The following is a 114280-nucleotide window of genomic DNA, read 5'->3' as shown; positions in this document are numbered from 1 at the left end:
GGGCTGCCTGCGCGACCGTGCGTCTTGGCTATTACCCGTAAAACCTTTTCTCTGTTTTGGAGTGGTGACGTCCCGTGCAAGTGCTGGTTCGTGACAACAACGTCGATCAAGCCCTCCGCGCTCTCAAGAAGAAGATGCAGCGCGAAGGCATTTTCCGCGAGATGAAGCTGCGTCGCAACTACGAGAAGCCCTCGGAGAAGCGCGCCCGCGAGAAGGCCGAAGCCATTCGCCGCGCCCGCAAGCTGCTGCGCAAGCGTCTGGAGCGCGAGGGCTACTAAGCCTCTCACGCGCCTTTTGACGCACGGACGGAGCCGCCCCTGATGATCAGCGGGCGGCTTTTGTCATGCCCGCGATTTGCTGGGCGCGCTCACGAAAAAGCCCCGGACCTGCGCCCGGGGCTTTTTGTTTCACAGCCAAACCCACGAGGGGTCAGGCGGCGGCCAAGGCCTGGGTGAACCGCCGCACCTCCGTGCTCAACGTGTCGGAATCGCGGGCCAACAGCGCGGCGGAGCTTTGCACTTGGCTGGCCGCCACGCCGGTGCTGGAGGCCGCCTCGGTCACGCCACCGATGTTGGACGTCACCGTTTCGGTCCCGCGCGCGGCCTCCTGCACGTTGCGGGCGATTTCGTGCGTGGAGGCTTCCTGCTCCTCCACCGCCGCGGCGATGGCCGAGGCGATGCCGTTGATGTCCTGGATGCGCTGGGCGATGGCATGGATGGCCCCCACCGCGTTGTCGCTGGCGGAGCGGATGTCGGCCACCTGCGCGCTGATCTCCTCCGTGGCCTTGGCCGTCTGGGTGGCCAGGCTCTTCACCTCCGAGGCCACCACGGCGAAGCCCTTACCCGCCTCCCCCGCCCGTGCCGCCTCAATGGTCGCGTTCAAGGCCAGCAGGTTGGTTTGGCTGGCGATGTCGGCGATCAGGCGGACGACGTCGCCGATGCGCTCCGCCCCCGAGGACAGCGTCTGCACCACCTGGTCGGTCTCATGCGCCTGTGACACTGCATGGTTGACCGTTTCCATGGTCCGGCCCATCTGCCGGCCGATCTCCTGGATGGAGGCCGACAACTCCTCGGCCGCCGCCGCCACCGTCTGCACATTGGCTGATGTCTGCTCCGCCGCCGAGGACACGGTCATGGACTGGCGGCTGGTCTCTTCCGCGTTGGCCGCCATGGATTTCGCCGTCGCATCCATCTCATTGGCCGCTGACGCCAGGGATTCCGACAGTTCGGCGATCTTGGCCTCGAAATCGCGGGTGATGCGGGTCACCCGCTCCGCCCGCCGCGCCTTCTCCTCCTGCTCCGCGCGCTGGGCGGCCTCCATCTCACGCGCCTTGATCAGCCCGATCTTCAAGTCGCCGAACGCCTGGGCCATTTGCCCCACCTCATCCCGGCGTCCCGCGCCCGGGACCTCGACCGCGTAATTGCCATTGCCCAGATCGGCGAGGCCCCCCGCGACCCGCGCCAACGGACGGCCAATCAAGGTCACCGCCAGATAGCTGGCGAAACCGCCGACAAGGATCACCCCAGCCACCACCGTGCCGAACACCACCCAGATGGTGGCCTTGGTCGACTCATGATTCCCCTGCTCCACCTGAGCGGCATAGTCTCGGATGCCATCCGCCAGCTTTGCCTGCCGGTCTATCAGGGCCATCACCGCCGGGTCGCACTTCGGCCCCATCAGGGTGGTGCTGATGCGAACGTTCTCTTCCGCACTGGCCGACTTCACCGCGGCGGCGAGGGTTTGCCCGCACACCCCGTCGGGCGCCAACAAGGCGCGGGTTTCATCCTCAAGGGACTGAAGCTCCGCCACACGGCCGGGCAGCGCCGCCTTGGCCGCCGCCATGAACTGATAGTAGGCCTCGACGCCCTTCTTGTAATTCGCGTCCGCCTTGGCGTTGCCGGCGTCATCCGTCACCGTCATGCCTTCGTAGATGGACCGTTCCAGGAACACCAGGCTGCGGTTGGCGCGGGAAACGGCAAGCGACGCCTTGGAGGCGCCCTGCAGCAGGCTGCCGTAGCTGGCATCGATGGCGTTCATGCGGGATGCGGCGAAAATCGTGGCAAGCAGGGCGACCAGCCCCAGCAGGCCCAGCATGGCCAAAATCTTGAAGGTGATCTTCAGGTTCGTGAACGCGGTCATGGCGCCTCTCCAACACCGAGACGGGTCTGGGACTCCCGCCTAACAGGGTAGTACCGAGATAGCGCCGCGAAGATATAAGAGTTAGTTAACGAGGCTGCCGCGTATACTTACGAACAGAATCTTCAAGGGGAAATTATTGTTGTAAGCAACGATTCCGCCACCAAGAAGATCGAGGGCTGCGCTATTATTGACGCCCCCGGCCTCCTCACGGCTATCAGGCCGATTCAGGCGGCGCCCGACCTCAGTGGCCGCGCCACCTTCTGGACGTCGCGGGCGATTTCAAGGATCGAGGCGTCTTGCCCTTCCACCACCGCGACGACGGCGCGAACGGTACTCACTGTTGTATCCGACATCAGGGGCACCACCTGGCCGATACGCCCCACACCAGCGGATGATGCCGCTATCGACGGCGCGGTTCCGTGCGGGTCACGAATTCCGGTGGCTTGGTCGCCACCCAGCGGATAAAGGCGGCGATGGCCGGATGGGTGCGCAGGGCGTCGAGCGTGGCGTACGGCCCGGCCAGCGCGCGCTCCGTCAACTCGGCATGGATTTTACGGTGGCAAACCCGGTGCAGCGGCACCGTTACCCGCCCCCCGGCGCTGCGCGGCACCAGGTGGTGCTGTTCCACCGACGGCCCGGGGACCAGCGGGCGGCCGCACAAGGCACAAGCGCCCGGGGCCGCGTCAGGGGGCGGTGACACCAGATCAGCTTCCGCTGCCCTGGCCCCCGCCCCGGATTTACGACTTTTGCCCATGGCTCCCCTCCCCGACCGGTTCAAGGCCGGGGAGCGGGGCGTGCCTCAATGGCGGCGCGCGCCGTCCTCACCGAACACCACCACCGGATAGCCGTTGTAATTCTCCGGCGCGCCATGGTCCGGGGCCGTCACGCGCAGATAGATCAGGCCTTCACCAATTCCCACCCCGACCACGGGGCGGCCGGCTTCCGTCAGTTCCTTGAACAGGGCGCGGCCGGCGGCGGCCAGCGCATGGGAATCGGTCATCACAAATTCTCTCGTCCACATGGGCGTCGCCCCTATCCTGGATAGCCGTTGCTGTCTGATGATTGTTCAACGGCGGATAGGGAAACACCGGGCGCAGTTTAACGGCCGCGGGGGGAGCAGGCCACCCCTATGTCCCGCATAGGCCCTTTTTCGCCTTGCGTCCGGACGTGCGCTCCGGGACGCTGTGCCCGCACCCCGATCCCGGTCGGCCAGGCCCCGCCAGGGCGCGCCCCGCTGATCGCACCGCATGGCTGGCCTTTATGGTAACCGGTGGACAATGCCACTTTCGCCTGTGCACCCTGTCCAGCACGAAGGGAGGGGCGGGTACCGTTAATCATTTTTGCTGCGGAGCCTTGCGGGAACCGTGACGGTTCCATGCGTCGCCCCCGGCGGTTCTTCACAAAGATTACCGGATAGGTCATGGTGGCCCAGCGTCATCACCCTTCGCGACCAGAAACTCTTCGCGACTAGATTGCATCAAGCTGGTAGTAGCCCGGCGATCCTGGGGGCCAGCGATCATGGGGAGCGTAACCAATGAAAATCGGCGTACCTAAAGAGCGTCGACCGGGGGAGTTGCGCGTCGCCGCATCACCCGAGACGGTACGGAAATTCGTCGGCCTCGGCTTCGAGGTCACCGTGGAGACGGGTGCCGGCCTGGGGGCCGCCATCACCGATGACGCGTTCACCGCCGCCGGCGCCACCATCGCCCCCGATGCCGCCGGCGCGCTGGCCGATGCCGACGTGGTGCTGAAGGTGCAGCGGCCGGAACCGGCGGAGCTGGCGCTGATCAAGCGCGGCGCCAAGCTGGCCGCCATCCTCAGCCCCTATGGCGACGCGGCGGGGGTAAAGGCCTATGCCGACGCCGGCGTCGACGCCTTCGCCATGGAGTTCATTCCCCGCATCACCCGCGCGCAAAGCATGGACGTGCTGTCCAGCCAGGCCAACCTGGCCGGGTATCGCGCGGTGCTGGACGCGGCCTATGAGTTCGGCCGCGCCTTCCCGATGATGATGACGGCCGCCGGCACCGTGGCGCCGGCCCGCGCCTTCATCATGGGTGTGGGTGTCGCGGGGCTGCAGGCCATCGCCACCGCCCGCCGCCTGGGCGCCATCGTGTCGGCCACCGACGTGCGGCCGGCCACCAAGGAACAGGTGCAGTCCCTGGGCGCCACCTTCGTCGCCGTGGAGGATGAGGAGTTCCAGCAGGCGCAGACCGCCGGCGGCTACGCCAAGGAGATGAGCGCCGAATATCGCGCCAAGCAGGCCGCCCTGGTGGCGGAGACCATCAAGAAGCAGGACATCGTCATCACCACGGCGCTGATCCCCGGCCGCAAGGCCCCGGTGCTGGTGACCGACGCCATGCTGCGCACCATGAAGACCGGCGCCGTCGTCATCGACCTGGCGGTGGAACAGGGCGGCAACGTCGAGGGCAGCGAGCCCGGGAAGATCGTCGAGAAGTACGGCGTGAAGATCGTGGGCCACGCCAACGTGCCCAGCCGCATCGCCGTGGACAGCAGCGCCCTCTATGCCAAGAACCTGCTGAACTTCCTCACCCCCCTGGTGGACAAGGAAGCCAAGGCGCTGAAGATCGACTGGAACGACGAGATCATCAAGGGCACGGCGCTGACCCACGACGGGGTGGTGGTCCATCCCGCCTTCGCCCCGGCGGCCCCAGCCCCTGAGCCGGCCGCCGAACCGGCCGCCACGCCCGAGAAAGCGGAGTAAGCCCCATGGACGCGCAAAACTACGCCAAGAACGCGGCCGACCTCGCCACCAACGCGCAGAAGCTGGCGGAGCAGGCGGCCAATGTCGCCAACCAGGCGACACAGATCGCCACGGATCAGGCCCAGCAGGGCATGCCCTTCATCGTCACCGGCCTGACCGTCTTCGTCCTGGCCGTCTTCGTCGGCTACTACGTGGTCTGGCGGGTGACGCCCGCCCTGCACAGCCCGTTGATGAGCGTCACCAACGCCGTGTCGTCGGTCATCATCGTCGGCGCGCTGATCGCCACCGGCGCCCACCATTTCGGCTTCTCCATGGTGATGGGCTTCCTGGCCGTCATTCTGGCGTCGGTGAACATCTTCGGGGGCTTCATGGTCACCCAGCGCATGCTGGCCATGTACAAGAAGAAGGCCCCTGCCCAGGGCGCCAAGAAGTAAGGGGGCCGGACCATCATGCTCGTCGCGACTTCGCTCGCCTACCTCGTGGCCGCCGTGTGCTTCATCATGGCGCTGCGCGGCCTCTCCAGCCCTGAAACGGCCCGCGCCGGCAACACCTACGGCATCGCCGGCATGGCGCTGGCCATCGTCACCTCGCTGTTCGTGCTGCCGCAGTTCTCCTTCCTGGCGGTCGTGCTGATCGTCATCGGCATCGCCATCGGCGGCAGCGCCGGCGCCTACATCGCCCGCACCATCAAGATGACCTCGCTGCCGCAGCTGGTGGCGGCCTTCCACAGCCTGGTGGGCCTGGCCGCCGTGTTCATCGCGGCCGCCGCCTTCTACGCGCCGGAGGAATACCGCATCGGCACCGACGGCGACATCCATGTCGGCTCCCTGATCGAGATGAGCCTGGGCATCGCCATCGGCGCCATCACCTTCACCGGATCGCTGGTCGCCTTCCTCAAGCTGGACGGCCGCATGAGCGGCAAGCCCCTGGTCTTCCCCATGCAGCACCCGCTGAACGCGGCGCTGGCGGCGGGCCTGGTGCTGTTGCTCATCCTGCTGTGCACGACCCAGAGCGCTTTCTTCTTCTGGCTGATCATCCTGGTGTCGCTGGGCCTGGGCTTCCTGCTGATCCTGCCCATCGGCGGCGCCGACATGCCCGTCGTCGTCTCCATGCTGAACAGCTATTCCGGCTGGGCGGCCTGCGGCATCGGCTTCACCCTGCAGAACCCGCTGCTGATCATCACCGGCGCGCTGGTGGGCTCAAGCGGCGCCATCCTCAGCTACATCATGTGCAAGGGGATGAACCGGTCGATCTTCAACGTCATCCTGGGCGGCTTCGGCGGTGACGCCGGCGCCGGCGCAGCCGCCGGCCCGGCGGGCGACCGCAGCTTCAAGTCCGGCTCGGCCGACGACGCCGCCTTCATCATGAAGAACGCTTCCTCCGTCATCATCGTCCCCGGCTACGGCATGGCGGTGGCCCAGGCCCAGCACGCCGTGCGCGAAATGGCGGACATCCTGAAGAAGGAAGGCGTGGACGTGAAGTACGCCATCCACCCGGTGGCGGGCCGCATGCCCGGACACATGAACGTGCTGCTGGCCGAGGCCAACGTGCCCTATGACGAGGTGTTCGAGCTGGACGAGATCAACCGCGATTTCGGCCAGGCGGACGTGGCCTACGTCATCGGCGCCAACGACGTCACCAACCCCGCCGCCAAGACCGACCCGGCGTCGCCCATCTACGGCATGCCCATCCTGGACGTGGAAAAGGCCAAGACCGTGCTGTTCATCAAGCGGTCGATGGGGGCGGGCTACGCCGGCGTGGAGAACGAACTGTTCTTCCGCCCCAATACCATGATGCTGTTCGGCGACGCCAAGAAGGTGACCGAGGAGATCGTGAAGGCCATGGCCGGCGGCCATTGAGCCTTTCCGGTAAGCGCAAGAGACGAGGCCCGGCGGAGCAATCCGCCGGGCCTTTTGTCATCCTACTCAAAGTGCGCTGCGCATCCCTTCAGTGTATGCCCCGTAGCGTCAGTGCGCCTCTCCCTGCGGCCAGAAATCATCGGCCATGATCTGGTCGAACCCCCAGGGGCAAACGTCGGGAAAGATGCTTTCCTGCAGATTGGTTTCAGAGGCCGCAGCGATCACCGCGCGTTCGTAGCCCGCAGCAAGTGCCTCGTCCAGTCGAGCCTTCAGACTCGGATTGTCAGCCAGATGGTCGCGTACCTCCAGGCGTTGGGTACGGATCGTCGCTTCCCACGAACGGCTCCGACGCTTCGGCTCGTAGCGCCACTTGAGCAGATGGCAGAGCAGGACGGCAAGCCGACTGATGAGTTCCCGCTTCTCGGTCTTGCCCATGCTCTCGATTTCCTCAGCAATGTGCGCAACATCCGCCGCCGCCAGCTTACCGGCACGGAGCAGAGCCGCCTGCTCGTTGGCCCACGCATAGAAGTCGCGCTCGTAGAGCGAGGAGGGGAAATCAGGCATTGTTTAGCCTCCAGCAAAACTGCGGAGTTCGATCATACTACCCCGCCACGCCGCTCTCCAGAACCGTCAGCGTCCGCGCCGTGGCGTCCAGCCGGGCCTGGACGCCCAGCGGCACGGTCAGGGTGTCGTCGGTGTGGCCCAGGGCCAGTCCTGAGAAGACGGGGATGCCCAAATCGCCCAGCACCAGGTCGAACACCTCGTTCAGGCCGTAGGGCGAGGCGTCGGAGGACTTGTCGCAGCCAGCGCAGGCGCCAACGACGATGCCGGCCGCCGCCTGGAGCTTGCCGGCATGGCGCAGCGTCCACAGCATGCGGGCGATGGCGTAGGGCGCCTCGTCCACGTCCTCGAACAGGAAGATCGCCCCCTTGGTGTCAATCTCCCACGGCGTGCCCATGGCGGCCATGATCATCGACAGATTGCCGCCCACCAGGCGGCCGCTGGCCTGGCCCGGCGCGACGGTGCGCAGGGGATAGGCGGGGCGCAGCGGATTGCCGTCCTCCGGGCTGGGCAGGGTGCCCACCGGCTCCGCCGCGCACACGGCGCGGCGCAGGGCCTCCAGCGAAAAGGGCGTGAACTTCATGAGGCCCGGCATGCGGCCGTGGAAGGTGACCAGCCCGGCCCGGCGCGCGATGGCCAGGTGCATCAGCGTGGGATCGCTGAAGCCCAGGAAAACCTTGGGGTTGCGGCGGATAAGGTCGTAGTCCACGCGGTCCACGATCTCACTGACGCCATAACCGCCACGGGCGCAGAAGACGCCACGGACAGACGGGTCGGCGATAAAGCCATGCAAATCCGACAGGCGTTCCTGGACGGACGTCTTGAAGGCGCGCGAGCGGTCCAGCAGATGGGGTGACAGCACCGGCACCAGGCCCAGCGCCTGGATGACGGCGGTGACGCGATCAGCGACGGCGGGATCGTAGACGGCGGTGCTGAGGTCCAGCACACCCACCTTGTCGCCCGCCCGCACCATCGGGGGACGCAGCAAGGGCGGCTTGGTCAGGCCTGGAGCGGTGGCCGCCGCGCCCGCCGAGGACGCGACCACGCCAGCGGTCGCCGCCGTGGCCAGAAATGAACGCCGATCCACTGCCATCCTCCATGCGGTGACGACGGCAGCTTAAAGGATGCCGGCGGGCCCGCAAACCCGCCGGCGCCCCCCGCTGGCGTCCGGCTCAGATCGGCGCGGTGGCCGTGGCCAGCCAGGCGGCGGCATCCGCATCCAGATGCGGGCCCACCTTCGCGGCCACCCGGGCGTGGTAGGCGTTCAGCCAGGCCTTCTCGGTCTCATTCAGCAGCGCCGGCTCGATCAGGGCGCGGTCGATGGGCGCCAGCGTCAGGGACTCAAACGCCATCATCGGGTGCTCCCCGCCCGGGATGTCGGCCGCCGGCAGCACCAGCACCAGGTTCTCGATGCGGATGCCGTATTCGCCGGCGCGGTAATATCCCGGCTCGTTCGACAGGATCATGCCGGGCACCAGGGCCACGGTGTTGGGCGTCTTGGCGATGCGGGCCGATTCCTCATGCACGGAGAGGAAGCTGCCCACGCCGTGGCCGGTGCCGTGGTCGTAGTCCAGGCCCTGGGCCCACAGGTACTGGCGGGCCAGGATGTCGATCTGCGAGCCAGTGGTGCCCTTGGGGAAGCGCAGGGTGGCCAGGGCGATATGGCCCTTCAGCACCAGGGTGAAGTGGCGCTTGGCCTCGGCCGGCGGCGTGCCCACCGCCACCGTGCGGGTGATGTCGGTGGTGCCATCCAGGTACTGCCCGCCGCTGTCGATCAGGTAGACGCTGTCCTTTTCCAGCACCCGGTTGGTCTCGGGCGTGGCGCGGTAATGGACGACGGCGCCGTTGGGCCCGGCGCCGGAAATGCTGTCGAAGCTGGTGCCGCGGAACAGCGCCTGCTCCTTGCGGAATTCGAACAGCCGGTCCGACGCCTCGATCTCCGTCAGCGTGCCGGCGGCGACGGCCCCGCTCAGCCAATGCAGGAAGCGGGTGACGGCCACGCCGTCACGGGCATGGGCGGCACGGGTGCCGGCGATCTCCACGCTGTTCTTGGCCGCCTTGCGGAAGACGGTGGGGTCACGCTCCTTCACCACCGTGGCGCCGGCCTCGGTCAGGCGGTCGAACACCCAGGACGCGGTCCAGACCGGATCCACCCGCACCTTGGCGCCGGTGGCGCCGATGGCCTCCAGCGCGCCGCGCAGCTCCTCCGGCTTGCGGACGGAGACCTGGTTGCCCAGATGGACCTCCAGGCCCGGCACCAGTTTGCGGCTGTCGATGAACAGGTCGACATCGCCATCATTGGTCAGCAGGGCGTAGGACAGCGGCAGCGGCGTGTTGGGCACGTCGCCGCCACGGATATTCAGCAGCCAGGCGATGCCATCGGGCTGGGTCAGCACGGCCGCCAGCTCGCCGTTGCGCTTCAGCTCCGCCGCGATCTCCGCCCGCTTGTCGGCGGAGGACTTGCCGGCATGGGCCAAGGTCTGCGCCACCACGGGGCCCAGCGGCGCCGACGGCCGGTCGTGCCAGACGGCGTCCAGCGGGTTGGCGTCCACGGCCACCAGCTCCGCCCCCGCCCGGCCCAGCGCCGTCTTCATCCGGTCGATCCAGCCGACGGTGTGCAGCCACGGGTCATAGCCGATGCGCCCGCCCTTCTTCACCGTGCCGGCGATCCAGTCACCGTGGAAGGTTTCCGTCAGATGGTGGCGCTCGTACAGGCTGCCGGACACCTGGGTCTGGGCCTGCAGGGTGTAGCGGCCATCGACGAAGATGGCGGCGCGGTCGCGCAGCACCACGGCGATGCCGGCCGAACCGGTGAAGCCGGTGATCCAGGCCAGACGCTCGCCCCGCGCCGGCACGTATTCGCCCTGGAACTCATCGGCGCGCGGGATGACGAAGCCGTCCAGGCCCAGGCGCGCCAGTTCGCCGCGCAGCGCCGCCACACGGGCGGCGATGTCGCCGACTTGCGGTTCCGGCGGCGCCTCGATCAAGGCCTTCAAGGCGGCCAGCTGGGCCGCCAGCTCATCGGGCAGGTCGGTGCCGAACAGCTTCAGGAAATGGCCCGCGTCCACATCCTCCGGCGCCGCGCGCACGCCGCGCAGCAGCTCCCGCACCGACGCCACGTCACGGTCGATACCGGCCGCCTTCAGCAGGCGGGCAAGCTCGGCATCACCCCGGTAGGGTTCGGTGGCAGGCAGGGAGGTATGATGGGTGCTATCCACGGGTACGACGCCTCTCGCAAGGCCGCACGGATGGGCGGCCGATTGATTTGGGGGACGAAGCTAGGGCGCCGAACCGCCGCAGGCAAGGGTGTGAGCCCCGGCGCCACGGGTCACCGACGCGGCCGCCCTGAAGCCCCCTTGCGCCAGTGTAGGCGAGGCTTTTGACAGCATCAAATTTTTTGGTGGTCCTGGGGGAAGGTAAGCGCCGCGGCGGAGACCAACGCGGGGAGAAGACCCCCGCCGCGACTTACCGGCGCCGGTCGCCCGATGCCGTATCCGTCGGGTCGACCGTCGCGCAGACGGCCGGAACACCCGTGCAGGCCTTTGTGATACGCCTGCCGCCGGGGAGCTGTCTGCCGTCGTTACCGTCGTGTTACATGAATTTACACGGGCGAAAAGCCAGGGGCGAAAAGCCCGGCCGCGAGCCTCAGCCCTTCATCACCAGCGTGTTCCACTCGCCGATGCGATAGCGCCGCACCAGCTTCAGGCCCTGGCGGCGATGGGCGGCGATGACCAGCTTTTCCTGCCGGGCCAGCAGGCCGGACAGGACGGCGATGCCGCCCGGGCGCAGGTTGCGGCGCAGCTGCGGCGCCATGCGGGCCAGGGGACGCGCCAGGATGTTGGCCACGATCAGATCATAGGGCGCCTTCTGGCGCACGATGGCGGTGCGGTAACCGTCGCCACCCCGGCAGGTGACCAGCTTGTCCACCTTGTTCAGGTGGGCGTTCTCCGCCGCGATCATGATGGACAGGGCGTCGATATCCACCGCCGCCACCGGCGCATGCCACAGCTTGGCGATGGCGAAGGCCAGGATGCCGGAGCCGCAGCCCATGTCCAGCGCCCGGGTGACGGGCATGGACTTGCGCAGGTCGCTGAGCGCCCGCAGGCAGCCCTGGGTGGTGGCGTGCTCACCCGAGCCGAAGGCCATGGCGGCCTCGATCAGCAGGCCGATGCAGCCGGCGGGCACCGGCTTCTTGTGGTGGCTGCCGTGGACGAAGAAGCGGCCGGCGCGGATGGGCGGGAAGCTGAGATAGGTCTGGGTGACCCAGTCGATGGGGGCCAGCGGCTCCACCTCGATGGTGGGCTGGGCGACGCCCAGCGCCATGGCCAGCACGGTGACACGGGCCACAAGGCGCGACTGGTCGGGCTCGCCATGGCTGGTGCCCTCGATCAGCCAGTTGCCACCCTCTTCCAGCTCAAAGGTGGACACCGCGTCGACATGGGCCTCCAGGACCTGGGCGAAGTTCTGCACCACGTCCTCATGCACCGTCAGCGCCACCCGCCACATGCCCGACATTCCCTGCACTCCCGAAATCCTGAAAGCCCATGGCAAAAGTTCCGGCGAGTTACCCCGCCGGAACCTGCTGTTTCTCTATAGACGGTGCGGATTCGCCTGTGAAGGGTTTCATACCGGGCCCCTCAGTCGCCGGGCGCCCCCATCCGGGGGCTTGGCTTCCTCGGTTTCCAGTCCACTCCGTTCCCCGGAAACCTGCGGCGGCCACGGTCGCGGCCTACAGCGGCATGAGGTGCCGCTGACGTCAGTCCTTCTGATCCAGCAACCGTTCCATCTCGGTGATGACGGTGTCCATGCGCCGCACCAGCGCCTGGTAGGGCGCGGGCGAGGCCATGTCCAGGCCGGCCTTGCGCAGGACGGTGACCGGATAGTCGGAGCCGCCGGCCTTGAGCGCCGACAGATAGGTGTCGCGCGCCGCCGGTCCGCCATCGCGGATCTTCTCGGTGAAATAGGCGGAGGCCGAGATGGAGGTGGCGTACTGGTAGACGTAGAACGGCCGGTAGAAGTGGGGGATGAAGGCCCATTCGGCGGCGTACACCGGATCGATCTGCATCACCCCCTGGTCGGCGCCGTGGTACTTGCGCAGCAGGCCCAGGTACAGCTCCGTCATGCGCTTGCCCGACATGGGCTCGCCCTTCTCCACCGCGTCGTGCACCGCCAGTTCGAATTCGGCGAACATGGTCTGGCGGAAGAAGGTGGCGCGGATGGTCTCCAGCTCATTGCCCAGGTACAGCAGCTTTTCCTGCCTGGTCTTGGCGTTGGCCAGCATGTAGTCCGACAGCAGGAACTCGTTCGCCGTGGACGCGATCTCCGCCATGAACAGGGAATAGCCCGACAACTCATAGGGCTGGGCGCGGTTGGCCAGGGTGGTGTGCATGCCGTGGCCCCATTCATGGGCCAGGGTGGAGACGGAGTTGTAATTGTCCTGATAGTTCAGGAAGACCACGGGGTGCAGGCCGTAGACACCGGTCTGATAGGCGCCGGACTGCTTGCCCTCCTGCGGGTAGGCGTGCATCCAGCGATGGGCGAAGGCGTCGGCCAGGGCCTTCTGATAATCGTCGCCCAAGGGCTTCACCGCCGCCAGCACCAGCTTCTCGCCCTCCTCGATGGGAAACTTGGTGTCGGACGACACCAGGGGCGGATAGATGTCGTAATAGTGCAGGTCGGGCAGGTTCAGCATGCGCTGCCGCAGTTTGAAATAGCGGTGCAGCGTGGGCAGGCCCTTGTTGGCCTCCGCCACCAGGGTGCGGTACACGCCCTCGGGAATGTCGTTGCTGGCAAGGGAGGCCGCCACCGCCGTGGGATAGTGGCGCAGCTTGGACTGGACGACGTCGCCCTGCACCGTGTTGCCCAGGGTGGATCCCATGGTGTTGGCATACTGGCCGAACTTGGTCCAGAAGGCGTCGAAGACGGCCTTGCGCACGGCGCGGTCCGGATCCTCGCGGTACTTCTGGTAGTTCGCCTGGGTCAGCTTCACCGACTTGCCGTCTGGAAGCGTGATGGTGGGCCAGTCGATATCGGAATTGGCCAGCAGGTTGTAGGTGGTGCTGCTGCCCCCCAGCGCCGGGCCCAAGGCCGCCAGCACGCCCTCGGACTCGGCACCCAGGGTATGCGGCTTCAGGCGCAGGGCGTCATGCAGGGCGAAGCCGAACTTGGCCAGCTTGGGCTCCGCCTTCAGATAGGCGTCGACCTTGGCGGCGCCCAGCGCCTGGATCTCCGGCGACAGCCAGGCGGTGGCGGCCGAGACCTCACCCGCCAAATCCTGGGCCAACCCCTCCCGCTCCTGCGCCGACGCCTCCCGGGTGTCGGTGGAGGCGATGGTGCTGGCGTAGGTCGTCACCTGTTCCAGGTCGTGATAGACGGCGTAGATGCCCTCCAGCGCGGTCAGGGTGGCGGCCGGCCCCTTGGCCAGCGTGCCCTTGTATTTGGCCAGGCCCGGCAGCATCGCCTTGATCTTGGCCCGCGCCGCATCCCAATCGGCCGGCGTCTTGTAATAGTCCGTGAGGTCCCACAGAAACCGGGGATCGACCTTGGGGTCGTCCGCCGCGCGCACCGGCAGGGTCAACGCCAGCAGGGAGACGGCGGATACCGCCGCCAGGACGGCGCGGCGCAGAGGGACCCGATGCAACGTAATTGTTACCGACATGAAGCAAAGCCCCCGTGATTCTATCGGCGGGCCGCCACAGCCGGCGCCCCCGCAGGTTACGCCCTTTATATCAGTGCCTTGAAACCGAAGCGCGCCAGGCTTTGTAACGCGGGTGTTTCTTAAGGCCCCGCGGCCACGGTGCCGACCTTGCATCGCCGCACCGCATTGGGCATACCTTCATGAGGTTGCATCTGCGCAAAGATATAAATTTCATGAGGGAAGCCGCTCCCCCACCCGCCACCCTGTTCCAACAGGCGTTGAGCGCGCACCGCGCCGGTAAGTTATCAGCGGCGGCAACGGCCTATGAGCAGCTGATCGCGGTGACAAGCGCGCGGCAACCGGAGCATCGCGCCGCCTTGGGCAATCTGGGGGCGCTGCGCCTGAGCCAGGGCGATGCGGCGGATGCCGACCGTCTGTTCGAGGCCGCCTTGAACCTGGCGTCCAACGATGCCGGGCTGCTGGACAATCGGGGGGCCGCCCTGAAAGCCCTGGGGCGGTTGAGCGAGGCGGCCGAGTATCATCGCCGCGCCATCGCCGCCGACCCAGGGAAAGCCAGCGCCTATGGTAACCTGGGCATCTGTCTGACCGCCCAAGGCGACCTCGGAGGCGCCTTGCGCTGCCTGGAACGGGCGACGGCCCTGGCACCGGCCGTCGCCGAGCCGTGGCACAATCTGGGTGTGGCGCGGGAGGGGCTGGGTGACCTGCGTGCCGCCATCCAGGCGTACCGGCGCGCGCTGGCGGCGGACCCGGGGTTTCTGCCCGCCTGGATCAACCTGGGTACCACCCTGGATGCCGTGGGGGATGCGGTGGGTGCCGTCGCGGCCTATGATTCGGGCCTGGCATTAGCCCCCAGCGACGCAAAACTCCGCTGGAACCGGTCGCAATCCCTCTTGGGCTTGGGCCGCTATGCCGAGGGCTGGGCCGACTTCGAATGGCGATGGAGCGGCAATGCCAGCATGGCGGCTCAGCGCCGTCCTTTCGCCATGCCGCTTTGGGACGGTCAGGATTTGGGGGGCGCCCCCCTGCTGGTTCATTCCGAACAGGGATGGGGCGACACGCTGCAGATGCTGCGCTTCCTGGCGCCGGCGGCCCACGCCGCCGGTGGCCCGCTGATCGTGGAGACCCGGGCTGAACTGATCCGCCTCATCGCCAGCAGCCTACCGCTGCTGGGCCTGGACAGCCCGCCCACCCTGCTGCCGCTGGCTGGAGATTTTCCCGGCATCGCGGGCCTGCCCGACGCCGGCGCCCACGTGCCGATGATGAGCCTGCCCGGTCGCCTGGGGATCACCCTGGATCGGCTTCCGGGAGCGCCGGTGCCCTATCTGCGGGCGCCGGAGGATAGCCGCCGCCGCTGGGCCGAGCGCATAGCCACGAAACGCGGGGAAGTCGCCATCGGCCTGGTCTGGCAGGGCAACCCCGGCCATTGGAACGACCGGCGGCGGTCGCTGACGCCTTCCCTGCTGGCGCCGCTGCTGCACCGTCCAGGGATCGCTTGGTTCAGCCTGCAGAAGGATGCCGACCCGGCCCTGGTGGAGACCTTGGGCCTGGTCCCGCTGGGCGACGCGCTGACCGACTTCGCCGAAACGGCGGCGGCCATCGACGCCCTGGATCTGGTCATCGCCGTCGACACCTCCGTCGCCCATTTGTCCGCTGCGTTGGGCAAACCCACCTGGCTGCTGCTGCCCCATGTCGCGGAGTGGCGCTGGATGCAGACCCGCTCGGACAGCCCCTGGTATCCGTCGATGCGTCTGTTCCGCCAGCCCGCGTCGGGGGACTGGCCAGCGGTGGTGGCGGCGGTGGGACAGGCGCTGGATGCGCTGCAGACTTAAGAAGTGCTCGCCACCCGCTCCAGGTATTCCCGCTGCTGGCGCTCACCCGCCTCGTCGAACAGGAAGGGCAGATAGGCGTAGCGGCGGCCACGGGTGACGGGCATCGCCTCGTGCAGCAGGCCGCAGGCGAAGACCACGGCGCCGCCGGTGGGCGCGCGATAGGTGCGGGGGCCGAATTCGGGAAAGCGCAGGTCGCCGCCCTCATAATCGTCGGCGTTCAGGTTCACGGTAACGGCGAAACGGCGGTGGGCGGTGCCGGCGGCGGTATTGTCGCGGTGCGGCCGAAAATGGCCGCCCTCCTCCGCGTCGTAGCAGGCGACGATATGGCGTTCCAGGCGGGTGGCGTCGAAGGCGAAGGCCCGCCGCACCTCGGGCACCAGGCGACGGCTGATGCGCTGGGCGGCCGCAAGGCATAGGGCCTCGTCTTCCATGATGTAGTCCCGCCGCCGCTTGCGGGCATAGTCGTAGACGCCGACCAACTGGCCGTCGACCTCATGCATAACGCCGGAATCCAGGCCGCCGTGGTGCTGGTGCAGGGCGACCAGCAGGCGGCAGAAATCGGGTTCGAACACGCGGGGGACCAGCAGGACGGGCGCCCAGGCCTCCGTCACGCCGGCATGGTCCGCCGACGGCGGAAGGGCCGCGACCGCCGCCATCACCCGGCTGGATTCCGCCGCCGGCGCCGCCATCAGCACGCGCAAGGTGGGATCCAGCAACAGCCAGAAAGGCGTGTGGCCACCGCCCGCGCCGTCCACCGCCGTGTCGACCGCGCCGTAGCCCCGACTGAGGCTGGAATCCTCGTCCAGGAAATAACGGATGCCCGGCAGCTGCGGCGGGATGCGGCCAGCCGGATCGTCAGCGGCATCGGTGGTGACGCCGAAGAAGCAGACGCGGTCATCATCGAACAGGACACGATGCGCCGCCACCGCGCCCAGCATCGCGGCCCCCGCCTCATCCTCGGCGGAGGCGAAAAAGCCCAACAGCACGTGCCGCCCGGCCACCGTGTCCAAGGCGAAACGGGGATTGCCCCGGATGGGGCCGGTGAACCAGGGCACGGGCTCACCACGGACGAAACGATCCCACGGGGCGACAGCCGACATCTCAAACCCGACCTTCATCCAATAACCAGCGCCCACCGGGGGCGCGCGAAAGCAACCCCGCCGGGCGCGCGATCATAGCAGCAAGCGGCCCCCCGCCCGCCAGTGGACGTTCCGCCGCCGGGCGGGGCGCCGCTATGCCCCAGATGGGCCCACGCTCAGTACCGCCCCCAGATAGGCCCCCAGCGCCAGTCGCATTTCCGACAGCAGGGCGACCGCATCCCCCTCCTCCGCCAGGTCGGGTATGGCCTTCATCAGATGCAGCAGCATGCCAGCGACCGTGGCCATCCGCTCCGGCGGCAGGGTCGGCGCGTGAACCGACAGGACGTGCGCGATGTGACCGCGTATGGCCGCGCGCAGCCGGCCGCGCTTGTCTTCCGCGCGAAGGACTTCCGGCGCGTCCCCTCGGCGATCCATCATCAGCACCTTCATCATGGAACGCTCACCGGCCAGATCCTGCATCAAATCCACCAGCGCGTCGGCCAAGGCGGTGGGCGTCAGACGCGGGCTATGGCCGGCGATGACGGATAGCCCGGCCGTCGCCCGGTCGCTGTAGCGCCGCAGCAGCGCCTCAGCCAACGCGTCCTTGGATGGGAAGAAGCGGTAAAGCGACCCGATGGCCGTACGGGAACGCGCCGCCACCTCCGTCATCGTCGCGGCGTCGAAGCCCTTCTCCGTGAATACGGCCACCGCCGCGTCCAGGATGGCCGCCACGCGCAGCCGGCCACGCGCCCGCTTGGGGGTCCGCCCCTCAGCCGCCCCATCGGATGCGGCCCCCTGGGCGTCCTCGGTGATCATTGACTTTTGCGAAGACATCCTCAACTATCCGTTATGCGAGACCACCCTCGCATAACACAGCCCCCGGGCGCCGTCACGTCCCGCGCCAGGGGATGGGCCGCCACCAGCCTTCGCACAGCGTTTCAGGACCGACCGCCCGTGCCACGCCATCCCCTTCCCGACCATGCCGCCCCGCGGCCGCCACGCCAGCGGGCGGGGATGCCAGTGGCGTGCTTCACCCTGGCGCACGCCACCGGCACGCGCCGGGGCGCATCATCCATGCCCGAAGCGGGAGGAACCGCATGAGGATCACCCTGGACAGCAGCGGCCTGAGCCCCCTGCCCCTGGACAGCGGTCTCGGCCAGGAACCGGTGGCCCCCAGGCGCCACTGGTTGGGCCGCCTGCTGCGCGGCCTTCGCGCCGGCGATGGCCGCCTGGTCATCAATCACGCCCTGGTGATGGATGCGCCGGCCACCCTGCGCCTCAGCAGCCCGGCCTTCACTGATGGCGCCCGCATGCCCCGGCGCCATGCCGGCGGCGGCGTGGGCGACAACCTGTCGCCGGCGCTCACCTGGACGGGTGTGCCCGCCGGCACGGCGGCGCTGGCCCTGGTGATGCAGGACCCGGACGCGCCCCTGCCCCGCCCGGCGACCCATCTGCTGGCCACGGGCATCGCCACCAGCCGCAAGTCCTTCGAGGAGGGGGAGCTATGCCCCCAGGTCGGCAACGGCCTGACCCTGGGCCGGGGCCTGTTCGGCCGGGTCGGCTATGCCGGCCCCCGGCCGGTGCGCGGCCACGGCCCCCATCGCTACGTCTTCCAGCTTCTGGCCCTGGAACACCCGCTGGCCCTGCCGGAACTGCCCAGCCTGGGCGACCTGCTGGCCGCCCTGACGCCCCAGACCGTGCTGGCCTGGGGCGCGCTGACCGGAACGTACGAGCGGGTGTAAAACCGCGGCGTGAGGTTTTGTCTGAAGCCAAACCGGCGGATGCCGGCGCCCAGCGTGTGAGGGAACTGTAAAAACCCCGCCTACTTCCCCGCCTGGTCCGCCGGCACGACGAAGCTGTCCATGACCTTCTTCGTGCCGGAGTGTTCGAAATAGATCTCCAGCTTGTCGTTCTCGACGTTCTTCACCACGCCGTAGCCGAACTTTTGGTGGAAGACGCGGACGCCTGGGCGGAAGGGCGCGTCGGGGCGGGCGCGGGGGGTGACATCCAGCGCCGTGCCCTCGATCAGGCGGCCACGGCCGCCACCAGCGGGCGCCTGGCGGCCCATGCGGTTGAAGCTCTCGTTGAAGCTGTCACCGCGCGCGCCCCAGGAGCCGCCGCCGTACCCGCCGCCGCCGGCCATGCCCTGGCCGCCCATCCCTTGGCCCCAGTGCCCAGAGGTAAGGCCGGGGTCATTCTCCACATTGATATGCTCGTCCGGCAGTTCGCCAATGAAGCGCGACGGCAGGCTGGTGGACCAGGTGCCGTGGATGCGCCGGTTGGCGGCGTGGCTGATGAAGACGCGCTTGCGGCCCCGGGTGATGCCGACATAGGCCAGCCGCCGCTCCTCCTCCAGGCCGGCGATGCCATTCTCGTCCAGGGTGCGCTGGCTGGGGAACACCCCCTCCTCCCACCCCGGCAGGAAGACCACGTCGAATTCCAGGCCCTTGGCGCCGTGCAGGGTCATCAGCGACACCTGGGCGGCGCCCACCGTTTCGGTGTTCTCCATCACCAGGCTGACATGTTCCAGGAAGCCCAGCAGGTTCTCGAACTCGCCCATGGCGTTGACGAGTTCCTTCAGGTTTTCCAGGCGGCCGGGCGCTTCCGGCGTCTTGTCCTCCTGCCACATGCGGGTGTAGCCGCTCTCATCCAGGATGGCCTGGGCCAGGTCGGTATGGCGCACGGTGTCGATCTGGGCGCGCCAGCGGGCGAAATCCTCCACCAGGCCGCGCAGGGTCCCGCGCACCTTGGGCTTCAGTTCGTCCGTCTCGGTCAGGCGCCAGGTCGCCTCCAGCAGTGGCACCCCCAGAACGCGGCTGGTCTGGTACAGCTGCTGGATGGTGGCGGGGCCGATGCCGCGCTTGGGCGTGTTGATGATGCGCTCGAACGCCAGATCGTCCGCCGGCTGGGCCACCACGCGCAGGTAGGCCATGGCGTCGCGGATTTCCAGGCGCTCATAGAAGCGCTGGCCACCCACCACGCGGTAGGGCAGGCCCAAGGTGATGAAGCGCTCCTCGAACTCGCGGGTCTGGAAGCCGGCGCGCACCAGCACGGCCATGTGGTCCAGGCCCACGCCCTTGCGCTGTAGCGCCTCCACCTCATCGCCCACCCAACGGGCCTCGCTGTCGGCATCCCACAGGCCACGCAGGCGCACCTTTTCCCCGCCCTCGGCTTCCGTCCACAGGGTCTTGCCCAGACGTCCCTGGTTGTTGGCGATGATACCGGCGGCGGCCCCCAGGATGTGGCCGGTGGAGCGGTAGTTCTGCTCCAGCCGGATGATCTTGGCACCGGGGAAGTCCTGCTCGAACCGCAGGATGTTGCCCACCTCGGCCCCGCGCCAGCCGTAGATGGACTGGTCGTCGTCCCCAACGCAGCAGATATTGTGATGCCCCTGGGCCAGCAGGCGCAGCCACAGATACTGCGCCACGTTGGTGTCCTGGTACTCGTCCACCAGGATGTAGCGGAAGCGGCGGTGATAATCCGCCAGCACGTCCGAATGCGCCTGGAACAGGGTGATGTTGTGCATCAGCAGGTCGCCGAAGTCGCAGGCGTTGAGATTGCGCAGGCGTTCCTGGTATTGGCGGTAGAGGGTCAGCACCTTGCCGCCGGCGGCCTCGCCCGCATCCTCGGGGCGCAGGCGATCGGGCGGCAACGCCCGATCCTTCCACCGCTCGATGACGGACAGCAGCACGCGGGCCGGCCACTTCTTGCCGTCCACCCCCTCCGCCTCCATCAGCTGCTTCAGCAGGCGCAGCTGGTCGTCGGTGTCCAGGATGGTGAAGCTGGAGGTCAGGCCCACCAGCTCAGCATGGCGGCGCAGGATGCGGGCGGCCAGGGCGTGGAAGGTGCCCATCCACCAGCCCTCGGTGTCGGTTCCCATCAGCGCACCGACGCGGTCGCGCATCTCGCGCGCGGCCTTGTTGGTGAAGGTGACGGCCAGGATGTTCCACGGGCTGACGCGCCGGGTCATCAGCAGGTGGGCCAGCCGCGTGGTCAGCGCCCGGGTCTTGCCCGTGCCGGCGCCGGCCAGCACCAGCACCGGGCCGTCCAGCGCCTCCACCGCCTCGCGCTGCGCCGGGTTCAGGGCGTCGAGATAGGCGGGCGACCAGCCGACCGGCAGGGGCGGCGGCGGGGCCGGCCTGGACACGCCCAAGGGGGCGCTTGAGGCGGCGGCGACCGGTGGCGCGGCCTTCTCAGGCTCGACCTTCTTGGGCGGGGCGGGCGGGTCCAAACGGGAAAAAAGATCGGTCATGATGGGGAACATATATAGCACAAGCCCGCTTTCGTCTGCCCCCGCGATAACCGGGCCCATCCCTGCCCTTGCTTTCCGACCGGTGGACCCACCCCAAAGGGGGAGCACCTATAGCCGGCTGCGTCTAATCGGAACCACAGCCGGCTATAGCTCAGTCTGTCCGCGAGCGGCTTCACGCCCAAAGGCGATTCCGCCTTCGGGCGATCCGCTCTATCCCGTTGCACAAGCGGTTCATATGGTGGAAAGATGATGCTTAACGTGACGAAGCCGTTCGTCCGGCGGTGCCCTTGGGCCCCTGGCCGACGAAGCGGGGAGTGAACCGATGAACCTGCGCTTGAACGATACCAAGACGCTGCAAGCGATCGGCATCCTGGCCGACGTCCTGGACGATTTGTCCGGGCCGGAGCGCCTGGAGTGCCTGATGGCGGCCAACGCGTTGCGCCAGGTTCTGGAGACCCGGTCGGAGAACGCGATGGTCTTCGCCCGCGAGGCTTTCGAATCGCTGGAACCCGATGTGCGCCGGCAGATCCAAACCGACGCGACCGAGGCCGCCATCAAGGTGGTGGCCACCACCCGCACCCAGGGCCCCTTGCGCGCCACCCGCAAGTCCACCGGCAGCGCCTTCCTGGACGCCATCAACGCCGGTGGCATGAAGACCGAGCGCAAATGGTAAGGACTGCCCCCTAACGCCGCACTCGTTTCCACCGCCCAGTTTCCCGGAAGAACGCGGCGAGCATCATCGCGGTTAGCAAGCCGGCACCAATAAAGAGCGGCAGGAATGCCGGCTGTCCCGTCTGCATGGCAGCGTAAAGGACGCCTCCTGCCGCTATCGATAATGCGAAGGATAGCCGGCGAGCGGCAAAAACCTTCCTCGCGTTAGCACCTTGCGAATCCGGATTGAGGAACGGCGAGCCAAAAGCCGCCTTGAACCACAATGCCGGGACGACGATCAAAGCCAACCAGCTCATGATTTGACGATCCGTTATACCAGCGCCGCTTCGGCCGGCGCCACGAAGGCCCGAACCTGGTTGCGGCCTTGGTGCTTGGCCATGTACAGCGCCTCGTCCGCTCGCTGGATGAAACGGCCCAGCGTCTCGCCCGGCTCGTAGAGGGCGACACCGACGGATAGCGTTATGTTGCCGATGGCGGCGCCGGAGGTGCGCTTCACGATGCGGCGGTTGGCGATGGTGGCACGGGTCTGCTCGGCGAAGGCCAACGCCTCGTCCAAGGTCGACTCGGGCATGATGATGGCGAACTCTTCGCCGCCGAAGCGGGCGGCGGTGTCACGCCCGCGCACCGAGTCCTTCAGGGTGCGTCCCACCAGCTTCAGGACCTGGTCGCCCACGACATGGCCGTGGTTATCATTGAATTTCTTGAAGAAATCGATGTCGATCATCAGCAGGCACAGCGGGCGCCCATCTTCCATGGCGGTGGCCGCGGCCTCGCGCAGGGCCTGGTCGAACTGCTTGCGGTTGGCGAGGTCCGTCAGCGCGTCGGTCATGGCCTCACGCCGCACGGTGTCCAGGTCGCGGCGCATGGTTTCCAGCTGTTGGGCGCTGTCGCTCAGTTGCGTCTGCAGGAACTGGTTGCGCACAGCCACCCGCTGCGCCTGCTCGGTCATGGCGCGGATGATGCCGCGCAGCTGCTCCAGCGTGTCTGACAGGTCGACCTGCCCCTGGAACACCTTCAGCGCCGCGCCGAAGGTCCCCACGTCGTTGCCGGCGGAGGCCACGGCGCCGGTGACGCCGGACAGGGCCTCGGTCAGCTTGGCGCCGATTTCCTGGATGGCCTGGATTTCGTCATCGGCGGCGAAAAACTTGTGATACAGCTCGGCGCAGCGCTGCTCGGTAAAGGGCAGGCCGTTGCTGGCGATGATGTCCACCGCCCGGGTCAGGTCGGGATAGCGGCCGCTGTAATAGGCGTACCAGACGGTGAAGTTGTGCGGCTGTGGCGCCACGGACTCCGTACGCATGCGGTCCATCGCCCGTTGGGCGAGATGGGCGGCAGCCTGTGATCCCTCAGCGAACAGCACGTGCTCTCCCCGCACAGTGGGCTTGGCCGGGCGGGTGACCGGATCGGGCCACCCGTTCAGGGTACCCCGCTTTCAAGAGAGGCCGCCCGCCACCCTCATCCGTCAGAGTAAGTCACAAACGCCGAAAATGGAAACGCGGGAAAATCAGAAAGCTTTCGGATATCCGAAATTGTTGACCGCCCCCGCCCCCGTCGCCAAACGGGCACACCAAAAGACGCGCGTGGTTTGGTAAACAAACGGGCCCGCGCCTGGAAGGGTAATCCCCGGCGCGGGCCCGCGAATACACTGTCACCCCTTGAAACCCACCTTTCGCAGGCGGGTACGCCTTATCAGGCGGAGGTGATCGCCCGCTCGACCAGCTGACCCAGGTGCTGGGTGCGCTTGGTCAGGCTCTGCAGCACGGCGGAGATTTCCGCGGTGGCGGCGGCGGTCTGGCCCGACAGGTTCTTCACTTCACCGGCGACGACGGCGAAGCCCTTGCCGGCCTCGCCCGCGCGGGCGGCCTCAATGGTGGCGTTCAGGGCCAGCAGGTTGGTCTGCTTGGCGATGGCGTCAATCTGCTGGGCGACGGTGCCCACCTTTTCGATCTCGGCGCGCAGGCCTTCCAGTTCCCGGCTGATTTCCTGGAGGGCGGAGGACAACTCGGTCTTCGACAGACTGGTGGGCGTGGAGCTCATCGATGGCACCTAGGGTTGAATGGTGTCGCTGGATCGGTGGCCGGGGTCCCCTGCCGGGATGACCAAGCCGGTGACTTCTAATACCACAGAAGAACAGGGGTCGGGACGCACAAAATCGGCTCTTGCGGATATGGTCCGATTTATTTAGTTCGTTCCCGAAACGATCAAGGGATTGACCAAATGCCCATAAAAAAAGCCGCCCCAGAGACCTCCCCGGGGCGGCTTGTCCTATCCAAATAGACTGACGCCAGGCGCTTAGAAGCGCAGGGCTTTCGCCCGCACGACGCTGGCCAGGCCTTGGATGCGCTCCAGCAGGGCATCGCCCACTTCCTGGTCCACCGACACCAGGGCGATGGCATTGGCGCCCGCCTCAGTACGGCCGAGGTGGAAGGTGGCGATGTTCACACCGGCATCGCCCAGGGTGGTGCCCAGCTTGCCGATGAAACCGGGCTTGTCCTCGTTGCGGATGAACAGCATGTGCTCGCTCAATTCCGCTTCGATCGGCACTTCCTCGATCTGCACGATGCGGGGCTTCTCGCCGCCGAACAGGGTGCCGGCCACGGTGCGGGTCGCCCGCTCGGTCTGCACCACGACGCGGATCAGGGTCTGGTAGTCGGCTGCCTCGTCGCGCTTGGTCTCGGCCACCTTGATGTCCCGCTCGCGCGCGATGACGGGGGCGTTGACCATGTTGACCGAAGCCAGCAAGGGCGACAGCAGGCCCATGAGGACGATGGCGGTCAGCGGCCGGGTGTTGAGGTCGGCGACCTGACCCTCGTACTCGACCGTCACCGACTTCAGGCCCGTCTCGGTGATCTGGCCGGCGAAACCGCCCAGCTGCTCGGCCAGCTTCATGTATGGCTTCAGCTTGGGCGCGTCTTCCGCCGAGACCGATGGCATGTTCAGCGCGTTGACCACGGCGCCGGTGACCAGGAAGTCGGACATCTGCTCGGCCACCTGCAGAGCCACGTTCTCCTGCGCCTCGGTGGTGGAGGCGCCCAGGTGGGGCGTGCAGATGATCTTCTCATTGCCGAACAGGATGCTTTCCTTGGCCGGCTCTTCCGCGAACACGTCGAGCGCGGCACCGGCCACATGGCCGCTGTCCAGCGCCGCCTTCAGGTCGGCCTCGACAATCAGGCCGCCACGGGCGCAATTGATGATACGCACGCCAGGCTTGGTCTTGGCCAAGGCCTTGGCGTCCAGGACATTGCGGGTGGCGTCGGTCAGGGGCGTGTGCAGGGTGATGAAATCGGCCCGGCGCAGCAGCTCGTCCAGCTCCACCTTCTCCACGCCCAGGTCCTGGGCACGCTCCGCCGACAGGAAGGGATCGAAGGCGACGACGCGCATCTTCAGGCCCACGGCGCGGTCGGCGACGATGGAACCGATGTTGCCGCAGCCGATGACGCCCAGGGTCTTGCCGTACAGCTCGACGCCCATGAAGCGGTTCTTTTCCCACTTGCCGGCGTGGGTGGAGGCGTTGGCGGCCGGGATTTCACGGGCCAGCGCGAACATCATGGCGATGGCGTGCTCGGCGGTGGTGATGGAGTTGCCGAAGGGGGTGTTCATGACCACCACGCCGCTGGCGGTCGCGGCGGGCACGTCGACATTGTCGACGCCGATACCGGCGCGGCCGACCACCTTCAGGTTGGTGGCGACGGCCAGGACTTCCTTGGTGACCTTGGTCGACGAGCGGATGGCCAGGCCATCGTACTTGCCGATGATGGCCTTCAGCTCATCGGGCTTCAGGCCGGTGATGACGTCGACCTCGACGCCGCGCTCCTTGAAAATCTCGACGGCGCGGGGGCTGAGGCTGTCCGAAATAAGAACCTTGGGCATGGCTCTCGTATCCTTCTGGCGAGGATGGGCCGGCGCCGCCGTCCGGATGGTTTCCGGGTGTGGGGCGGCGCCAGGCCGTATGTCAGGGATAGGCTTTTAAAGCGCGGGAACGCGGATCAGGCGACGAGCTCGGCCGCGACCGTGGCGTAGGCCCAGTCGATCCAGGGCAGCAGCGCCTGGATGTCGGACCGCTCGATCGTGGCGCCGCCCCAAATGCGCAGGCCCGGGGGGGCGTCGCGATAGGCGCCAGCGTCCAGCGCCACGCCTTCCTTCTCCAGCAGCGAGGCCACCTTCTTCGCCACCTCGGCCTGGACTTCCGGCGTCTGGCCGGCCAGCTTGGGATCGGCGAACTTCAGGCAAATCGAGGTGCAGGAGCGGGTGGCGGGCACATCGGCCAGGAAAGCGGCGGTGGTGCCGCTGGCGACCCAGTCGGCCACGGCCGCCAGATTGCCCTCTGACCGTTCGATCAGGCCCTTCAGGCCGCCCACGGATTCGGCCCAGCGCAGGCCATCCAGGGCATCTTCCACCGCCAGCATGGACGGGGTGTTGATGGTTTCGCCCTTGAAGATGCCTTCGACGATCTTTCCGTCCTTGGTCATGCGGAAGATCTTGGGCAACGGCCAAGCCGGCTTGTAGCTTTCCAGGCGAGCGACGGCGCGGGGGCTCAGCACCAGCATGCCGTGGGCCGCCTCACCGCCCAGCACCTTCTGCCAGGACCAGGTGACCACATCCAGCTTGTCCCACGGCAGGTCCATGGCGAACGCGGCCGAAGTGGCATCGCAGATGGTCAGGCCTTCGCGGTCATCGGCGATCCAGTCACCGTTGGGCACGCGCACACCGGAGGTGGTGCCGTTCCAGGTGAAGACCACGTCGTTCTTGAAATCGACCTGCGTCAGATCGGGCAGCTTGCCGTAGCCGGCGGTGAAGGTGCGGGCATCGGCCAGCTTCAGCTGCTTCACGACGTCGGTCACCCAATCCTTGCCGAAGGACTCCCAGGCGACCATGTCGACGCCGCGGGCGCCGAGCAGGGACCACAGGGCCATTTCAACGGCACCGGTGTCGGAGGCCGGAACGATACCGATACGGTAGTCGGCCGGGATATTGAGCAGGGCGCGGCTGCGGTCTATGACCTCTTGCAGCTTGGCCTTGCCGGGCTTGGACCGGTGCGAGCGGCCCACCAGGGCGCCCTTCAAGGCATCCAACGTCCAACCGGGACGCTTGGCGCAAGGACCAGAGGAGAAATTAGGATTCGACGGCCGGCTCTCGGGCTTCGGCGGTACGGTCATGATGCTATTCCTTGCAGAATAGTTGCGCCCCGTTGGGGAGGCGTGTCCCGCCGCGGACACTAGGGGCGCCGCGCAAGAACGTCAATCATGACGGCATGGCCGCGATACATTGCTGCCATGCCGGAATGCCGTACGTAACATCCTTTCGGCTATGGCGCCGGAGGCCGATTTCAGGCGGCGGCGTGGGGAATCAGCGCCGGCGGCACCAGACGGCTGGCGGCCAGGGTCTCGCACAGCTTGAAGTAGTTGTCCCGCCGCTCCGTGGCGCTTTCGAAGCGCTCCAGGTAATTCAGGATGAATTCCGGTCGGCGCAACGCCGTGGTCAACGTCTCGCTGGCGAAAGTGCGGGCCCTGCCCTCCGGCAAGCCACCGCAGGTGTTGATCAGCGCCAGCATGCGGTCGGCGAACCCCATGGCCTGGTTGCCGACGATCTCCGTCCGCACCGTCTCGAACAGCGCGCTGTCGATAATCTCCAGCATTTCGCGCTTGGGCCCCTCGGGCAAGCCGGCGGCCAGGATGCGGTCGGACAACTCGCTCAGCGGCGGGATGATGTCCATACGCCGATTCTGGCAGCCCATGTCCCAGACGATATCGTCCGGCACGATGAGCGAGCGCAGGTAGGGCGCCAATTTGGCCTTGGCCTGCCTGCCCGGCGCCATGTTCACCAAACTCAAGATCAGGTTGATCTTGGAATAGGTGCCGCGGGCCAGCGCCATCACATCCGACATGGCCTCAGGCTGGATCAGCTTGTCGGCGCGCAGCGCGATGGCTTCCTGGATCTCCTCGTCATTCACCAGGCTGGGTGCGGTGACCTTCAGATGGTCCTGGATACGGACCAGCGCGCGCAATTCATCCTGGACATGGCGCTCCCCATGAAACGGCAGACGGGCGTGCAGGTGGCGCAACAGACCGAGGCGCAGTTCCGCCAGCGTGCGGGGCAGAACACCCTGGGCCAACAATTCCGATAGGGTGATGACGCCCGGCAGATGGCTGCCGGCGGCGTCCATCTCCACCTTGCCCAGCTTGCCCACATAGAGGTTGATGGCGTTCAGCACCAGCTCGATGCGGTCAGCCTCCTTCCCCACCAGCTCACGCAAGGCCAGGGAAGAGCCCATGATCTCCGCGGCGATGCTATCGATGATGCGCATCTCGCGCACCGTCAGCTCGGGACTGAACAGCCGGAACAGCCGGTCCAGCTTTTCCATCCACGTCTTGCAACCGGCAAGATAGGCCGCGGTGGCGCGATAGAGGCCCGGGATGGGATCGCCAGCGGCCGCGAGCTTGTCCGACAGCGCCTTGAGGCCCCCTGGCGCCAATGGCGGCACGGGGTTGCCCTTGGCCTTGGCGACCAGACGGCTGAGGCCATCGTCCACCATGGCCATCAGTTCCTTCATGCGCGATACGGCCGTCTGCTGGCTACCGCGCACCTGCTGGCTGGCCAGACGCTGCAACGCCCCTTGCACCAGGGTGCCGGCGTTGTCCAGCGCGCGGGCCGCCACCTCGTAATACAACACCTCAAGCGGGGTCAGCCGGCTCTCATCCAGATAGCGGGCGAACAGCCCGCGGATGACCTGGCGCTGGACATCGCCGGTGAAATCCTCCGGCCGCTCACACCACGAGGCGTCGCGTCCAGGATTGGCGATCTGCAGTGGATCGGTTTCCGCCACCCCGGCGCGCAGGCGCTTGCGCACGGTGATGTGGCTCTTGAAGTCATGATCGACATAGTCGCGGCGGCGGACGATGCGGACGCCATCGACCTCCTTGCGATCGATCAGCAAGGCCGCCGCCGGCTCGATCTGGCGCAGATCCGGCCCTTCCTTGACCAGAAGCCACTGGTCATTGTGCAGGCTGTGCAGCTCGAACGCGGTCTTTACCGTTCCGATCAGTTGCTGTTGCCTTTCCACGGGCCCCCTGGCTCCAACGAATAGATCGGCGCGGCCGTATTGTTAATACAGCATAAACGCCCCGTTTTATGAAAGATACGTGGACCATCATCCCGCATCCTCACCGCTTGGTAAACGGCAATGTCAGCAACCACCCCTTCCGGAACCGGCATGCCAATGGAATCGGAAAGATTCTGACCGCGAGGCGGGTATACCCGGAGCGGAAGGGTCAAACCGCCGGTTGGGGGCAGACCAACCAATGCCATACCCCTTCCGACTCCGAAGCGTGGCGCATCCTCCCCAAAAGACGGTGGCCGGGTCAATCCGCTGAACGGCATAGGCCTTCGGCCACATCCCCCCTTTCGGGCGATGCGGGCCCCGATACGCTGGCGCGGCAGCGGACGCCCGCCACCGCCGGGCGCTTCCCTCAGATGTGAATATGCCCCTCCAGGAACAGGACGGCCTGCCCGCCGATGCGCACGCGCTCGCCCTCCAACCGGCACGTCAACGCCCCACCCCGCCGCGACACCTGCCGCGCCGCCAGCCGATCGGTGCCCAAGCGCTGGGCCCAGTAGGGAATCAGGGTGCAGTGGGCGGACCCCGTCACCGGATCCTCCGGCACCCCCTCCGACGGCGCGAAGAAGCGGGAGATGAAATGTACGCCGGGCTCATCCCCCGGCGCGGTGACGATGACGGCGAAGCGATCGATGTCCATCAGCGCCGCCATGTCCGGCGCCAGCGCACGCACGACGGCGGCATCGTCGTAAACCACCAGATAGTCCCGCGCGGCCAGGATCGCCGCGGGGGCCGGCCCGCCCAGAGCCGCCACCAAGCCTGGGTGGATGGCTTCCGGCAGCCGCGGCGGACGGGCGGGAAAGTCCAGGGTCAACAATCCCTGTTCCCGCGTCACGGCCACCAGGCCGGCCTTCTGTGTGCGGAACACCACCCTGTCGGTGCCGGGGTGCAGGATGTTCATCATCAGGTGCGCCGTCGCCAGCGTGGCGTGGCCGCACAAATCGACCTCCACCGCCGGCGTGAACCAGCGCAGCCCCCAGGCGTCCTCATCGCCCGGGCCCGGCGGCACGAAGAAGGCGGTTTCAGACAGGTTGTTCTCCGCCGCGATGGCCTGCATGACCGCGTCCGGCAGCCAGGCGTCCAGCGGCACCACGGCGGCGGGGTTGCCCCCGAAGACGGCATCGGTGAAGGCGTCGATCTGGTAGACGGGCAGGCGCATGGGGGCATCCTCCGACGGACAAGTCCGCATTGTCCGCGCATGTGGTGGGTAGAAATCAGCACAATTTCCGAATAGAACAGCTAAATGCCCCCATCAATACGGATATTGTCGCCATGACAATGACCGGTAAGCAGCCCGCGTGGCTGCCCGACATTTCCCAGCGGCCCGGCCCCCGCTACCGGGCCATCGCCGCCGCCCTGCAGGATGACATCGGCAGCGGCAGCCTGCCCATCGGCGCCAAGCTGCCCACCCACCGGGATCTCGCCTGGCGGCTGGGTGTCACCGTGGGCACGGTGACCCGCGCCTATGCGGAAGCCGAGCGCAGCGGCCTGATCGGCGGGGAGGTCGGCCGCGGCACGTTCGTGCGCGACCCCCGTCCGGCGGAGGCGCCCACGGGGGACGACAGCGGCGTCATCGACCTGTCCGTGAACGCCTTGACCCAGCGCCCCAACGAGGAACGGCTGCGCCAAGCCCTGATGCAGCTGGCGGACCGCGGCGACCTGTCGGGCCTGATGCACTATCCGCCCGTCAACGGCAGCGCCCGCCACCGCCAGGCGGGCGCCGCCTGGATCGAACAGACCACCGGGATGGTGGCCGACCCCGCCCTGATCCTGCCCACCGCCGGCGGGCAGAACGCCATGCATCTGGCGCTGGCCGCCATCACCCGCCCTGGCGACAGCCTGCTGGTGGAGCGGCTGTCCTATCCGGCGGTGAAGCCACTGGCGGGCCTGCTGGACCTGCGGCTGGTGCCGGTGGCCATGGACGGCGAGGGCTTGGTGCCCGACGCGCTGGACCAGGCGGCCCGAACCCACGGCGCCCACGCCCTGTACTGCATGCCCCGCCTGCACAACCCCACCACGGTGACGCAAAGCGCCCCCCGGCGTCAGGCGCTGCTGGAGGTCTGCCGCCGGGCCGGCATCCTGGTGGTGGAGGACGACGTCTATGGTTTCCTGGCGCCCAGGACGGACCCGGCGCCCCTGGCGGCGCTGGATCCGGAGCGGGTGCTGTTCCTGACCAGCCTGTCCAAGAATCTGATGCCGGGCCTGCGCACCGGCTTCCTGCTGTGCCCGCCACCGCTGATGGACCGGGTGCGCAGCCTGCTGCGCGCCACCCTGCTGGGGGTCAATCCCCTGGGCGCGGAACTGGCGGCGGAATTCATCCTGTCCGGCGCCGCCCTGGACTGCGCCGGGCAGCGGCGCGCGCTAGTGGCGGAGCGTCAGGCCCAGGCCCGCCGCCTGCTGCGGGGGGGCGCCTCCGACCCCGCCTGCCCCCATCTATGGCTGCCCCTGCCCGAACCCTGGCGGCGGGAGGACTTCGCCCGTGCGCTGCTGGGCCGCGGCGTGCGGGTCACCCCGGCCGACGCCTTCGCGGTCGCGCGCGGCGACACCCCCCATGCCGTGCGCGTCTGCATCGGCGGGGTGGAGCGCACGGACCTGCTGGAGCAAGGACTGCGCATCGTCGCCGGCCTGCTGGCGGAGCCGGCGGCAATGGGGGAGAGTTTCGTTTGACCTCATCAAGCGCCGATCTGGGCCCGTCCGCATGAGGCAAGGCCTCACGCCCCGGGATTAGGGAAACGGCCTGACGGTGTGCGCGTGGTTCAGCGGGCCGTGGCCACCGCCGAAACCGGGGGCGGTGCGGATGGCCTCCTGCACATAGGCGTGGGCGCGGGCCACCGCCGTCGGCGCGTCCAGCCCCTGGGCCAGGCCGCAGGCGATGGCCGAGGCCAGGGTGCAGCCGGTGCCATGGGTGTGGACGGTGTCGATGCGCGGCGCGGTATAGGTGTGTTCCCCCATCGGGGTCACCAGTACGTCGGTCACCACCGGGCCGGCGCGATGGCCGCCCTTCATCAGCACGGCGCGGGCACCGAAGCCCAGCAGGCGGTCGGCGGCGCGGCGCATGTCGTCCACGCTGTCCACCGCCAGGCCGGTCAGGGCCGTGGCCTCCACCGTGTTGGGGGTCAGCAGGGTGGCGATTGGCAGCAGCCGCTCGATGGCGACGGACACGGCCCGGTCTTCCAGCAGGCGTTGGCCACCCTTGGCCACCATGACGGGGTCGACCACCAGGGCGGGGGCGCCCAGCTCGGTCAGCACCGCGACCACCGTCTCGATGATCTCGGGCGAGGCCAGCATGCCGGTCTTGACGGCGTCGGCGCCGATGTCGGCCAGGCACAGCCGCATCTGCAGGGCGATGAAGTCCGGCGGCACCGGCATCACCGCCCGCACGCCGTGGGTGTCCTGCGCCGTCAGGGCCGCCACCGCCGTCATGGCGTAGCCACCCAGCGCCGTCACCGCCTTGATATCCGCCTGGATGCCGGCGCCGCCGCCGCTGTCGGAACCGGCGATGATCAGGACACGGCCGCGCACCGCCTTATTCCGCGACTTTGGAGGCCGGCCGCGGCGCCGCGTCCTGGATGGCGCCGATGATGTCGTCCACCACGGTCGTCACCAGGCCTTGGTCGTCACCCTCCGCCATGACGCGAATCAGCGGCTCGGTGCCCGACTTGCGGATCAGCACGCGGCCGGTGCCGCCCAGCCGGGCCTCGCCAGCGCGAATGGCGTCCTGGACGCTGGCGGCCGCCAGGGGCGTGGCGCCCCCTGCCGGGTCGAACCGCACGTTCTTCAGCACCTGGGGCAGCGCCTGGAAGACCCGCAGCACCTCCGACGCCGGCTTGCCCGACTGCTGGATGACGGCCAGCACCTGCAAGGCGGCCACCAAGCCGTCGCCCGTGGTGCCATGGTCGGACAGGACGATGTGACCGGACTGCTCCCCGCCCACGTTGAAGCCATGCTCGCGCATATGCTCCACGACATAGCGATCACCCACCGGCGTGCGGGCCAGGCTCAGGCCACGGCGCTTGAGGTGCAGTTCCAGGCCCAGGTTGGACATGACCGTGGCCACCACACCGCCGCCGCGCAGCGTGCCGGCATCGGCGCAGGCGCCGCCGATCAGGGCCATGACCTGGTCGCCATCGATCTGGGTGCCGGTCTCATCCGCCAGGATCAGGCGGTCGGCGTCACCGTCCAGCGCGATGCCCAGGTGGGCGCCATGGGCCACCACGGCGTCGCGCATGGCCTTGGGCGCCGTGGCGCCGCACTCCTTGTTGATGTTGAAGCCATCGGGCGATACCGCCACGGGAATGACCTCGGCCCCCAACTCCCACAGCACCTTGGGCGCCACCTTGTAGGCGGCGCCGTGGGCGCAATCGACCACGATCTTCAGCCCATCCAGGCGCAGGCCACGGGGGAAGGTGGCCTTGGCTTGCTCGATATAGCGGCCGATGGCGTCGTCCAGGCGCTGGGCGCGGCCCAGGTCGCGCGGGCTGGCCAGGTCGCCGGAGAAGCCTTCCACCATGCGTGCCTCGATGGCGGCCTCCACCTCATCCGACAGCTTGTAACCGTCGGGCCCGAACAGCTTGATGCCGTTGTCATAGTAGGGGTTGTGGGAGGCGGAGATCATGACCCCCATGTCGGCCCGCAGGGAACGGGTCAGCATGGCCACCGCCGGTGTCGGCATGGGGCCCACCAGGGTGACGTCCATACCCATGGAGATGAAGCCCGCGGTCAGCGCCGGCTCCAGCATATAGCCCGACAGGCGGGTATCCTTGCCGATGACCACCAGATGGCGATGGTTGCCGCGGCGGAACTGCAGGGCGGCCGCCATGGCCACCCTCAAGGCCGTCTCCGCCGTCATGGGCTCGGTATTGGCCGTGCCGCGAATGCCGTCGGTACCAAAGAGTTTACGCGCCATCGTCTTCCACGCCGTCATCAGTTCAAAGCAACGCCCAATCAGGGCAATCCGTGCAGCGCCTGCCATAGGGCGCGGGCCTGCACCGTCTCCGCCACATCATGCACCCGCAGGATATGCGTGCCCCGGTCAAGGCACGCAAGGCCGGCGGCCAGCGATCCGGCCACCCGATCCTTCGGCGCCTCCCCCCGCGACAGGGCGGCGAGAAAGCGCTTGCGCGACAGGCCGACCAGCAGGGCGCAGCCGGTGCCATGATAGAGCGCCGTGTGGCGCAAAATGTCCAGATTGTGCGCCACCGACTTACCGAAGCCGATCCCCGGATCGACCGCGATGCGTCCCCGGGGAATGCCTGCGGCGACGCAGGCCTCCACCCGGGCCAGCAGATAATCCATCACATCCAAGGCGGCATCTTCGTACCACGGCTCAACCTGCATGGTGCGGGGGTCGCCCCGCATGTGCATGAGGATGACGGGGCAGCCGCGCGCCGCCACTAGGGCAAGGCTGTCGGGGTCCCCTTCCAACGCGCTGACATCGTTGACGATGTGGGCGCCGGCATCCAGCGCCGCCGCCATGACGGCGGCGTGCCGGGTATCGACCGAGACCACCGCCGCCCCCTCCGCCACCAGGGCGCGGATGACGGGCACGACGCGAGCGGCCTCCTCAACCGGTGACACCGGCGCCGCCCCCGGCCGGGTGCTTTCGCCACCGATGTCCAGGATGTCGGCGCCGGCGGCCAACAGCGCGCGGCCATGGGCGACGGCGGCATCCGTAGCGGCGAAATCACCGCCGTCGGAAAAGCTGTCGGGTGTGACATTAACGATGCCCATGACCAGGGGGCGGCCCATATCCAGCCCGGCGAAGGGCGGGCGCGGCGACGACAGCGCCGCCAGGCGTTGTCCGATCTCAGCCGTCAGCCCGGCACCGTCCGCCCAGGCCGCGAGGTCGGCCAAGCCCAACACACGGCGGCTCACCTGCCCGCCCCGGCGTACCGCGACCTCCACCCCGGTGTAGGCCAGCGCCGTGCCCGCCAATGGCCGGCCGGCCGCGGCGTGGGCGCCCGACACCAGGCCCACGGGTGTGAGGTGAACGTCTTGGGGGGCGATGGGACCGGCGGGCAGGGATTCACGGGTCATCGGCGGCATCCATGGGGACAGGGCGCGATTCTAGCCGCCCGCATTGCGCGCCGTCATCCCCGCTGGCGGCAGGCCAGCCGCGCGGGCGATGGAGCCCGCCCCGAAAAGACGAAACCCCCGGGCGCCAGGGCGACCGGGGGTTTCGGAAACTAGATACCAAGCGCTATCAGGTGCCGGGCTGCGGCTCCGGCGAGAACGGGCCACCCTCGGCGCTGGGCGTCCCGCCGGTGGTCGGCACCGAGGTGCGCCGACCGACGCCGCGGGGCGGAACCTTGGGCGTGTCGTTGGCCTCGGGCCGCACGATCGACTCGCCGCGCAGCAGGGCGCGCACCTCGTCACCCGACAGCGTCTCATACTCCAGCAAGGCGCTGGAGGTGTTGTGCAGGTCGTCCATATGCTCCGTCAGGATGCGGCGGGCGTTGCCCTCGGCCTCCTCGATGATGCGACGGACTTCCTGGTCGATGATGTTGGCCGTCGCCTCGGACATGTTCTGCTGCTGGGTCACGCTGTGCCCCAGGAACACCTCCTGCTCGTTGGCGCTGTAGCGCACCCGGCCAAGCCGGTCGGACATGCCGTATTCGGTGACCATGGCGCGGGCCATCTGGGTCGCCTTCATGATGTCGTTGGACGCGCCGGTGGTCACGCGCTCCGGCCCGAACACCAACTCTTCCGCCATGCGGCCGCCGAACAGCACGGCCAGGCGGCTTTCCATCTCGACCTTTTCCCAGCAGTACCGGTCGCGTTCCGGCAGGGCCATGGTCACACCCAGCGCGCGGCCGCGCGGGATGATGGTCACCTTGTGCAGGGGATCGGCCTTGGGCATGTAGATGCCCACCAGGGCGTGGCCCATCTCATGATAGGCAGTGGTGCGCTTCTCCTCCTCGGTCATGACCATGGACCGGCGCTCGGCGCCCATCATGACCTTGTCCTTGGCGTTCTCGAAGTCGGCCATGCCCACCACCCGCTTGCCGCCGCGGGCCGCCAGCAGCGCCGCCTCGTTCACCAGGTTGGCCAGGTCGGCGCCGGAGAATCCGGGGGTGCCGCGGGCGATGGTGCGGGCGTCCACGTCGGGGGCCAGCGGCACCTTGCGCATATGGACCTTCAGGATCTTCTCGCGGCCCAGGATGTCAGGGTTGGGCACGACCACCTGGCGATCGAAGCGGCCGGGACGCAGCAGGGCCGGGTCCAGCACGTCGGGACGGTTGGTGGCGGCGATGAGGATGACGCCCTCGTTCGCCTCGAACCCGTCCATCTCCACCAGCAGCTGGTTCAGGGTCTGCTCACGTTCATCGTTACCGCCGCCCAGGCCGGCACCGCGATGGCGGCCGACCGCGTCGATCTCGTCGATGAAGATGATGCAGGGGGCGTTCTTCTTACCCTGTTCGAACATGTCGCGGACACGGGACGCGCCGACGCCGACGAACATTTCCACGAAGTCGGAACCGGAGATGGTGAAGAAGGGCACGTTGGCCTCACCCGCCACGGCGCGGGCCGTCAGCGTCTTGCCGGTGCCCGGCGGGCCCACCAGCAGCACGCCCTTCGGGATCTTGCCGCCCAGGCGCTGGAACTTCTGCGGGTCCTTCAGGAACTCGACGATCTCTTCCAGCTCCTGCTTGGCCTCGTCGATGCCGGCGACGTCGTCGAAGGTGACACGGCCGACCTTCTCGGTCAGCAGGCGGGCGCGGCTCTTGCCGAAACCCATGGCCTTGCCGCCGCCGGACTGCATCTGGCGCATGAAGAAGATCCAGACGCCGATCAGAACCAGCATGGGCAGCCAGGACAGGATGATGCTGAACAGCGTTGGGTTGCCGCTGTCGTCGGGCACCGCGGTGATCTTCACGTTCTTGTCGGCCAGGCGGCTCACCAGGTTGCTTTCCGGCGGCACATAGGTCGAGAAGGTGCGGTTGTCGCGGTAATGACCCGTGACCTGGGGCCCCTTGATGGTGACATCGGCGACCGTGCCGCGCTCAACCTCCTCCAGCAACTCGCTGAAAGGGATGCTGGCCTGAGTCGTCCGATTGGTGGAAGTCTGAAAAAGGTTGAACAGCACGAACAGCAGGACGCCGATAAAAGCCCACAGCGCCAAATTTTTACCGAAGTTGTTCACGTCTCTCAGCCTTTCCTCGACCAACTGGGCCCTGCCACCCGGCCGTCATGGCCGGTCTCGATGGCGGGGGCCTCAGCCCACCCGGTGGTTTTCGCACATATCCGGCATCAAACCACAGGGACCGTTTGCATTAGATAATGACGCCGGCGTCAGAGACAACTGCCATCACGTCTAGACCGGCCTCCACCGTTGGCAAAAACGGGGAGGGAGCCACCGGCGACAGCGGGCGGAAAGCCAGCCGCGGCCACGTTTCCCCCCGCCCTGGCAGAGCCGGCGGCGGGCGAAGCGGCTCCACCGCCCAGTCCAGATGTGGCACCGCCACCAGTGTTTCCCCGCGCCGAAAGGCCGGCAGGGTCGGCCACACCGGCTTTGGCAGGCGCGCGAACGCCACCCCATCCGACGCCGCCAGCCGGCGCGCGTCCACCGTTCCCAGGGCGCCCAGCGTCAAACCGGCGCCCGCCGCCCCCACCGCCTGGAAGCGGCCATCCCAGCGGGCGCCGCCCCCGGACACCGTCACCGGCGGGGCCATGCGTCCCGCCTGGCGCAACAACAGCAACAGCCGCCGGCCGCCGGCGCCGGCCAGGCGCCGGGCCTGGCAGCCGGCCAGCGTTAGGGCCAGCGATCCGCCATCCGTCGTCCACAGGCCGGGCAAGGCCGCCAGCAGCCGCCCCACCGCCGCCGAGGCGGGCGCATAGGGCTGGCCCCCCAAAGCCGCCGCCAGGCCCGCCAGCATGCGCGACGCGACCGGCCGGGGTAGCCGCGCCAGCGCGTCGGCCGCGACCACCGCATAGCCCTCCGGCGCCAACATGACATGGTGGGCCACGGCGACAGCCACGGCCGTTTCCAGCGCCGCCCGCGCCCGGCCGGCGTCCGCCGCCTGCGCCAGCAGATCGTCCACGGGCCGCGCCAAGCCCTCGCGCCGCAGCCGGCCCCGGGCATAGCGGGTCATGAGATTGGACGGGTCGTCGATCCAGGGCTGTCCGAAGGCGCGGCAGGTGGCGCCCAGGTCGGCGCGGCTGACCGGCAGCAGGGGGCGCAACAGCCGCACGTCGGCCAGCGCCCGCGCCGCCGCCATGCCGGCCAGCCCATCGGCGCCGCTCCCCCCTTCCAGCCGCAATGCCACGGTTTCCGCCTGATCCTCACGATGATGGGCCAGGCAGAGGTGCAGGATTCCGCGCGCCCGGCAGGCCGCCGCCAGCAGATCGTGACGGGCTTGCCGCGCCGCCGCCTGCAGCCCCGTGGCCGGCTTGGGGCCTTCCCAGGTCAGGGTGGTGTGCGGAATGCCCCGGCCAGCCAACCAATGGCCGACCTGTGCCGCCTCCGCCGCCGACTCCGGGCGCAAGGCGTGGTCCACGGTGAAGGCGATGACGTGGCCCCCCCGGGCACGCGCCCAGCGGTCGGCCAACAGGGTGAGCGCCAGGCTGTCGCGACCGCCGGACACGCCGACAGCCAGGACGGGCGCCGTCTCATACGGGCCCAGCGGGGCCATGAGGCGGGCGAACAGCGCCTCATTGAGGGCCGTCCCCCGCGACTCGCCGGCATTCGTCATGGGAGAAGAGACAGGGGGCGCCCGGCCATCACCCATGGCGCCCCTCCGGGTCCTACTTGCAGCCCAGGCGGTTCTTCTGGTCCTCGCCCCGGCGCTTCACGGTGGGGGCGGCGTCCTTGTCGGCGTCCAGCTGCTTCAGCACCACGCAGGCGCTGGGCCGGTCGCCCAGGCTGTCCAGCGACATGGCCAGCTTCAGCAGGTAGTCCGCGCCCTTGTTGCTCTTCGGATACTTCTTGTAGCCATCGCCGAAGGCCACGGCCGCGGCCTTGAAATTGCCCCGGATGTAGAAGGTCTCCCCCAGCCAGTACTGGGCGTTGGCGGCCAGCGGGTTATCCGGATTCTGTTTCAGGAACTGGCTGAAGGCCTTCTCCGCGTTGGGGGCGTCGCCCTGGCGCAGCAGATTGAAGGCGTAGTCGTATTGGTCCTGGGCCGGGCCAGCCGGCAGCGGGCCGCCAGCGTCGGCGGGGGCCGCTGAAATCGCCGGGCCCTTGGCGCCGCCGGAAGCGGGGCCGGAGACGGCACCGGTGTCGGCGGCCGGCGGCAGGGGCCTGGCCCCGCCCTTCAGGTCGGCCGGGGGCGACCCGCCAGCGTCAGCGCCCCCCCCATTCATCGACGCCCCAAGGCCGATGCCGGCCTTGTCCTCCAGCTTCTGCAGCCGCAGGTCGATGTCGGCCGACAGCTTGTCCAGCCGTTCCTTGATCTGGGAGACCTGATAGGCCAGCTCCTCATACTTGCCGGTCTGCTGCTGCGTCTGGGTTTCCATCTGCAGCTTCAGCACCTCCAGCTCGCCGGCGGCGGCCGAGCCGCCACCGCCGGGAACGCCCGTCATCGGGCCGGTGGGCTTCACGCCGTTGCGGTAAACGTCGCGCGACAGGGTCTGCACATCCGTTTCCAGGCGCGACAGGCGATTCAGCAGGTCCTGCATGTCCCGGCTCTGCGCGCCGGCCGGTGTGGGCATCAGCAACGGGGCGGCCACCACCATGGCCATGGCGCACACGGCGGCCCAGCCCCGCCAGCGGATGTTGCGGCGCGGCAAATGGGGGGAGGTCAGGGACGTCAGCGACGGCGTCATGGGGCGATTCCGGGGAAAAGAGTCATCGGGGGACGGGGCGATAAGCTTGGCCGGCGCCACGCGTCCCGCCCCGCGCGACCTTAGAGCAGATCGGGCAAGGGCGGAATCGCCTTTGCGCGTGCCGCCGCTTGCGGACAAACCCGGCGAGAGCCGCCCTGGCTTCGGACGCGTCGGCCGCGCACGCTACCTCAAAAGCAATATTACCCTGCCCTTAGGTAATATACGCCAAGTAAAAAGGGCGCCGCCCGACCCTCAGGTCAGACGGCGCCCCCTTAACCGGCTACCCTGATGGGGTAGATCAGTTGATGACCGTCACGCCGCGACGGTTCTGCGCCCAGGCGGCCTCGTTGGAACCGAGGACGGCGGGACGCTCCTTGCCGTAGCTGATCACCTGCACGCGGGCCAGGTCGACGCCCAGGGCGGTCAGGTAGTTCTTCACGGCGTTGGCACGGCGCTCACCCAGGGCGAGGTTGTACTCGCGGGTGCCGCGCTCGTCGGCGTGACCTTCAACGGTGATCGTGACCGAACCGTACTTCTTCAGCCAGGCGGCCTGCTTGTCCAGGGTCGCGGTGGCTTCGGGGGTCAGGTCGAACTTGTCATAACCGAAGAACACGCGGTCACCGACGTTGACCACGAAGTCTTCCTTGGAACCCGGGACCGGGCCGGTCGGCTTCTGGACCGGCGCGGTCGGGGTGGTGGTGGCGGTGCTGGCGGCGGCGACGTCGACCTTCTTCTCCGGCGTGGAGGAGCAAGCGGCCACCAGGGCGAGAGCCGCACACAGGCTCAGGTATTTCATGCGCATAGTTTGAGACCCCCTACGGACAACTTAAAAGTGGGATTGATATTTTCGCGACCGCGATCTCGATTGAAGTGAGGCGACGGCGGCGGCTGTCAAGCCGCCGCCGTCACTTATTCCCGTCTCTGTAGACCGACAAGCCTTACGTCGCTCTTGCGCTGCGAAAGTACTGTGGCGCACTCACGGAATCAAGGGCGACCAAGCGGGATCGGACGCGTCGGTGGGCGTGAGCATCTGCCGTTCGTTGCGGCCGGTGAGGTCGATGGAGTAGAGGCGGACCTGACGCTGGCGACCGCCCTCCCCCACCGGCTTCTCCTTAAAATACATGAGGACACGGCCGTTGGGCGCCCAGGTTGGGCCCTCAACCAAGTAACCGGTGCTCAATTCCCTTTCACCGGAACCATCGGGGCGGATCACGCCGATTGAGAACCGGCCGCCGTTGATCCGTGTGAAGGCGATGAGGTCACCGCGAGGCGACCATACCGGGGTACCATACTTACCAGCACCGAAAGTAATACGCTGAACATTCGTGCCGTCAGCATTCATCGTATAGATCTGCTGACTGCCCCCTCTATCGGATTCGAAAGTAATTTTACTTCCGTCCGGAGAGAAAGAGGGAGCGGTATCAATGGCCGGATTGTCGGTCAGGCGGGTCTGGCGACGGGTCCGCAGGTCCAGCAGGTAGATGTCGGTGTTGCCATTCTGGGCCAGACTCATGATGACCTTGTTGCCATCCGGCGAGAAGCGCGGGGCGAAGGTCATGCCCGGGAAGTCGCCCAAAACCTCCTGCCGGCCGGTGTCCACGTTGAAGATATATACCCTAGGTTTGTTGTTGAAGTAACTCAGGTATGTAATTTCCTGAGCCGTCGGCGAGAAGCGCGGGGTCAGCACCAGGACCCGGCCATCGGTCAGATACAGGTTGTTTTCGCCATCCTGGTCCATAATGGCCAGGCGCTTCTGCCGCGTCGTCGCCGGACCCGATTCGGCGATGTAGACGATCCGGGTGTCGAAATAGCCATCCTCGCCCGTCACGCGCTTGTAGATCGCGTCGGCGATGATGTGGGCGATGCGGCGCCAACCGTCCGGCTGGGTGAAATAGGCCAGGCCGGTCAGCTGCTGTTGCGCCAGCACGTCGAACAGGCGGAATTCCACCTTCAGCCGCCCGTCGGGCTGGACGGCGGCGGTGCCGCTGACCAGCGCCTGGGCGTTGATGACCTTCCAGTCGCCGTAGCGGGGCAGGCCATTGGCCAACTGGTCCGGCGTCTGGATGAAGGCCCGGTGGTCCAACGGCCGGAACAGGCCGGACCGCTCCAGGTCGGCCTCGACCACATTGGCGATCTGCTGGCCCACCGGCTCGCCATAGAACTGGGTGACGGCGATGGGCAGGGGCTCGACCGTCCCCTTGCTGATGTCGAGATGCAGTTCGGCCTTGGCCGGAACCGCGGCCGCCAGGAACAGCACGGCGGCCAGGGCGATGGCGCGCCTTAGGGCGGTTAGCGTCTGTCGCGTGGGCATCAGAACATGTCCTTCGGGCTGAACGTGAACACGATGGACCCGGCCCCGCCGTACTTTTCCTTGGGCAGGCGCAAGGTCGAACATTGATCTTTCTGCAGCGCGCGGAGGGTGCTCTCCACGAAACTGCGGTACGTCGGGTTGGACAGCGCGCCGTTGCCGCTCACGTAATCCACCTTGGTGACATGCATGGAACTGTCGAAGGTGACGCGGATATCGGCGCTCATCTTGTCCACATCCTTGCCACCGGCCGGCACAGCCCAGCATCCCGCCAATTGCGAGCGCAACGCGTCCTGCTCTGACACCGAAAGATGGTCGGATTGAGGCTGCGCCGCCGAGGTCTGCGGTGTTTTCGGCGTGTCCTTGGCCGGGGTGTCCTTCGCCGTCTCCTTGGGCTTGTCTTCCTTCAGCTTGTCCACGTTCTTCAGGATGCTGTCCAGGGACGGCACGTCCTTCTTCGGCGGCTCGGGCTTCTTGGGTTCGGGCTTGGGCGGCTCAGGCTTCGGATCGGGCTTGGGCACGGGCTTGGGCTGCTCCAACTCCGCCGTCTTCTGCTCCTCCACCTTCGGCACCTCCATCTTCTTGATGGGCAGGGCCTCGGGCTCCGGCGGCGGCGCGGGCTTGGGCGGCGGGGGCGGCTCCGGCTTCGGTGGTTCCGGCTTGGGGGGCTCGGGCGGAGTCGGCTGTTCCGGCACCTTTTCCGGCGGCGGGGGCGTGGGCTCCGCCTGGGCTTGCTGCGGGGGCGTGGGCGGGGTGGGGTCGGGCTGCGGCTCCGGCGCCTTGGGCGCGGGTGGCTGCGGCTTCTCCGTTTCCTTGACCGTCGTGTTGGTCAGCTCGCTGATATCCATCTCCACCGCCACCGGCTCCGACATGACCAGCGGTTCGCTTTTCAGCAAAGGCAGGCCCAGGATCGCCAGCAGCAGCAGCGCGACGTGCAGGACGGTTGAAAAGATGACGGCCGGACGCATGGGTTGGGTCTGGCTTCCTACTTGCGGCGGGCGGGTTGGTCAGGCATCTGCGAAATCAGCGACACCTTCTTGTAGCCGGCGCTGCTGATCGCCCCCATGACCTCGATGATGCGGCCATAGGCAAGCGCCTTGTCACCGCGGACGAAGATGCGGGCGTCGGCGTTGTTCTGGCTGATGGCCTGCAGGCGGGGCACCAGGTCGGTCAGGTCGGTCTTGGTCTCGTTCAGGTAGACGTCGCCGTTTTCCCGGATGGAGACGACCAGCGGCTCGTCCTGCCCCGGCACCGCCGGGGCCGAGGCCTTGGGCAGGTCGACCGGCACGCCCACGGTGAGCAGGGGGGCCGTGACCATGAAGATGATGAGCAGCACCAGCATCACGTCCACCATGGGCGTGACATTGATGTCGGCCATGGGCCGCGCGCGGCGGCGGCCCCGGCCGGTGGACTGCTTACCCGACAGCGACGCGCCCATCTCAGCCCCGCTCTTCCAGGTGACGCTGCAGGATGGCGCTGAATTCCGTCACGAACGAGTCCAGCCGGTCACCGAAGCGGGCGATGTCGGATGAGAATTTGTTGTAGGCGATGCTGGCCGGGATGGCCGCCACCAGGCCCAGCGCCGTGGCGAACAGCGCTTCGGCGATGGAGGGCGCCACGACCGCCAGGCTGGTGTTGCCGGCGGCGGCGATGCTGGTGAAGCTGTGCATGATGCCCCAGACGGTGCCCAGCAGGCCGACGAAGGGGGCGTTGGAGCCGACGGTGGCCAGCACGGTGATGTAGCGTTCGGTCTGCGCCATCTCGCGGCTGACGGTCACCGACATCACCCGCTCGATGCGCTGGGCCAGGTTGGCGCGCATCGCGCCGGACGAGGTCAGGCCCCGTTCGTTGGCGTGGCGCCATTCGCGCATGCCGGCGGCGAAGGTGGCGGATAGCGGATCGCTGGGGGCCTTGCCCACCTCCTCATACAATTGGTCCAGCGAGCCGCCGGACCAGAATTGCTCCTCGAAGTCGGCGGCGGCGGCCTTCATGCGGCGCAGCTTGATCGACTTGTCGAAAATGATGGCCCACACCCAGACGGAGGCCGCCAGCAGCCCCAGCATGATGGCCTTGACCAGCCAGTTGGCGGTCATGAACAGGCTGAGGGCCGACAGGTCCGCCGCCGGGTTGGCGCCCAGGGCCACGAAATTCAGGATCTGATGCTGCATCGCCACTCTCACTCTTCCGACGGGGCGCCCGTCGGCGCGCCGTCCCCCTTCGAATTGATCTTCTCGCCGCCGTCACGGCCCGCACCCAGACGGGCGAAGGCCTGCGCCACCGGCGTTGGGACCCGCACCGCCCGCCCTTGGGCGTTGATGCAGGCCAGTTTCAGGCTTAGCCGGACCAGCACCTGGTCCTCCGGTTCGGCCGCGCCGGCGGGCACCCTGCCACCACTTTGTGGCCGGTATATGGTCTGTTCGGCGACAATCGTCGCGCCGGTCACGCCGGTGATGCGGCTGCGCACGACCAGCGTGTCCTCCAGCCGGGCCGGGGCCAGAAAGTCGGCGGTGCAGCGGCGCACGGCGAAGGCGACGCCGGTGGCCGCCACCTGCGCCGCATGGGGCACCCCCAGCACGCGCAGCATCTCCGTCCGCGCCCGCTCGGCATAGCGCAGGTAGTTGGCGTGATAGACGATGCCGCCCGCGTCCGTGTCCTCGTAATAGACCCGGACGGGGAAGACATGGACATCGCCCGCCATCTGGCCGGAAAGGTTCGGCGCCTCAGACATCCGGCCCCTCCTCCGCATCCGGCCCGTCCACCTCCGGGGCGCCCAGCATGTCCAGCTGGCGCGCCGGGCTGGTGACGGGGGCCGGCAGGCCGAGATAGCGATAGCCGGTGTCGGTCAGCAGGCGGCCGCGCGGCGTGCGCTGCAGCAGGCCCTGCTGGATCAGGTAGGGCTCGATCACCTCTTCCAGCACGTCGCGCTGTTCCGACAGGGCGGCCGCCAGCGTCTCCACCCCCACCGGCCCGCCGCCATAATTGTTGGCGATGCAGTTGAGGTAGCGCCGGTCCATGGCGTCGAAGCCCAGCCGGTCAACCTCCAGCCGGGTCAGCGCGATGTCGGCGGCGCGGGCGTCGATCTCGGTGGCCCCGGCCACGGCGGCGAAATCGCGCACCCGGCGCAGCAGGCGGCCCGCCACGCGCGGCGTCCCGCGCGACCGGCGCGCGATCTCCAGCGCGCCCTCGGGCAGCAGCCGCATGTCCAGCAGGCGGGCGGCGCGCCCGACGATCAACTGCAACTCCTCCGGCTCATAGAACTGCATGCGCAGGGGAATGCCGAAGCGTTCGCGCAAGGGCCGGGTGATCAGGCCGGAGCGGGTGGTGGCGCCCACCAGGGTGAAGGGCGGCAGGTCGATGCGCACGGAACGCGCGGCCGGCCCCTCGCCGATGATCAGGTCCAGGTGGAAATCCTCCATGGCGGGATAGAGGATTTCCTCCACCGCCGGCGACAGCCGGTGGATCTCATCGATGAACAGCACGTCGTGCGGCTGCAGGTTGGTCAGCAGCGCCGCCAAGTCACCCGCCTTGGCGATGACGGGGCCGGAGGTGGCGCGGAAGCCCGCCCCCATCTCCTTGGCGACGATCTGGGCCAGGGTGGTCTTGCCCAGGCCTGGCGGCCCGAACAGCAGCACATGGTCCAGCGGTTCGGACCGGGACCGGGCGGCCTGGATGAAGATGGACAGGTTCTCGCGCACCTGGCGCTGACCGGTGAAGTCGGCCAGGGACAGGGGCCGCAGCGACACGTCCATGCCGTCACCGGCGGCCCGCTCGCGGCTCACCAGGCGGTCGGCGTCCGGGCCGGACGCGGGGCCGCTCATGCGCTCAATTCCTTAAGACCGGCGCGAATCAGTTCGGACACGCCCGCCTCGGGCCCCAGGCGCGCGGCACAGGCCGTGACGGCGGCGAAGGCCTCCAGCCGACGGTAGCCCAGGTTGACCAGGGCGGAAACGGCGTCGGCCACCGCGCCATTGCCCGCCGGCGGCGCGGCCGCCGCGTCCGTCTTGCCGGCCGGCGTGCCGGCGGCGGTGGGCGCCAGCGCCAGGGCCGGCACCTTGTCCTTCAACTCGCTGATCATGCGGGTGGCGAGCTTGGGGCCGACGCCGTCCGCCTGGGTCAGGGCGGCCCGGTCCTGGGCCATCAGGGCCTGGGCGATCTGTTCCGGTGACAGCACGGACAGGACCGCCAGGGCCACCCGGGCCCCCACCCCCTGCACCGTGGTCAGCAGACGGAACCAGTCCCGCTCCGCCACGTCGGCGAAGGCGAACAGCTGCATCTTGTCTTCCGACACCCACATCTCGGTCAGCACCGACACCGCCTCACCCGTGCCGCCCAGGCGACGCAGCGTGCGGGACGAGGCGGAAACGAGATAGCCCACGCCGCCCACGTCGATGATGGCCCAGTCCAGGCCCGTGCTGTCGAGTAGCCCCTTGAGCTTGGCGATCATCGGGCGGCTCCCGCCTGGGTGGTCATCGGGCGGCCCCCGCCATGATGCCGCCCACCAGGCGCCGGGTCTGGCTGTGGTGGGCGTGGCAGATGGCGACGGCCAGGGCGTCGGCGGCGTCGGCCTTGGACAGTTGGAAGCCCGGCAGCAGCATGCGCACCATGGCCTGCACTTGCGTCTTGTCGGCGTGGCCGGCGCCCACCACGGATTTCTTCACCAGGTTGGGCGGGTATTCCGACACGGGCAATCCTTCCCGCGCCGGGGCCAGCAGGGCGATGCCCCGCGCCTGCCCCAGCTTCAGGGTGGAAACGGGGTTCTTGTTGACGAAGGTCTCTTCCACCGCGGCCTCATCCGGCGTCCAGGTCCGGATGATGTCCTGCAAGCCGTCGTACAGGGTGACGAGACGGCGGGCCAGATCGTCCCGGTCGTCGGAATGCACGACCCCGTCGGCGACATGCGTCAACCGGTTGCCGGAGACGTCGATGACGCCCCAGCCCATGTTGCGCAAGCCTGGATCCAGGCCCAGCACGCGGATCGACCGATCGCCCATGGCCGCCGTCCCCTTTCCCGCACCCGGCGGTTAGCCCAGCTTTTCCAAAAGCTCCGGCGACAGCTCGAAATTGCCGATGACGTTCTGCACGTCGTCGCTGTCATCCAGCACGTCCATCAGCTTCAGCAGGCTCTGCGCCACGTCTTCCGACGGGGCCACGGTGTTCAGCGGCTGCCAGGTCAGCTTGGCGCCTTCCGGCGCGCCGAACTTGGCTTCCAGCGCGTCGCGCACCTCGCCCAGGCTGTCGACGCCGGTGATGATGGAGTGGCCCTCCTCATCGCTGCTGACATCGTCGGCGCCGGCCTCGATGGCCGCCTCCAGCACGGTGTCGGCATCAGCCACCGTCGCCGGATAGGTGATCAGGCCGATACGGTTGAACATGAAGCTGACCGAATTGGTCTCGCCCAGGGTGCCACCATGCTTGGAAAAGGCGGAGCGCACTTCCGACGCGGTGCGGTTGCGGTTGTCGGTCAGCGCCTCGACGATCAGGGCGACGCCACCGGGGCCGTAGCCCTCGTAGCGCACCTCGTCATAGTTGGTGTCGTCGCCGCCGCCGGGCGTGCCCTGCTTGATGGCACGGTCGATGCGGTCGCGCGGCATGTTCTGCACGCGGGCCGCCTGGATGGCGGCACGCAGGCGCGGGTTGTGCCCGGGGTCAGGCAGGCCCGCCTTGGCGGCCACGGTGATTTCACGCGCAAGCTTGTTGAACAGCTTGGACCGCTTGACGTCCTGGGCGCCCTTGCGGTGCATGATGTTCTTGAACTGTGAATGTCCAGCCATGGGACCCTGAACTCTATATGGGGTTGAGCGGGGGGTGTTCCGGGCAGCTTGTACCACATGTTGTGGCACCAGGCACGCCCATGGACAGACCCTGGGGCAATGCCTGCCACAGGTTTGTCACGGGAGCGGTGCTTTCCGTCCGGGTTACGGCGGCTTTATGGCGGAATTCCGGCGATGCCGCCAAGGAGGTTTCTGCAACGCTCCCCGGAAAGGCTGTTCAACTATTCCCTCAAACGCCGGGCGCCAGCATCCGCTGGCTTGGCTTCCTCGGTTTCCAGTCCACTCCGTTCCCCGGAAACCTGCGGCGGCCGCGGTCGCGGCCGACAACGACACGAGTCGAGAACGGCGCGGGTCGCGGGCACATGCCCTTGGCGTCAGGTCAGCTTGGGCAGGGATTGCGACAGACGGCCGCCCACGCGCACGGCCTCGGCCCGCACGGCCAGGCCGGTGCGGTCGTCCGTCTCCACGAACACGCCGCAGACGCTGACGGTGGCGTCGTTCTCCGCCGGGGTCAGGCGGTCGGTCGGCAGCTTGCGCGTCAGGCGCAGCACCGCCGCCTCCTTCTTCATGCCGATGACGCTGTCATAGTCGCCGCACATGCCGGCGTCGGTCTGATAGGCGGTGCGGCCGTTCAGGATCTGGGTGTCGGCCGTGGGCGTGTGGGTGTGGGTGCCCACCACCAGGGTGACGCGGCCATCGCAGACATGGCCCATCGCCATCTTCTCCGACGAGGCCTCGCCATGAACGTCGATGACGATGGCGTCGGCCCCGCCCGGCCCCAGGCGATAGGTGCGCAGCACCTTCTCCACCGCGGCGAAGGGATCGTCCAGGGCATCCATGAACAGCCGGGCCATGACGTTGACCACCAGCACCTTGCGCCGCCCGTCCCGGGTGACCAGCAGCGAGGCGCCGCGGCCGGGCGTGCCGTCGGGATAGTTCAGCGGGCGCAGCACGTTGGGCAGGCGGTCGATCTGGCCCACCAGTTCCTTCTGGTCCCAGACGTGGTTGCCGGTGGTCAGGCAATCGACCCCGGCGGCGAAGAACTCGGCCGCGATCTTCTCGGTGATGCCAAAACCGCCGGCGGCGTTCTCACCGTTCACGATGACGAAGTCGAGGGCCAGGGCCTTGCGCAGTTCCGGCAGGTGCCGCATCACGCCGTCACGGCCGCTGCGGCCCACCACGTCACCCAGGAACAACAACCGCATGACCACCCTCGACCCTGAAATACGGGGTCAGCGCTTGCGGCGCTGCCCGGCCCGAACGGCGTAGCGTTCGGTAACGATCCAATCCAGGCCTTGGTCATGCGCGTCGCACGGCACCTTGTCCAGTTCCTGATCGGCAAAGGCGATACCCACCGCCTGTATGGCCCTCTGCCGCCGCAGGGCGGCCAGCGTGCGGTCGTAGAAGCCGGCGCCATAGCCCAGGCGCGCGCCGCGCCGGTCGAACGCCAGCAGCGGCACCAGCACCACGTCAGGAACGATGGCGCCGCCGTCGGGCCCCTCGGCGCCCGGCAGGGCCTCCGCCATGGGGGCGGGCACGCCCATGCTGTCGGGCGCCAGCAGCGTGCCCGGCCGCCAGCGGCGGAACAGCAAGGGCTGCCCCTTGGCCTGGCAGACGGGCAAGGCGCCCTTCACACCGGTGGCGACGGCGCGGTGCATCAGGGGCCGGGGGTCGATCTCATCCCCCATGGGCCAATAGAAGGCGATGGTGAGGCCCACGGGCGCGAGGCCGTCGGTGATCTTGGGCAATGCCGTCAGGAAATTGTCGGCCATGGCCTTGGCGGCCGCCGCGCGGTCCAGATCCAGCGCGGCGCGTACCCGGCGCGCCGATACCCGCACCGCCTTCTTGGCGGCACGCGCCACCTCTTCCACAGCGGCGGCGTTGGCCGCGCCCGGCACGTCCAGGGAGGCGACACCTGGGGAAGCGGTACCGGGAATCGCGGCAGGGGCGGGCGTACGGGACGGAGCGGCGGTCACGGGCGGAGAGGGTCCCTCAAGGACGGACCGGACCTGAAGGCCGGGTCCGGAGGGGGACGCCCGGGAAGGCCGGGCGTCAAAGGGGTCTGGAAGGGGCCGCGACGGCCGATGGCCATGGATATCCTCCACGGCCTGCCAAGGCAGGTGGGAGCCATATGTCCGACACCACGGTGTCGGCAGGGACAGCCCCCTAGAGGATTGGGTATCGGCCCTGGGGATAAAGCGACCTGTCGCACCGCGCAGCCACCTTCCAGATCCCTAATCTAGGTGCGATCGAGCCGCGCCGCAATGTCTTCGATGCGTTTGGCCAAACTGTCGACGGCGGCGATGACGCTGTCATCCTCCGCCCGAGGAGCGAAACCGGCATCCGCCACCGGGGTCGGCACGGGCCGGCGCGGGCCCCCCAGCTCGGCCCGGAGGTCGAAAATCTCATCCGCCAGCATGAGGGCGGTCAGGACCAGGAGTTGGGTTTCGCTACCGCCGGACGCGTCGTGCGCCACCTCGCGCAGGCGGGCGTCGACATAGGAGCCAAGCTCGCGCAGGCGCTGTTCCTGGCCATCGTCACAGGCCAGGCCATAGGGGCGTCCATTCAGGATGATGTCCACGCGGGCCATCTTTAAATCAGTCCTCCAGCACCGCACGCAGCTGACCGATGGTCCGGTCCAGCCGCTCCGACAAGGCCGCGGTCGCGGCCTTGGCCCCCTGTTCCCGTCCCTCAGCCGCCGCCAGCGCCCGCTCCAGCTGAGTGATGCGGGCCTTGGCCCCCTCATCGACATCGGCGCAAACGGCAGCGGGCCGCGCCAAGCGGCGTTCCAATGCCCCGTCCAGAACCAGGACGGCGGCGTCCAAACGATCCAGCGCGGTCTTCAGTCGATCCATGGAACGCGGCAAGCCCGATAGGCGATGGGAAAAGGCGAATGGAAATAAGATGGATAAGCTGGGGCGTCGAATAAAGAAAGAAAGCGGTGGGGACCAGCGAAAAACGGCGGGCACGGTCGATTAGGGCGGTATTTCGCGGCGCGCGGCGCGAAACGCCGACACCAACCGCAGGGCGCGGGTGTGGCGGCTGGCGGGGCGCGGCACGAAACGCCCCCCGGAATGCAGGCGTTAACGCTGGCCGCGCTTGCAGTTTTCGGAGGGCCCCGGAGCTTGACGCCGGGGGCGGTGGCGGTCATGGTGCGGCCCGCCCCTCGCGCCTGGAACGTGCGCGCACAGCACCCATCAGATGGGTGGTGCGGCGGCGCAAATCGGGAGCCTTGGGCCCAGGATCGTTTCCCGGGAACGCCCTTCCCGTGCGGCTTTCCCGGTTGCATCCGCCAGGCGGCGGGCGTCCACCACCCGGTTGCCCCGACCAATCGCCCCCCCTGGCCTCAGAACAGCGCATCCGCTTGATGAAAGGCCCTTTGCCCATGCCGTCCCAGCCCGCAACCGGTGATGTCGTCGGGGGCGTCCCCCACAAGGATCTCGCCACCGCCATCCGCGTCCTGGCCATGGACGCCGTGGAAGCGGCCAAGTCCGGCCATCCCGGCATGCCCATGGGCATGGCCGATGTCGCGACCGTGCTGTTCACCCAGTTCCTCAAGTTCGATCCCAAGCGCCCCGACTGGGCCGACCGCGACCGCTTCGTGCTGTCGGCCGGCCACGGCTCCATGCTGATCTACGCGCTGCTCTACCTCACGGGGTATGAGGACATCGATCTGGAGCAGATCAAGAAGTTCCGCCAGCTGGGTGCCCGCACCGCCGGCCATCCGGAATACGGCATGGCCCGCGGCATCGAGATGACCACCGGCCCGCTGGGCCAGGGCATCGCCACCGCCGTCGGCATGGCGCTGGCCGAGCGTCATCTGAACGCCCGCTTCGGCGACGACCTGGTCGGCCACCACACCTATGTCATCGCCGGTGACGGCTGCCTGCAGGAAGGCGTCAGCCATGAGGCAGCCTCGCTGGCCGGCCACCTGGGCCTGGATCGCCTGATCGTCCTGTGGGACGACAACAGCATCTCCATCGACGGTCCCACCAACCTGTCCCTCTCCGAGGACGTGAAGGCCCGCTTCGTCGCCTATGGCTGGGACGTGCAGGCCGTGGACGGCCATGACCCGGTGGCGGTCGCCGCCGCCATCGCCCAGGCCAAGACCACCAACAGCCCGTCGCTGATCGCCTGCCGCACCACCATCGGCCTGGGCGCGCCGACCAAGGCCGGCAAGAACTCCAGCCATGGTTCGCCCCTGGGGGCCGCCGAAATCGCCGGCGCTCGCGCCGCCTACGGCTGGGAGCATGGGCCCTTCGAGATCCCCGCCGCCATCCTGGACGCCTGGCGCCAGTACGGCGCCCGGGGTGCGGCCGCCGCCGCCGCCTGGGACCAGCGCCTGGCCGCGGCCGACACCACGCTGGCCACCGCCTTCAAGGCCGCCCAGTCGGGTGAGGTGCCGGAGGCGCTGGACGCCGCCATCACCGCCTTCAAGCGCGCCACCAGCGAAGCCCGCCCCAGCGTCGCCACCCGCCAGGCTTCCGGCAACGTGCTGGACGCCATCTTCGACGTGGTGCCGGAGCTGATCAGCGGCTCCGCCGACCTGACGGGGTCCAACAACACCCGGACCAAAGGCGTGGTCAGCCTGCAGCGCGACAAGTACGAAGGCCGCTACATCCATTACGGCGTGCGGGAACACGCCATGGCCGCCGCCATGAACGGCATGGCCCTGCACGGCGGCCTGATCCCGCTGAGCGGCACCTTCCTGTGCTTCGCCGACTACAGCCGCCCGGCCATCCGCCTGGGCGCCCTGATGAAGCAGCGCGTGGTGCACGTCATGACCCATGACAGCATCGGCCTGGGCGAGGACGGCCCCACCCACCAGCCGGTGGAGCATATGGCGGCCTTGCGCGCCATCCCCAACCTGCTGGTCTTCCGCCCCGCCGATCAGGTGGAAACGGCGGAGTGCTGGCAGCTGGCGCTGAAGACCAAGGACCGGCCCTCGGTCCTGGCGCTGACCCGCCAGAACCTGGCCACGCTGCGCGTCGAGCACAGTGAGGAGAACCTGGCCGCGAAGGGCGCCTACGTCCTGCGCGAGGCGGAGGGCGGTGCCGCCAAGGTGGTCCTGCTGGCCACCGGCTCGGAAGTGGAGATCGCCGTGCAAGCCCGCGACGTGCTGCAGGCCGAAGGGGTCCCCACCCGCGTCGTCTCCATGCCCAGCTGGGAGCTGTTCGTGGAGCAGGGCGAGGCCTATCGCGCGGAAGTGCTGGGCGGGGACGTGGTGCGCGTGGGCGTGGAAGCCATGGTCCGCTTCGGCTGGGATCGCTGGATCGGCCCCAAGGGCGGCTTCGTCGGCATGCCGGGCTTCGGCGAGTCGGGCCCCTACAAGGAACTGTACCACCACTTCGGCATCACCGTCGAAGGCGTGGTCGCGGCCGCCAAGGCCCGCCTCTAACCATAAAGCCTGTAATCATAAAGATTGGGGGGCCGGCCCGGTGTCAAATCCGGGGCGGCCGCCATCGACACAGGGTACGGGATGGGACGTCCCACTATGGTAGGCCTGCCATGCAAGCCCCATAGCGCCTAAAACGAAGGCGGGACGTTTACCATCTTCAAGGTTTCAGCAAAGCCGGCCCCATCCCTGGGGCGGCTCAACGATGTCGGAGGAAGACACATGGCTGTTCGTGTTGCCATCAACGGGTTCGGGCGCATCGGCCGCCTGGTGCTGCGCGCCATTTACGAAAGCGGCCGCAAGGATGTGGAAGTCGTCGCCATCAACGACCTGGCCGATGCCAAGACCAACGCCCACCTGCTGAAGTACGACAGCGTGCACGGCCGTTTCCCCGGCACGGTCGAGGTGGTCGACGGCAACCTGGTGGTCAACGGCCACACCATCAAGGTGGTGCAGGAACGCGACCCGACCAAGCTGCCCTGGGGTGACCTGGGCATCGAGGTCGCCATGGAATGCTCCGGCATCTTCACCGCGCGCGACGCCGCCGCCAAGCACCTGACCGCCGGCGCCAAGAAGGTGCTGATCTCCGCCCCGGGCACGGATGAGGACATCACCGTCGTCTACGGCGTGAACCACGACAAGCTGACGCCGGAGCACAAGATCGTCTCCAACGCCAGCTGCACCACCAACTGCCTGGCCCCGGTGGCCTTCGTGCTGAACAATGCCATCGGCATCGAGCACGGCTTCATGACCACCATCCACAGCTATACCGGCGACCAGAACACGGTCGACACGATGCACAAGGACCTGCATCGCGCCCGCGCCGCCGCCCTGAACATCATCCCCACCTCCACCGGTGCCGCCAAGGCCGTGGGCAAGGTCCTGCCGGAGCTGAAGGGCAAGCTGGACGGCACCTCGCTGCGCGTTCCCACCCCCAACGTCTCGGTCGTGGACTTCAAGTTCGTGGCCAAGAAGGCCACCACGGTCGAGGAAGTGTCGGCCGCCATCAAGGCCGCCGCCGAGGGCCCGCTGAAGGGCATCCTGGGCGTCTATGCCGAGCCGCTGGTGTCCACCGACTTCAACCACGACCCGCACTCGTCCATCTTCGCGCTGAACGAGACCAAGGTCATCGACGGCACCTTCGTCCGTATCATGACCTGGTACGATAACGAGTGGGGCTTCTCCAACCGCATGAGCGACACCGCCGTCGCCCTGCACAAGGTCGGCTGATCCCCCTCCGGGATCGCTGTCATCGACGTGGTGAAGGGGGCGTTCCGCAGGCCGGGACGCCCCCTTTTCTTTGGGACTTCAGCACCATGCCCCGCCCCATCCAAATCCTGTCCCTGGAAGACGCCCGCGCCGCCCTGACGGCGGCCGGCGGCGCGCCCGTGTGCCTGGTCAGCGCGCCGGACGCGGCGGGCGCGCTGGGCGCCGGGGGCTGGCGGGCCCTCTTGGACGCCGTCGCCCAGGAATTTCCCGAGGCACCGGTGACAGCCATCCTGGACTGCGGCGACGCCGCCGGTCACGCCCTGGCGGCCCTGGCGCTGGGCATCCCCGATATCCGCTTCACCGGCGATGCCGCCGCCGCCACGCGCCTGGCCGACATCGCGCGGTCCCAGGGAGCACGGCTGCATCCATCGGACGAGGCCGGGCCGCTGGACCTGCGCGGCCGGCGCGATCCCATCGCCGCCTGCCGCGACTGGCTGGCCCGACCCTGACGCGCCCGGCCCCAGGATGGTCACTCGCCGGGCACCGTTTTTTCGCGGAAATCTGCCATGATCCCGCCCCATCATCGGGGCAGATTGCCATCCAGCCGATGCTGGGATATCAACCCCGCATAAGGCGTCCAAATAAACACAAACATTCAAAACAGACTCGGGGATACCGTAACCATGAAGCTGACCCGCCGCGTGAAGGAAATCCTTTCCTGGTACGAGAGCGACAATCCCGGCACCAAGGCCAACCTGGCCCGCATCCTGATGGAAGGCCGCCTGGGCGGCACCGGCAAGATGGTCATCCTGCCCGTCGACCAGGGCTTTGAGCATGGCCCCGCGCGCAGCTTCGCGCCCAACCCGCCGGCCTATGACCCGCACTATCATTTCCAGCTGGCCATCGACGCCGGCCTGAACGCCTACGCCGCCCCCCTGGGCATGCTGGAGCAGGGTGCCGCCACCTTCGCCGGCGCCATCCCCACCATCCTGAAGATGAACAGCTCCAACAGCCTGTCGCGCGGCGGCGACGCCCCGGACCAGGCGGTGACCGCCACCGTGGCCGACGCGTTGCGCCTGGGCTGCTCGGCCATCGGCTTCACCATCTATCCCGGCTCCGACGTCATGTTCGACCAGTTCGAGGAGTTCCGCGAACTGGCGGCCGAGGCCAAGGCCTGCGGCCTGGCGACCGTGCTGTGGTCCTACCCGCGCGGTGGCGACCTGGACAAGGACGCCGAACTGGCCATCGACATCAGCACCTACGCCGCCCACATGGCGGCCCTGCTGGGCGCCCACATCATCAAGGTGAAGCTGGCCACCGACCATCTGGGCAACAAGGACTCCAAGAAGGTCTACGAGTCCAAGAACATCCCCCGTGGGACCCAGGCCGAGCGCGTGGCCGACGTCATGCGCTCCGCCTTCAACGGCAAGCGCCTGGTGGTCTTCTCCGGCGGTGCCGCCAAGGGTGAGGACGCGGTGTTCGACGACGCCCGCGCCATCCGCGACGGTGGCGGCAACGGCTCCATCATCGGCCGCAACAGCTTCCAGCGTAGCCGTGAGGACGCGCTGGCCCTGCTGGACCGGATCGTCCGCATTTACCAGGGCAAGGAATAAGTTTTTGAAGGCTGATTGCCGTCTTTACCTGGTGACGCCGCCGGCCCTGGAGCCGGCGGCGTTCGCCGTTCAGTTGGCCGCGGCCCTGGACGCGGGCGATGTCGCCTGCGTCCAGCTGCGCCTCAAGGATGTGGACGACGACACCGTGCGTCGCGCCATCGACGTGCTGCGCCCCGTGGTGCAGAGCCGCGAGGTGGCTTTCATCCTGAACGACCATCCCCGCCTGGCCAAAGAAACGGGCTGCGACGGCGTGCATGTCGGCCAAAGCGACACGCCCTATCGCGAGGCGCGCAAGATCGTCGGCGCGGAGGCCATCGTCGGCGTCACCTGCCACGACAGCCGCCACCTGGCGATGGAGGCGGGCGAGGACGGGGCGGACTACGTCGCCTTCGGCGCCTTCTTCCCCACCGGCACCAAGCAGGTGGAGCATCACGCCACGCCGGACGTCCTGACCTGGTGGCAGGAGATGATGGAGATTCCCTGCGTCGCCATCGGCGGCATCACGCCAGATAACTGCGGCGACCTGGTCCGCGCCGGCGCCGACTTCCTGGCCGTGGTGTCGTCCGTCTGGCAGCACCCGGACGGGCCGGCCGCCGCGGTGAAGGCGTTCACCAAGGCGATCGCGGAAGCGTGAAGGCCAAAAGGGGTATGGGCGTCGCCCTACCCCTGCACCGGCAGCATCACCGGCGCCCACAGCACCTCGTCGATGCTGGCGGCGTTGGTGGCCAGCATGACCAGGCGGTCGAAGCCCAGGGCGATGCCGGCGCAGTCGGGCAGGCCGAAATCCAAGGCCGCCAGGAAATCAGCGTCGATGGGATAGCGCTCGCCGTACAGCGCCTGCTTCAAATCCATATCGGCCTCGAAACGAGCCTTCTGAACAGCGGCGTCTGTCAGCTCGCCGAAGGCGTTGGCCAGTTCCACGCCGCAGGCGTACAGCTCGAACCGCTCGGCGACGCGGCCGTCTTCCGGTTTTGGCCGCGACAGGGCGGCCATGGACACGGGATAGTCGGTCAGGAAGGTTGGCCGCCCCATGCCCAAATGCGGCTCGATACGATCCAGGCTGATGCGGAAGAACAGGTCCTCCCAACTGTCGCCGTCATGGGCGTGGATGCCGACCGCCTCGGCGGCCTGGGCCAATAGGGCGACATCGGGCCGGGCCGGGTCGGGGGCCGTCGCCAACAGGTCGATGCCGACATGGCGCTGGAACGCCTCCTGCACCGTCAGCACCTCCCACGTCGCGGCGGGGTCGCAGGTGAGGTCGCCCCGCCTCAGCATGCCCACCCCGGCGGCAGCGCAGAGCGCGCGGGTCAGGCCGATGCAATCATCCATCAGGTCACGGTAGCCCGCCCCCACCCGGTACCATTCCAGCATGGTGAATTCCGGGCTGTGGGTGGGGGAACGCTCGCCGTTGCGATAGACATGGGCCAGCTGGAAGATGCGCGGCAGCCCCGCGACCAGCAGCTTCTTCATGGTGAATTCCGGGCTGGTGTGCAGGCGCAGGGTCAGCCGGTCGTCGGGATGGCTGCCCACCAACTCGGTGGCGAAGGCCATCAGATGCGGTTCCAGTCCCGGCGACACCTGCAAGGCCGGCGTCTCCACCTCCAGGAAGTCCCCGTCCTCGAACCAGCGGCGCAGCGCCCGGGTCATGGCGCTGCGCGCGGCCAGGTTGGCGCGGCGGCTGGCCATGCGGTCGGGGTGCCACCAGGGCTGGGCGGGGGTGTTCATGGCTGGCGGTCCTTCCACGGCAAACGATATGCTGGGCGGCATACCGCCCCCACCCGCCGCTGTCGAGTCCCCCCTTGGTCCAGCCTGCCCCCTCCCCGCCCCCCGCCGGCCGCGCCGCGCCCGAGATCGCCCTGCGCTGGGACGCCCGCATCAGCGAATGGACGGCCCTGCTGAAGCGGGTGCCGCGCAGCAGCCTGACGCAAAGTTTCGGCTATGCCACCGCCATGCTGACGGTGGAGGGATGGAAGCCCCGCGTCGGCATCTTCGAGCGGGAGGGACAGCCCATCGGCCTGGTGCTGGTGCTGGAGAAGCGCCTGGCGCGGGCGGTGCGCGTCGCCAAGGTGCATCGCGGCCCCCTGCTGGTGCCCGAGGCGCAGGACTGGACCACCGTGGGCGTCGTCTACCGCCTGCTGCGCCAGGCCTATCCCACCGGCCTGCTGCATTGGCCCAGCGTCATCGCCGAGCTGCCGGCCGGCCCGCTGGCCACCACCGCCCTGACCTGGGCCGGCTGGCGCCACCAGCCGGGCCCCGGCTACCGCACCATCTGGCTGGACCTGACGCCGGATGAGGCCACGCTGCGCGCCAGGCTGGACCCAAAATGGCGCAACAAGCTGCGCCAGGGTGAGAAATCCGGCCTGGTGGTGGAGGTCGACCGTGATGGCGCCACCCTGCCCTGGCTGCTGCAAAAGCATGAGGCCGACCGCGCCGAGCGCAAATACCGCGCCGCCAGCTCCAAGCTGCTGACCCGCCTGCGCACCGCCCTGCACAAGGACGGCGACGTCCTGATCCTGCGGGCCCTGCTGGAGGGGGAGCCGGTGGCCGGCCTGCTGATCTTCGGCCATGGCGTGGCCGCCACCTACCAGGTGGGCTGGAACGGGCCGGAGGGACGCCGCACCCGGGCGCACCAGCTGCTGCTGTGGCGCGCCTGCCTGGAACTGAAGGCGCAAGGGCGAGTGGCCTTCGACCTGGGCGGCCTGACACCGGACGTGGAAGGCATCAACACCTTCAAGCGCGGCCTGGGCGGCGAAGAGGTGGAATTGGCCGGGGTATGGAATTAGCTGACGCGTTTCCTCAGTCGCCGGGCGGCCGCAGTCGCGGCCTACAGCGGCCTGAACTGGGTTCAGGCCGCTGCTGCGATCACCGCTGATCCAGCTTCAGTTCGATGCGGCGGTTGCGCGCGCGGATGTCGGGGGTGTCGCCCGGTTCCAGCGGCTGGAATTCGCCAAAGCCGGTGGCGGCCAGCCGGTCGGGGGCCACGCCCTGCTGAATGAGGAACTTCACCACCGCCGTGGCGCGGGCGGATGACAGTTCCCAATTGGTGGCGAAGGCGGGGGTGTGGATGGGCACGGCGTCGGTGTGGCCGTCCACCCGCAATATCCAGTTCAGATCCTTGGGGAACTTCTTGGAGATGTCCAGCAGGGTCTTGGCCAGGCTGGCCAACTGCTTGCGTCCGCGCTCCCCCAGATCGGCGCTGCCGCTGTCGAACAGCACCTCCGACTGGAAGACGAAACGGTCACCCACAATGCGGATGTCCGGCCGGTCACCCAGCACCTCGCGCAGCTTGCCGAAGAATTCGGAGCGGTAGCGGGCCAGTTCCGCCACCTTGCCGGCCAGGGCGGCGTTCAGCCGCTTGCCCAGATCCACGATCTGGACCTGCTGTTCCTTGTCCTTCTGTTCCGAGGCCGCCAGGGCGGCATTCAACTGCGCCAACTGTTGGCGCAGGGCCGCCAGCTGCTGGTTCAGCAGATCCACCTGGGCCTTGGCCTGGGCGCTGACGTTCTTCTCGGTGTCCAGTTCCGCCTGCCTGGCGCCGGCCGCGTCGGTCAGGGCCTGGACTTGCGCCGTGAGGTCGTCCTTGGCCTTGCCCGCCGCGTCCAGATCGGCCTGCAGTTGGCCATTCTTGGCCAGCGAGGCTTGCAACTGGTCATTCAGGGCGGAAAGGTCGGCGGACAGCTTCTCCTTGTCCGCCTTCTCCATGGCCAGCTGGTCCACCAGCAGGGCGAGGCGGCTGTTCAACTGGCTCAGCGCCTCATCCTTGCCATGCAGCAGGGAGGAGAGCGCGAACTGCGACAGCACGAACACCATCAGCAGGAAGACGATGACCATGACCAGGGAGGACAGCGCGTCCACCCAGCCCGGCCAGATGTCGAGTTGGCGGCGTACGGCCCGCCGGCCCCTGCCCGCCATCGCCTAGCGCTCCGCCCCTTCGCCCAGCGCCGCGATGGTGCGGGTCAGGATCTTGATCTCGGTCCGGATTTCCTGGGTGGACTGGGCGCGGCCGGTGGCCACCTCCTCCACCAGGCGGGCCAGATAGAGATCCAGGTTGCGCAGATGGGCGCGACTGGCGTCATCCAGGCCGCCGCCGCCCATGCCGCCGTTCTGCCCCAGGCGCTCCGCCAGGCGTTGCAGCACCGGACGCATCTCCAGCTGGCCTTCCGCCAGGCGCACCATCAACTGCTGCTCCGCCTTCATCTGATCCGACAGGGCCCCCAGCCGCTCGGTCAAGGCCACCAGGCTGGCATTGGCGCTGCGCCGGTTATCCTCACCCTGGGCCATGGTGTATTGCAGCTTCTCGATATTCTCCGCCGTGGTTTCCAACAGGGCCTGGATGTAGGCCGGCACCGGCTGGTCACCCACCTCCACCAGCCCGCCACCGCCGAGGCGGGTGGACCCGGCCAGCCAATCCTCCAGATCCATATAGAAGCGGTTCTGCGCCTGGCCCGCCTGCAATTCCAGGAAGCCCAGCACCAGCGAACCGGCCAGGCCGAACAGGCTGGCGCTGAAGGCCGTGCCCATGCCGGCCAGGGGGGCCGCCAGCCCCTGCTGCAATTCGGCGAAGATGGCGACGGCGTCGCCGTCACCCACCTTCAGGCCGGAAATGACGCCGCCGATGGTCGAGACGGTCTGGAGCAAGCCCCAGAAGGTGCCCAGCAGGCCCAGGAAGATCATGAGGCCGATGAGGTAGCGGCTGATCTCGCGGCTTTCGTCCAGGCGGGCGCTGACACCATCCAGCAGGGATCGGGTGGCGATGGCCGACAGGTTCAGACGGCTGCCGTGCATGCCCGCCGTGCCGCCCCGCCCCCGGTCACCCAGCATGTGGGCCATGGGCGCCAGCAGGCGCGGCTGGGTGGAGCTGGCGCCGCCGCTGCGGAAGGTCTCCAGCCAGTCCACTTCCGGGCGCAGCAGCAGGACCTGGCGGAAAATGAACAGGATGCCGATGGCCAACGCGCCCAGGATCAAGCCGTTCAGGGCCGGGTTGGCCATGAAGAACCGCTCCACCTGCGGGTAGAGCACCCCCATCACCGCGGCGATGGCCGCCAGGAAGACGCACATGCGGAAAAGATAGGGGGTTGGGCGCGACACGTTTCTTCCTTCATCGCTGCTGCGGGTCCCCCCGGCCGGCTGCCACCGCCCGGACCCGCTTGAATACAGTCCACTCGAAAAGCGGCCCGATGCGGTTCGGCCTAATGAATAAAGGTCAGTTCCACCCGGTCAAACGTCTCCGGTGGCAATTGCGAGCCCTTGCCGGCGCCGCGGACGGCATTCTTGTCGTCCAGGTCACCATTGACGGAACCCATGGCGTAGATCACCAGGCGTTCCTTGGGTATGCCCAAGGACATCAGATGCGCGCGCACGGCCTCCGCACGGAACAGGGACAGCCGGCGGGCGGCCGCCTCCCGGTCCAGTGCCGGCAGCGGGGCGTAACCACGAATTTCCAACCGGCGGTTCGGGTCCTGGCCCAAGCGCCCGGCGATGGCCGCCAGCGCCCCCTCCTGCTTCTTGTCCAGGGTGGATGACCCAGCGGCGAACGGCACCGTGACATGGTCCGCCTGGGTCGCGGGCGTGGCCTTGTCCACATGGGTGACGCCGCGCGGCCGCACCTCGCTGGTGACGGGTGGGCTGGCCCCGTCCGGCTCCTTGGCGCGGGCGGGAACGGGCGTCGCCTCCGGCTTGATCAGGCTTTTGGGCGTGTCGGGTATCGGCACCACCTTGGGGGTGGGGGCCGGCTTGGCCCGCTCGATGACGGGGACGCCCAACTCACCGGAAGCCGGCGGCGTGACCGCCTTGCCCGACTGGCTGTCAGTGGCCTGTCCCGGAACGGCCGGCTTGGGCGCGGGCTTGGCCGCCTTGCCCGGGCCGGTCTTCGCCTTGCCGTCCGGCTTCTGGCCCTGATGCTGGGCCGTGTCCCCTGTGGCGGCGGCGTCGGACGGCGTGGCGGCTGATTGGGGAGTCGGCGATTGGCCTGCCGTCGACTGGGCATAGGCCGGCACCGCCAGAAAGGCGATGGCGATGGCGATCACGGCGGGGGAAGCGGACATCTTGAAACGACGCATGCGTAGGACGACTTTCAGCCAGCGGACTAAGCCTTGGAAATGTGGCCGATCTATGTTCGACGCAACCATTTTATCACTGGTTTGCCACGCGCGCCCAGTTTGCCCCGTCAGGAAGCTTGACGGAACGCCTTAGTTTAGAATAATTCTAAATCATCAATTAACGCTGACGCCCAGCGTCAGGCCAGCCCATCGGCCGCAGGAGCCTTCGTCCCATGTTGCCCCAGTCGCAAACCGCCACCGCCCCCACCGCCCATGCCTTCAGCTTCCAGCAACTGGGCGGCAAGGGCGCCGTCCCCCTGGCCGCCTTCGCCGGCCAACCGGTGCTGGTCGTGAACACCGCCAGCAATTGCCGCTTCACCAATCAATATGAAGACCTGCAAGCGCTGCACGCCCAATATGGCCCCCGCGGCCTGGTGGTGCTGGGCGTGCCCTCCAACGATTTCGGCAAGCAGGAGCCGGGCTCGGCATCGGAGATCGGGGCGTTCTGCCAGCGGAATTACGGCGTTGAGTTCACCATGGCCGACAAGGAGGTGGTGGTGGGTTCCGGCGCGCACCCGTTCTTCAGCTGGCTGGTCGACGTGGCCGGCGAGGACGCCGCCCCGCGCTGGAATTTCCACAAATACCTGCTGGGCAAGGACGGCCGCCTGGTCCGCTATTGGTCCTCGGTCTTCCGCCCGTCCAACGCAGCCATCATCCAGGCGGTCGAAGCGGCGCTATAGGCGGTTCCCCGGGTGTGGGGCGCCCTTGATGTGGAAAACGCCCCCGGGGCCGGCGGCCCCGGGGGGTGCTTATAGCCGGCTGCGTTTAATCGGAACCACAGCCGGCTATAGCTGAGTCTGTCCGCGAGCAGCTTCACGCCCAAAGGCGATTCCACCTTTGGGCGATCTGCTCTGGTTGTCAGAAGCGATACCCCACGGCCGTGAAGGCCCGGACGCTGGTGGCCGCATAGGTGATGGGGCTGTCGGCGGCGTCACCCAGCAGCCGTTTGCCCGTGACGTCACCCGTCACGAACCAATGCTCATCGAAGCGGTAGACCGCCAGGACCCCGGCGCTGACATCCTTGAAACCGGACCCGGCGTTGAAGGCGGTGAAGCGGGACTTGGCGGCCTGGGCCGGGGTCACGCCGAAGTAGGTTTGCATATAGCTGTCGTTGGCCCAGGTGGCACCGAGATGCGGCGTTAGCATCAGCCGGTCGGCCAGCTTCAGGGGCAGACCCATGCCGGTCGTCAGCACGATGCCGTCATTCTGGTCGCCAGTGTACTTGGTGACGGCGGCATCCAGGCTGACCCGGCCCAGCTGATAGGCCCCGAACACCTTGATGCCTGCCGACGAATCGATATTGCCCAGGCCCTTGAGACGGTCGTCGCCAGTATTGAAAATGCCATTGCCCTTGCTGTCGTCCCGGCCGGGATCGAAGGTCAGGGCGGCGCCGACCCTGAAATTGCCCTGGTGCCAGTAGGCGCTGAGTCCCTCCGGCCCCACGGCGATCATGTCATCGTAGCGGACAGTGAACAGGGGCACCGGACTCGCCTGATAGCGGTCGCTGCCCTCGAAGGTGGGACGCAGGGCGACACCACCGCCGACGGTGATATCCCACAGCGGCGTCTGGCGCGCCATGGGCTGATCATCGGCCAGGGCGGGCGCGGCGAAAAGCGCGATGCCCACCAGCAGGGCGGCGCGGGCGGGGAGGAAGCTATTGCGGAAAGACATGGAGCGGCTTGGCCTCTTACTGGAAGAACGGCGCCCAGCGGCCGTACCCCGCCGGCCTCACCCCACCCCCACCCGCTGGGCGAAGGCCCCCCCATCCGGCCGCTGGAACGCCCTTATCCTAGGTCGCCATTCTTGGCGGCTGATGTCGCGTTTGCGGCGGCAACGGCACAATGTGTCTGACTTGAAATAATCCGCGTGGACAACGGACATATGACCCCGGTGCCTCCGTGCTAGCATGCGATCCATGACGCCCGCCACCGTCCCCCACCCCGCCACCGCCCCGGGACCCACCCTGCTGATCGTCGATGACGACGAGGACATCCTGTCCCTGCTGACCCTGTTCTTCCAGCGACATGGCTATGTGGTGCGCGTGGCGGAGGACGGCGTGGGAATGGCGGCGGCGCTGGCCGCCGGCGCCATTGATCTGGTCATCCTGGACGTCATGCTGCGGGGTGAGGACGGCTTCAGCCTGTGCCGCGGCTTGCGCGCCACGTCGCGCGTGCCGGTCATCATGCTGACGGCCATGGCCGACCATACCGACCGGGTGGTGGGGCTGGAGATCGGCGCCGACGACTATTTGACCAAGCCCTTCGACGCGCGTGAGCTGCTGGCCCGGGTCAAGGCCGTGCTGCGCCGGACCACCGAGGCGGCCGGCCGGCCACCGGCGGAAACCCGCCCTTGCCTCAGCTTCGCCCGCTGGCGGCTGGATGTGGCGCGGCGGGAACTGCGATCGGAAGACGGCACCCTGGTGCTGCTGTCGGGCGGGGAGTTCGACCTGCTGCTTGCCTTCGTGGAGCATCCACAGCGGGTGCTGACCCGCGACCAGCTGTTGGATCTGGCGCGCGGCCTGTCCCATGCCGCCTACGACCGCAGCATCGACGTGCAGGTCAGCCGCCTGCGCCACAAGCTGGAAGACGACCCCAAGAACCCCGCCCTTATCCGTACGGTGCGCAACGGCGGCTATATCTTCACGCCGCAGGTGCGCCACCAATGACGCGGCCACGGTGGCCACAGGACACCATCGCGCGGCGCTTCGCCCTGACCATCATGGCGGCGGTGACGGCCGCCACGGCCTTGAGCGCCCTGGTCGTCAGCCTCGCCGGCGCCTGGCTGCAGCCGCCCGCCAACGACGCCGGGCTGGTACAGATCGTGGTGAGCGTCACCCACGCCATCGAGGCCGCCCCGCCCCCCTTGCGACCCTCCTTGGCCACCGCCGCGAGCGCACGGCTCTACAGCATTGAATGGCATCCGGCGGACGACCCCCTCGCGGCGCTGCTTCGCCAAGGGACCGGCTTGGATGACTTCCATCCGGTGGAGGGCACGTGGCTAAACGACCTGACGTCCCGATCGTTCCTCTTCCGGGTCACCGCGACCGACCCTGCCGGGCCCTTGCTGCGGCACGACTTTTCATCCGATCCCCATTCGCCGTTCCCGGCCCGGTTCCTGGCCGTGCGGCTGATGGACGACAGCTGGCTGATCTACATCTCCCTGGACCGCAGCCGCGACACCATCCGCGCCCTTCGCGTCGCCATCGCCCTGGTGTTGCTGCTGCTGTCCGCCGCCGCCGTCTCGCTGATCGCCGCGCGGCAGTTGTCCCGCCCCATCGAGCGCATCGCCGAAGCCGCCCGCCAGTTCGGCACCAACCCCCAGGCCCCGCCCATCGCGGAGTCGGGCCCGCGGGAGCTGCGCGGCGTCATCCGCGCCTTCAACGCCATGCAGGGGCAGATCCAGAAGTTTGTCGGTTATCGCACCGCCATGCTGGCCGCCATTTCCCATGACCTGCGCACGCCGCTGACGCGCATGCGCCTGCGCGGTGAGTTCGTGGAGGATCCGGAGCAACAGGCGCGGCTGTTCCGCGATGTCGATGAGATGCAGGCCATGGTCGACGGCGCCCTGGCCTTCTTTCGCGATGACGCGGACGAGGAGGCGGTGACCGCCTTCGACTTGGGCGGCCTGCTGACCACCATCGCCGATGAATATGCCGACCAGGGCGTCGCCGTGGCCTATGCCGGCCCCGCCCACGCCGTCTATCGGGGACGGCCCTTCGCCCTGAAACGCGCGCTGACCAACCTGATCGAGAACGCGGTGAAGCACGCCACGCCACCGACGGTGATGTTGAACGACGAGGCGGGCTTGACCGTGATTTACGTGCGGGACGACGGGCCGGGCATTCCCGAGGACGCGCTGGAGCAGGTCTTCAGCCCCTTCTTCCGCCTGGACCGGTCACGCAACCGGGTCACAGGCGGCGTGGGCCTGGGCCTGACCGCGGCCTTGGCCATCGTGCGCGGTCATGGCGGGGAGATCACCTTGCGCAACCGCCCCGCTGGCGGGCTGGAAGCGAGGGTGACGCTGCCGGCGTGATGATGCCGGCAGCGCCTATCCTTCCGTTCCGTTCTGCGATGTCATACCAACGGCATTTGATCGTGACCGGTCAAATGCCCCCTCAAACGCCGGGCGCCGTCGCGGGCTACAACGGCACGAGTCAGATTCTCGTGCCGCAGGTATCAGCCAGCGGTCTTCTTGCCGGCGTTGCGCAGCAGGGTGCCCAGCGGCAGGTGGAGGTGGGAGTTGGCGGCCAGCACGCTGGCGCCGCTCTGCGGGTTGCGGCCACCGGCGATTTCGGTCGCGAAGCCGCCGGCCTCGGTCACCATCAGCACGCCCGCCGCCACGTCCCAAGGCTTCAGGTTGGTTTCGAAGAAGCCGTCGAAGCGGCCGGCGGCGACATAGGCCAGGTCCAGGGCGGCCGCACCCAAGCGACGGATGCCGGCGACCTCGCCCATCACCGCCTGCAACTGCGGCAGATAGGCGGCGTGGTCGCCATGGCCCTTGAAGGGGATGCCGGTGGCGATCAGCGCGTCCGGCAGGCTGCGACGGGCGGACACACGCAGGCGGGTGTGGTTGAGGAAGGCGCCCGCACCCTTCTCCGCCCAGAACATCTCATCGTGGATCGGCTCGTACACCACGCCGGCCACGATCTCCCCATCCTTTTCCAGGGCGATGGTGATGGCCCAGTGCGGCAGGCCGTGCAGGAAGTTGGTGGTGCCATCCAGCGGGTCGACGATCCAGCGGTGCGACGGGTCGCTGCCCGCCACCGTGCCCGATTCCTCCAGCAGCAAGCCGAAGCTGGGACGGGCCTTGGTCAGTTCCTCGCGGATGATGGCTTCCGACTTGCGGTCAGCGGCGGAGACGAAATCGGCCGGGCCCTTGCGGGAAACCTGTAGCTGCTCCACCTCGCCAAAATCGCGCACCAGGGCGCGGCCCGCCTTCTCGGCGGCTTTGGTCATGACGTTGATGATAGCGGAACGGGCGGCCATGGGGTGTCCCCTTTAAATCTCTTCAGACGGGCCGGTCCCCGGGGGACCGCCCTACCATAAAAGCCGAGAGCGAATTCCACCGGAAGGCGGAATTCGCTCTGGCTGTCGAACCTGCCGTCCCGTGGAACGGCGGCGGGAAGGAGGCTTAGTCCTTCGCGCGTTCCATGTATTCGCCCTCGGCGGTGCTGACGACCACGCGGGTACCGGCCTCGATGTGCGGCGGAACCAGGACGCGCACGCCGTTTTCCAGCAGGGCGGGCTTGTAGGAGGAGGAAGCCGTCTGCCCCTTCACCACCGGGTCGGCCTCGGTGATCATCAGGGTCACGGTCTGCGGCAACTCGACGGACAGCGGCGCGCCTTCGAAGGTCTGCACCGTCACTTCCATGCCATCGGTCAGGAAGACCTTGCCGTCACCAACGATATCGCCGGGGATGGAGACCTGCTCGAAGGTTTCCTTGTCCATGAAGGTGTAGCTGTCGCCGTCCTCGGCGAACAGGAAGGTCATCTCGCGTTCGTCCAGGTAGGCACGCTCAACGCTTTCCTGGGTGCGGAAGCGCTCGATCGTCTTGGTGCCCGTGCGCACGTCCTTCATCTCGATCTGGATGAAGGCGCCGCCCTTGCCGGGCTGCACGATCTGCGTCTTCACGACCACCCACAGCTTGCCGTTATTATCCATAACTTGGCCGGGGCGCATGGTGTTGGCGTTAACCTTCATGGTGCTTCAACTTTAACCTGGGTGTTTGCGAGCGGCGCGGACCCTAGCAGCTTGTTCGCAGCCGGACAAGATCAGCCGGAATTCCACCCACGCATGCCGCGTCGGCGTTATCCACCAAGCGGGCCTGTGGAATGCGCCCCGCCCCGGACAAAAGCCCCGCCGAACATAAAGAAGGCCCGGCCAAGTCGAGGACTGGCCGGGCCGCAAGGAGGGGAGATGGGAACGGGAAAAGAGAGGAACTACGCTTGCGAACACGGATCTGCATAATGCCTACGACAACGGCGCTCAGGGCTTGCTGAGGGCGCCGATGGCGGCACCACCGGCGGCGCCGATGGCGGCGCCCGCCAGGACCGGGCCGCCGACGATGGCGGTGACGGCGGCGGCACCCGCGGCACCGATGGCGCCACCTGACAGCGCGCGCTGCTGGCGGGCGGTCAGGCCGGAACAGCCGGCCAGCAAGGACCCGGCCACAACGACGATGACGGCATTCTTCAACATGACGGCCTCACTGCTCTTTGGAAACCGGGGCGGAACCCATCGGAGGTTCCGCCCCGGGCCGGACGTCATGCCGGCTCACTTGAAAGGGGGACGAGGATTAACGGATGGGAATGACCACGTTCAGGCCAGCCGGGGGATAGTAGACCGGCGGGGGCGGCGCGTAGTAGGCCGGGGGCGGCACGTACACCGGACGCGGTGGCCCATAGTAGTAGGGGGGTGCCACGTAGACCCGCGGGCCACGATAGTAATCGTGGTCGTAGTAGCGGTAGTGGTCGTGATGGTGGCGCCAATACTCATCGGCATGGGCCGTGGTCGACGTCAGGGCAGACGATGCAGCGACCCCGACCACGACCAGTGCGGCAGCGGCGGCAAAGCGCTTCACCTTCGCCAGACGCAGGAAATCGCTTGTCATGATCTTACCTCCAGAACGGTGGGACGCCTTCTACCCCGGGTATTTGATTGGGGGGCTTCCCATGACGTGTATCCTGGAGGGGGATGTTGACGATTTAAGGGCGACGTTTGCCTTAATGCGACCTTATTTCAAAGGGGTCCGAAGGGGGGCCGGAGGCGGATTTTCCGCCCCCGGAACAACGCGTAAGGGGTCAGTTCACCACCACGCCGGTGCCACGGCCGCGCGGGTCGGACGCCGTTTCCAACCGGATGCCATCCACGCGGATGGCCTCCACATCGCCCATGTTCCAGCCCTGGTCCTGCAGCACATAACCCATGGCCTTCAGCTTGTCGGCCTCCGGACCCACCAGCGGAGCGTAGGGATCATAGAAGATCGTGTCCTTGGGCAGCAGCTGGTGGTGGATGCGCTGCGCCGACACCGCCGCCTGCAACGGCATGTGGAAATCATAGACGTCGGTGATGACCTGGAAGACGCTGGTGAAGATGCGCGACCCGCCGGGGGAGCCCAGGACCAGGCTGACCTTGCCGTCGCGCGTCACGATGGTGGGGGTCATGGAGGACAGCATGCGCTTGCCCGGCTGGATGGCGTTGGCATCCTTGCCCACCACGCCGAAGCCATTGGGCACGCCCGGCTTGGCGCTGAAATCATCCATCTCGTCGTTCAACAGGAAGCCGGCGCCGCTGACCACCTCGCCGTTCCCGAACTCGAAGTTCAGGGTGTAGGTGTTGGAGACGGCGTTGCCCCACTTGTCGACCACGGAGAAGTGGGTGGTCTCGTTGGGTTCCAGCCCCGGCTTCACGTCCGGGGTGGGGGAGATGGCATGGGGGTTGATCTCCGACGCCCGCTTGGCCAGGTAGCCGTCGCTGATCAGCTGTTCCAGCGGGACCTTGTAGAAATCGGGATCCCCCAGATATTCGGCGCGATCGGCGAAGACCCGCTTTTCGATCTCCGCCAGCAGGTGGATGTACTGGGCGGAGTTCAGGGCCACCCCCTGAAAGTCGGCGGCGCGCAGCTCCTTCATCTTCAGCAGCTGGGCCAGCGCCTCACCGCCGGAGCTGGGCGGCGGTGCCGTGTAGACGACGTTACCCTGCCATTTGAACTGGATCGGCTCCCGCCAGCGCGCCTTGTAGGCGGCCAGATCCTCAGCGGTGATCAGGCCGCCATCCTTCTTCATCTGGGCGACCAGCAGCTCCGCGGTCTTGCCGGCATAGAACTCCTGCGGCCCGCCGGCGGCGATGCGCTTCAGCGTGGCGGCCAGTTCCGGCTGGGTGAAAATCTTGCCCGCCTGCATCTTGCCGAAATACTGGGCGAAATTGGTGACGGAGAACTGCTCCATCATGTCGGTGCGGTAGGCGATGATCTTGTCGGACGGCAGGAAGCCCTTCTCCGCCAGCGTGATGGCCGGCTGCATCACCTGCGCCCAGGGCAGCTTGCCAAAGCGGTGGTGCGCCTCCCACAGGCCCATGACAGTGCCGGGCACGCCAGCGGCCTTGGCCCCCACCAAGCTGAGCTTAGGCACCACGTCGCCCTTGGCGTCCAGGTACATGGTGCGGGTCGCGGCCTTGGGCGCCACCTCGCGATAGTCGACGAAGTAGGGCTTGCCATCGACGAACAGGGTCATGAACCCGCCGCCGCCGATGTTGCCGGCCTCGGGATAGGTGACGGCCAGGGCGAAGGCGGTGGCGACGGCGGCGTCCACGGCATTGCCGCCCGCCTTAAGTATCTCCGCCCCCGCCGCCGTGCCGAAGCTGTCAGCCGATGCCACGGCACCACCGGACAGCAGGGCCGCCGGGGCGGTCGCCGTTTCCTTCGCCTGGGCCAGCGGAGCCCCGCCCAAAAGGGCCAGCCCCAGGGCAAACGCGCCCATGGCGTTGAACCAACGGCGCGTCACGCCCTTACCAGCCTGCCCAAGGCCCGCCTGCCGAGACCCCATTCGGTCACCCCTCTTGTTTTAAGTCTTCGTCCGCCTGCCGACGGAGACGAACAGCATGCCCAGATCGCCCGGGAAAGATAAGGCAATTTTGCGCTGCGGCATGATGAGCGGGCCTTGACGAATTTCCCATATTTGAGAAATATTCCCGACATGGAACAAACACCCGCCCCCTTCGATCTGCGCTTGGCGGCCCGCCTCGCGAGCCTGCGCCTGGAACGCGGCTGGACCCTGGAAACGCTGGCGGAGCGCAGCGGCATCAGCCGCGCCACCTTGTCCCGCCTGGAACGGGGGGAGACCAGTCCGACGGCCGCCTTGCTGGGCCGGCTGTGCACCGCCTATGAACGCCCCATGTCGCGCCTGCTGGCGGAGGTGGAGGCGGACCCCCAGCAGTTCATCCCGCCCGCGGCCCAGCCGGTCTGGACCGACCCGGAAACCGGCTTCCGGCGCCGCGGCATCTCCCCGCCCGCCAGCGGCTATATGACGGAGCTGGTGGAAGGCACCCTGCCCCCGGGCGCCGTCATCGCCTATCAGGCGCCGCCGGTGGCGGGGCTGGAGCATCATCTCTGGATGCTGCAAGGCCGGCTGGATTTGGCGCTGGACGGCACCGTCCACGCGCTGTCGGCCGGCGACTGCCTGCGCTATCGCCTGACGGGCGGCAGCCGCTTCCATTGTCCCGGTCCTGAGACCGCCCGTTATGTCATCGCCATCACCCGCCCCTGAGAAGCCGTCCCTGAGAGCCGCACACCGAGAAACCCATGACCACCCTGGCCATCCGCGAAATCCCCGCCGCCGACCTGGACGCCCTCACCCCAGCGCTCAGCGGCATCCTGCACGCCTGCGTCCTGGGCGGGGCCAGCGTCGGCTTCATCCTGCCCTTCGCCGAAACGGAGGCCATCGCCTTCTGGCAGGGGCTGAAGCCCGGCCTGGAGACGGGCGGGCGCCGGCTGCTGGGCGCCTGGCTGGGCGAACGGCTGGTCGGCACGGTCCAGCTGCTGCTGGCCGGCCCGCCCAACGGCCGCCACCGGGCGGAGGTGGCGAAGATGCTGGTCCATCCCGAGGCCCGTCAGCGCGGCATCGGCCGGGCGCTGATGACAGCGGTGGAGGCGGTGGCACGGGCGGAGGGGCGCACCCTGCTGCTGCTGGACACGGGCAGCGACGAGGGCCGGGCGCTCTATCGCTCCGTCGGGTTCCAGACCGTGGGCGACATCCCGGGCTACGCCATCCATGTCGATGGTACGCCCCTGGCCACCACCCTGCTCTACAAGCGCTTGGCCGCATAAGCCGTCCGCCCACCCCAGCGTCCGCCCGTGAAAAAATGTTGCGCCAGCGGCATTTTCACCCGTCGACCCTGGCCCCGCCTTGCCGCCCCCTGGCTCTAAGGGTAAGGTCGCCGCTGGCCCCGGCATGGCGGACCGCACCTTGTCCGGTGCCGGAACCGGCCCACAGCACGCCGGGCGGCCATCGATGGGGGCGGTTAAGGCGGCAATGGGTTTCACGCTGGCAGTCGGCACATTCCTACAGCATCTGATCAACGGCCTGACCCTGGGCGCCATCTATGGACTGATCGCCATCGGCTACACCATGGTGTACGGCATCATCCGCATGATCAATTTCGCCCATGGCGAGATTTACATGATCGGCGCCTTCATCGCCGTCACCACCTTCACCCTGCTGCTGGGCGCCGGCGTGACCTCGGTGCCGCTGGCCCTGGTGATCGTCCTGGCCGTCTCCTGCGGCTTCACCGCCGTCTACGGCTGGTCCATCGAGCGCGTGGCCTATCGCCCGCTGCGCACGGCGCCCAAGCTGGCGCCCTTCATCTCCGCCATCGGCATGTCCATCGTGCTGCAGAACTTCGTCATGCTGACCCAGGGCGCGCGGTCGAAGTCGCTGCCCCCGGTCATGACGGGCGGCATCACCCTGTGGCGTGACGGCGATTTCAGCCTGGGCGTGACCAACATCCAGCTGTTCATCATCCTGCTGACGGTGGCGCTGATGACGGGCTTCACCCTGGTCATCAATCGTACGGCGCTGGGCCGCGCCCAGCGGGCGTGCGAGCAGGACCGGACCATGGCGGCCCTGCTGGGCATCAACGTCGACCGCACCATCTCGCTGACCTTCGTGCTGGGCGCCGGCCTGGCGGCGGTCGCCGGCGTCATGGTCACGCTCTATTACGGCGTCATTGATTTCTACATCGGCTTCCTGGCGGGTATGAAGGCCTTCACCGCCGCCGTGCTGGGCGGCATCGGCAGCCTGCCCGGCGCCATGCTGGGGGGATTGCTGATCGGCCTGATCGAGGCCTTCTTCTCCGGCTACGTCTCCAGCGCCTACAAGGACGTGGCGGCGTTCTCCATCCTGATCCTGGTGCTGGTGGTCCGCCCCTCGGGCCTGCTGGGCCGTCCTGACATCGAGAAGGTGTGAGGTCATGGCCGCACCCGCGTCCCCTTCCATCCCGTTCGCCCGCAACCTGCGCGAGGCCGGCATCGCCGCGGCGATCGCGATGGCCCTGGCCATCCCCTTCCTGGGCCTGCGCACCGTCAACCTGGACCAGGGCCTAGTGGTGCAGGCCAACCTGCGCTATGTGCCGCTGGCCGGACTGGTCGTCTTCCTGGGCCGCCTGGTCCTGGGTCTGCTGGCGGCCCCCTTGCGCCGTGCCGTCGCCCCGCTGGCCGGCCTGAAGCCGCCGGCCGGCGCCCAGCGCCTGCGGCCCTATGGCGGGCCGCTCCTGATCCTGGCCGCCGCCGTCCTGCCCTTCCTGCCCTTCGCCAACCGCTATGTCATCGACCTGGGCACAACGGCGCTGATCTATATCCTGCTGGCGACCGGCCTGAACATCACCGTCGGCCTGGCGGGCCTGCTGGATTTGGGCTTCGCCGCCTTCTACGCCATCGGCGCCTACACCTGCGCCCTGACCACGACCCAGTTGCACTGGGGCTTCTGGCCGGCCCTGGCGGCAGGCGGCCTGGCCAGCAGCCTGTTCGCCGTGCTGCTGTCCTTGCCCATCCTGCGGCTGCGCGGTGACTATCTCGCCATCGTCACCCTCGGCTTCGGGGAGATCACCCGCATCGTCATCCTGAACTGGCAGAGTTTGACGGGCGGGCCCAACGGAGTCTCCGGCATCGCCCGGCCCACCCTGTTCGGCCTGACCTTCGACCGGCGGGCGCCCGAGGGCGGCCACACCTTCGCCGAGATGACGGGCATCGCCTATGCGCCGGAACAACGGCTGATCTTCCTCTACCTGGTCATCCTGGCGCTGACCGCGTTGGCGGCCTACACGGTCGGCCGCCTGCGCCGCCTGCCCATCGGCCGGGCATGGGAAGCGCTGCGTGAGGATGAGATCGCCTGCCGCTCCCTGGGCATCAACCCCACCATGGTGAAGGTTTCGGCCTATGCCACCGGCGCCCTGATGGGCGGCCTGGCCGGGTGCGTCTTCGCGGCGCGCCAGGGCTTCGTCAGCCCGGAAAGTTTCGGCTTCATGGAATCGGCCACCATCCTGGCCATCGTCGTGCTGGGCGGCATGGGCAGCCAGGCCGGCGTCATCATCGCCGCCTTGTTCATCGTCGTGCTGCCGGAACTGGCGCGCAGCTTCGCCGACTACCGCATGCTGGCCTTTGGCCTCGCCATGATCCTGATCATGATCTGGAAGCCCGGCGGCCTGCTGTCCGGCCGCACGCCCACGATCACCCTGTCCGCCCGCAAAGCCAAATCCATGGCGGAGGCCACCTCCTGATGAGTACGGAGCCCCTTCTGGACGTGCAGGGCCTGACCATGCGCTTCGGCGGCCTGCTGGCCGTGGACCATGTCGACCTGACGGCGGAGCGCAACCGCATCACCGCGTTGATCGGCCCCAATGGTGCCGGCAAGACCACCATCTTCAATTGCCTGACCGGCTTTTACAAACCCACCGCCGGGCGCCTGCTGCTGCGCCACCCGGTCCGGGGCCCCATCGAACTGCAGAAACTGAAGGGCTTCGGCGTCGCCCGCACCGGCGTGGTGCGCACCTTCCAGAACATCCGCCTGTTCCCCAGCATGACGGTGCTGGAAAACCTGCTGGTGGCCCAGCACCAGGCGCTGATGCCCCAGTCCGCCTTCTCCTTCGCCGGCCTGCTGAACCTCAAGGGCTGGCGCGCGGCGGAGGACGCGGCGGTGGAAACCGCCCGCGACTGGCTGCGCCGGCTGGATCTGCTGGCCGTGGCGGATGAGGCGGCGGGCAATCTCTCCTACGGCATGCAGCGCCGGGTGGAGATCGCCCGCGCCATGAGCACCAACCCCCTGCTGCTGTGCCTGGATGAGCCCGCCGCCGGCCTGAACCCGCGCGAGACCCGGGCGCTGGCCGAACTGCTGGTCGGCATCCGTGTCGAGCACGGCATCGGCATCCTGCTGATCGAACATGATATGGGCCTGGTCATGGACATCTCCGACCGCATCTTCGTCGTCGACCATGGCGCCCGCATCGCCGCCGGCACCCCGGCCGAGATCCGCAATGACGAAGGGGTGATCAAGGCCTATCTGGGCGAGCCCGACGCCGATGAGGCGACCACCGGCACGGAGAGCCCGTGATGGCCGGCCCGCTGCTGCAACTGTCCGACCTTCACGCCAGCTACGGCCCCGTGCATGCGCTGCGCGGCGTCAACGTCACGGTGAACGAGGGGGAGATCGTCACCCTCATCGGCGCCAATGGCGCCGGCAAATCCACCCTGCTGATGACCATCTGCGGCAATCCGCAGCCGTCGCAGGGCCAGATCCTGTTCCAGGACCGCAGCCTGGTGGGCATGCCCCCGCACCTGATCGCCACCCAGGGCATCGCCCAGGTGCCAGAGGGGCGGCGCATCTTCCCGCGCATGACGGTGCTGGAGAACCTGCAGCTGGGCGCCACCCTGGCCGACCCCGCCCATTTCGCCGAGGATCTGGCCACCTGCTACGCCCTGTTCCCCATCCTGGAGACGCGCCAGGCCCAGCGCGCCGGCACCCTGTCGGGCGGAGAGCAGCAGATGCTGGCCATCTCCCGCGCATTGATGAGCCGGCCGCGCATGCTGCTGCTGGACGAACCCTCGCTGGGCCTCGCCCCGCTCATCATCCGCCAGATCTTCCAGGTCATCGAACAGCTGAACCGGGAGCGCGGCATGACCATCCTGCTGGTGGAGCAGAACGCCTATCACGCGCTGAAGCTGGCCCACCGCGCCTATGTGCTGGCGTCCGGCGAGGTGGTGCTGACGGGATCAGGCCGGGAACTGCTGGCCAACGAGCAGGTGCGCGCGGCGTATTTGGAGGGTGGGGCGCACTGAGTAGAAATGGCGTTACCGTGATTTTATTCGCGCTTATCGCTGGATTTACCCATGAATCCTCTCGTCGTCCAATAAGCCATTGCCATTATTAATCCGAATATAATTGGAATAGAAACAATAACTGCAATGATATTAAATATTCTAGAATTATCATTGCTCAAAGAATACAAGCGCCTCAATACAACAGTGACTTCGCGCTCCGTCATTTCTGGAGGAAATTCTAATATTCTTCCATCCGGCCCCAGAACGGAAATTGCGCCTACTGAAGACTTTGATTTATCCGAATCCGCACCCCATAGCTCACACAAGACCGATTCGTATCTGCATAATGCATTTGCTATATTATTCATGAGGGGGGTGCCGCGAAAATCGTCATAATTAAAGGCAATTACCAAAGCCATCCATAAACATGACAATGACAACCAGCATCTAAAGAGGCCACGGCCTATATTCATATCGCCCCTCACCATCAAGAACGCAATGGATTACCTGATACAGAATACATTCAAAATCAATAGGCAATCGAGCAATCGCAGCAATATTCATATGATCTACTGGTCCTTTCATCACCTCGCCCCTTCCCCTTGGTTTCGTCGAACGGCGGCGCCGCCAGGCGAGCGTAGAGGCCGCCCCCTGGCGGATCAGGTCCTCGTGCCGCCGCTGGCGACGATCTCCTCCTTGTCGAGGAATATGATGCGGTCAGCGTTAAGCACGGTGGCCGGACGATTAGCGGTGATGAAGGCGGGGCGCACTGAATTCACAGAAGGGCGTCTATCCCCTTGCGGCGGATGACATTCAGCAGCACGAGGGCCGCCCCCTTGGCCTGCTTTGTGCCGCGTTCTAGTTGTGAGACATAACCCGTGGTCAAGTTCAAGTACCTGGCAAGCGCGGCTTGACTGAGATGCGCCCGTTCGCGCATCGCCTTGACTTCCTCACCCGAAATCGGCTCGGCCGACGGCAGGGTTCCCACCCCGAGATGCCGCACGGTGATCTTGCGATACGTGGCGTCGTCCATGATTCCAAGACGATGCTGACCGGCAGCCATCTCCAAAATCTCTTCGGTCAATCGGCTAGGTTTCCTGGTCGTCATCGACGATCTCCTTCAAATCCCCATCTTCCATGGCCTGCGCAACCCTTTCGGCCGTGGCCGCAAGCCAATTTGCGCCGATGATGCGAAGAGCCTGCAGTTCATCGTCCTCAATGTTCTCGCGGTCATTCTTGGCGAACCCGTACAAGAAGATGGCACGGCCGGCGGCCCGATAGGCCACGATCATCCGAAATCATCCAGACCTGCCTTGGCCCGGCCGGGCGACACGCTGTTTGATGAGGCCACCACCCAAGTCGGCGTCGATGATCCCGCGCTCGGCTCGGTCGACCGCCTCCTTCAAACTCGCATCGGCGATCCGCTCGCGGCGGGTAAATCGCGTCACCCCCTTGGTCTTGAAGATCCGCACACCGTCACCCTATAGCGCTATAAACTATAGTTCATGGTGCTATAAATCAAAGTCCTTGAGGCGCCCCACCTACTCCGCCGCGTCCCCAATGCTCCTCGCCGCATCGAACTGCAGGGCCGCCAGGCGGGCGTAGAGGCCGCCCTGGCGGATCAGGTCCTCGTGCCGGCCGCTGGCGACGATCTCGCCCTTGTCCAGGACGATGATGCGGTCGGCGTTCAGCACGGTGGCCAGGCGGTGGGCGATGATCAGGGTGGTGCGATCCTTCATCAGCGTTTCCAACGCCTTCTGCACCGCGCGCTCGCTTTCCGCGTCCAGCGCCGACGTCGCCTCATCCAGCAGCAGGATTTTCGGGTTGCGCAGGATGGCGCGGGCGATGGCGATGCGCTGGCGCTGGCCACCGGACAGGCGCACGCCCTTCTCACCCAGGTAGGTGCCCAACCCCTCGGGCAGCGCCTCCAGGAAGTCCAGGGCATGGGCGGCACTGGCGGCGGCGCGCACCTCCTCATCCGTGGCCGTGGGGCGGCCGTAGCGGATGTTCTCCCACGCGTTGGTGGAGAAGATCACCGCCTCCTGCGGGACGATCCCCAAGCGGGCGCGCACGTCGGCCGGGTCGGCGGTGCGCACGTCCACGCCATCCACCAGCACGCGGCCGGCCTGGGGGTCGTAGAAGCGCAGCAGCAGCTGGAACAGGGTGGTCTTGCCGGCACCGCTGGGTCCGACGATGGCGACCGTCTCACCCGGCGCCACCGTCAGGTCCAGACCTTCCAGCGCGGCGTGATCCGGCCGTGCGGAATAGTGGAAACGCACGCCCTCGAACGCCACGGTGCCGATGGGCGGGGTGGGCAGCGGCACGGGGTTGGCCGGGGCCACGATGTCAGGCCGGGTGTCCAGCAAATCCACCAGCCGTTCCATGGCGCCGGCGGCGCGCTGCAACTCCCCGGTCACTTCGGAGATGGCGCCCACGGACCCGGCCACCAGAACGGAATAGAAGATGAAGGCCGACAACTGGCCGGCGGAGATGCGGCCGGCCAGCACGTCATGCCCACCGATCCACAGGATGACCCCGATGGCCCCCATGACCAGGGAGATGATGATCATCGCCATCAGCGCCCGCACGCGGATGCGGCGCACGGCGGTGTCGAAGGCATCCTCCACCCGGCTGCCGAAGCGCGCCGTCTCGATCGCCTCATGGCCGAAGGCCTGGACGATGCGGATGCCGCCCAGCGTCTCGTCAACCTGCGCACCCACGTCGGCCACGCGATCCTGGCTGGCCTTGCTGAGTTTGCGCAAGGACCGCCCCAGGATGACGATGGGCAGCACCACCAGCGGCACCACGATCAGCACCAGGGCCGTGAGCTTGGCGCTGGTGACCGCCAGCATGATCAGGCCGCCCATCAGCATCAGGGAGTTGCGCAGCGCGATGGAAACGGTGGAGCCCACCACCGTCTGCAACAGGGTGGTGTCGGTGGTTAGGCGCGACAGCACCTCACCCGTGCGGGTCGATTCGAAGAAGCTGGGCGACAGGGTCACCAAATGGTCGAAAACCGCGCGGCGGATGTCCGCCACCACCCGTTCCCCCACCCAGGACACCAGGGAGAAGCGCACATAGGTCGATCCCGCCAGCACCAGGATGACACCCAGCATGGCCAGCAGCGCATGGTCCAGCAGCTGCGGGTTGCTGGTGACGAAGCCCTGGTCCACCACGGCCTGCAGGCCCCGGCCCATGCCGATGGTGGTGGCCGCGGCCACCATGAGCGCGATACCCGCCCCCACCGAGTGCCAGATGTAGGGCCGGACGAAGGGCATCAGAAAGGCCAGGGGCCGCAAAGACTTACGGCCGGGAGGCGCTGAGGCCGCGGCGGTCGGGGGGACGTCGGTCACCGGCAAGATTCCAATCTGTCAAACCTGGGCGCGGCAGCGGCCGTCCCTTCATTGAAAGGTTTGCCCCCGCCCGCCTGATGGCTTAGGTAATGCCTCAAGCGCCGTCGGGCAACCAGGGCCAAGGCGACTTTCGCCCCTGAAATCGGCCCGCATGCCATCAAGCCATGCGTGGGTGTGCCGTCTGGGCACGCTGAACGCTTGAGATCGGGTGTTGATCCCGGGGCCCGTTTTGGCTATAAGCCCGGCTTCGCGTTTCGAGATTTGTTTTGGGACTTGGGCGATCATGAAAGCTGACATTCACCCGGATTACCATGAGATCACCGTCGTGATGACCGACGGCACCTCGTTCAAGACCCGGAGCACCATGGGCAAGGCCGGCGACACGCTGCGCCTGGACATCGACCCGAAGTCGCACCCGGCTTGGACGGGCGTGCAGAAGCTGGTCGACACCGGCGGCCAGATCGCCAAGTTCAACCGCCGCTTCTCGGGCCTGGGCCTGAAGTAAGCCGCGGGCGGCCCTGGCCGCACGCCGTTGAGCTTTCAAAAAAGGGCGTCCCAACCGGGGCGCTCTTTTTTGCTGTCCGCGTGGTTCCGCAGGACGTACTGCAGGACTGCGCGGGAAATCAGGGGGCCGGATCAAGGCGCGTCAGGCCACGGCGCGCCGGTACTGGTCTTCCAGGCGCTCGGCGCGCATGTAGAGGCTATGGCTGCGCTGCAGCAGGGAGCGCAAGCCGGACGGCAACTCGCTGTTGTCAGGGCCGGATGGGTCGCTGCAGATGGTCCCGCCGGAGAGCGCGAACTGCTCACCCAACACTTGCTCGGCCGTCAGTTCATGGGCATGGAGCGCCTTCAGGGCCAGCAACCAGGCCATCACCTGGGTCAGGCGACTGGTGACGCGGAGCGATTCGTAGCTGATCTGCAGACGAACCTGGGGCGGCAGCCCCCGCTGGTCTTTGGCTTCCTGGAAGGCCACGTAGTTACGTGCCTCAACCAGGAGGGCCATCGTCTCCTCGTACGTCCGGTCGAAGAAGGCATTGGACTCGAGCAACGACGTCCCTTTCTCCGGGCCTACCCCAGGAAACCTTGTGAGGGATGCCACAAGGGGTGATCCCATGGGCGTACCCCGGCCACGGTCTTGGAACTGTAAGATCGAAATGGCCCGGGCCGCAACATGCGCGACCCCGGGATCACCTTCTGGTCACAGGAGGTGACGCTTGAGGGTGCCACCAAAGGCTTAAATCTTTGGAAAGAAGCAGGGCCGGAGCGGCATCTATCCTTTCGCGATTTCCACAAATCCGCCCCCCTATTGAAATCCGGCCGGCGCGTTCACAAATGCAATCGCGTCGGCGGGAATGCCCTGAAGGGGTTCCTGGAGCCGGCATGAGACCCCAACCGCAGGGACGGCCAGCATGGCGCCCGAGGGACGGGGTGATCGCTCTATCGGAGGATTATCATGCGTACCTATGACCTTTCGCCCCTGTTCCGTTCCACCGTCGGTTTCGACCGCCTGACCCGCTTGATGGAGTCGGCGCTGAAGACCGAGGACCAGGGCACGGCCTACCCGCCCTACAACATCGAGAAGCGGGGCGATGACGATTATCGCATCACCATGGCGGTGGCGGGCTTCAGCCAGGAAGAGATCGACATCGTGGCGCAGGAAAACGCGCTGACGGTCATTGGCAAGTCCCGCAAGGACGATCAGGCGCAGGAGACACAGTATCTGCACCGCGGCATCGCCGCCCGCGCCTTCGAACGGCGCTTCCAGTTGGCCGAACACATCCGGGTGACCGGCGCGGCGCTGGAGAATGGCCTGCTGCATATCGACCTGGTGCGTGAGGTGCCCGAGACGGCCAAGCCGAAGCACATCCCCATCGCCAACCTCGGCAAGGGCTCGACCGCGTTGCCGGCCAGCCAGACCACGAACTGAGGGTGACGGCGGCCCGGGTGGCGATCCGCCCGGGCCTGCCTCCTTGGCCGTTTGACAGAGACTAAAACGGAAAGGGCCGCAGCTATTGCGCTGCGGCCCTTTCACATTCCCAGCGGCGCTGGTTTTCCAGCTGCCTGATTTTGCCCGCCCGTTCAACCCGTACCAAACTTCGAGGCAGACGGTATGCAGGGCACGCGGGCCAGTCAACCCACTTTGGCAATAAGGGCCGCAGATCGGTCAACGCACCGTCACAATTTTGCCACATGCGAGGTACCCCGAAGCGGCAGGTGCGCTATGGCAGGTCATTGATCTGGAAGGGATTTTCCACCGAATCCCGCAGCCGCCAGGGCGGTCCCGATCTCCTCTAGAATCACCGGGTCGTCAATGGTGGCGGGCATGGCCCAGGCCTCGTGGTCCGCAATCTTTTGCATGGTTGCCCGCAATATTTTACCGGACCGCGTCTTGGGCAGGCGGTCGACCACCAGCGCCTGACGGAAGGCCGCCACCGGGCCGATCACCTCCCTCACCCGCTGCACCACCTCGGCCACGATGGTCTCGTGCGGACGGGCGACGCCGGCCTTCAGCACCAGGAAGCCCAGGGGCAACTGGCCCTTCAGCGCGTCATGCACGCCGATCACGGCGCACTCCGCCACATCGGGATGACCGGCCAGCACCTCCTCCATGGCGCCGGTGGACAGGCGGTGGCCGGCGACGTTGATGATGTCGTCGGTGCGCGCCATGATGAAGAGATAGCCGTCCTCATCCACGTAGCCGGCGTCCGAGGTCTGGTAGAAGCCGGGATATTCGGACAGGTAGCTGCGGATGAAACGCTCCTCCGCGTTCCACAGCGTGGGCAGGGCGCCGGGCGGCAACGGCAGCCGCACGGTGACGGCGCCCAGCGTGCCGGCCGGCACCTCATGCCCCTGCCCGTCCAGCACCCGCACATCCCACCCCGGCAGCGGCCGGCAAACGGAACCGTGCTTGACCGGCATCAGGCCCAGTCCCATCGGATTGCCCGCCACCGGCCAACCGGTTTCCGTCTGCCACCAATTGTCGATGACGGGTACCTTCAGGTGGGTTTCGGCCCAGCGCAGCGTGTCGCTGTCCGACCGCTCGCCGGCCAGGTACAGCTGGCGCAAGGACGCAAGGTCGAAGTTCTTGATCAGCAGTCCCTCCGGGTCCTCGCGCTTGATGGCGCGGAAGGCCGTGGGGGCCGTGAACAGCATGGCCACCTTGTGCTGGCTGATCACCCGCCAATAGGCGCTGGCGTCAGGCGTGCCCACGGGCTTGCCCTCGTACAGCACCGTGGTGGCGCCATGCAGCAGCGGCCCATAGACGATATAGCTGTGCCCCACCACCCAGCCCACGTCGCTGGCGGCCCAGAACACCTCCCCCGGGCGCAGGCCATAGAAATGCTCCATGGTCCATTTCAGGGCCACGGCGTGGCCGCCGTTGTCACGGACCACGCCCTTCGGCTGGCCCGTGGTGCCGGAGGTGTAGAGGATGTAGAGCGGGTCGGTGGCCGCCACGGGCACGCAGGCGTGCGGCGGCGCCCCCTCGATCTCGGTCCAGTCGATGTCGCGGCCCGGTATCAGGGTCGCCGGTTCCTGCGGGCGTTGCAGGATGATGCAGCGGTCGGGCTTGTGCGTCGCCTGCGCGATGGCGGCGTCCAGCAAGGGCTTGTAGGGGATGACCCGCGCGCCCTCGATGCCGCAGGAGGCGGAGACCACCACCTTGGGCCGGGCGTCATCCAGGCGGGTGGCCAATTCCCGCGGGGCGAAGCCGCCGAAGACGACGGAATGGATGGCGCCCAGGCGGGCGCAGGCCAGCATGGCGATGGCTGCCTCCGCCACCATGGGCATGTAGAGGATGACCCGGTCGCCCTTCACCACGCCCTGCGCCGCCAGCAGGCCGGCGAAGCGCGCCGTCAGGTCCAGCAGTTCGCGGTAGGTGTACTTGGTGACGGTGCCGGTGACGGGGCTGTCGTGGATCAGCGCCACCTGCTCGCCCCGCCCGGCGGCCACGTGGCGATCCAGGGCGTTCCAGCAGGTGTTCAGCTGGCCGCCGGAAAACCAGCGGAACAGGGGCGCGCGGCTATCATCCAACACTTGGTCCCAGGAATGGATCCAGTCGATGGCCCGGGCCGCGTCCCCCCAAAAGCCCTCGGGATCCGCCAAGGACCGGTTGTAGACTTCCGCGTAGCGTCCGCTCATCCGCTTATCCCTCCCCGGTGGCCGCCAAAGGGCCCCGCTTTTATCAGTGCCGCCCATCGTGGCAGGCCCCCCGGCGGGGGGCCATGAGCCAGATCAACAGCCTGCATCCATCCTAGCGGGTCGGGACCGGAGGCCAAGCCTCAACCGTCCCTGCCCTCCCAAAGGACAGCAGGCGCGGGGGAACGGGCCTTGAAAGGGATTTCGTTTTCAGATGACCGCCCGCGCGGCGGCGAAGCTGCTTTCGCGGCCCACCTGATCGTAGCAGCGGTCCAGCCACTCGGCCGCCGCCGCCCGGCCCATGTCGCGCAGTTCGGTCAGGAAACCCCAATCGGCGTTCAGTTTGCTGGAGACGCCCAGATCGGCCATGCCCGTGCCCGGTTCCACCACGTGCAGGAAGACGGGCCGGACGCCGGCCTCCGCCGGATCGATGCCATGGTCGGCACAGAGGCGGTTGATCAACTCCAGCGACTTCAGCTCACGCAGCAAGGTGGCGTTGAAGCCGATCTCGCTCATGCGGTCGACGATGGCGCTGGGCGCCGTGGGCACGGCCGGCCGCTGCAGGGGGGTGACCTGCACCACCAGGATATCGGTGGCCCGGCACTCATGCAGCAGGGGGTGCAGGGTGGGATTGCCCATGTAGCCGCCGTCCCAGTACGGTTCCCCGTCGATCTCCACCGCCTGGAACAGGATGGGCACACAGGCCGACGCCAGCAGGGCATCCATGGACAGGTCCTGGCCCTTGAACACCCGCAGCTGGCCGCGGTTGACGTTGGTGGCGCTGACGAACAGCCGCACGGCATCCGAGCGGCGCAGCACCTCGAAATCGACCAGCCCATCCAGCACATCGCGCATGGGGTTCAGGCCCAGCGGGTTGAACTGATAGGGCGACATCAGGCGAACCATCAGGTCCAGGCCGGCGTAAACCGGTGAATGGTCCAGGTTGCGGCGGGCAGCCCCGCCCGTCATCCAGTCCAGCCAGGTGGGCTGCAAGGGGCCGGCGGCGGAGCTTTTGGCCATGCGTCGCCACAGCCGGTGCAGAAGCGCCCGCGCCGCCTCCGGCCCGCCGGTCAGCAGGCCATAGGCCAGCAGGGCGCCGTTGACGGCGCCGGCGCTGGTGCCGCTGATGCCCTCGACATCCAGGCGGCCATCCTCCAGCAGGCGGTCCAGCACACCCCAGGTGAAGGCGCCATGCGAGCCGCCGCCCTGCAGCGCCAGGTTGACGGTGCGCCGCGCCGGCGCCGTGTCACCCGGGCTTGCCGCCGGCGCGGGCGACACCGGTGTCGCCCGCCGCCGCCGCCTGGCCACACCGTCCCCAGAACCGTCCATACCGCCCTAGCCCTCGAATAAAAGCGGCCCGGCATCCAAGGCGAAGCACAGAATTCGCCGGACCGCCGAAGCCAACATGGTTAACAACTGCCTGGGTTTATCGATCAAATGCCACCCGTCGCACCGGGCATTTCATACCCCGTTAGGCCTGGCCGAACAAACCCGTCTTGAACAATGCAGATCCTGGGTTAAGGTTAGGTTAGTGACTTGGACGAGAAGGCATCCGGCGGCCCATCACGGGTGCGCCGGCTTCAGGTCCGCTGGGACGAGCGACGAGGGGAAAGACAGCCGTGGGCGACGTCGTCAACCTGAACCGGTTCCGTAAGCAAAAGGCCAAGGAGGAGCGGGCGGTGAAAGCCGCGGAAAACCGCGTCATCCACGGCCGCACCAAGGCCGAACGCACGGCCGACCAGCAGCAGCAGGACCGCCAGACGGCGGACATGGACGGCAAACGGCTGGAGCCGGGCGACGGCGAGGACTAGAGAAGATCGCCCAGAGGCGAACTCGCCTTTGGGCGTCAAGCTGCTCGCGGACAGCCTCAGCGAGAGCCGGCTGTGCTTCCGATCAAAAGCAGCCGGCTATAGACCCGGCGCCCCATAGGCCGAGCCATGCCCCCGCGACCCCGGGTCGCGGGAGCGGGCACCCCAGGAAACACCAGCCGCCTCAACGGGGGCGGTTCACATGCCCCATCTTGCGACCGGGGCGCGCCTCCGCCTTGCCATAGAGGTGCAGGTGGGCGCCCGGTTCAGCCAGCAGGGCGTGCCACTGGTCGACATCATCGCCGATCAGGTTCTTCATCATGCACGGCGCCAGGATATCGGTGGCGCCGAACGGCAGGCCGCAGACGGCACGCACCAGCTGTTCGAACTGGCTGGTGACGCAGAAATCCATGGTCCAGTGGCCGGAATTGTGAGGCCGCGGCGCCACCTCGTTGACCAGCACCCGGCCCTCGGCGGTCACGAACATCTCCACCGCCAGCAGGCCCACCACGTCCAGCGCCTCGGTCAGGGCCTGGGCGATGCGCCCCGCCTCCGCCGCGACGGCCGGCGTCACCGCCGCCGGCACCAACGTCTCATCCAGGATGCCCTTGGCGTGGCGATTCTCCACCACCGGGAAGGCGGCCATGACGCCGTCCGCCCGCCGGGCGACGATCACCGACACCTCGCAGGCGAAGGGTACGAAGCCTTCCAGCACGGCGTCGGTGGTGCCCAGCGCGCGCCACGCGGCGGCCAAATCGGTATCGGCGTTCAGCCGCACCTGCCCCTTGCCGTCATAGCCCATGCGGGTGGATTTGAGGATGGACGGCGTGCCCAGCTCCGCCACGGCGGCCCGCAGGGACGCCACGTCGGTCACGGCGCGGAAGGGCGCGGTGCCGATGCCAAGGCTGTTGGCGAAGCGCTTCTCCTCCAGCCGGTCCTGGGCCACCGCCAGGACACCGGATCCCGGGAAGGTGGGCACACGGGCGGCCAGGAAATCGATGGTGGCGGTGGGAATGTTCTCCCACTCCAGCGTCACCACGTCGACCGACCGGGCGAAGGCCTCCAGCGCGGTCCAGTCGTCAAAGGCGGCCCGGGTTTCCACCGATGCCACCTGGGCGCAGGGGCTGTCCCCGTCCGGCCCGTAGGCGTGGGTGCGATACCCCAGGTTGGCGGCGGCCAGCGCCGTCATGCGGCCCAACTGGCCGTTGCCCAGCATGCCGATGGTCGAACCGGGCGGAACGACCGTGATCGCCTGGGCGCTCATGCCTCGTCCTGGGGTTCCAGGGCCACGCGGGCGGTCTGGGCGGCGCGCCAGGCATCCAGCGCGTCGGCCAGGCGCTTGTCGTTCAGGGCCAGCACGGCGGCGGCCAGCAGGGCGGCGTTGATGGCGCCGGCCTTGCCGATGGCCAGCGTGCCCACGGGGATGCCGCCCGGCATCTGGGCGATGGACAGCAGGCTGTCCATGCCCTTCAACGCGTGGCTTTCCACCGGCACGCCGAACACCGGCAGCGGCGTCATGGCGGCCGCCATGCCCGGGAGATGGGCGGCACCGCCGGCGCCGGCGACGATGACCTTCAGCCCGCGATCACGGGCGGTGGTGGCGTAGTCGACCAGACGATGCGGGGTGCGGTGGGCGGAGACGATGCGCGTCTCGAACGGGACATCCAGCGCCTCCAGCACGGCGGCGCCATGGCGCATGGTGGCCCAGTCGGACTGGCTGCCCATGATGATGCCGACTAACGGCGCGTTTTCAGGATGCTGGCTCACCGGTGATGCTCCCCCCGCTCTAAAGGAAGCGCCGGATTATAGGAGGGGGCGGCGCCTTCGCAAGCGCCGGCACCGCATGACGGCCACGCCCGGGCGGATGCCCCGGGCGCCATCAACCGACATCAAGCGATGATGTCGGGCAGCAACTGGCTTTCCAGGCGGGCGATCAAGTCCTTGAGCAGCAGCTTGCGCTTCTTCAGACGCTGAATCTGCAGCTGGTCCACCGGAAACTGTCCCGTCAGGCGGGTGATGATGTCATCGAGGTCACGATGCTCCACCCGAAGCGTCGCCAGCTTCTCCTTCAGGGTGTGTTGTTCAGTCATCCGTGCCTTTTAGCGTTCACTGGTCTCGATCACCGGCGTTCTATACCAGAAATCCGGCGGCAGGGGTGCTGCCTTTCGGCATGGCGTTCGGCGATTGCGGGCAGGTCCGGTTTTCCGCAAACTCAGGTCTCGCGGATGGCTTCGGTGGGCGGGACACCTGATGATGAGTGACGGCATGGGCGGCGGCAAGCGTATCGGCATCCTGACCAGCGGCGGCGATTGCGCCGGCCTGAACGCGGTCATCCGCGCCGTGGTCCATCGGGCGGTCACCACCTATGGCTGGCAGGTGCTGGGCATCGAGGAAGGGACCCATGGCCTGCTGGATCGGCCCGTCCGCCACCGCGCGCTGCTGCCGGGTCAGCTGGACGGCAACATCTTGCGCCAGGGCGGCACGGTGCTGGGCACCACCAACAAGGGCGACCCCTTCGCCTATCCCATGCCGGACGGCGGCAAGAAGGACCGATCCGAGGAGATCATCAACGGCTACAAGGAACTGGGCCTGGACGCGCTGATCGGCATCGGCGGTGACGGCAGCCTGGCCATCCTGCGCCACCTGGCGCAGCAGGGCGGCCTGAACCTGGTGGGCATTCCCAAGACCATCGATAACGATCTGGGCCTGACCGAAGTGTCGGTGGGCTATGACACCGCCGTCGCCGTGGCGACGGAGGCGCTGGATCGCCTGCAGCCGACGGCCGCCAGCCACGCCCGCGTCATGGTGCTGGAGGTCATGGGGCGCGATGCCGGCCACATCGCCCTGGCCGCCGGCATCGCCGGTGGGGCGGACGTCATCCTGCTGCCGGAAATCCCCTGGACGGTGGAGGGCGTGGCCAACCGCATCCGCCAGATTCGCGCCCAGGGCCGCAACTTCGCCCTGGTGGTGGTGTCGGAGGCGGCGGCCCTGCCCGGCGGCGGCAAGGCGCGCCAGGAATTCACCGACGGGCAGAAACGCTATGGCGGCATCGGCGGCTATCTGGGCCACCTGATCGCGGAGGCGACGGGGGCCGAAACCCGTGTCACCGTCCTGGGCCATGTGCAGCGCGGCGGCTCCCCCAACGCGCGCGACCGGCTGATCGCATCGGCCTTCGGCGTCCATGCCGTGGACCTGATCGCGCAAGGGCGGTACGACCGCATGGTCGCCTGGTCCAACCGCAAGGTCATCGACGTGCCCATCGCCGACGCCATCAAGGCCTATGCGGCGGTGGAGGTGGACGGCACCCTGGTGCGCACCGCCCGCGGCCTGGGCATCTATGTCGGCGAGCCCGTTGCCTGAGGCCCCTGGCCTATGGCCCTACGCCCTGGCCGTCTACGCCCGGCCGGGCGTCGCGGAGGTCTGTCTGGAGGCACAGGACGCGCACGGCGCCGACGTGCCCCTGCTGCTTTGGGGGGCCTGGGCGGCGGCACGGGGCCGGACGCTGACCCAGGACGACATGGCGGCGGCGCGGGGCCTCGCCCATCACTGGCGCGAGCCCATCATCGCCCCCCTGCGCCAGGTTCGCCGCGCCCTCAAGGCCCTGCCCGCCGACGCCTTGCGGCAAGCGGTGAAGGCGGCGGAGCTGGAGGCCGAGCGGCTGTACCTCGCGGCGCTGGAGGACCTGGCCCGGGATTGGCCCGACGCGCCGGCCGCCCCCCAAGGCCTGCGCGACAATCTGGCGCGGCTGCTGCCGCCGGATGCGGCCCCGGTTACAGAGCGGTTACACAAGGCGCTTTCCTGACGTCGCCGGCCCTATGGTACTGTCGCGGCCATCAAATCATTTCGCCTGGATGAAATTTTCAGGGAAAGGTGATGGTGATCCCGGAAGGTTTCAGGCGGCGACCGTGGGCAGCGGGGCCGTCCCAAAAGGCGGACCGCCCGGGCACATAACGACAACAACAGATGATGGTCATCATGTCCGGGGTACGCAGCCTTACCGCATCGGCCGCACTGGCCACCTTGATCGCCGCCGGCCTGGCCGGCTGCCAATCCACCGGGACCACGGCGCCCCCGCCGCCGGCACCCGCCGCGACTCCGGCGCCAGCGACCACGCCCCCCGCCCCCGGCCTGCCGGTGGTCGACAACGACGTCAGCCCTTGCGAGAACTTCTTCCTGCACGCCTGCAACGTATGGAACAAGCGCAACCCCATCCCGGCCGACCAGCCGCGCTGGGGCAGCTTCAACAAGCTGGCCGACGACAACCTGGCCCTGCTGCATGACGAGTTGGACAAGCTGGCCGCCCATCCGACGCCGGAGAGCCAGCGCGTGGCCGACTTCTACGCCGCGTGCATGGACGAGAAGGGCATCGAGGTGCGGGGCCTGGCGCCATTGCAGCCCGTGCTGACCCGGATCAACGGCCTGAAGAGCAAGAAGGGCCTGACCAGCCTGCTGATCGACCTGCACATGTCGGGCGTCAACGCCTTCCACCGTGTGGGCCAGCAGCAGGACTTCAAGGACGCCACCCAGGTCATCACCGGCGTCTACCAGGGTGGCCTGGGCCTGCCGGACAAGCCCTATTATTTCCGCGATGACGAGAAGTCCAAGCAGCAGCGCGCGGCCTACGTCACCCACATCCAGAAGATGCTGGAACTGGCGGGCGTGCCGGCGGCGGCGGCGGCGACCAAGGCCCAGACGGTCATGCGCGTCGAAACGCAGCTGGCCGACGCCTCCATGGACCGCACCACGATGCGCGAGCCGGAGAACCGCTACCACCTCAAGACCTTCGCCGAACTGCGGGATCTGGACCCGGCGATCGACTGGAAGGCCTACGTCCACGCCGCCGGGCTGACCCCGCCGGCCTCGCTCAACGTCAGCAACCCCGACTTCATGAAGCGGGAGAATGAGCTGATCCACCGCCTGAGCCTGGACGACATCAAGACCTATCTGACCTGGCGCACGCTGAGCGCCTACGCCACCTGGCTGCCCGACGCCTTCGTGCAGGAGAACTTCAATTTCTATGAGCGCACCCTGCGCGGCGCCCAGGAGATGAAGCCACGCTGGAAGCGGTGCGTGTCCGCCACCGACAACGCGCTGGGCGAGGATCTCGGCAAGTACTTCGTCGCCCGCGCCTTCGGGCCGGAGAAGAAGGCTCGGATGCTGCAGATGGTGGCCGACATCCGTAAGTCGCTGGATCAGACCTTCCCCACCCTCACGTGGATGAGCCCGGAGACCCAGGCCAAGGCCCACGCCAAGCTGGACGCCTTCACCGCCAAGATCGGCTATCCCGACAAGTGGCGCGACTACGGCACCCTGACCGTCAGCCGCACCGACGCCTTGGGCAACGCGCTGCGGGCCGAGCGATTCGAGTTCCGCTACGACATGGCCAAGATCGGCAAGCCGGTGGACAAGGGCGAGTGGTCCATGACCCCGCCCACGGTCAACGCCTATTATTCCTCCGCCCATAACGACATCAACTTCCCCGCCGGCATCCTGCAGCCGCCCTTCTTCAACGACGCGGCCGACGATGCCGTGAACTACGGCGCCATCGGCGTGGTCATCGGCCATGAGATCACCCATGGCTTCGACGACCAGGGCCGCAAGTTCGACGGCGACGGCAACCTGAAGGATTGGTGGACCGCCGAGGACGCGGACAGGTTCAAGACCCGCGCCCAATGCCTGGTCGACCAGTACGGCGGCTATGTCGCCGATGGTGACGTGAAGGAGAACGGCAAGCTGAAGCTGGGCGAGAACACCGCCGACAACGGCGGCATCCGGGTGGCCTATCGCGCGCTGCTGGAACGGCTGGGGCCGAAGAAGGAGGAGAAGATCGGCGGCCTGACGGCGGCCCAGCGCTTCTTCTACGGCTTCGCCCAGGTCTGGTGCGGCGAGGCGCGGCCCGAATACCGGCGCCTGCAGGCCCAGACCGACCCGCACTCCCTGGGTGAATTCCGCGTCAACGGCACCCTGTCGAACATGAAGGAGTTCGCGGAGGCCTTTAACTGCAAACCCACCGACAAGATGGTGGCCGGCGAAAAGGCCTGCCGCGTCTGGTGAGGCCCATCCGAGTCGGGGCGCCGGCATGATGCCGGCGCCCCATCGCATTTCCAAAAACATGACGACAAAAGGTGGAGCACCCCACATGAGCAAACCGATCGCGGGGATCCTGAATCGCGCGGCCCCCATCGCCCTGGCGACAGCCCTGGTGGCCCTGCCCTTCGCGGCGACGGCCGCAGAGAGCAGGCCTGCCGACAAGGCGTCTGCCACGGAAGCGGCCCTGCCGCAGGTCGACGAGTCGGTCGACCCCTGTCAGAACTTCTACCAGTACGCCTGCGGGCCGTGGCTCAAGTCCAACCCCATCCCCAGCGACCAGTCGCGGTGGGGCAGTTTCAACGCCCTGCATGAGCGCAACCAGACCATCCTGAAGACGGCGCTGGAAGATGTGGTGGCTCATCCCAACGCCGACAATCAGCGCGTGGGCGGCTATTACGCGGCCTGCATGGACGAAGCCGGCGCCAATGCCAAGGGCGCCGCGCCCATCCAGTCGCTGCTGGACCGGATCAAGGCCCTGACCGCCAAGGAGCAGTTGGCCCCGCTGGTGGCCACACTGCATGATGTGGGTGCCGACGTCTTCTTCGGCTTCGGCGCGTTGACCGATTTCAAGGACGCCACGCGCGACATCGCCATCGCCGACCAGGGCGGCATCGGCCTGCCGGAACGCGACTTCTACACCCGCGATGACGCCAAGTCGGAGGAGACGCGCAAGGCCTATGTGGCCCACGTGGCCCGTACCTTCATGCTTCTGGGTGACGACCAGACCACGGCCGACGCCAAGGCGCAGGCGGTCATGGGCATCGAAACGGCCCTGGCCAAGGCCTCGCTGAACCTCGCCGACCGTAACGACCCGGAAAAGACCTACCATAAGAAGCCCACGGGTGAACTGGCCAAGCTGGCCCCGGATTTCGCCTGGGACGCCTATTTCAAGGCGACCGGCGCCCCCGCCTTCAAGACCCTGAACATCGCCGTGCCGGACTTCATGAAGGCCGTCGGAGACGTCATCAGGTCGTCCAGCGTCGCCGACATTCAGGCCTACCTCACCTGGCATGTCGCCCACAGCTTCTCACCCTGGCTGTCCCAGGCTTTCGTGGATGAGCGTTTCGCATTCTATGCCAAGACCCTCTATGGCACGGAACAGAACCTGCCGCGGTGGAAGCGGTGCGTGGCAGCGACGGACAATGCCCTGGGGGAAGACCTGGGCAAGTACTACGTCAAGGCCGCCTTCGGCCCTGATCAAAAAGCCAAGATGCTAACCATGGTGAAGAACCTGAAGGCGGCATACTCGGTCGACATCGACCAGCTGGACTGGATGAGCCCGGAGACCAAGAAGCGGGCGCACGAGAAGCTGGACACCATCGTCGACAAGATCGGCTACCCCGACAAATGGCGCGACTATTCCAAACTGGAGGTGAAGAAGGACGATCTGGTGGGCAACGTCCAGCGCGCCAACGCGTTCGAGACCGCGCGCCAGCTGGCCAAAATCGGCAAGCCGCACGACCGGGCCGAATGGCAGATGAGCCCGCCCACCGTGAACGCCTATTACGACCCGACAGAGAATGACATCAACTTCCCAGCTGGCATCCTGCAGCCACCGTTTTATTTCGCCGACGCGGACGACGCGATCAACTATGGCGCCATCGGTGCCGTCATCGGCCATGAGATGACACACGGCTTCGACGACCAGGGCCGGCAGTTCGACAAGAACGGTAACCTGAAGGACTGGTGGACCAAGCAGGACGCTGCCAAGTTCAAGCAGCGCGCCCAGTGCGTCGTCGATGAATACGATGGCTTCATCGCCATGGATGACGTGCACCTGAACGGCAAAGCCGAATTGGGGGAGAACCTGGCCGACAACGGCGGCCACGCCATCGCGCTGAAAGCCCTACTGGCCACCCTGAAGGGCGTTCCCGCCAAGAAGGAGGGCCGCTTCACGGAAGAGCAGAAGTTCTTCCTAGGCTATGCCCAGGTGTGGTGCAGCAACCAGCGTGACCAGGCGCGCCGCACCCAGGCGCAAACCGATGTCCACGCGCTCTCCGAATACCGGGTGAACGGCGTCGTCTCCAACAATCCGGAGTTCGCCAAAGCCTTCAACTGCAAGGCCGACGCCCCCATGAATCGCGGCGCCAAGGCCTGCAAGGTCTGGTAAGCGGATGACGCTGGCGACTCCGCCCGGAGTCGCCAGCCAACGAGAGAAGCCCCGCCGACAGCAGCCGGCGGGGCTTTTTCATGCGCGAGGCGGATCTCCGGGGCCGGAGAAGCCCATAAAACATCAAAACAAAAACCGCGCCTTCATTCAGGCGCGGTTTTTGGTTCCGATGGCCGGCGAACCGGCCAAGGGGCAGAAAACGCTAAATCAGCCCTGACGGGCCTTGAAGCGCGGGTTCTGCTTGTTGATGACGTAGACGCGACCCTTGCGGCGAATAACGCGGCAAGCCTTGTGGCGGGTCTTCATCGACTTCAGGGAGTTCACGATCTTCATGATTTGGACTCGGGCACTTGGATGGGGATCACGGTCGAGGCCGGGAAAATAGTAAGGGCGGCCCCGCCTGTCAACCTGAGTCATGCCGTAAAAGTGATCAGCTGATATCCGCCGGCTTCAGGACGTAAAAACGATAGAGCCGGATGCCCGCGTCCAGCACCGCCACACGGCGGGCCCACAGCTCCACCTCCTCCACCACCGCGACCTTGGTTTGATGGTCCATGCTGTGCTGTTCCAGGTGCGCCACCAGCCCCTGGATGGCGCTCAGGATCAGGCCGCGATGCAGGTCGGACAGGTCCTCGGTGATGCGGATGTCCAGGTTGCGCTGCTGCAGCCCCTGGGCATACTGGTCCACGGTCCAGGGATGGGGTTCCACCGGCTCATGATCCAGCCAGCCCTTGAAGACCGGGCCGCTGGCCCGGGCCTTGTCCAGTACATAGTCGGTGAACAGGAAATGTCCCCGCGGCTTCAGCGCCGCCTCCACCGCGTCCAGCAGGCCGTCCTTGTTGCGGACGGTGTAAAAGCCCTCCTTGGCGAACACCGCGTCCACGCGCTTGGGCCAGGAGAAGGTTTCCGGGTCGTAAGCCTGCACCGGCGCCTGGCGGGCCATGCCGGCCTTGTGCGACCGGAACATGCCGGCCTCCGCCAACACGGGGTTCGACTCCAGCCCCGTGACCCAGGCGCCGAACTGCGAGGCCATACTGCGGGTGGACCCGCCCAGGCCGGCCGCCAGGTCCAGCACGCTCATCGCCGGGTTCAGGCCCAGGGGCTTCACCAGGGAGGGGATATGGTCGTTGCCGCCGGGGGTGGCGTAGCCCTCACCCCAAATCTTTTCCGCCACCTGCACGCGGGTGGCCGTCCACAGGGGCTTGCCGGTGCGGTTCAGTGTGCGACGGTCGGTGGAGGACTGCGTCGACGCCTGCCGGGGGTGGCCACCGGCATCGCCCGCGTCAGCCTCGTCCGCAGGCGGACGGCGGCTGAGCAGCGTCGCCAGGTCATAGCCTTCCCACCAGGCGACGAAGCGATCCTTGATGGACGCCTGAGGCAACGCCGCACCCTTTGAGCCCTGCTGGGCAGCCATGCGTGGAACCAGCCCCGTGGAACATTAATACGGAAACATATTGTACAGAGATTGCGTGACGGTTGAAATGGCCATGCTGAAACGCGCGTGCGGTCCAACGGCGTCCGAGTGGGGATACGGGTTCCAGCCTCGCGTCGCACGTTTGTCCCAAGCGCCGCTCCGCCTTGTCCACCCGCGCCACGTCCACCCGCACCACCAGATAGGCAAATGACCGAGTCGGATCTCAACCGGGTGCTACTCGTCGAGGATACCGCCCCCCTGGCCCGGGTCTACACCGAGTATCTGCACAGCGAAGGGTATGAGGTGGAGCATCAGGAAACCGGCGCGCAGGCGCTGGAAAGCCTGCGCCAGCGCACCCCCGGCGCCCTGGTGCTGGATCTGAAGCTGCCGGACATCGACGGGCTGGAGGTGCTGCGCGCAACCCACGCGGCCCACCCCGACCTGCCGGTGATCGTGGTGACGGCCCACGGCTCCATCAGCGTGGCGGTGGAAGCCATGCGCGACGGCGCCTTCGACTTCCTGGTGAAGCCCTTCACCGCCGCGCGCCTGATCGTCACCGTGCGCAACGCGCTGGAACGGCGGCGGCTGACCCGCATCGTCGCCCATTACCGCCGCGAGTTGGACCGGGGCAGCTTCCACGCCTTCGTCGGCGCGTCGGCGCCGATGCAGACGGTCTACCGCCTGATCGAAAGCGTCGCCCCCAGCCGGGCCAGCGTCTTCCTGACCGGCGAAAGCGGGACGGGCAAGGAACTGGCGGCCGACGCCATCCACCGCTGCAGCCCCCGCCGCGACCAGCCCTTCATCGCCATCAACTGCGCCGCCATCCCCAAGGACCTGCTGGAAAGCGAGATCTTCGGCCATGTGAAGGGCGCCTTCACCGGCGCCGTCAGCGACCGCGCCGGCGCGGCCCGCCAGGCCGACGGGGGCACCCTGTTCCTGGACGAGGTGTGCGAGATGCCGGTGGAGTTGCAGGCCAAGATCCTGCGCTTCGTCCAGACGGGCATGTTCCAGCCCGTGGGCGGCACGCAGTTGGAGAAGGTGGACGTCCGCTTCATCTCGGCCACCAACCGCGACCCGCTGGCCGAGGTGGCCGCCGGGCGCTTCCGCGAGGACCTGTATTACCGCCTGCACGTGGTGCCCATCCACCTGCCCCCCCTGCGGGAGCGCGACGACGATGTCTGCCTGATCGCCCGCCACTTCCTGGCGGACATGGCGACGGAGGAGGGAAAGGCCTTCCAGCGCCTGGACGGGGATGCCGAATCGGCCTTGATGGCTTATGACTTCCCCGGCAACGTCCGCCAGTTGCAAAATATCCTGCGCAACGTGGTCGTCCTGTACGATGGGCCGGCGGTCACCCGCGCCATGCTGCCCGAACCGCTACGCACGGCCAGCGGTGGCGGCCGGACAAGCGGCAGCCGCGGAATCCCCCAGGAATCCGCCATGCCAGGGGGCGACGCGCCGGCCGGGGCGACCGAGATCGTGCCCTTATGGCGGCTGGAGAAACAGGCGATTCAACGTGCGCTTGCGGCTACGGGCGACGACGTTCCACGGGCGGCGGCCCTTCTTGAGATCAGTCCGTCGACCATCTATCGCAAGCTTCAGCAGTGGAAAATCAAGATCACGGGCTGATCAAATTCAGATCCCCATATCTTGGGTCTGTGCCCCAGCATTGCTACCCGTTATTGGGGCGAATCCGGCTTGATCGCGGGATTGCGCGCGCGATTGGCCAGATACCTCCCAAACGACTGGCATCCAGGCCATTGCATGGCTGGTGCAGTCCTTTTTTTTTCGGTATAAACTGACACACAGGAGGAAATCCTGCGCAACCAAATCCGGCTTGGCCAAATCTGGCTTGGGAAGGGTGCGCGGTAGGGTCCGTCCTTGCGACCGGTGCCCCCGGCCAAGCACTTTATCGACTACGTTGAGTTCAAATCACATGTATGAGCGCCGTTCTCCGCAGAGCCCGCAGATCACCCGCCGGGGCGTCAACGCCACCGTCAAGTGGTACAACCCCACCAAAGGTTTTGGTTTTGTGACCCTGTCCGATGGGTCGCCCGACGCCTTTTTGCATGCCTCCGTCGTGCAGGCCTTCGGCCATGACAGCCTGGCGGACGGCACCACCATCAATTGCGACCTGTCGCAGGGCCAGAAGGGTCCGCAGGTTGCCGCCATCCACAGTGTGGATGAATCCACCGCCACCCCGGGCGGCGGCGGCGGCGGCATGGGCGGCGGCATGGGCGGCCCGCGTCGTGACAGCTTCGGTGCTGGCGCCCCGCGCCGCGCCGGCGGCGGCGGCGGCGGCTGGGAGTCCAGCGGCCCGACCGAGACGGTCGAAGGCACTGTGAAGTTCTACAGCGCCGACAAGGGCTTCGGTTTCGTGACCCCCGATGGCGGCGGGAAGGACGTGTTCGTCCACATCACCGCGCTGGAGCGTTCGGGCGTCCGCGCCCTGACGCCGGAGCAGCGGGTGCGCCTGACGACCAGCATGGGTCAGAAGGGTCCGCAGGCCAATCGCGTGGAAGTCCTCTGATCCATCCGATCTGGTCGGACGGGATAAACCGGCACCGGGGAAGCCTGGTGCCGGAATTCCTGTTCACCTGAGAGATGGTTCATCCTCGACCCGCTGGCGCCCGGTGGCATCACTTGGGCGCTGGCGTTGAGGAGCATCATTTGCGGGCCGGAGACACGGAACGCGCCGCCCAGCAGGGCGGCGCGTTTTGTTTTATGCGCATGGTAGCGGTAGCATCGCCCCACCCTGCGCGCACTTGCCGCGCCGCCCGCGCCGCGGTTTTCAGCCGGGCTCCGCCATGCCATTGTAACGGCATGAACAAAGCCGCCCGGCAGCCCGCCCCCACCGCCCATCCCCCGTCCCAGGACCATGGTTTCCGGGGCCACAGATCCTTGGCCGCAGCCCTGCTGGCCAGCGTCTTGGCCTTGATCCCCGTGACAGCCGGCCACCCGGCGTGGGCGCAAGGCGCCGATCCCGAACTGGCGTCCCCCTTCACACCGCGTCCGCTGGTTCGGACCCAATCCGACATGGTGGTGGCCGCCAATCCGCTGGCGGTGGAGGCCGGACACGCCATGTTGCGTCAAGGCGGCAGCGCCGTGGATGCCGCCATCGCCGTGCAGTTGGTGCTGGGTCTGGTGGAACCACAGTCCTCTGGCCTCGGCGGCGGCGGATACATGCTGGTCTGGGACCCCAAGACCGGCGATCTGGCATCGCTGGACGGGCGGGAGACGGCACCGGCCGGCGCCACCGCCGACCGATTCGTCGGCCCCGACGGCCGGCCCATGCCCCTGATGCGCGCCTTCGACGGCGGCCGGGCCGTGGGCACGCCAGGCATCCCCGCGCTGTTGGCGGAGGCGCACAAGCGCTATGGCAAGCTGCCCTGGGCGGCGCTGTTCCAACCGGCCATCAAGCTCGCCCGCGACGGCTATACCGTCAGCCCCCGCCTGGCCCTGCTGTTGAAGGGCCTGACGCCCATCCTGAAGGACCGGCCCGACATGGTGGCCTTGTTCTTCCACACAGAATCCGACGGCGGCCTCACACCCTTGCAGGCTGGGGAAACCTTCCGCAACCCGGCCATGGCCCACACGCTGGAGGTGCTGGCGACGCAGGGGCCGGACGCGTTCTACCACGGCGTCCTGGGGCGGGACTTGGCCCGGCATCTGGCCGACAGCGCCCTGCCCGCCGACACGGCCGGGGGCAGCCCGGCCCTGGTCACCGCCCAGGACCTGGCCGCCTACAGAGTGGAGGAGCGGGATCCCCTGTGCACGCCCTACCACCAATGGAAGGTGTGCAGCATGGGCCCCAGCAGCTCGGGCGGCATCGCCATCGTGGAAATGCTGGGCCTGCTGGAGCATTTCGACATGAAGGGCCTGGGCAAGGACTCGCCCACCGCCTGGCACTTGATGGTGGAGGCCAGCCGCCTGGCCTACGCCGACCGCGACCTCTATGTCGGCGATCCCGCCTTTGTCACCGTGCCACGCGGCCTGCTGGACAAGGGCTATCTGGCGGAGCGCGCCAAGCTGATCGACCCGGCGCACGCCGCCCAAGGGCCGGTGGCGGCCGGCGTGCCGCCGCAGAAGCAGGGCGCGCTGTACGGCCCCGGCTGGCAGGCGGACATCCCGTCGACCTCGCATATGTCGCTGGTCGACAAGAACGGCATGACCGTGTCCTTCACCACCTCGGTGGAATTCGCCTTTGGTTCCGGCATGGCGGTCGATGGGTACGTGCTGAACAACCAGCTGACCGACTTTTCCTTCATCCCCACCTCCCCCGGCACCGGCCTGCCGGTGGCCAACGCCGTGGCGGCGGGCAAAAGGCCCCGCTCATCCATGGCACCCACCATCGTCTTCGACCAGACGGGCAAGCCCGTGCTGGTGGTGGGGTCGCCCGGCGGGCCGGCCATCATCGGCTATGTCGCGGAAACCATCGTGGCGGCGCTGGACTGGGGCCTGGACGCGCAGGAAGCCGTCAGCCTGCCGCGCATCATCAACCGCAATGGCACAACCACCCTGGAGAGCGGACCCTGGGCCCCGCCGCTGAAGGCCGGCCTGGAAGCGCTGGGCCAGAAGGTGGAATTGAAGTCCATGCCCAGCGGCCTGCACGTCATCAAGCGCACCCCCCAAGGCCTGGAGGGCGGCGTCGACCCCCGGCGTGAAGGCTTGGCGGCTGGGGATTGAGTTTTATTGAGCCGACACTGACCACCCAGTTCCAACGGGAACCGGGTTAGGCCGCGACTGCGGCCGCCGGAGCTTTTCGGGGAGCGCAAGCGGACTGAAAAGCGAGGACAAGGCAAGCGGGCGGATGCCCGCGCCCGCCGCCTGAGGGGAACCTGAACTAAGCCGCCGAGCGCGCGGCCTCGGCCATGATGTCATTGGCGCTGGGCACCCGGCCCATGCCGGACTTGGCGCGCTTGGCCGCCATGGGCAGGATGGGGGCGGCGGTGGTGCCACCCTCCGCCGCGCGCCGAACGCTCCGCGCCACCTTGCTGTAGGCACCGGTCTCGATCTGGCGGATGCGTTCCTTGCTGACACCGTAGTGCTGCGCCAGGCGCTCCAGCGTGACCGGCTCGTCGGCCAGGTTGCGGGAGATGAAGATGTGACGCTCCCGATCGCCCAGGGCCTTCAACGCGTCCAGCATCAGGCCCTTGCGCTGGCTTAGCTCGCTGCCTTCAGCCAAGCGGCTTTCCACCGATTCGGCCTCATCGGCCAGCAGATCCATGGCCTCCTGGTCATTGTCCTCGCCCATGGACACGTTGAGCGAGGCGACGGGGGTGGCGAAGCGATGCTCCATTTCGCGCACCTCCTCCACCGTCGCGTCCATTTCGACGGCGATACGCGCCGCTTCGTCGTCCGTCATCATGCGGTCATGCACGCCCAGACGGCGCTGCGCCTGGCGCAGGTTGAAAAACAGACGCTTCAGGGCGGCGGTGTTGCCGCCCTTGAGCATGGACCAGTTGTGTAGGACGTAGGACTGCACCTCCGCCCGGATCCACCACAAGGCATACGTGGCCAGCCGGAAGCCCCGCGACGGATCGAAGCGCTGCACCGCCTTCACCAGGCCGATATTCGCCTCCGACACCAGATCGCCCACCGGCAGGCCGGACCGGGCGTAGCGCGAGGCGATCTTGATGGCTAGGCGCATGTGGCTGTGGACCAACTCATCGGCCGCCCGCTGGTCCTGGGCGCTGGCCCAGCGGTTGGCAAGCTCAAGCTCGCGCTCGGGCGACAGCATGGGGTAGCGATTGGCCTGGGCCGTGTAGGCCCGCAGCAGGTCGACCGACTCGGAAGAGAATGCACCCATCGCCGTCCCCTTTCAGTACCGTCCTGGTCGCCCGATGGCGCCGGACTTGGCCTATTGTTGCCCTGGTGTGGCGGGCTTAGCCCAACGCGACCCGTTCACCACGCTGTCATCTTTTGCCGGGACATCTGAAGATTGGGTTAACGGTCTTGAACAAGAACGCACCATGCCCAACGACCTTTCCAACACGGGGGCGGATAGACGGCTCACCCCCTAGACCACTTGCCGCAGGGCCGAGAGGAAGCTGCCCAGGTCGCGATTCATCTCCTCGGACTGGCGCGCCAGGGTCGCCGCGGCGGCCAGCAGACGGCCGGCGGCGGCACCACCCTGGGTGGCGGCGTGGTTAACCGTGGCCATGCGGCTGGAAACGTCGGCGGCCCCGTGCGCCGCCTGGTCCACGTTGCGGGCAATCTCGGTCGTCGCCGCCCGCTGCTGCTCCACGGCCGACGCTATGGAAACGGTGATGGCGTTGACATCGTCGATGACATGCGCCACGTCGGTCATGGACCCCACGGCGGCCCTGGTGGCGGCATGGATGGTGCCCACCACTTCCTGGATGTCCTCGGTCGCCCGCGCCGTCTGGCCGGCCAGGTTCTTCACCTCACCGGCCACCACGGCGAAGCCCTTCCCGGCGTCCCCCGCCCGCGCCGCCTCGATGGTGGCGTTCAGCGCCAGCAGGTTGGTTTGACTGGCGATATCCGTGATCAGGCCGACCATGGCGTCGATTCGGGCGGCGGCATCCGCCAGACCCGCCACCTGCCGCGTGGTGTCCCCGGTGCGCCGCACGGCCTGGCTGGAAATGGCGGTGGAGCGGTCCACCTGTGCGCCGATCTCGGCGATGGATACCGACAGTTCCTCCGCCGCGGTCGCCACCATCTGCACGTTGCCACTGGCCTGTGCCGCCGAACCCGCCACCATGAGTGATTCCCCCTGGGTGGCGTCAGCGGCCGTGGCCATGTCCTCCGCCGCCTGCTGCACCTGGCATGCGGCCTGGGCCAGCCCCTGCCCCACCGCGCGCATGCCGGCCTCGAACCGATCAGTGGTGGCACGGAAGGCCGCCGCTTTGGCGCCCATGGTCGCCGTGGCGGCGTTGATGGCGCGGGCGGCGTCCCGATAGGCGCCGGGCATGCCCTTCTCGATCACGCGGCGATGGTCTTGCCGACGGGTCACGGCCTCAAGCGCCGCCTGGGCTTCGCGGACGAAGGCGTCCGCCCGGTCGGCGGCGTCGTTGACGGCATGCTGCAGGGCGCCCACGGGGCCGCCCTCGACCACCCCCACCACCCGGGACTCGAACCCGCCGGCGGCCAGCGCGCGGAGCACGCCCAGCACCCGCGCCAGTTCCCGCCCCAGGCGGCGCAGTTGCCAGGCGGCCGCCAGCGCCAGCAGGACAGCCACCGCGGACAGCGGAAGGCGGGCGCCCTCCAGGGGGAGCAGGGCGGCCACAGCGGCACCCGCGGCGGCCAGTGTGGCGGCCTCAGCCTTCCAGAGAGAACATGTAGCGATCATAGTCCGTGTCCAAATCGGTCAGGGTCTGGGTCAGCAGGCGGCCGCCCGCGGCGATGGCGGCGGCCGGGCTGTCGTGGCGCCCTTCCTCCCGCAGCAGACGCTGGTAGAGCGGCGCCACCACCGTGGCGACGACATGAGGGTCCGGCGCCCGGCGGTTGGAGTGGTAGCCGGTGATGCGGCCTTGCCCATCCCGGCTGGGGGTGACATGGGCGAACACCCAGTAATGGTCGCCGTTCCTGGCCCGGTTCAGCACGTAGCCGAAGAACTCCCCGCCGCCGGTGATGGTCTGCCACATCAGGTGGAAGGCGGCGCGGGGCATGGCCGGATGGCGCAGGATGCTATGGGGGGCGCCCAGCACCTCCCGTTCCGTGAAGCCCGACACTGCGAAGAACGTTTGGTTCGCGTAGGTGATCCGACCCTTGAGGTCGGACTTGGTGACGATGACCTGATCATCGTCGAACCGGCGTTCCACACCGGTGAGGGCCCTTTTCATGGGACGCGCGCTCCCCTGGTTGAGTACTCAAGCCTTATACCCGGAAGCCTTATACCCGGACCTGGGACCGGGAATTGATTTGGATCAGGCGTGGTTCAGACGGTGAATGGCTGAATCTTCAAACTTTTAAGCGTACTTGAGATGATTTGATGGTGGGCCCGACGCGGGCCTTGCCCACCGCCCGGCCGTGCGGCAGCATCCCGGCATAAGCAATCACTAACCTCCGGGGCCAAGTCAGACCGCCGGGGACACCTTGGGAGACAGAAGATGAGTCAAGCCACGGTCCTGGTGGAGGACGGGAACGGGGTGCGCACCCTGGTGCTGAACCGGCCGGAGAAGCGCAACGCCCTGACCGGCGCCATGTACACCGCCCTGGCCGAAGCGCTGACCAGCGCCGCCGCCGATGACGCCATCGGCGCCGTGCTGATCCAAGGGTCGGGGGGCAGCTTCACCGCCGGCAACGACCTGGCGGACTTCCTGGCGGGCCCGCCCTTCACGGCCGACGCCCCGGTGATACGCTTCCTGCGGGCGCTGGCCACCTTCCCCAAGCCCGTCGTGGCGGCGGTGGAAGGCCACGCGGTGGGCATCGGCACCACCCTGCTGATGCACTGCGACCTCGTCTACGCCGCCCCCACCGCCCATTTCGTCATGCCGTTCGTCAATCTCGGCCTGGTGCCGGAAGCGGGCTCCAGCGTGCTGGCCGCCCGCCTGCTGGGGCACCCCAAGGCCGCCGCCATGCTGATGGCGGGCGAAGCGCTGACGGCGGAGGGGGCGGAGGACGCCGGCCTGATCAATGCCGAGGTGCCGACGGAAACACTGTACGAACACGCGATGGCCAAGGCCGTGGCCCTGGCGGCCAAGCCCCGGGCCGCCATGGCCCATACCAAGGCCCTGATGCGCCACGACACGCCGCACATCCTGGAAACCATCGCGCGGGAAGCCACCCTGTTCGCCCAGCAGCTTGCCAGCGCCGAGGCGCGGGCTGCCTTCCAGGCCTTCCTGTCGAAGAGCAAGGCCTGACGCCGGACGTCGCGCCCCTGCCCGAGTGCGGGCCGGGGCGTGACGCGGCACCGCCGGATAGCCGAAAACCGCGCGCGGACAGCACCGGCGCGGTCTTAACTCTTTGGATTTCCTGGGGGAATGCCTGGTGGAAGGATGGTGGGCGCGACAGGGATTGAACCTGTGACCCCTACCATGTCAAGGTAGTGCTCTCCCGCTGAGCTACGCGCCCATCCTTCAAATCCGCCGATTTTTGCGGGGCCTCGTTTCCGAGGTCATCGGCGTGGGCGGCTGTGTAGCACCGCCCAAACCGGCTGGCAACCCTTCTGTTTCATCCGGCTGAAAATTTTCAGGCCCAGGGCGGTTGGCCGCCCCCAATCGCCTGGGGGATGCGACCACCGGGGATGGGACTTCGCCCCGCCGATGGGCGGCCAGGGTTGATTGGAAGCGAGCCGGTGTCTTGGAAGGGGATTCCGCCCTGGGGCCCATCGTCGGGTCAGCCGCCTATGCGGCGCCGTAGCGGATGGACACGGGTAAAGGACAGGGGACCGTGCGCCAACGGCAAGCGTCACCGCTCGTCCAAAAACAGTCCGCGTCACCTGGGGTGTGGGGTCGCGACTCGTCGGGGATCCACCCTACCGACGCGGCCGGAACGGGCCGCCGACGCCGGAAATAAAGAAGGGCCGCGCCTGACGGCACGGCCCTGAGTTTAGGGAGGAAACGCCCAAGAAGTGCGTTACGACAGAACCGCAATCGCGATCATGTCGCACTGCACAATATGCCGATCCGACCCCACTTGATCAAGCAAAAAATGAAGGCCGCCCGAAGAATCTTGATTATTCAGTCTGTTGACCCTGACCGGGCATGGCGGGGCTGGTCAGGCCGTTGTGCGACGCAACACATTGATTCCAGGGAAACTCATGTAATTGCGTTACCTCCTTCCGGCCCCCTCCCCCTCGATTTTCCTGCACCAACGATATTGACAGCGCTGTCTCCGCCACGCTCTAAGTCGGGGGCGAAAAACGCGCGCGGACGGGCTTTCCCTCCACGCCGTTTCCCTATTGGTATAATAGGGAATACGCGCCCCGGCGGCCCGACACGATGCCGGCGGGGAAGTGGGAACGGGAAGGAAACGGAAAGGAAGGCGGTCACCTATGCAGGGCCTCTCGCTCTTGGCTGATATCGGCGGCACCAACGCCCGGTTCGCCCTCTCCGAATCCGTCGATTCCGCGCCGCATGACCCCCATGCCGCCCACATCTCCGGCGTGCGCATCCTGCCCTGCGCCGACTATCCGTCGCTGGAGGCGGCGGCGGAGGCCTATCTGGCGCTGGAGGCCCCGGGCGCCCGGCCCACGCAGGCCGCCATCGCCCTGGCCGGCCCGGTGACCGGCGACCGTATCCGCATGACCAACCTGCCCTGGGAATTCTCCATCGACAGCGTGCGCCGCTCGCTGGCCCTGGACCGGCTGGAGGTCATCAACGACTTCACAGCCGTGGCGCTGTCCATCCCCACCCTGGGTCCGGATGACCGGGTGCAAGTGGGCGACGGCGCGCCGGTGGCGGGCGCCCCCATCGCCATCCTGGGCCCGGGCAGCGGCCTGGGCGTCTCAGCCCTGGTCCCCCGCAAACGCAGCAATGGCGAGCCCGGCTGGACAGCGCTGGCGACGGAGGGCGGGCACGTCACCATGGCCCCGGTGAATGACCGGGAATCGGCGGTGCTGGCCGTGCTGCGCAAGCAATTCGACCATGTCTCGGCGGAACGGGTCATTTCCGGCCCCGGCCTGGTCAACCTGTATGAAGCCGTGTGCCTGGCCGACGGCAAGGAGCCGGCGTCCCTGACCGCCGCTCAGATCACCGCCGCCGGCACCACCCATGCGGGCGAACCCGCCTGCATCGAGGCGTTGGAGATTTTCTGCGGCATGCTGGGCACGGTGGCGGGCAACTTGGCCCTATCCATCGGCGCGCGTGGCGGCGTCTACATCGCCGGCGGCATCGCGCCGCGCATCCTGCCCTTCTTCACCCACAGCCGCTTCCGCAAGCGCTTCGTGGAAAAGGGCCGCATGCGCGATTACCTGGGGCCCATTCCCACCTATGTGGTGACCCACCCCCTGCCCGCCTTCCTGGGCCTGACGGCGAAGCTGGACGGGTAGCGTCCAAGGTCCAAGGCACGCCTCAGGCGATCTCCGTATCCTCGGGCGGCGCCTCGCCCCAGCGGCGCAGGCGGCCGCTGTCGATGTCGAACAGGTCCAGGATGCGGCCGATGGTGTGGTCGACCAGGTCGTCCACGCTCGTGGGCCGGATGTACATCGCGGGCACCGGCGGGGCGATGACGGCCCCCATCTCGGCCAGCGCCGTCAGCGTGCGCAGATGCCCCAGGTGCAGGGGCGTCTCCCGCACCATCAGCACCAGGCGCCGCCGCTCCTTCAGCACCACGTCCGCCGCCCGCGTCAGCAGGCTGGAGGTCACGCCCGTGGCGATCTCACTCATCGTGCGCACCGAACAGGGGGCGATGACCATGCCCAGGGTGCGGAAGCTGCCGCTGGAGATGGGCGCCCCCACATTGGTGACGGCGTGATTGACGGCGGCCAGGGCGCGCACATCGGCGGGCTTCAGGTCCGTCTCATGCGCCAGCGTCATCTCCGCCGACCGGCTCATCACCAGGTGGGTTTCTATGGACAAGTGGCGCAGCGTTTCCAGCAGGCGCACACCGTAGTGCACGCCCGAGGCGCCGCTGATGCCGACGATGAGGCGGGGAGGGGTGGAGCTTGTCATCCCTGGGATGTAGCGCCGGCCAGAAGCCTAGTCCATGGGGAAACGTTTGAACAAAACACTGGCGATAGGGATAACCCACCACTATTCGCGAATCGCGAAGGGTCTAGTCACGACAGCGGGCTAAAAACAGCGCGGCACCGCCCTTATGTTGGTTTTGTCCCGCCGCAAAACCTTGTGGATTTCCGCCAATGACCACGACATCGAACCTGTTCACCCCCGCCCGGATCGGCGCCATACCCGTCGCCAACCGCATCGCCATGGCGCCGCTGACCCGTGCCCGTGCCGGCATGGACGGTGTGCACACGCCCCTGGCGGTGGACTATTACCGCCAGCGCGCCACCGCCGGCCTGATCATCACCGAGGCCACCAACATCTCCCGCCAGGGGCGCGGCTACGCCTACACCCCCGGCATCTACACGGCCGACCACGTGACGGCCTGGAAGGCGGTGACCGAGGCCGTGCACACGGCCGGCGGCCGCATCGTGCTGCAGCTGTGGCATGTGGGCCGCATCTCCCACACCAGCCTGCAGGAGGGTGGGGCCGCCCCGGTGGCGCCCAGCGCCCTTCAGGCCGGCGGTGAGACCTATGTCGAGGGCGGCTTCGCCCAGCCCTCCCCGCCCCGGGCGCTGGAAACGGCGGAGATCGCCGGCATCATCGCCGACTACCGCCATGCCGCCGAGAACGCCAAGGCCGCCGGCTTCGACGGCGTTGAGGTCCATTCCGCCAACAACTATCTGCTGGAGCAGTTCATCCGCGACAGCACCAACCACCGCACCGACCGCTATGGCGGCAGCGTGGAGAACCGCACCCGCCTGACGGTGGAGGTGGCGGAGGCCGTGGCCGAGGTGTGGGGATCGGACCGCGTCGGTGTGCGCCTGTCGCCCATCACCCAGGCCGCCGGCAACACCCCCCTGGACAGCGACCCCAATGGCACCTACGGCTTCCTGGCGGAGCGGTTGGGCGCCTTGAACCTGGCCTACCTGCACTGCGTGGAAGGCCAGACCCGCGGACCCAACGGCGCGCGGAATTTCGACTTCCAGGAGTTGCGGCGGAAGTTCGGCGGCGCCTACATCGCCAACAACGGCTATGACCGCGACTTGGCGGATCGCACCATCGCCGAGGGCCGGGCCGACATGGTGGCCTTCGGCCGCCCGTTCATCGCCAACCCCGACCTGGTGCAGCGGCTGAAGACGGGCGCCCCCCTGGCCCAGGCGCCGCAGGAGGCCTTCTACGGCGGTGGGGCCAAGGGCTACACCGACTGGCCCACGGCGGCCTGATGGGAAGTAAAAAAGGGCGGCCTCTCGCGGGGCCGCCCTTTTCCATTCCTGAGGTCAGATCAGAGGATCAATCCTCGATCTCCTCCTCACGCTCCTCGTCCTCCAGGGCCGACCGCTCGGCGGCGGCGCGCTGCTCGGCCGTCTCCAGCAGGGTGGTGGCCTCCAGCTCCGGCTCGGGCAGGCCACGGCGGGCGCGGGACAGCGCCGCCTCCAGCTCCCGCTGGCTGCACAGGCCCAGCAGCACGGGGCTGCGCGGCTTGATGTTGCTGGTGTTCCAATGGGTCTTGTCGCGCACCGCGGCGATGGTCGGCTTGGTGGTGCCGATCAGACGCGAAATGGCGGCGTCCGACAGCTCCGGATGGCTTTTCAGCAGCCAGGCGATGCCGTCGGGCTTGTCGCCGCGCTTGGTCACCGGCGTATAGCGCGGGCCTTTGGAGCGGGCGATGGGCTGCGGCAGGTCATGGATGCGAATCTGCAGCTTCAGGTCCTGGTTCTTCTCGCAGCGCTCGATCTCATCCTTGGTGAGCTCGCCGTGGCCCACCGGGTCACGCCCGACCATGCCGATCGCCACCTCGCCATCGGCGATGGCCTGCACTTCCAGTGAGTGCATGCCGCAGAACTCGGCGATCTGCTCGAAGGACAGCGCGGTGTTCTCAACCAGCCAGACCGCGGTCGCCTTCGGCATCAAGGGCAGTGCCATGCTTCCTCCTAACCCGTGGCGGGGCGTCACCGCCAACACGCCTGAAAACCCGTGAACAAGGTCGCGAAAAGCAATATCCGCCCGTCGCGCGGGCTGAAGGCCCCACGCAGCCGGACGGAAAACTGTGACGCGTACATGAGCTATATAGAGGCACGCGGCGGGCGAGGCCACGCCTTTTTACGGGCGCGGCCCCTCTTGTTCCCGGGCGTCGCCGCCCTTAAACCACCAAAACGATCTTGCCGACGTGCTGGCTGCTTTCCATCAGCGCGTGCGCGGCGGCGGCATCGTCCAGCGGAAAGGTCTGGTGGATGACGGGCCGCACCGCCCCTTGCGCCAGCAGCGGCCACACCCTTTCCCGCAGGCTGGCGGCGATGGCCCCCTTCTCCGCCGCCGTCCGCGGCCGGAGCGTGGACCCGGTCAGGATCAGGCGCTTGGCCATGACCGGCTGCAGATTCACCGTCACCTTGCCGCCGCGCAGGAAGGCGATGCTGACATGGCGGCCCTGGTCTGCCAGGGCATCGATGTTGCGCGGCACATAGTCGCCGCCCACCATGTCCAGGATGACGTCCACGCCCCGCCCGCCGGTGGCTTCCTTCACCACGGCGACGAAATCCTCCGCCTTGTAGTCGATGCCGCGCTCGGCACCCAAATCCTGGCAGGCCCTGGCCTTGTCCGGGCCGCCGGCGGTGGCGAAGACCTGGGCGCCGAAAGCCTTGGCCAGCTGGATGGCCGTGGTGCCGATACCGCTGGTGCCGCCGTGGACCAGGAAGCTCTCCCCCGCCGCCAGCCGGCCACGGTCGAAGACATTGGTCCAGACGGTGAAGAAGGTCTCCGGCAGGGCCGCCGCCTCCACCATGCTGAAACCCTTGGGCACCGGTAGGCACTGGCCCGCCGGCGCCACGGCATGGTCGGCATAGCCGCCGCCATTCACCAGGGCGCACACCGCGTCGCCGACCGCCCAGCCCTCGACGCCCTCACCCAGGGCGGCGATGGTGCCCGCCACTTCCAGCCCCGGCAGGTCGGAGGCGTCGGGCGGCGGTGGGTAGGCCCCCGCCCGTTGCAGGCAGTCCGGCCGGTTGACGCCGGCGGCGGCCACCCGGATCAGAACCTGGCCCAGGCCCGGCTGAGGCGTCGGCCGCTCAATGGGCTTCAGGACGTCGGGACCGCCGGGTTCGGTGATGGCGATGGCACGCATGGGATCCGGATCTCCGCTGTACGTCTGGCGGGGGAGTGCCCCCTCGCCGCTTGGGGTCTTGCACCATGTAGGCCCCCGGCGGCACAGTGACAACCGACACCGTTCCAGCGCAGGTTGCCACCCCATGGACACCGACGACATCGCCCCGCCCCCCAGCCGCCCCACCGGCTTCCTGGACATCAGCCGCCTGTCGGTGACGGAACTGCGCGAATACCGCAACAGCCTGGAAGCTGAGATCGCGCGGGTGGACGACGCGGTGAAGGCCAAGCAGGCCTCGCTGAACGCCGCCGCCGCGTTCTTCAAAAGCTAGACCGGCACGGCTTCCAACGTGGCGGTATCCAGGGTGAAACTGCCGTCGGCCTCGATGGCGAAATGGCCGGTCACCGCATCCGCCATGCGCCCTTGCAGGGAGCGGATGGCCGCCACGTGGCTGTCCGGCGGGTTCATGCGGGCGATCCAGCTGCCGAATTCCAGGCGCAGCCGGCGTTCCGTCACGCCGGTGACCTGGAAGCCCGCCGCGCCCAGGGCCACCCGCCACTCGGCCAGGGAATAGTTGCGCACGTGCGACGGGTCGCGCAGCAGCTCGACGCTTTGCAGGAAGGTGTCCAGCAGCGGGTGATCCGGCGTCACCACGTCCATGAACACGGCCACGCCACCCGGCTTCACCACCCGGCGCGCTTCCGCCAGGCCGGCCGCCAGATCGGGCCAATGGTGGGCGCTGTAGCGGCTGAACACGGCGCAGTACTGCGCGTCGGGCACCGGCACGGCGTTGGCACGGCCCGCCCGCGTTTCGATGTTGGCCAGGCCGCGTCGCCCGGCCTCCGCCGCCACGGCGGCCAGCATGTCGGGCGACAGGTCGCAGGCCGTCACCCGGCCGACATGCGGCGCCACGGTGAAGGCAACATGCCCGCCGCCACAGCCCAAATCCAGCGCGGTCTTGTACCCCTTGCCCGCCACCAGGCCGGCCAGCTGCGCCAGATCCTCGCCCTGGGCATGGACGGCGCTGGCGACGTAGGCAGCGGCCTGGGGCCCGAACTGGCCGGCCACCACCGATTCCTGGTCGCGGCCGGAAAACTGATCCCGCTGGGGATCGCGCTGGGTGGTCATGTCCCTACTCCTCGGGTTTGGTCCCCGCTGCGGCGGGGTGGAGCGGCAGGATGGCAGGCTGGTAAACCGGTACCAGATCCGACTTTATACTGGTATCAAAGGCTACCCCCTTCCCTAGATGAGCCCGGCAGGCCATGGACCATCCCCCGATCCTGGACACGGCGAAGCGGCGGGAACTGGGCGAATTCGTCCGAGCCCACCGCGAACGGCTGAGCCCCGCCGCCCTGGGCCTGGCCCCCGGCCCCCGCCGGCGCACGCCGGGCCTGCGGCGGGAGGAGCTGGCACAGCTGAGCGGGGTCAGCGTCACCTGGTACACCTGGATCGAGCAGGGGCGGGAAATCTCCATCTCCCCCGCCGCCCTGGGCCGCCTGGCCCACGCCCTGCGCCTGTCGGCGGCGGAGCGGGCCTATCTTTACGACCTGGCGGGCAAACGCGACCCGCAGGAGGGCCCGGCGCCGGGCGACACCGTCGTGCCGGCCGCCCTGGACGGCCTGGTGCGGGGCATCGCCCACCCGGCCTACCTGCTGGACCGGACCTGGAACGCGCTGGCCTGGAACGCCCCGGCCGCCCGCCTGTTCGCCGGCTGGCTGGAGGCCGCCACCCCGGGCGGCAACCCGGAGCGCAACCAGCTGCGTTATCTGTTCCTGAACCCCGCCGCGCGGGCGCTGATCCCCGATTGGGCGGAGCGGACGCGGCGGGTGGTGGCGGAGTTCCGGGTGGATTACAGCCACCACCTGGACGACCCCGGCATGCGGGCCCTGGTGGCCGACCTGACCGCCCGCAGCGCCGCCTTCGCCGACCTGTGGCACGCCCACACCGTGACCACCCGCGCCGGCGGCGAACGCGCCTTCCTGCACCCGGCCGATGGGCTTGTGCGATACGAACAGGTGACCCTCACCCTGGCGGGCCAGGCGGCGGTGAAGCTGGTGACGCTGGTGCCGACCTGATCAACCTCGGCGTTTTCTCGAGCACACCCCAAACCATTTACGTGCACTCGGTGGAGCGGCTACGCTGGTTGGGTGACGATGGGGCGGGGCATGGCGGACGGCAGCGGGACAACGGTACGAACCATCAAGGCCCTGGCGGGCGGAGCGGCCCTGCTGACCGCCGTGACCACCGTGGGCGCCTTCGCCGCCCCGGTGTTGGCGCCCACGGCCACGGGCGCCCTGTTGACCCTGGCCGGCGGCCTGGGTGGCAACATCCTGGCCAGTTGGATCGACAAGCTGGGCAGCCCCGTACCCGGCGCGGTGGCGGAGATCATTCGCCGCCGCCGGGCGGGTGGCGCCCTTCCCATAAACCATGACATCGAACGGGCGATTCTGTCCGCGCTGGACAGCGCCGTCCACCATTGCATCCGCCGCTATGCCGCCGCCGTGACGGGCGGGCCGGACACCCAGGCGTTCCTTGACCTGGTTCGCCACAACGCCACGGCGCTGAGCCCGGCCAGGCTGGCGGCGGAGGCCATCAGCGACGCGGACATGCGGGCTGTGGCCCAAATCGCCGCCGGCAATGACCCGACCGCCCTGCACGCACCCTTGGCAACGCAGGTGCATACGCTGTTGGTGAGTTCCTTGATGGCCGCCAAGCCCGCATGGCAACCCCTGTCCGACGGCCTTCTGGCCCTGCTGGACGGAAGCGATCCCCAGGTACCGGGCGGCCTGGCGGGCGCGATGGGCGAATTCGTGAAAGAGGCGTTGAAGACCGATGAGCGCTTCTTTCGCGTCGTCCTGCTGGGCCAGGCGCACATCGCGGCGCAATCGGCCACCGCAACCCAAGCCGCCCTGGCGGACCTGAACCAACAGGCCAGCGCGATCTTCGACCATCTGGGATCGCGCCTACCCGTCCTGGACGCCCTGGTGGACGATCTGGCCGCCCTGCGGACGGAACTGACCACGCATATCGATCGTCTGGTGGCGGAGTTCGACCAGGACCGTGCCCCGCATCCGTCCTGGCCCAAGGCCACAGCGGCGCCCGAAGACAGCTTGGTTTACTGGGAACGGTGGGCGGACCTGGTGGGGAGGGACCCGGCCCTGGCGGCGCTGGCCACCTTCCTGGCCGCGCCCAGGCCGCTGTTGTGGACGGTGGTCAGCGGCCCGGCGGGCATGGGCAAAAGCCGACTGGCGCTGGAGGCCCTGGCCCCTTTGCGCGCCCTTGACGATATCGGCCTGGCCGATGTCGGCTTCCTGACCCAACGGGAATGGCTTACGGAAAGATGGTACGCGAAATGGCGGGCGCCCCGCCCCACCGTGCTGGTGATCGATTACGCCGGCATCAGCGCGGACACGGTGCGGGACCTGATCAGCAATTTGGCCACGCGGCCGGATGACCACGCCCTGCTGTCACCCGTGCGGCTGATCCTGTTGGACACCCTGCCCCCGGACAGCGAATTCAGCGTCCGGCAAGCCATCATCGACCACACCGAACGGGGCCGTCAGCGGGCCGACATCGCGTGGCAGGGCGACAGCACCGCCCTGAACCTGGGCCCCCTGGACACGGCGGGCGTGATGGCCGTAGCCGGCCGGTATGCCGGCGCGCCCTTGGACGCGGCGGCCCAGGCCCGGGTGACGGACGCCATCGCCGCCGACCCCGAACTGTCACGCCCTCTGTTCGCCGGCCTGTTGGGCCTGGCCCTGGCCGCCGGCACCCCCGGGCGCCTGGACCACCATACGGTGACGGCGGAATTCCTGAAACGACAGGACCTCCATTGGCAGGACCAGAACGTGACGGCGGCGGACCGCATGCTGCTGGCCGTGGCCACGGTGGCGGGCCGCTGTCCACCCGACCTGCTGGATGATTTGGCGCCGGAACTGGACCGTTGCGGCGTGGATGGGGATACCGCCTGCCGGCGGTGGAGCATCATGGCCGGCAAGGCCTATGCCGACGAATTCACCAAACTGGAGCCTGATTTCGTCGGCGGCCTGTATGTCTTGAATCACCTTGGCGCCATCCGCGCGCCGGCTGTGCGGATACACACGGCCCAGCGTATCCTGGACCTGGCCTGGCAGCGGGGCGACCCTGTCCCTTTCCTGGCCAACCTGGCCGCGAACTTTGGCGGTGTCACCACCTTCCATCCCCTGTTGACCCAGATGGTCAGCCACACGCCCACCGACACGGTGGCGCGGATCCGCTGGGCCATGGCGCAAACCGATGTCGTGTTCGCCTTGACCCGTCACGGGGCGGACGGCGTGGTGAACGCGGTGCTGGACGCCCTGACACGCGCCAAAGACGCCCCGCTGGTGCCCGCCGCCCACGCTCGTGCCCTGTTCGCCGCCGGCCTGACCGGCGAATTCACCAACCACCCCCGCACCGATGATCGGTTGGCGGCCCTGCGCGGCTTGGCGACCAATTGGCCCCAGGACGCCGCCGTCCGCGAGAACCTGGCAAAGGGACTGTTCAACGCATTCAACAACGCAGGCGCCGACGTCCTGCGCGCGGACAAACTCCTCGACGAACTCCGCACACTCGCCAGTGAATGGCAACAAGACGTCGCCGTCCGCGAGAGACTGGCCAAGGGGCTGGTCAACGCGGTCAACAACGCCGGCGCCGATACACGGCGCGCAGACGCACTCCTCCATGAACTCCGCACACTCGCCAGTGAATGGCAACAAGACACCGCCGTCCGCGAGAAACTGGCCATGGGGCTGGTCAACGCAGTCAACAACG

The 114280-nt window shown here is 67.8% G+C and carries 105 protein-coding genes, 1 tRNA gene, 1 other RNA gene and 1 pseudogene; 39 read left to right on the top strand and 69 right to left on the bottom strand.

Annotated elements, in window-relative coordinates; genetic code table 11:
- Positions 1–74: 74 nt before the first annotated feature.
- Positions 75–278, top strand: a complete 204-nt coding sequence (gene rpsU / locus FHS74_RS02535; RefSeq protein ID WP_012567245.1) for a 30S ribosomal protein S21 — start codon at positions 75–77, stop codon at positions 276–278.
- Positions 279–429: 151 nt separating this feature from the next.
- Here rpsU and FHS74_RS02530 read toward each other — a convergent pair whose 3' ends face one another.
- The 3 genes from FHS74_RS02530 to FHS74_RS02520 form a co-directional block, all read right to left on the bottom strand.
- Positions 430–2139, bottom strand: a complete 1710-nt coding sequence (locus tag FHS74_RS02530; protein ID WP_184797110.1) for a methyl-accepting chemotaxis protein — start codon at positions 2137–2139, stop codon at positions 430–432.
- A gap of 400 nt (positions 2140–2539) precedes the next feature.
- The gene (locus FHS74_RS02525) at positions 2540–2839 is read right to left on the bottom strand and encodes an HNH endonuclease signature motif containing protein (protein ID WP_343066838.1); all 300 of its coding nucleotides are present in this window, start codon (positions 2837–2839) and stop codon (positions 2540–2542) included.
- A gap of 99 nt (positions 2840–2938) precedes the next feature.
- Positions 2939–3139: a hypothetical protein gene (locus FHS74_RS02520; RefSeq protein WP_244909245.1), complete on the bottom strand. Its 201-nt coding sequence runs from the start codon at positions 3137–3139 to the stop codon at positions 2939–2941.
- 534 nt (positions 3140–3673) lie between these two features.
- On the opposite strand from FHS74_RS02520, the gene FHS74_RS02515 reads away from it, so the two are divergent.
- The 3 genes from FHS74_RS02515 to FHS74_RS02505 are packed head-to-tail and all read left to right on the top strand — an operon-like array spanning position 3674 to position 6720.
- On the top strand, positions 3674–4861 hold the full coding sequence (locus tag FHS74_RS02515) for a Re/Si-specific NAD(P)(+) transhydrogenase subunit alpha (protein WP_184797109.1): 1188 nt from the start codon (positions 3674–3676) through the stop codon (positions 4859–4861).
- A gap of 5 nt (positions 4862–4866) precedes the next feature.
- Positions 4867–5295, top strand: coding sequence for an NAD(P) transhydrogenase subunit alpha part 2 (locus FHS74_RS02510; RefSeq protein WP_040848625.1), 429 nt, complete (start codon positions 4867–4869; stop codon positions 5293–5295).
- A gap of 15 nt (positions 5296–5310) precedes the next feature.
- Positions 5311–6720: an NAD(P)(+) transhydrogenase (Re/Si-specific) subunit beta gene (locus FHS74_RS02505; RefSeq protein WP_184797108.1), complete on the top strand. Its 1410-nt coding sequence runs from the start codon at positions 5311–5313 to the stop codon at positions 6718–6720.
- Between the two features lie 108 nt (positions 6721–6828).
- Here the strand turns inward: FHS74_RS02505 and FHS74_RS02500 are convergent, their stop codons facing one another.
- The 5 genes from FHS74_RS02500 to pepF all read right to left on the bottom strand — a co-directional run bounded on the left by FHS74_RS02500 (position 6829) and on the right by pepF (position 13939).
- Positions 6829–7284 carry a DUF29 domain-containing protein gene (locus tag FHS74_RS02500; RefSeq protein WP_184797107.1) on the bottom strand — a complete coding sequence of 152 codons (456 nt, stop codon included), beginning with the start codon at positions 7282–7284 and terminating at the stop codon, positions 6829–6831.
- Between the two features lie 37 nt (positions 7285–7321).
- A complete protein-coding gene (locus FHS74_RS02495) occupies positions 7322–8368 on the bottom strand; it encodes a S66 peptidase family protein (protein WP_343066837.1) in 1047 nt (348 codons plus the stop codon).
- 85 nt (positions 8369–8453) lie between these two features.
- Positions 8454–10499, bottom strand: a complete 2046-nt coding sequence (locus tag FHS74_RS02490; RefSeq protein WP_343066836.1) for an aminopeptidase P family protein — start codon at positions 10497–10499, stop codon at positions 8454–8456.
- A 427-nt stretch (positions 10500–10926) separates the two neighbouring features.
- Complete coding sequence (locus FHS74_RS02485) at positions 10927–11796, bottom strand: 50S ribosomal protein L11 methyltransferase (protein WP_184797106.1); 870 nt, start codon at positions 11794–11796, stop codon at positions 10927–10929.
- A 241-nt stretch (positions 11797–12037) separates the two neighbouring features.
- Positions 12038–13939, bottom strand: a complete 1902-nt coding sequence (gene pepF, locus FHS74_RS02480) for an oligoendopeptidase F (protein WP_184797105.1) — start codon at positions 13937–13939, stop codon at positions 12038–12040.
- A gap of 212 nt (positions 13940–14151) precedes the next feature.
- On the opposite strand from pepF, the gene FHS74_RS02475 reads away from it, so the two are divergent.
- The gene (locus FHS74_RS02475; protein ID WP_184797104.1) at positions 14152–15768 is read left to right on the top strand and encodes a tetratricopeptide repeat protein; all 1617 of its coding nucleotides are present in this window, start codon (positions 14152–14154) and stop codon (positions 15766–15768) included.
- Here FHS74_RS02475 and FHS74_RS02470 read toward each other — a convergent pair.
- Positions 15765–16868: a 2OG-Fe(II) oxygenase family protein gene (locus tag FHS74_RS02470; RefSeq protein ID WP_184797103.1), complete on the bottom strand. Its 1104-nt coding sequence runs from the start codon at positions 16866–16868 to the stop codon at positions 15765–15767. The genes FHS74_RS02475 and FHS74_RS02470 overlap by 4 nt on opposite strands.
- Before the next feature lie 132 nt (positions 16869–17000).
- A complete protein-coding gene (locus FHS74_RS02465) occupies positions 17001–17681 on the bottom strand; it encodes a TetR/AcrR family transcriptional regulator (RefSeq protein WP_211106038.1) in 681 nt (226 codons plus the stop codon).
- 263 nt (positions 17682–17944) lie between these two features.
- Between FHS74_RS02465 and FHS74_RS02460 the strand changes: the two genes are divergently transcribed.
- The gene (locus tag FHS74_RS02460; RefSeq protein ID WP_184797102.1) at positions 17945–18589 is read left to right on the top strand and encodes a YbhB/YbcL family Raf kinase inhibitor-like protein; all 645 of its coding nucleotides are present in this window, start codon (positions 17945–17947) and stop codon (positions 18587–18589) included.
- A gap of 80 nt (positions 18590–18669) precedes the next feature.
- Here FHS74_RS02460 and FHS74_RS02455 read toward each other — a convergent pair whose 3' ends face one another.
- Positions 18670–21099 (bottom strand): ATP-dependent helicase, encoded by a 2430-nt coding sequence (locus FHS74_RS02455; protein ID WP_184797101.1) that lies wholly within the window; start codon positions 21097–21099, stop codon positions 18670–18672.
- Between the two features lie 322 nt (positions 21100–21421).
- Here FHS74_RS02455 and FHS74_RS02450 point away from each other — a divergent pair, with 322 nt between their 5' ends.
- On the top strand, positions 21422–21772 hold the full coding sequence (locus tag FHS74_RS02450) for a hypothetical protein (RefSeq protein ID WP_184797100.1): 351 nt from the start codon (positions 21422–21424) through the stop codon (positions 21770–21772).
- Positions 21773–21782: 10 nt separating this feature from the next.
- On the opposite strand, the gene FHS74_RS02445 is transcribed toward FHS74_RS02450, so the two are convergent.
- The 7 genes from FHS74_RS02445 to FHS74_RS02415 all read right to left on the bottom strand — a co-directional run bounded on the left by FHS74_RS02445 (position 21783) and on the right by FHS74_RS02415 (position 30044).
- Positions 21783–22067: a hypothetical protein gene (locus FHS74_RS02445; protein WP_184797099.1), complete on the bottom strand. Its 285-nt coding sequence runs from the start codon at positions 22065–22067 to the stop codon at positions 21783–21785.
- 14 nt (positions 22068–22081) lie between these two features.
- Positions 22082–23071 (bottom strand): GGDEF domain-containing protein, encoded by a 990-nt coding sequence (locus FHS74_RS02440; RefSeq protein ID WP_246462860.1) that lies wholly within the window; start codon positions 23069–23071, stop codon positions 22082–22084.
- Positions 23072–23460: 389 nt separating this feature from the next.
- Positions 23461–23808, bottom strand: a complete 348-nt coding sequence (locus FHS74_RS30855; protein WP_004273812.1) for a methyl-accepting chemotaxis protein — start codon at positions 23806–23808, stop codon at positions 23461–23463.
- Between the two features lie 255 nt (positions 23809–24063).
- Positions 24064–25641, bottom strand: a complete 1578-nt coding sequence (gene serA, locus FHS74_RS02430) for a phosphoglycerate dehydrogenase (RefSeq protein WP_184797097.1) — start codon at positions 25639–25641, stop codon at positions 24064–24066.
- Between the two features lie 116 nt (positions 25642–25757).
- Complete coding sequence (locus tag FHS74_RS02425) at positions 25758–26927, bottom strand: phosphoserine transaminase (RefSeq protein WP_184797096.1); 1170 nt, start codon at positions 26925–26927, stop codon at positions 25758–25760.
- Between the two features lie 170 nt (positions 26928–27097).
- Positions 27098–28831, bottom strand: a complete 1734-nt coding sequence (locus FHS74_RS02420; RefSeq protein WP_184797095.1) for a hypothetical protein — start codon at positions 28829–28831, stop codon at positions 27098–27100.
- A 406-nt stretch (positions 28832–29237) separates the two neighbouring features.
- The gene (locus FHS74_RS02415; protein ID WP_184797093.1) at positions 29238–30044 is read right to left on the bottom strand and encodes a PhzF family phenazine biosynthesis protein; all 807 of its coding nucleotides are present in this window, start codon (positions 30042–30044) and stop codon (positions 29238–29240) included.
- A 113-nt stretch (positions 30045–30157) separates the two neighbouring features.
- On the opposite strand from FHS74_RS02415, the gene FHS74_RS02410 reads away from it, so the two are divergent.
- Positions 30158–31552 (top strand): aminotransferase-like domain-containing protein, encoded by a 1395-nt coding sequence (locus FHS74_RS02410; protein WP_184797092.1) that lies wholly within the window; start codon positions 30158–30160, stop codon positions 31550–31552.
- A gap of 57 nt (positions 31553–31609) precedes the next feature.
- Here the strand turns inward: FHS74_RS02410 and thiD are convergent, their stop codons facing one another.
- The 21 genes from thiD to FHS74_RS02305 form a co-directional block, all read right to left on the bottom strand.
- Complete coding sequence (thiD, locus tag FHS74_RS02405; protein ID WP_184797090.1) at positions 31610–32407, bottom strand: bifunctional hydroxymethylpyrimidine kinase/phosphomethylpyrimidine kinase; 798 nt, start codon at positions 32405–32407, stop codon at positions 31610–31612.
- A gap of 4 nt (positions 32408–32411) precedes the next feature.
- Positions 32412–33791: a phosphoglucosamine mutase gene (gene glmM / locus FHS74_RS02400; RefSeq protein ID WP_184797088.1), complete on the bottom strand. Its 1380-nt coding sequence runs from the start codon at positions 33789–33791 to the stop codon at positions 32412–32414.
- A gap of 38 nt (positions 33792–33829) precedes the next feature.
- A complete protein-coding gene (gene folP, locus FHS74_RS02395; RefSeq protein ID WP_246462859.1) occupies positions 33830–34921 on the bottom strand; it encodes a dihydropteroate synthase in 1092 nt (363 codons plus the stop codon).
- A gap of 166 nt (positions 34922–35087) precedes the next feature.
- Positions 35088–37028, bottom strand: coding sequence for an ATP-dependent zinc metalloprotease FtsH (gene ftsH, locus FHS74_RS02390; RefSeq protein ID WP_184797084.1), 1941 nt, complete (start codon positions 37026–37028; stop codon positions 35088–35090).
- A 130-nt stretch (positions 37029–37158) separates the two neighbouring features.
- Positions 37159–38577: a tRNA lysidine(34) synthetase TilS gene (gene tilS, locus FHS74_RS02385; RefSeq protein WP_184797082.1), complete on the bottom strand. Its 1419-nt coding sequence runs from the start codon at positions 38575–38577 to the stop codon at positions 37159–37161.
- A gap of 52 nt (positions 38578–38629) precedes the next feature.
- A complete protein-coding gene (ybgF, locus tag FHS74_RS02380; RefSeq protein WP_184797080.1) occupies positions 38630–39649 on the bottom strand; it encodes a tol-pal system protein YbgF in 1020 nt (339 codons plus the stop codon).
- Between the two features lie 298 nt (positions 39650–39947).
- Positions 39948–40451, bottom strand: a complete 504-nt coding sequence (gene pal / locus FHS74_RS02375) for a peptidoglycan-associated lipoprotein Pal (protein WP_184797079.1) — start codon at positions 40449–40451, stop codon at positions 39948–39950.
- 174 nt (positions 40452–40625) lie between these two features.
- Positions 40626–41960, bottom strand: coding sequence for a Tol-Pal system beta propeller repeat protein TolB (tolB, locus tag FHS74_RS02370; protein WP_184797077.1), 1335 nt, complete (start codon positions 41958–41960; stop codon positions 40626–40628).
- On the bottom strand, positions 41960–42925 hold the full coding sequence (locus tag FHS74_RS02365) for a hypothetical protein (RefSeq protein ID WP_184797075.1): 966 nt from the start codon (positions 42923–42925) through the stop codon (positions 41960–41962). Before FHS74_RS02365 ends, tolB begins: the two co-directional genes overlap by 1 nt.
- Before the next feature lie 17 nt (positions 42926–42942).
- Positions 42943–43395 carry a protein TolR gene (gene tolR / locus FHS74_RS02360; protein ID WP_184797073.1) on the bottom strand — a complete coding sequence of 151 codons (453 nt, stop codon included), beginning with the start codon at positions 43393–43395 and terminating at the stop codon, positions 42943–42945.
- 1 nt (position 43396) lies between these two features.
- The gene (gene tolQ, locus FHS74_RS02355; RefSeq protein WP_184797071.1) at positions 43397–44125 is read right to left on the bottom strand and encodes a protein TolQ; all 729 of its coding nucleotides are present in this window, start codon (positions 44123–44125) and stop codon (positions 43397–43399) included.
- A gap of 8 nt (positions 44126–44133) precedes the next feature.
- Positions 44134–44685 (bottom strand): YbgC/FadM family acyl-CoA thioesterase, encoded by a 552-nt coding sequence (locus tag FHS74_RS02350; RefSeq protein ID WP_246462858.1) that lies wholly within the window; start codon positions 44683–44685, stop codon positions 44134–44136.
- Positions 44678–45775 (bottom strand): Holliday junction branch migration DNA helicase RuvB, encoded by a 1098-nt coding sequence (ruvB, locus tag FHS74_RS02345; RefSeq protein ID WP_184797069.1) that lies wholly within the window; start codon positions 45773–45775, stop codon positions 44678–44680. Before ruvB ends, FHS74_RS02350 begins: the two co-directional genes overlap by 8 nt.
- Positions 45772–46401 (bottom strand): Holliday junction branch migration protein RuvA, encoded by a 630-nt coding sequence (gene ruvA / locus FHS74_RS02340; protein ID WP_184797067.1) that lies wholly within the window; start codon positions 46399–46401, stop codon positions 45772–45774. The genes ruvB and ruvA overlap by 4 nt, the downstream gene beginning before the upstream one ends.
- Positions 46402–46423: 22 nt before the next feature.
- Positions 46424–46948 carry a crossover junction endodeoxyribonuclease RuvC gene (gene ruvC, locus FHS74_RS02335; RefSeq protein WP_211106037.1) on the bottom strand — a complete coding sequence of 175 codons (525 nt, stop codon included), beginning with the start codon at positions 46946–46948 and terminating at the stop codon, positions 46424–46426.
- Between the two features lie 30 nt (positions 46949–46978).
- Positions 46979–47728 carry a YebC/PmpR family DNA-binding transcriptional regulator gene (locus FHS74_RS02330; protein ID WP_184797065.1) on the bottom strand — a complete coding sequence of 250 codons (750 nt, stop codon included), beginning with the start codon at positions 47726–47728 and terminating at the stop codon, positions 46979–46981.
- Positions 47729–48102: 374 nt separating this feature from the next.
- The gene (locus FHS74_RS02325; RefSeq protein WP_184797063.1) at positions 48103–48933 is read right to left on the bottom strand and encodes a TIGR00282 family metallophosphoesterase; all 831 of its coding nucleotides are present in this window, start codon (positions 48931–48933) and stop codon (positions 48103–48105) included.
- Between the two features lie 27 nt (positions 48934–48960).
- Positions 48961–49704, bottom strand: a complete 744-nt coding sequence (locus FHS74_RS02320; RefSeq protein WP_343066835.1) for a 5-formyltetrahydrofolate cyclo-ligase — start codon at positions 49702–49704, stop codon at positions 48961–48963.
- Positions 49705–49793: 89 nt separating this feature from the next.
- Positions 49794–49953, bottom strand: a non-coding RNA gene (gene ssrS, locus FHS74_RS02315) — 6S RNA.
- A gap of 14 nt (positions 49954–49967) precedes the next feature.
- Entirely contained in the window at positions 49968–50318 is a 351-nt protein-coding gene (locus FHS74_RS02310) for a cell division protein ZapA (protein ID WP_184797061.1), read from the bottom strand.
- Between the two features lie 7 nt (positions 50319–50325).
- Positions 50326–50583, bottom strand: coding sequence for a DUF4164 family protein (locus tag FHS74_RS02305; RefSeq protein ID WP_184797059.1), 258 nt, complete (start codon positions 50581–50583; stop codon positions 50326–50328).
- 530 nt (positions 50584–51113) lie between these two features.
- Here FHS74_RS02305 and tkt point away from each other — a divergent pair.
- From tkt to thiE, 5 genes are all read left to right on the top strand, one after another.
- A complete protein-coding gene (tkt, locus tag FHS74_RS02300) occupies positions 51114–53126 on the top strand; it encodes a transketolase (protein ID WP_184797057.1) in 2013 nt (670 codons plus the stop codon).
- Between the two features lie 219 nt (positions 53127–53345).
- Positions 53346–54353 carry a type I glyceraldehyde-3-phosphate dehydrogenase gene (gene gap, locus FHS74_RS02295; protein WP_044560897.1) on the top strand — a complete coding sequence of 336 codons (1008 nt, stop codon included), beginning with the start codon at positions 53346–53348 and terminating at the stop codon, positions 54351–54353.
- Positions 54354–54439: 86 nt separating this feature from the next.
- Positions 54440–54841, top strand: coding sequence for a hypothetical protein (locus FHS74_RS02290; RefSeq protein ID WP_184797055.1), 402 nt, complete (start codon positions 54440–54442; stop codon positions 54839–54841).
- Positions 54842–55015: 174 nt separating this feature from the next.
- Positions 55016–55945 (top strand): class I fructose-bisphosphate aldolase, encoded by a 930-nt coding sequence (locus FHS74_RS02285; RefSeq protein ID WP_184797053.1) that lies wholly within the window; start codon positions 55016–55018, stop codon positions 55943–55945.
- Between the two features lie 4 nt (positions 55946–55949).
- Positions 55950–56579 (top strand): thiamine phosphate synthase, encoded by a 630-nt coding sequence (thiE, locus tag FHS74_RS02280; RefSeq protein ID WP_184797051.1) that lies wholly within the window; start codon positions 55950–55952, stop codon positions 56577–56579.
- 26 nt (positions 56580–56605) lie between these two features.
- Here thiE and epmA read toward each other — a convergent pair whose 3' ends face one another.
- A complete protein-coding gene (gene epmA / locus FHS74_RS02275) occupies positions 56606–57670 on the bottom strand; it encodes an EF-P lysine aminoacylase EpmA (protein WP_184797049.1) in 1065 nt (354 codons plus the stop codon).
- A gap of 74 nt (positions 57671–57744) precedes the next feature.
- Between epmA and FHS74_RS02270 the strand changes: the two genes are divergently transcribed.
- Positions 57745–58728: a lipid II:glycine glycyltransferase FemX gene (locus FHS74_RS02270; protein ID WP_246462857.1), complete on the top strand. Its 984-nt coding sequence runs from the start codon at positions 57745–57747 to the stop codon at positions 58726–58728.
- 79 nt (positions 58729–58807) lie between these two features.
- Here the strand turns inward: FHS74_RS02270 and FHS74_RS02265 are convergent, their stop codons facing one another.
- From FHS74_RS02265 to FHS74_RS02255, 3 genes are all read right to left on the bottom strand, one after another.
- Complete coding sequence (locus FHS74_RS02265) at positions 58808–59857, bottom strand: peptidoglycan -binding protein (RefSeq protein ID WP_184797044.1); 1050 nt, start codon at positions 59855–59857, stop codon at positions 58808–58810.
- 3 nt (positions 59858–59860) lie between these two features.
- Positions 59861–61033: a flagellar motor protein MotA gene (locus FHS74_RS02260; RefSeq protein WP_184797042.1), complete on the bottom strand. Its 1173-nt coding sequence runs from the start codon at positions 61031–61033 to the stop codon at positions 59861–59863.
- 101 nt (positions 61034–61134) lie between these two features.
- On the bottom strand, positions 61135–62004 hold the full coding sequence (locus tag FHS74_RS02255; protein WP_211106036.1) for an OmpA family protein: 870 nt from the start codon (positions 62002–62004) through the stop codon (positions 61135–61137).
- 212 nt (positions 62005–62216) lie between these two features.
- On the opposite strand from FHS74_RS02255, the gene FHS74_RS02250 reads away from it, so the two are divergent.
- The gene (locus FHS74_RS02250; protein ID WP_184797038.1) at positions 62217–62723 is read left to right on the top strand and encodes a glutathione peroxidase; all 507 of its coding nucleotides are present in this window, start codon (positions 62217–62219) and stop codon (positions 62721–62723) included.
- A 178-nt stretch (positions 62724–62901) separates the two neighbouring features.
- Here the strand turns inward: FHS74_RS02250 and FHS74_RS02245 are convergent, their stop codons facing one another.
- Complete coding sequence (locus tag FHS74_RS02245) at positions 62902–63714, bottom strand: MipA/OmpV family protein (RefSeq protein WP_184797036.1); 813 nt, start codon at positions 63712–63714, stop codon at positions 62902–62904.
- 244 nt (positions 63715–63958) lie between these two features.
- Here FHS74_RS02245 and FHS74_RS02240 point away from each other — a divergent pair, with 244 nt between their 5' ends.
- Both FHS74_RS02240 and FHS74_RS02235 read left to right on the top strand, forming a co-directional pair.
- On the top strand, positions 63959–64708 hold the full coding sequence (locus FHS74_RS02240; RefSeq protein ID WP_184797034.1) for a response regulator: 750 nt from the start codon (positions 63959–63961) through the stop codon (positions 64706–64708).
- Complete coding sequence (locus FHS74_RS02235) at positions 64705–66075, top strand: ATP-binding protein (protein ID WP_184797031.1); 1371 nt, start codon at positions 64705–64707, stop codon at positions 66073–66075. The genes FHS74_RS02240 and FHS74_RS02235 overlap by 4 nt, the downstream gene beginning before the upstream one ends.
- Positions 66076–66218: 143 nt before the next feature.
- Here the strand turns inward: FHS74_RS02235 and FHS74_RS02230 are convergent, their stop codons facing one another.
- The 5 genes from FHS74_RS02230 to ggt (FHS74_RS02210) form a co-directional block, all read right to left on the bottom strand.
- Positions 66219–67028 (bottom strand): inositol monophosphatase family protein, encoded by an 810-nt coding sequence (locus FHS74_RS02230; RefSeq protein WP_184797029.1) that lies wholly within the window; start codon positions 67026–67028, stop codon positions 66219–66221.
- Between the two features lie 145 nt (positions 67029–67173).
- A complete protein-coding gene (gene efp, locus FHS74_RS02225) occupies positions 67174–67743 on the bottom strand; it encodes an elongation factor P (protein WP_184797027.1) in 570 nt (189 codons plus the stop codon).
- 285 nt (positions 67744–68028) lie between these two features.
- Entirely contained in the window at positions 68029–68241 is a 213-nt protein-coding gene (locus FHS74_RS02220) for a hypothetical protein (protein ID WP_184797025.1), read from the bottom strand.
- A 97-nt stretch (positions 68242–68338) separates the two neighbouring features.
- Positions 68339–68653, bottom strand: a complete 315-nt coding sequence (locus FHS74_RS02215; RefSeq protein WP_184797024.1) for a hypothetical protein — start codon at positions 68651–68653, stop codon at positions 68339–68341.
- 190 nt (positions 68654–68843) lie between these two features.
- Positions 68844–70544: a gamma-glutamyltransferase gene (gene ggt / locus FHS74_RS02210; protein WP_343066833.1), complete on the bottom strand. Its 1701-nt coding sequence runs from the start codon at positions 70542–70544 to the stop codon at positions 68844–68846.
- A 192-nt stretch (positions 70545–70736) separates the two neighbouring features.
- Here ggt (FHS74_RS02210) and FHS74_RS02205 point away from each other — a divergent pair, with 192 nt between their 5' ends.
- The 6 genes from FHS74_RS02205 (at position 70737) to FHS74_RS02180 (ending at position 75868) form a co-directional block, all read left to right on the top strand.
- Positions 70737–71306 carry a helix-turn-helix domain-containing protein gene (locus tag FHS74_RS02205; RefSeq protein WP_184797022.1) on the top strand — a complete coding sequence of 190 codons (570 nt, stop codon included), beginning with the start codon at positions 70737–70739 and terminating at the stop codon, positions 71304–71306.
- A 35-nt stretch (positions 71307–71341) separates the two neighbouring features.
- Positions 71342–71866 carry a GNAT family N-acetyltransferase gene (locus tag FHS74_RS02200; RefSeq protein ID WP_184797020.1) on the top strand — a complete coding sequence of 175 codons (525 nt, stop codon included), beginning with the start codon at positions 71342–71344 and terminating at the stop codon, positions 71864–71866.
- A gap of 205 nt (positions 71867–72071) precedes the next feature.
- Positions 72072–73004 carry an ABC transporter permease subunit gene (locus tag FHS74_RS02195; protein WP_184797018.1) on the top strand — a complete coding sequence of 311 codons (933 nt, stop codon included), beginning with the start codon at positions 72072–72074 and terminating at the stop codon, positions 73002–73004.
- 4 nt (positions 73005–73008) lie between these two features.
- A complete protein-coding gene (gene livM, locus FHS74_RS02190; RefSeq protein WP_184797016.1) occupies positions 73009–74313 on the top strand; it encodes a high-affinity branched-chain amino acid ABC transporter permease LivM in 1305 nt (434 codons plus the stop codon).
- Positions 74313–75143, top strand: coding sequence for a high-affinity branched-chain amino acid ABC transporter ATP-binding protein LivG (livG, locus tag FHS74_RS02185; RefSeq protein ID WP_184797014.1), 831 nt, complete (start codon positions 74313–74315; stop codon positions 75141–75143). The genes livM and livG overlap by 1 nt, the downstream gene beginning before the upstream one ends.
- Positions 75143–75868 carry an ABC transporter ATP-binding protein gene (locus FHS74_RS02180; RefSeq protein ID WP_184797012.1) on the top strand — a complete coding sequence of 242 codons (726 nt, stop codon included), beginning with the start codon at positions 75143–75145 and terminating at the stop codon, positions 75866–75868. The genes livG and FHS74_RS02180 overlap by 1 nt, the downstream gene beginning before the upstream one ends.
- Before the next feature lie 23 nt (positions 75869–75891).
- Here the strand turns inward: FHS74_RS02180 and FHS74_RS02175 are convergent, their stop codons facing one another.
- The 4 genes and pseudogenes from FHS74_RS02175 to FHS74_RS02160 all read right to left on the bottom strand — a co-directional run bounded on the left by FHS74_RS02175 (position 75892) and on the right by FHS74_RS02160 (position 79203).
- Positions 75892–76269: a hypothetical protein gene (locus FHS74_RS02175; RefSeq protein ID WP_184797010.1), complete on the bottom strand. Its 378-nt coding sequence runs from the start codon at positions 76267–76269 to the stop codon at positions 75892–75894.
- A gap of 356 nt (positions 76270–76625) precedes the next feature.
- On the bottom strand, positions 76626–76934 hold the full coding sequence (locus tag FHS74_RS02170) for a helix-turn-helix domain-containing protein (protein ID WP_246462856.1): 309 nt from the start codon (positions 76932–76934) through the stop codon (positions 76626–76628).
- 4 nt (positions 76935–76938) lie between these two features.
- A pseudogene (locus FHS74_RS02165) lies at positions 76939–77322 on the bottom strand (type II toxin-antitoxin system RelE/ParE family toxin).
- A gap of 69 nt (positions 77323–77391) precedes the next feature.
- A complete protein-coding gene (locus FHS74_RS02160) occupies positions 77392–79203 on the bottom strand; it encodes an ABC transporter transmembrane domain-containing protein (RefSeq protein ID WP_184797006.1) in 1812 nt (603 codons plus the stop codon).
- A gap of 283 nt (positions 79204–79486) precedes the next feature.
- On the opposite strand from FHS74_RS02160, the gene rpmE reads away from it, so the two are divergent.
- On the top strand, positions 79487–79708 hold the full coding sequence (gene rpmE, locus FHS74_RS02155; RefSeq protein ID WP_040848326.1) for a 50S ribosomal protein L31: 222 nt from the start codon (positions 79487–79489) through the stop codon (positions 79706–79708).
- A gap of 141 nt (positions 79709–79849) precedes the next feature.
- Here rpmE and FHS74_RS02150 read toward each other — a convergent pair whose 3' ends face one another.
- Positions 79850–80302, bottom strand: coding sequence for a DUF1465 family protein (locus tag FHS74_RS02150; RefSeq protein ID WP_343066844.1), 453 nt, complete (start codon positions 80300–80302; stop codon positions 79850–79852).
- Between the two features lie 354 nt (positions 80303–80656).
- Here FHS74_RS02150 and FHS74_RS02145 point away from each other — a divergent pair, with 354 nt between their 5' ends.
- Positions 80657–81130, top strand: coding sequence for an Hsp20 family protein (locus tag FHS74_RS02145; RefSeq protein WP_184797002.1), 474 nt, complete (start codon positions 80657–80659; stop codon positions 81128–81130).
- 302 nt (positions 81131–81432) lie between these two features.
- Here FHS74_RS02145 and FHS74_RS02140 read toward each other — a convergent pair whose 3' ends face one another.
- Together FHS74_RS02140 and FHS74_RS02135 are read right to left on the bottom strand one after the other, a co-directional pair.
- Positions 81433–83343 (bottom strand): propionyl-CoA synthetase, encoded by a 1911-nt coding sequence (locus FHS74_RS02140; protein ID WP_184797001.1) that lies wholly within the window; start codon positions 83341–83343, stop codon positions 81433–81435.
- Positions 83344–83550: 207 nt separating this feature from the next.
- Entirely contained in the window at positions 83551–84669 is a 1119-nt protein-coding gene (locus FHS74_RS02135) for a patatin-like phospholipase family protein (protein ID WP_184796999.1), read from the bottom strand.
- Positions 84670–84959: 290 nt separating this feature from the next.
- On the opposite strand from FHS74_RS02135, the gene FHS74_RS02130 reads away from it, so the two are divergent.
- Positions 84960–85151: a DUF4169 family protein gene (locus FHS74_RS02130; RefSeq protein ID WP_184796997.1), complete on the top strand. Its 192-nt coding sequence runs from the start codon at positions 84960–84962 to the stop codon at positions 85149–85151.
- A gap of 181 nt (positions 85152–85332) precedes the next feature.
- Here the strand turns inward: FHS74_RS02130 and FHS74_RS02125 are convergent, their stop codons facing one another.
- The 3 genes from FHS74_RS02125 to FHS74_RS02115 form a co-directional block, all read right to left on the bottom strand.
- The gene (locus FHS74_RS02125; protein WP_184796995.1) at positions 85333–86412 is read right to left on the bottom strand and encodes a 5-(carboxyamino)imidazole ribonucleotide synthase; all 1080 of its coding nucleotides are present in this window, start codon (positions 86410–86412) and stop codon (positions 85333–85335) included.
- A complete protein-coding gene (gene purE, locus FHS74_RS02120; RefSeq protein ID WP_184797328.1) occupies positions 86409–86873 on the bottom strand; it encodes a 5-(carboxyamino)imidazole ribonucleotide mutase in 465 nt (154 codons plus the stop codon). The genes FHS74_RS02125 and purE overlap by 4 nt, the downstream gene beginning before the upstream one ends.
- A gap of 164 nt (positions 86874–87037) precedes the next feature.
- Positions 87038–87238: a YdcH family protein gene (locus FHS74_RS02115; RefSeq protein WP_184796993.1), complete on the bottom strand. Its 201-nt coding sequence runs from the start codon at positions 87236–87238 to the stop codon at positions 87038–87040.
- Between the two features lie 163 nt (positions 87239–87401).
- Here FHS74_RS02115 and FHS74_RS02110 point away from each other — a divergent pair, with 163 nt between their 5' ends.
- From FHS74_RS02110 to FHS74_RS02095, 4 genes are all read left to right on the top strand, one after another.
- On the top strand, positions 87402–88508 hold the full coding sequence (locus FHS74_RS02110; RefSeq protein WP_425491248.1) for an ATP-dependent 6-phosphofructokinase: 1107 nt from the start codon (positions 87402–87404) through the stop codon (positions 88506–88508).
- Entirely contained in the window at positions 88501–88950 is a 450-nt protein-coding gene (locus FHS74_RS02105; protein ID WP_211106034.1) for a TIGR02444 family protein, read from the top strand. Before FHS74_RS02110 ends, FHS74_RS02105 begins: the two co-directional genes overlap by 8 nt.
- 173 nt (positions 88951–89123) lie before the next feature.
- The gene (locus FHS74_RS02100; protein ID WP_246462853.1) at positions 89124–91202 is read left to right on the top strand and encodes a M13 family metallopeptidase; all 2079 of its coding nucleotides are present in this window, start codon (positions 89124–89126) and stop codon (positions 91200–91202) included.
- A gap of 85 nt (positions 91203–91287) precedes the next feature.
- On the top strand, positions 91288–93348 hold the full coding sequence (locus FHS74_RS02095; protein WP_246462852.1) for a M13 family metallopeptidase: 2061 nt from the start codon (positions 91288–91290) through the stop codon (positions 93346–93348).
- 207 nt (positions 93349–93555) lie between these two features.
- On the opposite strand, the gene ykgO is transcribed toward FHS74_RS02095, so the two are convergent.
- Both ykgO and FHS74_RS02085 read right to left on the bottom strand, forming a co-directional pair.
- Complete coding sequence (gene ykgO, locus FHS74_RS02090) at positions 93556–93681, bottom strand: type B 50S ribosomal protein L36 (RefSeq protein ID WP_012973122.1); 126 nt, start codon at positions 93679–93681, stop codon at positions 93556–93558.
- A gap of 97 nt (positions 93682–93778) precedes the next feature.
- Positions 93779–94729, bottom strand: coding sequence for a methyltransferase domain-containing protein (locus tag FHS74_RS02085; RefSeq protein WP_246462851.1), 951 nt, complete (start codon positions 94727–94729; stop codon positions 93779–93781).
- Positions 94730–94969: 240 nt separating this feature from the next.
- Here FHS74_RS02085 and FHS74_RS02080 point away from each other — a divergent pair, with 240 nt between their 5' ends.
- The 3 genes from FHS74_RS02080 (at position 94970) to ggt (FHS74_RS02070) (ending at position 99448) form a co-directional block, all read left to right on the top strand.
- Positions 94970–96391 carry a sigma-54-dependent transcriptional regulator gene (locus FHS74_RS02080; RefSeq protein WP_184796987.1) on the top strand — a complete coding sequence of 474 codons (1422 nt, stop codon included), beginning with the start codon at positions 94970–94972 and terminating at the stop codon, positions 96389–96391.
- Positions 96392–96698: 307 nt separating this feature from the next.
- Positions 96699–97292, top strand: a complete 594-nt coding sequence (locus FHS74_RS02075; RefSeq protein WP_184796985.1) for a cold-shock protein — start codon at positions 96699–96701, stop codon at positions 97290–97292.
- A 371-nt stretch (positions 97293–97663) separates the two neighbouring features.
- Positions 97664–99448, top strand: a complete 1785-nt coding sequence (ggt, locus tag FHS74_RS02070; RefSeq protein ID WP_246462850.1) for a gamma-glutamyltransferase — start codon at positions 97664–97666, stop codon at positions 99446–99448.
- Between the two features lie 157 nt (positions 99449–99605).
- Here the strand turns inward: ggt (FHS74_RS02070) and FHS74_RS02065 are convergent, their stop codons facing one another.
- The 3 genes from FHS74_RS02065 to FHS74_RS02055 all read right to left on the bottom strand — a co-directional run bounded on the left by FHS74_RS02065 (position 99606) and on the right by FHS74_RS02055 (position 102567).
- On the bottom strand, positions 99606–100571 hold the full coding sequence (locus FHS74_RS02065; protein ID WP_184796984.1) for an RNA polymerase factor sigma-32: 966 nt from the start codon (positions 100569–100571) through the stop codon (positions 99606–99608).
- 210 nt (positions 100572–100781) lie between these two features.
- Positions 100782–102074, bottom strand: a complete 1293-nt coding sequence (locus tag FHS74_RS02060; protein WP_184796983.1) for a methyl-accepting chemotaxis protein — start codon at positions 102072–102074, stop codon at positions 100782–100784.
- Positions 102043–102567 (bottom strand): PAS domain-containing protein, encoded by a 525-nt coding sequence (locus FHS74_RS02055; RefSeq protein WP_184796982.1) that lies wholly within the window; start codon positions 102565–102567, stop codon positions 102043–102045. Before FHS74_RS02055 ends, FHS74_RS02060 begins: the two co-directional genes overlap by 32 nt.
- A gap of 267 nt (positions 102568–102834) precedes the next feature.
- Between FHS74_RS02055 and FHS74_RS02050 the strand changes: the two genes are divergently transcribed.
- On the top strand, positions 102835–103587 hold the full coding sequence (locus FHS74_RS02050) for an enoyl-CoA hydratase-related protein (protein WP_184796981.1): 753 nt from the start codon (positions 102835–102837) through the stop codon (positions 103585–103587).
- A gap of 136 nt (positions 103588–103723) precedes the next feature.
- Here FHS74_RS02050 and FHS74_RS02045 read toward each other — a convergent pair.
- Positions 103724–103798 (bottom strand) — tRNA-Val (locus FHS74_RS02045).
- Between the two features lie 922 nt (positions 103799–104720).
- Between FHS74_RS02045 and FHS74_RS02040 the strand changes: the two genes are divergently transcribed.
- Positions 104721–105716: a glucokinase gene (locus FHS74_RS02040; RefSeq protein WP_184796979.1), complete on the top strand. Its 996-nt coding sequence runs from the start codon at positions 104721–104723 to the stop codon at positions 105714–105716.
- A gap of 22 nt (positions 105717–105738) precedes the next feature.
- Here the strand turns inward: FHS74_RS02040 and FHS74_RS02035 are convergent, their stop codons facing one another.
- On the bottom strand, positions 105739–106338 hold the full coding sequence (locus FHS74_RS02035) for a UbiX family flavin prenyltransferase (RefSeq protein WP_184796977.1): 600 nt from the start codon (positions 106336–106338) through the stop codon (positions 105739–105741).
- A gap of 188 nt (positions 106339–106526) precedes the next feature.
- On the opposite strand from FHS74_RS02035, the gene FHS74_RS02030 reads away from it, so the two are divergent.
- Positions 106527–107615: an alkene reductase gene (locus FHS74_RS02030; protein ID WP_184796975.1), complete on the top strand. Its 1089-nt coding sequence runs from the start codon at positions 106527–106529 to the stop codon at positions 107613–107615.
- A 67-nt stretch (positions 107616–107682) separates the two neighbouring features.
- On the opposite strand, the gene FHS74_RS02025 is transcribed toward FHS74_RS02030, so the two are convergent.
- Both FHS74_RS02025 and FHS74_RS02020 read right to left on the bottom strand, forming a co-directional pair.
- The gene (locus tag FHS74_RS02025; RefSeq protein ID WP_184796973.1) at positions 107683–108315 is read right to left on the bottom strand and encodes a DUF1013 domain-containing protein; all 633 of its coding nucleotides are present in this window, start codon (positions 108313–108315) and stop codon (positions 107683–107685) included.
- A 217-nt stretch (positions 108316–108532) separates the two neighbouring features.
- Positions 108533–109510, bottom strand: coding sequence for an NAD(P)H-quinone oxidoreductase (locus tag FHS74_RS02020; RefSeq protein ID WP_184796971.1), 978 nt, complete (start codon positions 109508–109510; stop codon positions 108533–108535).
- 124 nt (positions 109511–109634) lie between these two features.
- Between FHS74_RS02020 and FHS74_RS02015 the strand changes: the two genes are divergently transcribed.
- Positions 109635–109820 carry a DUF1192 domain-containing protein gene (locus tag FHS74_RS02015; protein WP_184796969.1) on the top strand — a complete coding sequence of 62 codons (186 nt, stop codon included), beginning with the start codon at positions 109635–109637 and terminating at the stop codon, positions 109818–109820.
- Here the strand turns inward: FHS74_RS02015 and FHS74_RS02010 are convergent.
- Complete coding sequence (locus tag FHS74_RS02010) at positions 109817–110617, bottom strand: class I SAM-dependent methyltransferase (RefSeq protein ID WP_184796967.1); 801 nt, start codon at positions 110615–110617, stop codon at positions 109817–109819. The two genes, FHS74_RS02015 and FHS74_RS02010, sit on opposite strands and share 4 nt — an antisense overlap.
- 134 nt (positions 110618–110751) lie before the next feature.
- Here FHS74_RS02010 and FHS74_RS02005 point away from each other — a divergent pair, with 134 nt between their 5' ends.
- A complete protein-coding gene (locus tag FHS74_RS02005) occupies positions 110752–111564 on the top strand; it encodes a helix-turn-helix transcriptional regulator (RefSeq protein WP_184796965.1) in 813 nt (270 codons plus the stop codon).
- Between the two features lie 90 nt (positions 111565–111654).
- On the top strand, positions 111655–114280 hold a 2626-nt coding region (locus FHS74_RS02000), incomplete at its 3' end, for a hypothetical protein (RefSeq protein ID WP_184796963.1).

The sequence above is a fragment of the Nitrospirillum iridis genome (genome assembly GCF_014205765.1).
Lineage (GTDB): Bacteria > Pseudomonadota > Alphaproteobacteria > Azospirillales > Azospirillaceae > Nitrospirillum > Nitrospirillum iridis.
Note: the sequence above shows the minus strand (reverse complement) of the source record. Positions and strands in the feature narration are given on the sequence as shown.

Coding starts and splice junctions, on each gene's coding strand:
- FHS74_RS02530 (WP_184797110.1), bottom strand. CDS start 2,139: ATGACCGCGTTCACGAACCTGAAGATCACCTTCAAGATTTTGGCCATG.
- FHS74_RS02520 (WP_244909245.1), bottom strand. CDS start 3,139: ATGACCGATTCCCATGCGCTGGCCGCCGCCGGCCGCGCCCTGTTCAAG.
- FHS74_RS02515 (WP_184797109.1), top strand. CDS start 3,674: ATGAAAATCGGCGTACCTAAAGAGCGTCGACCGGGGGAGTTGCGCGTC.
- FHS74_RS02510 (WP_040848625.1), top strand. CDS start 4,867: ATGGACGCGCAAAACTACGCCAAGAACGCGGCCGACCTCGCCACCAAC.
- FHS74_RS02505 (WP_184797108.1), top strand. CDS start 5,311: ATGCTCGTCGCGACTTCGCTCGCCTACCTCGTGGCCGCCGTGTGCTTC.
- FHS74_RS02500 (WP_184797107.1), bottom strand. CDS start 7,284: ATGCCTGATTTCCCCTCCTCGCTCTACGAGCGCGACTTCTATGCGTGG.
- FHS74_RS02485 (WP_184797106.1), bottom strand. CDS start 11,796: ATGTCGGGCATGTGGCGGGTGGCGCTGACGGTGCATGAGGACGTGGTG.
- pepF (WP_184797105.1), bottom strand. CDS start 13,939: ATGTCGGTAACAATTACGTTGCATCGGGTCCCTCTGCGCCGCGCCGTC.
- FHS74_RS02475 (WP_184797104.1), top strand. CDS start 14,152: ATGAGGGAAGCCGCTCCCCCACCCGCCACCCTGTTCCAACAGGCGTTG.
- FHS74_RS02470 (WP_184797103.1), bottom strand. CDS start 16,868: ATGTCGGCTGTCGCCCCGTGGGATCGTTTCGTCCGTGGTGAGCCCGTG.
- FHS74_RS02465 (WP_211106038.1), bottom strand. CDS start 17,681: ATGTCTTCGCAAAAGTCAATGATCACCGAGGACGCCCAGGGGGCCGCA.
- FHS74_RS02460 (WP_184797102.1), top strand. CDS start 17,945: ATGAGGATCACCCTGGACAGCAGCGGCCTGAGCCCCCTGCCCCTGGAC.
- FHS74_RS02455 (WP_184797101.1), bottom strand. CDS start 21,099: ATGACCGATCTTTTTTCCCGTTTGGACCCGCCCGCCCCGCCCAAGAAG.
- FHS74_RS02450 (WP_184797100.1), top strand. CDS start 21,422: ATGAACCTGCGCTTGAACGATACCAAGACGCTGCAAGCGATCGGCATC.
- FHS74_RS02445 (WP_184797099.1), bottom strand. CDS start 22,067: ATGAGCTGGTTGGCTTTGATCGTCGTCCCGGCATTGTGGTTCAAGGCG.
- FHS74_RS02440 (WP_246462860.1), bottom strand. CDS start 23,071: ATGCGTACGGAGTCCGTGGCGCCACAGCCGCACAACTTCACCGTCTGG.
- FHS74_RS30855 (WP_004273812.1), bottom strand. CDS start 23,808: ATGAGCTCCACGCCCACCAGTCTGTCGAAGACCGAGTTGTCCTCCGCC.
- serA (WP_184797097.1), bottom strand. CDS start 25,641: ATGCCCAAGGTTCTTATTTCGGACAGCCTCAGCCCCCGCGCCGTCGAG.
- FHS74_RS02425 (WP_184797096.1), bottom strand. CDS start 26,927: ATGACCGTACCGCCGAAGCCCGAGAGCCGGCCGTCGAATCCTAATTTC.
- FHS74_RS02415 (WP_184797093.1), bottom strand. CDS start 30,044: ATGCGCCTGCCCGTCTACCAGATCGACGCCTTCACCGATGCCGTCTTC.
- FHS74_RS02410 (WP_184797092.1), top strand. CDS start 30,158: ATGACAATGACCGGTAAGCAGCCCGCGTGGCTGCCCGACATTTCCCAG.
- glmM (WP_184797088.1), bottom strand. CDS start 33,791: ATGGCGCGTAAACTCTTTGGTACCGACGGCATTCGCGGCACGGCCAAT.
- folP (WP_246462859.1), bottom strand. CDS start 34,921: ATGACCCGTGAATCCCTGCCCGCCGGTCCCATCGCCCCCCAAGACGTT.
- tilS (WP_184797082.1), bottom strand. CDS start 38,577: ATGACGAATGCCGGCGAGTCGCGGGGGACGGCCCTCAATGAGGCGCTG.
- ybgF (WP_184797080.1), bottom strand. CDS start 39,649: ATGACGCCGTCGCTGACGTCCCTGACCTCCCCCCATTTGCCGCGCCGC.
- pal (WP_184797079.1), bottom strand. CDS start 40,451: ATGCGCATGAAATACCTGAGCCTGTGTGCGGCTCTCGCCCTGGTGGCC.
- tolB (WP_184797077.1), bottom strand. CDS start 41,960: ATGCCCACGCGACAGACGCTAACCGCCCTAAGGCGCGCCATCGCCCTG.
- FHS74_RS02365 (WP_184797075.1), bottom strand. CDS start 42,925: ATGCGTCCGGCCGTCATCTTTTCAACCGTCCTGCACGTCGCGCTGCTG.
- tolR (WP_184797073.1), bottom strand. CDS start 43,395: ATGGGCGCGTCGCTGTCGGGTAAGCAGTCCACCGGCCGGGGCCGCCGC.
- tolQ (WP_184797071.1), bottom strand. CDS start 44,125: ATGCAGCATCAGATCCTGAATTTCGTGGCCCTGGGCGCCAACCCGGCG.
- FHS74_RS02350 (WP_246462858.1), bottom strand. CDS start 44,685: ATGTCTGAGGCGCCGAACCTTTCCGGCCAGATGGCGGGCGATGTCCAT.
- ruvB (WP_184797069.1), bottom strand. CDS start 45,775: ATGAGCGGCCCCGCGTCCGGCCCGGACGCCGACCGCCTGGTGAGCCGC.
- ruvA (WP_184797067.1), bottom strand. CDS start 46,401: ATGATCGCCAAGCTCAAGGGGCTACTCGACAGCACGGGCCTGGACTGG.
- ruvC (WP_211106037.1), bottom strand. CDS start 46,948: ATGGGCGATCGGTCGATCCGCGTGCTGGGCCTGGATCCAGGCTTGCGC.
- FHS74_RS02330 (WP_184797065.1), bottom strand. CDS start 47,728: ATGGCTGGACATTCACAGTTCAAGAACATCATGCACCGCAAGGGCGCC.
- FHS74_RS02325 (WP_184797063.1), bottom strand. CDS start 48,933: ATGCGGTTGTTGTTCCTGGGTGACGTGGTGGGCCGCAGCGGCCGTGAC.
- FHS74_RS02310 (WP_184797061.1), bottom strand. CDS start 50,318: ATGGCCCGCGTGGACATCATCCTGAATGGACGCCCCTATGGCCTGGCC.
- FHS74_RS02305 (WP_184797059.1), bottom strand. CDS start 50,583: ATGGATCGACTGAAGACCGCGCTGGATCGTTTGGACGCCGCCGTCCTG.
- tkt (WP_184797057.1), top strand. CDS start 51,114: ATGCCGTCCCAGCCCGCAACCGGTGATGTCGTCGGGGGCGTCCCCCAC.
- gap (WP_044560897.1), top strand. CDS start 53,346: ATGGCTGTTCGTGTTGCCATCAACGGGTTCGGGCGCATCGGCCGCCTG.
- FHS74_RS02290 (WP_184797055.1), top strand. CDS start 54,440: ATGCCCCGCCCCATCCAAATCCTGTCCCTGGAAGACGCCCGCGCCGCC.
- FHS74_RS02285 (WP_184797053.1), top strand. CDS start 55,016: ATGAAGCTGACCCGCCGCGTGAAGGAAATCCTTTCCTGGTACGAGAGC.
- epmA (WP_184797049.1), bottom strand. CDS start 57,670: ATGAACACCCCCGCCCAGCCCTGGTGGCACCCCGACCGCATGGCCAGC.
- FHS74_RS02265 (WP_184797044.1), bottom strand. CDS start 59,857: ATGGCGGGCAGGGGCCGGCGGGCCGTACGCCGCCAACTCGACATCTGG.
- FHS74_RS02255 (WP_211106036.1), bottom strand. CDS start 62,004: ATGCGTCGTTTCAAGATGTCCGCTTCCCCCGCCGTGATCGCCATCGCC.
- FHS74_RS02250 (WP_184797038.1), top strand. CDS start 62,217: ATGTTGCCCCAGTCGCAAACCGCCACCGCCCCCACCGCCCATGCCTTC.
- FHS74_RS02245 (WP_184797036.1), bottom strand. CDS start 63,714: ATGTCTTTCCGCAATAGCTTCCTCCCCGCCCGCGCCGCCCTGCTGGTG.
- FHS74_RS02240 (WP_184797034.1), top strand. CDS start 63,959: ATGACGCCCGCCACCGTCCCCCACCCCGCCACCGCCCCGGGACCCACC.
- FHS74_RS02235 (WP_184797031.1), top strand. CDS start 64,705: ATGACGCGGCCACGGTGGCCACAGGACACCATCGCGCGGCGCTTCGCC.
- FHS74_RS02230 (WP_184797029.1), bottom strand. CDS start 67,028: ATGGCCGCCCGTTCCGCTATCATCAACGTCATGACCAAAGCCGCCGAG.
- efp (WP_184797027.1), bottom strand. CDS start 67,743: ATGAAGGTTAACGCCAACACCATGCGCCCCGGCCAAGTTATGGATAAT.
- FHS74_RS02220 (WP_184797025.1), bottom strand. CDS start 68,241: ATGTTGAAGAATGCCGTCATCGTCGTTGTGGCCGGGTCCTTGCTGGCC.
- FHS74_RS02215 (WP_184797024.1), bottom strand. CDS start 68,653: ATGACAAGCGATTTCCTGCGTCTGGCGAAGGTGAAGCGCTTTGCCGCC.
- FHS74_RS02205 (WP_184797022.1), top strand. CDS start 70,737: ATGGAACAAACACCCGCCCCCTTCGATCTGCGCTTGGCGGCCCGCCTC.
- FHS74_RS02200 (WP_184797020.1), top strand. CDS start 71,342: ATGACCACCCTGGCCATCCGCGAAATCCCCGCCGCCGACCTGGACGCC.
- FHS74_RS02195 (WP_184797018.1), top strand. CDS start 72,072: ATGGGTTTCACGCTGGCAGTCGGCACATTCCTACAGCATCTGATCAAC.
- livM (WP_184797016.1), top strand. CDS start 73,009: ATGGCCGCACCCGCGTCCCCTTCCATCCCGTTCGCCCGCAACCTGCGC.
- livG (WP_184797014.1), top strand. CDS start 74,313: ATGAGTACGGAGCCCCTTCTGGACGTGCAGGGCCTGACCATGCGCTTC.
- FHS74_RS02180 (WP_184797012.1), top strand. CDS start 75,143: ATGGCCGGCCCGCTGCTGCAACTGTCCGACCTTCACGCCAGCTACGGC.
- FHS74_RS02175 (WP_184797010.1), bottom strand. CDS start 76,269: ATGGCTTTGGTAATTGCCTTTAATTATGACGATTTTCGCGGCACCCCC.
- rpmE (WP_040848326.1), top strand. CDS start 79,487: ATGAAAGCTGACATTCACCCGGATTACCATGAGATCACCGTCGTGATG.
- FHS74_RS02145 (WP_184797002.1), top strand. CDS start 80,657: ATGCGTACCTATGACCTTTCGCCCCTGTTCCGTTCCACCGTCGGTTTC.
- FHS74_RS02140 (WP_184797001.1), bottom strand. CDS start 83,343: ATGAGCGGACGCTACGCGGAAGTCTACAACCGGTCCTTGGCGGATCCC.
- FHS74_RS02135 (WP_184796999.1), bottom strand. CDS start 84,669: ATGGACGGTTCTGGGGACGGTGTGGCCAGGCGGCGGCGGCGGGCGACA.
- FHS74_RS02125 (WP_184796995.1), bottom strand. CDS start 86,412: ATGAGCGCCCAGGCGATCACGGTCGTTCCGCCCGGTTCGACCATCGGC.
- purE (WP_184797328.1), bottom strand. CDS start 86,873: ATGGGCAGCCAGTCCGACTGGGCCACCATGCGCCATGGCGCCGCCGTG.
- FHS74_RS02115 (WP_184796993.1), bottom strand. CDS start 87,238: ATGACTGAACAACACACCCTGAAGGAGAAGCTGGCGACGCTTCGGGTG.
- FHS74_RS02110 (WP_425491248.1), top strand. CDS start 87,402: ATGAGTGACGGCATGGGCGGCGGCAAGCGTATCGGCATCCTGACCAGC.
- FHS74_RS02100 (WP_246462853.1), top strand. CDS start 89,124: ATGTCCGGGGTACGCAGCCTTACCGCATCGGCCGCACTGGCCACCTTG.
- FHS74_RS02095 (WP_246462852.1), top strand. CDS start 91,288: ATGAGCAAACCGATCGCGGGGATCCTGAATCGCGCGGCCCCCATCGCC.
- ykgO (WP_012973122.1), bottom strand. CDS start 93,681: ATGAAGATCGTGAACTCCCTGAAGTCGATGAAGACCCGCCACAAGGCT.
- FHS74_RS02080 (WP_184796987.1), top strand. CDS start 94,970: ATGACCGAGTCGGATCTCAACCGGGTGCTACTCGTCGAGGATACCGCC.
- FHS74_RS02075 (WP_184796985.1), top strand. CDS start 96,699: ATGTATGAGCGCCGTTCTCCGCAGAGCCCGCAGATCACCCGCCGGGGC.
- FHS74_RS02065 (WP_184796984.1), bottom strand. CDS start 100,571: ATGGGTGCATTCTCTTCCGAGTCGGTCGACCTGCTGCGGGCCTACACG.
- FHS74_RS02060 (WP_184796983.1), bottom strand. CDS start 102,074: ATGATCGCTACATGTTCTCTCTGGAAGGCTGAGGCCGCCACACTGGCC.
- FHS74_RS02055 (WP_184796982.1), bottom strand. CDS start 102,567: ATGAAAAGGGCCCTCACCGGTGTGGAACGCCGGTTCGACGATGATCAG.
- FHS74_RS02050 (WP_184796981.1), top strand. CDS start 102,835: ATGAGTCAAGCCACGGTCCTGGTGGAGGACGGGAACGGGGTGCGCACC.
- FHS74_RS02040 (WP_184796979.1), top strand. CDS start 104,721: ATGCAGGGCCTCTCGCTCTTGGCTGATATCGGCGGCACCAACGCCCGG.
- FHS74_RS02035 (WP_184796977.1), bottom strand. CDS start 106,338: ATGACAAGCTCCACCCCTCCCCGCCTCATCGTCGGCATCAGCGGCGCC.
- FHS74_RS02030 (WP_184796975.1), top strand. CDS start 106,527: ATGACCACGACATCGAACCTGTTCACCCCCGCCCGGATCGGCGCCATA.
- FHS74_RS02025 (WP_184796973.1), bottom strand. CDS start 108,315: ATGGCACTGCCCTTGATGCCGAAGGCGACCGCGGTCTGGCTGGTTGAG.
- FHS74_RS02020 (WP_184796971.1), bottom strand. CDS start 109,510: ATGCGTGCCATCGCCATCACCGAACCCGGCGGTCCCGACGTCCTGAAG.
- FHS74_RS02015 (WP_184796969.1), top strand. CDS start 109,635: ATGGACACCGACGACATCGCCCCGCCCCCCAGCCGCCCCACCGGCTTC.
- FHS74_RS02010 (WP_184796967.1), bottom strand. CDS start 110,617: ATGACCACCCAGCGCGATCCCCAGCGGGATCAGTTTTCCGGCCGCGAC.
- FHS74_RS02005 (WP_184796965.1), top strand. CDS start 110,752: ATGGACCATCCCCCGATCCTGGACACGGCGAAGCGGCGGGAACTGGGC.